This window comes from Gottfriedia luciferensis (assembly GCF_001712755.1).
In the GTDB taxonomy this organism is placed as follows: domain Bacteria; phylum Bacillota; class Bacilli; order Bacillales; family Bacillaceae_G; genus Gottfriedia; species Gottfriedia luciferensis_B.
In genome coordinates this window covers 115,344-230,686 of record NZ_MDKC01000001.1, presented here as the reverse complement: position 1 = coordinate 230,686, position 115,343 = coordinate 115,344, and the positions used below count along the sequence as shown (strand labels likewise).

The window sequence follows — 115,343 nt, the reverse complement described above, 5'->3', positions numbered from 1 at the left end:
TGCCTCGATGACTTGAAAAGCCATTGCTCTTGTAATAAAAGCTGAATCGATTACTGTTACATCACCTTCAACCATCCCTGCAGCTGCACATGCCGTTGAATAAGTACCACTTAAACCGCTAGATAAGTGAATTGAAATGACTTTACTGCCATCGGCTGTCAATTTTTCAAATGTTTCTACAAATGTTCCTACAGCTGGTTGTGATGTCTTTGGCAATTCAACTGATTGTTGCATTTCATCAATAAATTGCTTTGGAGATAGATTAACCCCATCTAAATATGTTCCACCATTTATTTGAATTGTTAAAGGAATGACTGTTATATTTAAATTTTCAATTTCTTCTTTTAATAAGTCGGCCGTTGAGTCAGTTACAATCTTAATGTTTGCCAATCATTTCACATCTTTCTTCTCTAAAATTCTACAAATTTTGCAAGGCAAACTTATTATAACATTTTTACTATAAGTTAACAGTAAATATTAAAGTTCCATTAAAATTTCAATAATTGTTTGAAAATCCTATTGACATGAAGGATATTTTTATGTACATATGGACAAGATAAGGCTTTTGAATGAAATAAGTAGATGGAGAAATTTCAAAAAAAAAACTCGGTGCCTTTACCGAGTCTTTTACTGATTTATTTGCCGTTCTTTTCGTCTTTGTCTTCTAAAAGATCATTTGTTAACCCTTGTGTAGAACGCTTAAATTCTCTAAGTGTATCACCAAATGCTCTTCCGATTTCAGGTAATTTTTTTGGTCCAAATATAATTAATGCTAAAATTAAAATTAAAATTAAACCTGGAAAGCCTATGTTAGCCATTATTTTCCCCCAACTTCCATCCACTATTAATAAGTAAGTACCAAACTTTCCTTATATAGTAATATTGTCAAAAATTTGTTCATTCGTCAAATAATTTCAAGGAATTTTAATAAATTTTAATAACTTATATAGCTTTAGTTTACATAATAATATTATCAATTAATTAAAACTAAATTAATTTTTCTTTAAACTGTAAATACTCTTCTTTATTACTAGGTACTACTAAAGCACCACTTTGAATTTTATCCTTATATTCATTAACTTTAACTAAAATTGGTTCCTCAACATTATTATCCGCTAGTATTAATTTTATACCATCTTCATTTAAACCATAAATTAATGTTTTACCACCATGAAATTCATTCGATTTTGTCTGTTTAGCCAAATCATATACTGCCTGATCAATCTTTTTCACAAGTGAGATAAGAGTTACGTTTTCAGGTAAACCGTGTTTATACTCATTCCGGTCAGCTCCTATTACCCATACTTCCCCTTGATTTGATCTCCTAATTTTTTTTGCAGTAGTAAATACGCCTTTACTTGTTAAACCCGCTACAGGAAAAATGATATCAACGTCTTTCATAAAAAAGTCATTTGCTATTTTTGAGCCTATTTTAGGGTCATTAAAAGTATTTGAATACGCAGTTAGAACTTCAATGTCTTTATTTACTGATTTTACTCCAGAGATAAATCCATACTTATATCTGTTAATAATTTCATTGTCGTCTCCGCCGATAAATCCGATTTTTTTTGTTTTTGTTTTCATTGCTGCTATTACACCTGCTAAAAAACTTCCATCTTGTTCAGTAAAATTAATACTAATTACATTTGGTTGGTCAACTCTCGAATCAATCACACCAAATTTAGTACTTTTATTGTTTTCTGCAACTTTATTCAATACAGAAGATAAATTATTACCTATTCCGATAATCAAATCATAATTTGCATCAGCCATTTTAGTAATTTTCTTTTCAAAACTTTTATTACTATTTGTTGCAATGTATTTATAATTCTTATCTTTTTTTAAATTTTCCTCTTTTGCAAATTTAGTAATACCTTTCATAGCAATTGAATTTAAATAACTATTATTATTACCATTTGAATTTGAAACAATCCCAATTTTGAAAGTATTACTAGACTCTTGATTATTACTGCAAGCCGAAATGACGACTGCAATTATCGAAATTAAGATTAATGCAGTCTTTTTTTTATACAAAATCATTCACCTCATTCGAATACAATTATTTCTAGTATGAATTTTCGATTATTGTTTTATTCGCTGAAAAGAAGAGGGATTAGCAAAATGAGGTTTTTGGATCTTAAATTTTTAATGCAGGAAGTATATACCTCCTGCTTTAATGTTGCTGAAAACATACTTATTATTTTCATTAATAATGTTCGTTTTCCCTATTGATTGTTTAATATTTCTCTATTAAAACTTTATTCATTCAAATGTACCTTTTACTAATACTTCTTTATCTTGCATCATTATTTTTCCTTTTGAAATAACTACTTCAATTTCTAGTGTTGTTTTATTTAGGAAGACTAAATCTGCATCGTATCCATTTTTGATTTGTCCTTTTTGTAATTTTAATATATTGGCTGGGTTTTTAGTGATTACGCTAATTGCATCTTCAATCTTGATGCCTTCATTTAAAATTGCGTCTTTCACTTCGTCATATAAGCTGCTTACTCTTCCAACCTTCATGCCTCGGAGTATTCCGTTTTCATCAAAATCAGGTAGACTACCTTGTCCATCAGATGTAAATGTGATTTGTTCAATGCTAACACCTGAATTCAACATTCTTTTCAATCCTACGCTACATTTCACTTCACCATTATTCAAAAAGTGTGGGATAGAGCTAGTTGTAAAGTCAACAAACCCTCCTTTTTTAGCGAAGTTAATACCTGCTTCAAATAAATAGCTATTGCGGTTAATATGTGTTGGGTAAAATTGAGTAATAGGTAATTCGGTTTCTTCAACAATCTCCTCGATCATTGATAACATTTTTTTACTATCTCCAATATGTACATTTACAACGCCGGACTTTCCTGAAAGCAAGCCTCCATTTCGAGATTGTGCAGCTATTCTTGCAAATTCTGCCTTTGTCGGTTGAGATGATCGATGGTCCGAAATTGCTATTTCTCCTACACCGATTATCTTATCAATTAAGATGATGTCTTCCTCAATTTTAGAAAATAACGTTTTGACAGGTGTTTGGTACGAGCCCGTATAGACATATGAAGTAATTCCCTCTTCTTCTAATGCTCTACATTTTGCTAGTAGACTGGTCATAGTTCTTGTTGTTCCATCTGTACCAATTACTCCTACTACGGTTGTGATTCCTCCTTTAATACAATCAGACAACAATAATTCTGGTGTTCTTGTTTTAAAGCCACCTTCACCTCCGCCACCAATAAGATGAACATGAGCATCAATGAAGCCAGGCACAATATAGTAGGCAGATGCATCCAATATTTGTATAGGTACCGAAGATGAGGTAATGTCTATGTCTTCATGAACAAACTCAATTTTTTCATTTGATATTAAAATATCGTTTTTACCTATTGACTTTGGGGTAAAGATTTCACCATTTTTTATGAGTAGCATATATACCTCCATTTAGATTATTTTGATTAAATTCAGATTACCATATCTGTCTGATTTATGAATCATACTTGATGTTTATCTGTTTAAAATGATCTATCAAAATATACATAAAGCTATTAAATATTGAAAACATTAAATCTCTAGATTTGTTCATAATACTCTCATGGATGAAAATGATTCATTTAAAATAGGAGGCATTTTTATGAGTAGAGCAATGAAAGAAGAATTAGCAAATGCTATTACTCATGGGATTGGTGCAATACTGAGCATCCCAGCACTGTATTATTTAATTAGTAAGGCTTTGCATAAAGGGACACCTTGGCATTTAATTTCTTTTACAGTCTTTGGTTTGTCTATGTTACTACTTTATATTTGCTCAACATTACTTCATAGCGTTAGAGACCCAAAGTTAATTAGGCTATTTACAATTTTAGATCACTCGGCAATTTATTTATTAATCGCTGGAACTTATACTCCATTTTTACTCATAACTTTAAGGGGAAAGATTGGCTGGTCCTTATTTACAATTATTTGGGGCTTGGCGGTTTCAGGTGTAATCTTTAAATTTATATATGTTAATAAGTTTGAATTATTTTCAACTATTGTATATTTAATTATGGGTTGGTTAATGATGTTTGCAATTAAACCTATTTATGTAGGACTATCTGGAATAGGATTTTTCTACTTATTATTAGGAGGGCTATTTTATTCGATTGGAACAATTTTTTTTCTAGTCAAACGCTGGCCATATAGTCATGCAATTTGGCATTTATTTGTATTATTAGGTAGTGCATCTATGTATTTTTGTATATTTAAATTTGTTGTTTAAAAAAGCGCTTCATTTTAAATGAGCGCTTTTAGTTTTATTTTTCAATAATCTCTTTAATATAGTTAGTTAATTCTTTCGGATCAGTTATTCCAATTTGTTCAGGATAAACTGGTGGAAATACTTTTAGTGTAACATTTGCTGGTTTAATTCGATTACCATTAGCCTCTAAAATATTATAGGTACCTTCAATTCTTACAGGAATAACTGGAACTCCGGATTTCGTTGCTAAATGAAAGCTACCGGATTTAAATTCACCCATTTCACTACGTTTACTTCTAGTACCTTCTGGAAAGATAACTAATGAATGACCATTTTTAAGTTTATCAATGCCTTCTTTTATAGCATTAAGTGATTGTCTTCGATCACTTCTGTCCATAAATACACTATGCATTTGTTCCATCCAGTCTGGTACAATCGGTAGTTTTTTTAATTCGGCTTTTGCAATGAATCCAATAGGCTTATTTAAATATCCTAATAATAGTGGTATATCAAAATTACTTTGATGATTACTTACAATTAGGACTCCTTCGTCTCTAGGAATATTTTCGATTCCTTCAACCTTTACTTTACTACCAGTACAACCAATCATCATTTTCCCGAAATAATCAGGAAATTGGTGCATAATACGGTCTTGCTCATGTACAGGTAAATCTTTTGGTATTTTTTTAACTGATGATAATTTTAGCTTTGCTTCAATTACACCAACTACAATGCGTGTTGCAGCAAATATTGTGCGAAACATATTAATCCTCCGATAATTGAGTATGTTAATTATTATACAAAATGCCCAACCACTTGAAAAGTATTATCCATCCTGATTAATTAATAAAACAAGTATCAAAAAAAAGAATCGGCTTATATTTGCCGATTCCTTTATATAGTGAATCTTTAGTTCGAAATTTTTTCGCCACTGAATTCTGCAGCAAGAACTTTAGCTTTTTCAATTGCATTAGCTTTAATTTCTTGTGCTTTATCTGGCATTGCAGCCATACCTTCTACGAATAAAGTAGTTACATCAGTAACACCTACAAAGTTTAAGATACTTGTTAAGTATGGGCTAGAGAAGTTAATTCCAGCTGCAGGACCTTCTGAATATACGCCACCGCTTGCTTGGATGTGTAATGCTTTTTTATTCTCAAGTAAACCAACTGGACCATTTTCAGTATATTTAAATGTTTTGCCAGCAATTGAGATATTATCAATAAAGTTTTTTACAACTGATGGGAAACTAAAGTTCCAAAATGGTGTAACAAATACATACTCATCAGCTTGAGTGAAAATTTCTAAGTTACGATTCATAGCAGCTAAAGTAGCTTGTTGATCAGCACTTAATTCTTCAAAAGCAGTACCGTTTCCTAATTTGCCCCATGCATCAAAAACATTTCCATCTAACATAGGAACATTTTCTTTAAATAAATCAAAATGAACAACTTCATTTTCAGGATTTGCTTTTTTGTATTCATTAATAAATGCTTCCCCAACAGATAGACCAAATGAATTTTCAATTGCATTTGGATTTGCAGTAATATAAAGTAATTTTTTCATCTTAAACATCTTCCTCTCAGTTTCGTTTATCTTTAATTCGAGATTTATTTTTAAAAATCAAGGGATAATCAAATCCCTTAACCTCATAATAATATCTTTAATTCAAGATGTCAATACTTTTTTTCATAAACAAAATATCTAAATTTAATTTTTGATTTTTCATCGACTTGTACATCAGAAACAGATTTTACATTCCATTCGTCCTTTGAAAAATTCGGGAAAAAAGTGTCACCTTCAAAGTTATGTTCAATTTCAGTAATATAAAGTGTATCTAAATATGGGAAAGTTAAATTAAAAATTTCAGCCCCACCAATAATAAATAAATCTTTATTTTTATTTTCTTCTACATAACTTATAACATCATTAATGACTATAACACCTTCTGCTTGAAAATCCTTTTGTCTTGTCACAACGATATTTTCTCGGTTTGGAAGTGGTCTACCTATCGAATCAAAGGTTTTTCTTCCCATAATAATTGTATATCCAGTCGTCACTTTCTTAAAATAAGCAAGCTCTTGTGGAAGATGCCAAGGCATCTTATTATTTAAGCCGATTACATTGTTTTCTGACATTGCAACTAATGCAGCAATCATACACTTACTACCCCTTTGATCGCAGGATGGCACTCATAATCTTCTAATGTAAAATCCTCATATTTAAATTCAAAAATGTTTTTAATTTCTGTATTTAACTTCATTTTTGGTAATTTATGTGGCTCTCTAGATAGTTGTAAATTTATTTGTTCAAGATGATTTGTATAGATATGTGCATCACCAAATGTATGTACAAAATCTCCTAATTCTAAATCACATACTTGAGCAATCATCATTGTTAAAAGTGCATAAGATGCGATATTAAATGGAACTCCTAAAAAAATGTCCGCACTTCTTTGATAAAGCTGACAAGAAAGTTTTCCATCATTCACATAAAACTGGAAAAAGCAATGACATGGTGCTAATGCCATCTTATCAAGTTCTCCAACATTCCACGCAGAAACAATCATTCTTCGAGAATCTGGATTTGTTTTTATTTGATTAATTACTTCTGTAATTTGATCAATTGTTGAGCCGTCAGCAGCTTTCCATGATCTCCATTGTTCACCATAAACAGGGCCCAAATTACCATTTTCATCTGCCCACTCATTCCAAATACGAACACCATTTTCTTTTAAGTATTGAATATTAGTGTCGCCTTTTAAAAACCATAATAATTCATGAATGATTGATTTTAAATGAACTTTCTTTGTTGTTACTAAAGGAAAGCCATCTTGAAGATTAAATCGCATTTGATAACCGAATGTACTAATTGTTCCTGTTCCAGTACGGTCTGTCTTTGTCATGCCATTGTCTAATACATGTTTACATAAATCTAAGTATTGCTTCATATTGACCTCCTAATTATGTATAGTTAATTCTTAATGAACTTCTTCTTTCATTTCAATATAGCCAAAATGAAATTCTGATGATTTGCGAATTAATTGATTAAATCCATATTTTTTAAATCTTTCACTTCTAAAATGATCTTTCAACACGATTCTTTTTCTGGCAACGCGCTTAGCTTCATTGATTACTTCATATGTTAGGTCATCATATGATGCTAAATTTTTCAATGCTGCAATACCCGAAGAGGCTTCAATATTTTTTTCAAACATTGGATCAAAATAAACGATATCAAAAGACTTGTCTGGAAGTGTCTTCAAATAAGTTTTATAATCTATATTCTTCACTTCAATTTTGTTAATGATATTCGACCAATCTATAATGTTCTGTTTATTTGTTTTTAGACCTTTCTTAGTTAGGTAAGCAATAATTTGGTTTTTCTCTAAACCTAAAACTTTACCTTGTTCACCTACAACGTAACTTGCAACAATACTATCTGAAGCCATTCCAAGTGTACAGTCTAGTAGAGTATCACCTTTTGTTAATAAACAAGCGTCACAAAAAGGATCATGTTCACCCTTCATCAATCGTCTAATTCTAAAAACTGAGGAGTTTGGGTGAAAAAAATATGGAATTGCTTGGTCATCCTCATACCATTCTAATCTATTTTTACCTAAAACAAGTATAGGTTTTTTAAATTTATCATAGATTTCTTCAATGCTAAATTCTTTCCGGAGAATTAGCTGTCCATTTAAGTCTGAAGCAATGATCTCTGCTTCCTTTTCTAAATAAACATCTGGTCTTAAGCAAGTTGTAATAATCATATGTCTCCTTAATTAAGAAAAAAAGAGGAAAAATCCTCTTTTTACATTTGTGCAAATATTGATTGAATTCTTGCTTTAATATCTTCAGGAGTTGAGCCTTCGATTTGTTCACGAGGAATAAATCCAACTACCTCTTTACCTTTAAATACTGCCATTGAAGGTGAAGATGGTGGGAAGTCAGCTAAATATTCTCTTAACGTCGCAGTAGCTTCCTTATCTTGTCCAGCAAACACTGTCATAACATTTGCAGGTTTTTTCTCTGATTCAATAACCGCTTGAACTGCAGAAGGTCTAGCAAGTCCAGCAGCACAACCACAAACTGAATTGATTACAAAAAAAGCAGTATCATTTAATTCATTCATAAATGACTCGACTTCTTCCCCAGTAGTTAATTCTGTAAAACCATTTGAAGTTAATTCCTCTCTCATTGGTTTTACGATCCCTTTCATGTACTCATCATATGCATTCATTAGTTTGTTTCTCCTTTTTCATTTTCTATTTTATTACGCTCAGTCATTTGTTTCCAAACTGAACCAAGTGCTTCCTCACCATTTTCAATTCGATGCAAAGCAAGTTGAACTTGTAATTTCACTTCGAATTCTGGGTCTTCTAATGCAGCTTTTAAGGCTGGAATTGCACTTTCATCACCTAGTTCAAAAAGAAACATTGCTGCACGCCATCTAACTAATTTACTAGGATCTTTTAATGCTTCAATCATAGCTGGCATGGCTTCTTCAAATCCTAAGTCTGATAGACAATCTCCAGCAATTCGTCTAACACCAACTGCCTTATCCTTTAAAGCCTCATATAAATAAGGTAACACTAATTCTGATTTTAGCATACCTAAATAAGCTGTAGCTAATCTTCTTATTGAAACATGCTCATCTTTTAAAGCAATTTCTAGTAAAGGTAAATCTTCAAGGGTAGGATCGATTTTTACAAATCTCGCATACCTTTTTTTCCAATCTTTTTCTTCAAAAATATCTGCTGTAAATGGTTCAAATTTAGGAACTTCTTTTTTCTCAGTATTGGATACATCATTCGTCATCACTTCGTTGACGATATTTTTTATGTCGGTTTCTGTGTGAGTAGCCGTTAATTCATCAATAATTTCTTTCTCGATTGTTGCTAATTCACCATAACGAATTCCATAATCAATCCACTGTCTTTCAAATACTACATTCGATGCAGATGTTGTTAGTTTCATAATTGCTTCTTTATAGAACGGAGGTAAAGCTGCTCTTTGTTCTTCACCATTTACAATTAATTTCAACTGCATTGGTATATTGTGATACATTTGAACAAATACTTGTACTTCTCCAAAATGATTATCAATGATCGTTTCATTGGTAGCTTCATCATTTACTTCTTCTCCAAATACATTTCTTACTTGAAGCAAAATAGTTTGCCAATTTGCGTTTGACTTACGATCAATGGCGATAAAATCAGCTACATGATAGACACTTTTGATTCCTTCTATTCCTAATATTTCTTGAATTATTAGCGGTGCCTTGTCAATATTATCAATAGAATAATGATTTCTACTTCCTGATGGCAATTCCTCATCTAATAACACTTTCATTGTATTAGGACTTGGTGTTGGTTCGATTGACTTAATTTTCATCTTAATCTCCTCTTCTTGTTATTTAGTCCATTCTATCAAAAAGAGGAAAAACTCACTATTGTAACGCCTTAACGAATTCTTCAAATTCATTTGTACTAGATTCGACTGCGTTATGAGTTAACTCTTCAGATCGACGAGTAAAAAGGTGAAATTTCTCAACTATTATTTCCGTCACATAAATAGGTTTTTCAGATTCTTTTACATAGCTTGAAGTTTTAATAACTCCTTCAATAGAAACTTCCATCCCTTTTTTTGCTTTTTTAGTAGCATATTCAGCAATGGGACCCCATAATTTTACTGAAACATAGTTCGTTCTCGTTTTTTTCAGATAATCTGAATAAACATTCGTAGCAATATTAATAAAAGTTGTTTTCCTTCCATTCGGTGTAGTTTGTAAAAAGGGCTCTTTCGTTAATCTTCCTACTAATACAACATTATTTATCATTATTACCATCTCCTTTATTTTTTTCTACAATACAAAATTATTGTAAGTTCGTAAAAAAAGGAAAATAGTATTTTAAATAAACTTTTATCTTTAAAAATTCATTATGAGGTAAAAAAACTTGAGTAGTAATATGGTGTCATAATCCAAAACTCAAAATTAATACTCTACTTTAAACTTTCTACTAAATCACTTAAAACTGACCAACGCTCCATTTTCTGTTCTAGTTGAGCTTCTTTTTCCTCAATTTCTTTAGAAAGTTTATAAGCTTCATCAAAATTAGAGCCTACACCTTGTAACTTTTCATTTAGTTGCTCAATCTCATTTTCCAGTTTTTCGATATCAGACTCAATATGATCCCATTCTTTTTGTTCTTGATAAGTTAATCGCTTTTTCTTTTGTTCTTTTTGATAAACGGGTTTTTCAATTGTCTCTTTTACAGCTTCAACTTCACGTTTTTCGTTCGATTGTCGTTCTAAATAATCCGTATAGCTTTCTAATGTAGATGAAACTTTTCCTTCACCTTCAAAAATTAATAATTTATTTGTAACTTTATCTAAGAAATAGCGATCATGTGATACGGTAACTACTACTCCACTAAAATTCTCTATATAGTCTTCTAAAACCGTTAAAGTATCAATATCTAAATCGTTTGTTGGCTCATCAAGTAATAATAAATTTGGAGCAGTCATTAAGAGTCTTAATAAATATAGTCTTCTTTTTTCGCCACCTGAAAGTTTTCCCAATTGTACTCCGTGCGATTGAGTAGGAAATAAGAATGTTTCTAGCATTTGTGAAGCTGAAATTGTTTTTCCATCTGGTGTATGAATGACTTCTGCTTCTTCCTTAATATAATCAATCATTCTCATAGTTGGATTCACATTTTCTTGTATTTGAGTATAGTATGCTACTTTTACTGTTTGCCCAATTTCAATTTCACCAGAATCAACTTGTTCTTCTCCAACAAGCATTTTCAATAAAGTTGTCTTACCCGCACCATTTTCACCAATTATTCCAATTCGATCAGTTTGAAGTAAAAGTATGTTGAAATTATCTAATATCGTTTTCTCGTTAAAAGACTTATTAACATCTTTAAACTCAACAACTTTTTTACCTAGACGAGTTTGTTGAAAGTTCATCTCTAAATCCGCTTTTTCTTGATTGTTGAGTTTACCCGAAAGGTCATCAAAACGTTGAATTCGAGCTTTTTGCTTAGTCGTTCTAGCTTTTGCTCCTCTACGCATCCAAGCTAATTCTCTTCTAAATAAATTGTTTCTTTTTTCATTAGTAGCTGCCTCTTGCTCTTCCCTGGCAGCTCTTTGTTCAATATAATACTGATAATTTCCTTCATAACGATAGATATTGCTATTTGATAGTTCTAATAATGCTGTAGTAACTTCATCTAGAAAATAACGATCATGAGTGACAAATAATACTGCATTTTGCAGTCTTTTTACGTATTCTTGTAAAAAGACGATACATTCATAGTCTAAATGGTTCGTAGGCTCATCTAAAATTAATAAATCACATGGATGTATTAATGCTTTTGCTAAGGCTACTCTTTTCTTCTGACCACCTGAAAGTAATGAAACATCTAAATTTAAATTTGATAAACCTAATTTTGATAAAATTGTCTTTGCATTTGCTTCTAAATCCCAACCATTTAATGTATCCATATCCGCTTGTAATTTTAATAGTTCATTTTGTAATCCTTGATTAGCTGGATCTTCTCCAAGTGCTTGTAATGTTTTTTCATATGATTTTACTAAAACCATTACTTTATCATCACTCTCAAATACTGCTTCAAGAATCGTTTGTTTTTTATCAAAGTCTTCATGTTGAGGCAAATAACTTATTACATAATCCTTTGGAGTCGTAATTTTTCCATCATCAGCTGACTCGACACCTGCAATAATTTTTAATAAACTCGATTTACCAGTTCCATTTATACCTAATAAACCAATTTTCTGCCCTTCACTTACGGTAAATGAAATTTTATCGAATAAAGTTTTTTCCCCATAAGTTTTAATTAAATTCTCTACACTTAAAATCTTCATATTTTAAAATTCCACTCTTTCATAAATTCATCGATGAATTTTTCTACAAATAGATGTCTTTCTTTTGCCAATTCTAATGCTGTGTTTGTATTCATTAAGTCTTTAAGTTTTAATATTTTTTCATAGAAGTGATGTAACGATGAACTTTTGTCACTTCTATATTCTTCCATCGTCATGTTTTCTCTTATTTTAAACTCCGGGTTAAACATACTACGACCTTTTTTACCACCGTACGCAAATGTTCTAGCAACACCAATTGCTCCAATTGCATCCAAGCGATCAGCATCTTGTACAATTTTACCTTCTAAAGTGGTTGGAATAACCCCATTGCCTCCTTTATAGGAGATATTTTCAATTATGTACATGATTGCTTTTACGTCTTCATTATTATTTAATAATTCATTTAGAATTGATTCTAATTGTATTTTTTGAGCCTCAAAATCATCATGTAATTTATCATCTATTACATCGTGAACTAATGCAGCACATTCGACGATGAATTGATTTGCACTCTCTTTTTGAGCAATATGTACTGCTAAGTTTCTAACCCGGTCAATATGATACCAGTCATGTCCAGAACTATCACCTTGATGAAGATTTCGAACATAATTTTCTAATTGTAATATGATTTCCTGCTGATTCATACTCGTACCTCCATAAATCGACTAGTGATATTATATCATTTTTCTATCACCGTAAAACATTAATAGGGTAAGTGGGAATTAAATTTACGAAAAAACCTTCACTTGGGGTGAAGGTTTTAGTTTGTTGAAATATAAAATGGTCAATAGGGAAAACGGACATTAAATAAACTTAATAATGATGAAATTATCATTTTTCTGGATGTTCTTTTAATGGTTTTAAATGTTAATATGTTCGAGCAATTTTATGATTCCAATAAAACTAGACATGTTTTTTTCAGAAGTTAAAAATTATGAGCCTTAGAAAAACAAATTCATTTGATTAATTTAGTTTAATGTTCGATATTAATAGAACTACAAACTGATTAATAAAAACTGCTAGATTACTCAAAGTAAAGGCTATTTGATTAGGATTTATTGCATACTTTTTTTGATGAATAAGTTGATTGTAATGGAGGGGTGCTCGACTCCTATGGGATTAGCGGGAAGGCTAAAGACCCCCCAGGCTTGCCGAGGAGGCTAAAGAATCTCGCTCCATGGAAAGCGAGCATCCTGTAATGGAAATCAACATCATTCTACTCATTTTACGAAAATTTGGTAATTTAATTGATAAGGTTGTTTTTCAACAGCGTGAAACCTTCACTTGGGGTGAAGGTTTCAGTTTGTTGAAATTCTATCAATTATAATTTTATATTAAATTAAAAATCTAATTATATTGAGTAGTATATTTGTTCTTAAATCCATTAGGGTTTGTTTTATGCCATTTCCAAGCATCCTTAATAATCAAATCGATGTCTTCATTCATTACTTTCCATCCTAAAACTTTTTTGGCTTTCTCTGAAGAAGCAATTAAAACACTTGGATCTCCTTCTCTTCTAGAACCGAATTTATATGGTATTGGATGCTTAGTTATTCGACGAACTGCTTCAACGATTTGTAAAACTGAATACCCCTTATTATTTCCAAGATTAAAAATATCACTTTCTCCACCATTAAAAAGGTAATTAAGTGCTAGTAAATGAGCATTCACTAAATCTTCAACATGAATATAGTCTCTAATACAAGTCCCGTCTGGGGTATCATAATCATCCCCAAAAATAGTAATCTCTTTTCTTTGATTTAAAGCAACTTGTAAAATTAATGGAATTAAATGCGTCTCAGGAGAATGATCTTCTCCAATTTCAGCTGAACTTTTTGCCCCAGCTACATTAAAGTATCTTAGCGAAACATAATTTAAACCATATGCTAAACTACTCCATTTCATCATCTTTTCCATCATTAATTTTGTTTCACCATATGTGTTCGTTGGATCTGTATTGAAATCTTCTGAGATCGGTACGATTTTAGGTTCACCATATACAGCAGCAGAAGATGAAAATACGATATATTTAACATTAAACTCATTCATTACTTCTAATAAAACATGTGTGCCAAATACATTATTGCTAAAATACTCCAACGGTTTTTCCATTGATTCTCCAACTAGACTATTTGCTGCAAAATGTAATACACCATCTATCTTTTCATTTCGAAAAACTGACTTTAAAAATTCTTTATCACGAATATCCCCATGATAAAAAATGGCGTCTGAATGTATCGCTCCTATATTTCCCGTCTGCAAATTATCAACAATTATCACATTTAAGCCATTTTCAATCAGCATGTATACTGCGTGTGATCCTATATAACCAGCTCCGCCAAGTACTAAAATATTCATATTGATCACATTCTTTCGTTTTCAAGTTGTTTTTTAGTCATATTTTTATTTTTAAAAACAAGTAATTTTTGACCAAAATAATTTAAAACCGTATATAACCCAGAACTTATTAAAACAGCTAAGTCATTTTTAAAATTTAGAGATATAAAATCCTGTAAATTTAAAATGTAATCAATTATTTTAGCTCCAAGATTAAATGCTATAAAATAACAGGTTAAAATGACTATGATAAACATTGGGATACTTTTTTTTACGGAGCCTTCACTTTTAAACGTAAAATTCCGATTTAAAATGTAACTAATACATGCTCCTAAAGAATTTCCAATAAATGTTGAAATCCAATAAGATAAACCAAATAAATGAAGTAGTAAATAAATGAATGATAATCCTACAATTGTATTTGCAATTCCTACTACAATAAAACGGAAAAATGTCTTATTCATCTTTGCCCCTTATTTACGAGTTCAGATTCGATCATTGTATATAAATCTGTTTCAATAGCATATCTTGGTCGATTTTTAACTTCGTGATAAATCTTTCCAATATACTCACCGATCATTCCAATACCCAATAATTGAACTCCACCAACAAACCAAATTGATACCATTAATGATGGCCATCCACTAACCGTATTCCCTAATATATGTTGAACGATTGCATAGCCACCTGCTATTAAACTAAATAAGATGGATAAAAACCCCAGCAGCGAGACAAATCTAATCGGAGCTATACTAAATGAAGTGATCCCGTCAAACGCAAAGGATAGCATCTTTTTTAATGGATATTTTGATTCACCCGCAAACCTTTCTTTTCGATCGTAATAAACATTAGTTGAAGGAAAACCTACAAGAGGTACTAGTCCTCTTAAGAATAAATTTGTTTCTTTATATTTGAATAATTCATCTAATGCCCTCTTGCTCATTAATCGGAAATCAGCATGATTAGGAACTAGATTAATCCCTATTTTCCCCATGAATCGATAAAACCCAAGTGCTGTTGAACGCTTAAAGAAAGTATCTGTTTCTCTACTGTCTCGTACGCCATAAACAATATCAAATCCCTCTAAATACTTTTCTACAAATTTACGTATTACATTAATATCATCTTGTAAATCCGCATCAATTGAAACTACACAATCGGAATGCTTGTTTGCAATTTCAAGCCCAGCTATGAGTGCGTTTTGATGCCCTACATTTTTTGCAAGCTTTAATCCTCTAACATATTCATTTTCATTACTTTCATTTTCTATTAGTTCCCATGTTCGATCTTTACTTCCATCATCAACAAACAGGATTTTACTATAATCAGAGATAAGAGAATCATCTATTAATTCTTCAATTAAGTAAGTAAGTTGTCTTGTTGTTTCCTCAAAAACTTCCTGCTCATTGTAACAAGGGACAACTATCGTCAATAAAGGTGTTTTCATTTATCATCACATCCATTTCAGTCGTTATTTACCTCGTAAAGATATATACGCCATGCAGAATTTTTATTATTAAATACTTTCTTCAATAAAAGTCCATTACTACTAGCATTTTCAATTGGGACAGCCGCAAAAATATATTCCCCACCCAACTTTTTAAATTCGTTAATATTTAGTTGTAAATGATGGATTTTAACGTTTGAGTCTTTTTTAAATTCATAATTTTTACCTAGTTCAGCTACAAATAGATAGCATCTTCCCCCCCAATGATCGAAGTAATTTTCAAGTAAGGGGCTTTTTTTAAGTTCAGGTGCAATTATTTTTCTAAATTGGTGCTTATACTTTAACGAATAAAAATTATTATAAGTATCGAGCGTGTAAAAACCGTTATATTGAGCAATTGCAGGGTGAATGCCTATACTTGCAACCCGATAGCTATTTTTAGGTTTTCCAATATATTTTGAGATTTCATTAAATTGATTTACAGCATAAAATTGTTTAAATGATGGTTTCCCCGCTACACGATATACAATTTCATCATTCGCACAAAACATGACAAATACTTGAACGACTAAACAAATTTTCACAAACTTTTGCCAGCCTTTTCCCTTTAACCAAAGAAGATAGGCTCCGACAGCAAACATTAAATAGATTATTAAAGGTCTTAAAAAATGAAATCTAGCAAAATTAAACGTATTTAACAGTTGAAATTGTTCTTTTACTGGCTTCCATCCTTTATAAAACCAAAAGGCGTACCAAACGGATAATAAAAAATTAAGAATAAATAAGTATAGAAATCTTTTTTCAATACTATCTCTTTTTTTATTTCTTAAAGTCCAGAATACAATAAAAGATAATGGTACAATGACTAGCGTGTGAAGTGTTAAAACATGGGTATGTCCTAAAAAATAATTCTTAAACACTAATCGTATCGTATGCCAAAAGCCCAATGTAGAGCTTAAAAATTCATTTCTACTTGTTGGTTCAGATGGAATGACGAGTGAGAATACAAGGCGATATTCAATTGCTAAATACATTAAAGTCATTAATAAAATACTTAAAAAGAATACTGGATTGATTTTCTTTTTTACAAATACATCTCTTAACCAAAGCAATCCCATAAATACTAAAAAGAAAAAGAATCCTAATACAAAACTAGAATAAAAGGGTAATAATATAAGAGTCATCCAGTCTTTCCAGGAATATTTTCCAGTTCTTATATTTAGAAACGCCCATAGAGCTAGTGGCATCCCTAATGTACTTAGCATTCCAGATGGCCAAAATGGTGTTAGCGCAAATGCAAGTGAGACCCATACTCTAATTAGGTAATTTTCTTTTGATGTTATAAAATGCTTTTTTAACAGGAGATACATCCCAAGAAACGCAAAAATTCTGGTAATTGTCTGACCTATTGAATAAGCTAGCATTGGCGGAAAGAGATTATTTAGCCACTGTATACCACTAAATTCCGTTCCATAAGCATTTCTTGGTAATCCATCAATGATCTGCGGGATTGTAGAATTTAATTTACCAAATAATTGCCCTGAGTTTTTAAGTGTTTTATACCATGCAATATTTGAATCTAAATTATCATGTACTCTTATATGAGCATTTTCTCCTAGTATGAAAAGTGGAGAAACATAAATGATCATTAAGATTGTTGCAATTATTAAATGTTTATTTTCCTGGCTTAATTTTTTAAATAATTTCATATTTATTACACCACTTTGTATATATTTAGTTTTTGGATTACTGATTAAAATCCCCCTCCTTAGTTCGATCCTTCCAACCTTTTTCTCAGTTCTATTGATTAAATGTTAAAGATTTCGTTTAATAGACGCGTAATTAGATGCTCAATTAATATTAAAATTCTTTTCTGAAAATCAGATGAAAATTTGACTAAAATTTCCTTATTAATTTCAATAAGTAAAAAATATTAATTTTATATTGTGCATAAATATTTGATTAAGCTAATTTCTTTAATAGTATAAAAAGTTTTTAGAAGTAATTAAATCATGTACTAGAGGTGCAATCATGCTGATTTTTGTGGATGACGAACAAAAAAAGTTTCATCTAACAAACGGAAGAATTAGTTATGTATTTTATGTCATGAAAAATGGTCACCTTGGGTCTTTGTATTTTGGAAAAGCGATTGACATTCATTCAAATTTTACGCATATCCAAAATGACAATTCTTCAACAACATATACTTCTTATTACTATGCTGATCGATCGATTAGTCTTGAAACGATCAGACAGGAATATCCCGTATATGGCACTTCTGACTATCGAGAACCGGCATTAAGTATTCGTCAGTTAAACGGTAGCCATATTACTAACTTTATCTATCAATATTATACAATTACAAAAGGGAAACCCATTTTACAAGGTTTACCTGCCACTTATACAGAAAATGATGAAGATGCAGAAACAATTCAGATTGTCCTAGAAGACTCGACTCTTAAAGCAGTGCTTGTAATTTCCTATACAATATTTAAAGATTTATCTGTTATTACTAGAAGTGCATATATTTGTAACCAAGGAATTGAACCATTTTATTTAGAGCGATTTATGAGCACATCGATTGATTTTCCTGACCATGATTTTATTATGATTCAACTAAGTGGTGCATGGTCTAGAGAGAGACATATAATGGAACGACAGTTAGTAATGGGTACACAGGGCATTTCGAGTTTACGTGGCTCAAGTTCACATCAACATAACCCATTTCTTGCCTTTAGAAGAAAAGAGACTACAGAAAATCATGGTGAAGTATTTGGTTTTAATTTAGTTTATAGCTCAAATTTTATTGCTCAAGCTGAAGTTGATCATTACGACATGACTCGAATTACGTTGGGAATAAATCCGTTTCGTTTCACTTGGAAATTATCTGAAAACGAACATTTTCAATCTCCTGAAGTAGTGATGGTGTATTCTGATCAAGGTATGAACGGAATGAGTCAAACTTATCACGATTTATATCGAAATAACCTAATTCGTGGTAATTGGAAAAATAATGAGCGACCTATATTAATAAACAATTGGGAAGCAACTTATTTCAACTTTAATGAAAAATCCTTACTTCAAATCGCAAAAGAAGCAAAAAAGCTTGGGATTGAATTATTTGTATTAGATGATGGATGGTTTGGTAAAAGAAATAATGCTACTAGCTCTCTAGGCGATTGGTATTCAAATACTGAAAAATTCCCTAAAGGGATAGAAAGTTTTGCTAATAAAATTAAAGAGTTGGGTTTAAAGTTTGGTCTTTGGTTTGAGCCCGAAATGGTTAGTCAAAATAGTAACTTATTTAAAAATCATCCTGATTGGATTATTCATACACCTAATCGACAAGTTTCTTTAGGAAGGCATCAATTAGTATTAGATTTCTCGAGAAAGGATGTTGTCGATCACATTTATAAAAAAATGTCAGATGTTATAAAAAATACAAATTTAGACTATATAAAATGGGATATGAATCGAAATATTACTGAGGCTTATTCTATGAAGTTAGCTAATGATCAGCAAGATGAATTTTATCATCGGTATATTTTAGGTGTGTATGAATTATATGAACGACTAGTAAGTGATTTTCCAAATGTGTTATTTGAATCATGTGCTGGCGGCGGTGGTCGATTTGATCCTGGTTTATTGTTTTATGCACCCCAAGCATGGGCTAGCGATAATACAGATCCAATTGAACGATTAAAAATTCAATACGGTACCTCACTACCCTATCCAATCTCTAGCATCGGATCACATGTATCAGCATCACCTAATCATCAAACATTTCGTAATACCCCATTATCAATTAGAGCCAATGTCGCATTCTTTGGAACATTTGGTTATGAATTAAATCCTTTAATACTTACTGAAAAAGAAAAATCAGAAATTAAATCGCAAATACAATTTTACAAACATCACCGATCATTAATTATGAAAGGAGATTTTTATCGGTTACTTGATCCTTTTAAGGAAAACGAAGTAGCTTGGATGGTAATAAGTAAAAACAAAAATGAAGCCATTATAGGTTGGTACAAAATATTAGCAAGTCCAAATCCAAGGAAGTACCAGACTCTAAAACTGACAGGTTTAAATCCAAATAAGAAATATTTACTAAACACTACGAATCTCACTTTTTATGGAAACGAATTAATGGAAAACGGAATTCCCTTACCACTCGAATTTAATGGCCCCAATAAAAAAATTGCAAAACGAGCAGGTGATTTCCAATCTTGCATCTTTCATCTTGTTTGTCCTGATTAATTGTACGAAACTCGTCCTTAATGTCCAATGACGAAGTTTTAAAAAAGTTGAAATATTAACCAATCAAAACGCTTGTCTTTTCGTGCAGCAAATCTTGCAGATGTGCGATAAACACAAGCGTTTTGATATGGTCGAAAACCATTCAATATTAAAAAAGGTTCTTAAGCTTTCAATAATTTCTCAATTGTCGATCTCATCTCTTGAGGATTTGTTTGAGGAGCAAATCGTTCAATGACTTCACCATTTTTATTAATAATAAATTTAGTAAAATTCCATTTTATTGATTTTAACCCCATAATACCAGGAGCTTCCGAGCTTAAATATTTAAATAATGGATCTGCTTTCTCACCATTTACATCAATTTTTCCGAAAACAGGGAATGTTACTCCAAAATTTAATTCACAAAAACTTTGAATTTCTTCATTTGAACCTGGTTCCTGATTCATAAATTGATTGCATGGAAAACCAAGAATTACTAATCCTTCTTCTTTATATTCTTCATATAATGCTTGTAAATCTTTATATTGAGGAGTATATCCACATGCACTTGCAGTATTTACAACAATTATCACTTTATCTTTATATTTTGAAAGTGATACATCTTCGCCCTTGCTATCTTTTACTTCAAAATCATAAATACTCATTTCACATTCCTCCTACTTCCTTATAATGTTAATAGTAATTATTTTCCATCAAAAAGTCTATTCTAATTACTATTTTTTGAAAAAAACCTTCAAACCTATTAGTATTTAAATTATAGTTTAATTAAACTAATTTCTTCACCTTTTAACAATAGAACGGAGGTAAGAGTATGCATGATTTAGGATTTAATACATATTTAATTGATTTATTCGATTTATCGTTTCAGGAACGAACGGGTAGCTATATTATTTTAGATGAAGATATTACTATCATTGAAACAAGCGCTAGTCCTTCCCACGAATATTTATTACAGGGATTAAAAGAGCTACAAATTTCATTAGACAGAATTAAAAATATTATCGTAACACATATTCATTTAGATCATTCAGGTGGCGCTGGCTTACTAATGGAAAAATGTCCTAATGCAACTCTTTTTGTCCATCCAAAAGGAGCTAGGCATTTAGAAGATCCGACAAAATTAATTGCGAGTGCAAAACAAGTTTATGGTGATGATTTTGATCGTTTATTTAACCCAATTCTTCCAATTGACTCTACTAAAATTTATCAGGTAGCTGATGGTGAGGAACTTGTTATTGGTAAAAATCGTAAATTAACATTTTTGCATACTCCAGGTCATGCTAATCATCATATTTCAATTTTCGATTCTTCTAGTAAATTTATGTATACAGGAGATACATTAGGTATTTATTATCCACAGCTTCAAAAAGAAATCGGTACGTTTATTTTACCATCGACATCGCCTAATCAATTTTCATACGATGCAACGTTAAGTTCATCAATAAAAATTCAAGAGTATAACCCGGATGCTATTTGCTTCGGCCATTATGGTTTAACTAGAGATACCAATTTTGTATATGAGTCTTTAAAATTATATTTAGATCGTTTTATTAACCTAACTGCTTCCACGATTGAAGATAATAAAGAAAAACCTTTTTATGAGAAAAGTAGGATTTTGTCAGCAGCATTATATGGTGAAGTAAAACAAGATCTTCAAAATAAGAATATAGAGCAAAGTCATCCAGTTTTCCAGATTATTAAGTTAGATTTGGAAGTTTCAGCTATGGGATTAGTACTAGCTATGGATCAAGATTAATAAAATAAAAAACTTCAGCCATTCGGCTGAAGTTTTTATGCTGTTGAAAAACAACCTTGTCAATTAAATTATCAAATTTTCGTAAAAGGAGTTGAGTGTTGTTGATTTCCACTACAAGATGCTCGCTTTCCATGGGGCGAGACCTGAGCCTCCTCGGCAAGCCTGCGGGGTCTTTAGCCTTCCCGCATATCCCATAGGAGTCGAGCATCCCTCCGTTCCAATCAAACATATCCATTAAAAAAAGTCTGTAATAAACCCTAATCAAATAGCCTTTACTTAGAATAACCTACCTGTATATTCATCATCTTGTAGGTCAATTAATAACAAACTTTATTTAAACTAATCAATTGAATTTGTTTTTCTAAAAATTAGCTCATTATATTTTTAACTTCTGAAAAAAATCATTAGTTGTCTTATTGGAATCTTGAAATTGCTCAAAGATATTAACATTAAAAACCATTAATAGATCATCCAAAAAATAATAATCTCATCATTAAATAAATGTTCATTTAATTTCGGTTTTCCCTATTGACCTTTCTAAAATTCGACACTGTAAAAAACTTCAGCCATTCGGCTGAAGTTTTTATTATTTTTTAATTTTTTTCATCGGTTTATTTTTACTTGAAACAGGTTTTTTATTTTGATTTGAAACTGGTTTCGATCTTTTTTCTTTTGGCTGATTTTCGTTTAGTTGATTTTCTTTCATTTCGACTTTTTGTATTTCACCGTGTGAAACCGTTAAATGTTCAAAAAACATTTTTTGTGTTCCTCTTAAGCTAAATAAATTCTTTTTCTCTCGAGGTGTTACCAAGTTTATGACAGTACCTTGATTACCCATTCTTCCTACACGGCCACTTCGATGAGTATATTGTTCAACTTTTTCTGGTACATCAAGTGTTATAACATATGGTAACTCTTGTAAATCGATTCCTCGTGCTGCTACGTCAGTTGAAAATAGTAAAGTAGTTTTACCGATTTGAAGATCTTTTAAAACTCGACTTCTTTCCATTTTCCCTAGTTTTGAATGCAATACCGCTGTTTTAATTCCTCTAAAATTTAATTTAGAAGCGTATCCTTCAAGTTTAAATGGATCATTACTAAATACGATTGCTTTCATATTTTGAACAGAAGCAATTCTTCTAAGTAATTCTAACTTCTCTCTTTCTTCACATGGAATAAAACCATGAATTATATTTCCTTCCAAGCTTTGTTCAATCGAAATTTCTTTTAGATTTGAACTTGTTTCCTTTGCAAATTGCATTGCTCCAGGTGTAATTGTTGCTGATAAAAATACTAGTTGGCGATCTTTCATCGTTGCTTTGACAATTTGCGGTAAATCTTTTTGATCATCCGTTTTTAATAATTCATCTACTTCATCAAAAACAATTGTCTTAACACAATGCATTTTTAATTTTTTCTGTTTAATTAATTGTGAAATTCGCCCTGGTGAACCAACGATAATTTTAGGCTTCTGTTTTAATTTTTCAATCTGACGTTTTATATCAGCTCCACCAACAATTGAAGCCACTTTTATATTTGTATTTTGTGTATAGTCTTGAACAACCTGAAAAATTTGCATTACAAGTTCACGAGTTGGAGCCATAATAATAATTTGAGGATTTTCTTCCATTTCATCTACTTTGTTAATTAAAGGTAAAACATATGCAAGAGTCTTACCAGTACCTGTCGGAGATTGCGCTATGACATCGTTCCCATCTAAAATCGCTGGGATTGCTTCCTCTTGAACTGCTGTCCATTTCGTAATATTATTTGCTTTTATTTTTAAAATTGTTTGTTCTGCTAATTGAAAATATTCCATTTAAATCTCCTTTAATATTTGCTCATCGTACCATTGTAACATTATTTCTGTAATATGTACCAATTCTTCTATTAGATCGAAGTCATCTTCCGTCATTTTATTTTGAAATTTTATGTTTACTGACGATTCAATAATATTTTTATCTAAAATAGAATGTTTAATGTTATAAAATGGAGTGAATTGCTCATTTGTCTTATTTTGAAATAAAAGTAGACTTCTTTGAATGATTTCGATTTCTAATGGATTAGGAAAGGAAAATTCAATTTCAATATAACATCCTACTTCAGTATTACCATTAATTAATTCATTATATAAATCACTAGCTGATGTACTCATTGAAAATGTGCAACTTGTTGTCTTAGTCGACTTGTTTAATTTTTTATATCGAATTGAGAATAATCGATCCATTTTGGAAAGATTAACAAAGTCATTTCGATCAGTGATTTCATATTCTCCATCTAAATCTTTGTCATATAAGAGGCCTTCAATTATAACCTTCATATTATCAAAAGCGGTCGGATCAAACATTATCTTAACTCCTTTAATCATTAGATTCCTAAGTTCGTATTTCCTATTATTTATCATAATAAACGAACCACACAAAAAATAATCCGATAAAATCATTTTGATTCAATTTTATCGGATCAATTTTTATTTTATTATCTCAAATTGGCTATTATAAAGATTTGCGTAGAAACCTTCTTTTTCCATTAATTCCTCATGCGAACCTTGTTCAATAATATCGCCATCCTTCATACAAAGAATTAAATCTGCATTTCGAATAGTCGATAGACGATGCGCAATCACAAAACTTGTTCTTCCTACCATTAAATTGTCCATTGCTTTTTGAATGAGTGCTTCAGTTCTCGTATCAACACTACTTGTTGCTTCATCTAAAATTAATATTTGAGGATCTGCCAATATTGCACGAGCAATCGTAATCAGTTGCTTTTGACCTTGGGATATATTATTCACTTCTTCGTTTAGTATCATATTGTATCCATCAGGTAAAGCTCTAATAAAGTGATCAGATTGAGCAGAAATAGAGGCATTTCTTACTTCTTCATCCGTTGCATTAAGCCTTCCAAAGCGGATATTATCTGCTATTGTACCATTAAATAACCAAGTATCTTGTAAAACCATTCCAAATAATGATCTAAGTTCATCCCTTTTAAAATTCTTTATGTTCTGTCCACCGATTGTGATTTCCCCACTATTAACATCGTAAAACCTCATTATTAAATTTACAATTGTTGATTTACCAGCTCCAGTTGGCCCCACAATTGCAATTTTTTGGCCGGGCTTAACGACTAAATTAAAATCATGAATAATCATTTTTTCAGGTGTATAACCAAAAGCTACATGATTGAAGCAAACATCACTTGTCATTTCAATATGATTAATTGATCGTGCATTTGTTACTTCAGGTACTTCTTCTTTCTCTTCTAAAAATTCAAATACTCTTTCTGCAGCAGCTGCTGTTTGTTGAAGTATATTTGAAATATTAGCGATTTGTGAAATTGGCTGTGTAAATGAACGAACATACTGAATGAAAGCTTGAATACCTCCAACTGTCATTGATCCATTTGCAGTAAAATATCCACCTAATATACAAATCGCAACATAGCCAATGTTTCCAATAAAAGTTGTGATTGGAATCATCAGTCCCGATAGAAAATTCGCTCTCCATGCTGATTTATATAACTCATCATTATACTCACTAAAAGCTCTTGTAGATTCATCTTCACCACTAAATGCTTTTACTAAAACATGATTACCTAACATTTCTTCTACATGTCCATTTACTTTCCCTAAATATCTTTGCTGGTTAATAAAATGTTTTTGAGATTTTTTAACAATCATCATGACAAATACCATTGAAAGAGGTAATATGCATAGCGCAACTAAAGTGAGTTGCCAGCTGATCGAAATCATCATGATTGTTATACCAATAATCGAGGTAATCGATGTAATTATTTGTGTTAAACTTTGGTTTAATGTTTGATTAATTGTATCAACATCATTCGTTATTCTAGAAAGAATTTCACCGTGACTTGTTTGATCAAAATAGCTTAAAGGTAATTTATGAATCTTATCATTTATATCACTTCGGAGTTTAAAAGTTACCTTCATCGTAACCCCACTCATTACGTAGCCTTGAAGATATGCAAAAAGTGAGCTTAATAAATATAAACCGATTAACCATAAACCAATTACACTTATTTTTCCAAAATTAATTTTTCCGCTACCGCTAATTTGTTTCATGACACCAGAAAAAATTTCATCAGTCGCTTTACCAAGAATTTTTGGCCCTAGTATTGTAAAAACAGTTGAAATAATTGCTAGAATAAAGACAAAAATGATTGTCTTTTTGTGCGCTCCTAAATAGCTCATCAATTTTGACATCGAACCTTTAAAATCTTTCGCCTTTTGACCTGGCGCCATTGGGATATTTCTTCCAAACATTTGACCGGGCCCGCGACCACCGCCCCGATTTTGAATAGTATTTTTATTAGAATTGCTCATGCTAATTCCTCCTTGGATAACTGCGATGAAGCAATTTCTAAGTATTCAGGGCAATTTTTCAGAAGTTCTTTATGAGTACCTTGACCTACAATCCTACCATTATCTAATACAACAATATGCTCTGCATTCATAATCGTATTTACACGTTGGGCAATTATGATCATCGTAGTTGATTCGATCTCTTCATTTAACGCTTTTCTCAGCGTAAAATCCGTCTTAAAGTCAAGCGCAGAGAAACTATCGTCAAAAATAAGTATTTCGGGTTTCCTTGCTAAAGCCCGAGCGATCGAAATTCTTTGTTTTTGACCACCTGAAACATTATCTCCACCTTGAGAAATTTCAGCATTAAAATCCCCTTCTTTTTGAGAGATAAATTCACTAGCCTGAGCGATTTGTGCTACTCTTTCCATTTCTTCATCAGAAATATTTTTATTTCCGTATTTTAAATTAGAAGCAATTGTCCCTGTTAGTAAAAGTCCTTTTTGAGGTACATACCCTATTTTAGTGCGTAAATCCTTTTGCTTTACTTCCCTTAGATCTACACCATCAACTAAGACTTCCCCTTTGGTAACATCATAAAAACGTAATATTAAATTTGCAATTGTTGATTTTCCCGAACCTGTCGGACCAATAATAGCAGTTGTTTGTCCTGGCTTTGCAACAAATGAAATATTGTTTAGTACATCATTTTCAGCACCTTCATAACGGAAACAAACATTTTTAAATTCAATAAATCCTTTTTTAACTGCTTCAAAGTTTTTATGAAGCGCTGGATCGATAATCGATACATTAGTAGACAATACTTCTGAAATACGAGAAGCAGAAACAGCAGCTCTAGGGACAAGGATAAACATGATTGAAATCATTAAAAATGCTGTAATGATTTGCATTGCATATTGCATAAATGCGATCATATCGCCAACCTGCATATTAGATTTAGCAATTTGGTGAGCACCAACCCAGATGATTAATAGCGATGAGCCATTCATAATCAACATCATTGAAGGCATCATTATTGTCATGATACGATTAACAAATAAATTCGTTTTCGTTAATTCACTGTTTACCTCTTGGAATCTTGTTTTTTCATGTGAAGCATTTCCAAAAGCTCTAATGACCATCAATCCCGTTAAATTTTCTCTTGAAACGAGGTTTAACTTATCTATTAGCTTTTGAATTAATTTAAACTTTGGAATCGCAACTGTCATGATTACCATAATTAAAGAAAGTAGAACGATAACGGCTAATGCAATGATCCAGCTCATCGAAGCAGATTTATTAATAGCCATTATGATTCCACCAATTCCCATAATTGGTGCATAACAAAGCATTCGGATCCCCATCATTAAAAGAGTTTGAATTTGCATTACATCATTTGTACATCTTGTAATCAGTGATGCCGTGGAAAATTTATCAAATTCATTGTTTGAAAAGCTTTCAATTTTTTTGAATACATCTTTACGTAAATTCCTAGCGACACCAGAGGCAATTCTTGAGGACAAGAAGCTGACTAAGACTGTTGCTATTCCTCCAAGTAAAGCAATCGCAATCATAATGAATCCTATTTTTATGATATATAAACTTCCTAGTTTATGTAAATTAACGCCTAGTTCAGTATAAAATGCTTTCGTCATCATAATACCACTTTGTGTTAGTAAGGTTTTATCCGATGAAATAGCTTTATTATGGGCATTTAGTATCGAATTTTTGGGAAGTTTATCAAACATTGGTTGCAACTCATATAGTTTTGCTAGATTTATCTTATTTGAACTAGGCTTACTACTAGTTTGTGCATGACTTACTTTTCCAGTAGCTTCTTCTTGGATAATATTAAATAACGTCCAAGTAGAAGCACCAAATGATTGATCCAGTTGTTTTTCTACATTCTTATTCAATTTTTTCTTTACGTATATGCTCTGATCTGCCTTTTTGTAAATACTTATGTATTTTTTTCCTTTTGAATTTTTATCATTTGCGGATTTTAAATCATAATTTTTAAATATAATTTCTTTTTCCTTATCTGTCATAAAAGTAGTCATTAGTTTCATACCTTTTTGACTAATTGCATCTGGAGCAACATGCAATATACCATTTTGCTGAATACCATTGTTTACAATTTCAGACATATAGTTAGGTAAGTTCAAATCACACATGGCCTGACCAAATAAGAATAATATAGCTAAAATTATACTTGTACTAAATGCTTTTAAATACTTAGCTAACTTGATCAAATGAGCATCTCCCCTATTATGATGTATTTTTTTAAACAATACCTTATACTGAAAAAACTCGCATCAAATGCGAGTATGTTTTTTTCAGTATGAATTATTAAGTTAATTAAAACAATCCTTTTGGACGACCTAATTCATCTACGTCCATATTTAATGCAGCTGGTTTTTTTGGTAAACCTGGCATTGTCATTACGTTACCTGTTAGTGCAACAATAAAACCTGCACCAATTGATGCTTTTAGTTCTCTTATTTCCACTTTAAAACCAGAAGGTCTTCCAACTAAACTTGGTTGGTCTGATAAAGAATATTGAGATTTTGCCATACAAATTGGCAGGTCGCCCCAACCATTCTCATTAAATTCCAAAATTTGTTTTTTTGCTTTTGGAGAAATATTCACTCCGTCTGCACCATAAACTTCTTTTGCAATTTTTTCTATTTTATTTTCAATTGAATCAGATAATTCATATAAATAATTAAACTTTTCTTTAGGATCTTTTAACATACTAACAAGAGATTCAGCTAGCTCAACGCCACCTTTACCACCATGTTCCCAAACTTCTGTTAAAACGATCTTAATGCCGTTATCTTGTCCCCACTGTTTTAATACACTTATTTCTTCTTCTGAGTCAGAAATAAATTTATTAATTGCTACAACAACAGGTACATTGAATTTGCGAACTGTTTCCACATGCTTTTCAAGATTTTGAATTCCATCTTTAACTGCTAAAGCGTTTTCATTAGTCAATTCATTTTTATTTACGCCACCATGCATTTTTAATGCTCTAATTGTAGCAACTATTACGACTGCATCAGGAGTAACACCTAAAGCTCTAGTTTTGATATTTAAGAATTTTTCTGCTCCTAAATCTGCACCAAAACCAGCTTCCGTTACAACATATTCCCCTAATTTCAGCGCCATTTTAGTTGCAATAACACTGTTACAACCATGAGCAATATTTGCAAATGGGCCACCATGAATAATTGCAGGAGTGTGTTCAATCGTTTGAACAAGATTTGGTTTAATTGCGTCTTTAAGTAATAATGCTAGTGCACCTTCCACTTTTAAATCTCCAACAGTTACTGGAGTTTTATGTATAGTATAAGCAACAACAATTCGTTTAAGTCTTTCTTTTAAGTCCTGAATTGATGTCGCTAAACAAAGAACTGCCATTATTTCAGAAGCAACCGTTATATCAAACCCATCTTCTCTTGGGACCCCACCAGATGGTCCACCTAAACCTACAACGACATTTCTTAATGCACGATCATTTAAATCGACTACTCTCTTCCAAGTAATTCTACGCACATCAATTTCAAGTTCATTTCCTTGATGAATATGATTATCAATAAATGCTGCTAAAGCATTATTCGTTGTAGTAATGGCATGAATATCACCGTTAAAATGCAAGTTAATATCATCCATCGGTAAAACTTGAGAATTGCCTCCTCCAGTTGCACCGCCTTTTACTCCCATTGTTGGCCCTAAAGAAGGTTCACGCAATGCTACGATTGCATTTTTGCCAATTTTGTAGAAAGCTTGTGCAAGTCCAACAGTGACCGTTGATTTCCCTTCACCAGCAGGAGTTGGATTTATTGAAGTAACTAAGATTAATTTACCATCTTCATTTTCGTTTAATCGGTCTAAAATTGATAATGACAATTTAGCTTTATAATGCCCATAGTTTTCAACTTCTTCATCAAAAAGATTTAAATTATCTGCAATTTCGTTTATTTTCTTCATTTCTGATTCAAAAGCGATTTCTAAATCTGACTTAACTTGACTCATTCGATCATCTCCAATTGCACTTCATTATAATCAAAATTATAGCACAATTTTACAAATTATTCATTTTTAAAAATTCAAAATTCTTCAATCATATCATTCAAAATTACTAATACTTTCTACTTATCAATGGAATTTAAAGTTACATACTAAAGATAAGGCATTAAAAGAAAGGAGTGTAATGAAATGTATCGTCATAAAAAGCATAAAGAACATAAACGTAATCACAATTTACCAAAGGATCAAAACGAAGAATATGGTGCAGAGTTTTATCCCACAAGGAATGTGTTTTATTCGGAAACAACTTCAGATAAATCGCATGCCTCTGGAATTGTAATTGGATACGTAGCTCTATTTTTTTCACTATTTTCGTTATTTTTAATGCCTGTTTTATTTGGAATTGTTGGAATTGCACTTGGAATATACTCAGTAACTAAAGGTCATTCCACTTTAGGATATACAGCAATTGGATTTGGATTATTTTCGGTAATTGTAACTATTTTCTATAATTTATTAATTGTCTTAAGTGCAATTCTTTAAGAATAGATTGAAAAAAGCAAAAAAAGACCTTTAAGGTCCTTTCAGATTTTGTACTCTATCTACACACTGAAAGAACCTTAAAGGTCCATTTTAATTCTCCGCAAACATTTCACTTACTCTTAGTTCATCATCTTCCAATTTTAAATTTTCTTTTCAGAAAGACAATCAATTCCTTTAAACTTGAACGACAGACCATTCGTCATCTTTCTTTGAATAAGTTAAATTTGCAATATGATTTGTAAGGTCACGATACTCTTCGACATTTTCTAAAATTTCATCTACACCAGAATAAAAATCAACTCGGAAAATAGGGATTTCGATTACTTTTCTATTTTCAACTCTTTCACTTAGATCAATTATTAATCCATCTTCCATTAAAGGATATAATGTCAACATTAATTTAATATTGATTGGATTAATTTGTTTTGAACGATTAAATATATTTAAACTTCTTCTCTGAAGTTGTGTAATTTTATAAGAAATGACATTACAAAGCATAAAGATAAAGTCATTAGTTCGTTTATAATAAACCTTTTGATACATTCCATCACTTATATTCATATATGCAAAAGAATTGTTTAATCTTGGTATAAAAGGTTTTTGTAATGGTTCTTTTTTGTGAGCAAGATACAGTAATTCTGCAATTTCTTTAGGCTCTAGCTCATCTAAATCTGCTAATTCTTCAAAATCGATCCAACATAGGTCATCATGTTCGCTATGTTCTAATATAAATTGATTGATATATTCTCTTTCAACATAATAAAAAGAGGAATTTAAATTAAATTCGGACCATTGAATATCGTGTTTTAGCAAAAGGATGTTTTGAAGAGGAAAAGGAAGTCCTTGAACAAACTCTTTATAATTTATGCCTGAAGTTATAAAGCAATGATTATGGTTATCACCATAAATATAGATAATCTCCTTTATTGAATCAATTCCCGCCAACGATATTGCCACCTTTAATTTTTTTCTTTATCATATCACACTTTATACTAAATTTATCATCAAAAATGATAAATTTAATTCTTTTTACCTAATATTTTTTTACATTTTTTACCAACTTTTCGCATGATCAACCTAAAAAATAATGTTAAACAGGAGGCCTACATAAAGATGTAGTTTTTGTTTGAATTGGTTCTTTCGAAACAGAGCGAATACTCCATTCACCGTCATCGTTTGAGAAATTAAATTTAACAAGAGTATAAGGTGGTTGTTGATCTTGTTTATATGCAATTAATTGAATTGTTGCCCCGAAGACATATGTACCATTATATTTCTTTTTTATATTTGTTATTGTCGCACAATTATATTGTTCTCCTGGACCGAACATTTTATATAAGCGGTTATTTATACTAGGAAAAAGAATTGATAACACTGCATCTTCTAATACTTCATTTTGTACCGCAATTGCATTTACCGGTTTTGATGTCGCTATTAAGCACAATAATAGTACGATAATAAATCCTCTTTTCATTTCTAATCCTCCATCTTAAGGTTTTAACAAATTTCTTACTATCTATTGTTTACAATTTACTGATGGTTATGAAAGAGAGTTTAAATGAGGCTTGGGATAGGAGTTTTATGGAATAAGGAAAAAAGAAAGACCATGAAAAGTTTTTTCTTTTCGTGGTCTTCTTTTTATCTTTTAACTATGTTATTGATGATCCCAATAGTATTTACTTAAGATATCTGAGAGCAAGTCAATTGTTCTATAAAGTTCTGGTAATGTATTATCGACCCCTCCTACTTCGATTAATATTGAGTGTGGTGATAAATCTTGGTTATAAACGCCATTTCCTTGTTTATAGTTTTTACTAAATATCCCTCTTGTTAAACCTTTGTTAAATTTCATAATTTCACTATTTAAATCTTTAGCTAACGCTAAGTTCTTTCTATAATTTTTGTTTTCTACTCCAACGATAAAGTATAGCTTTGCGTATTTTTGCCCATTAATCTCAGTAGTTGTCACATTTTTTCTTTGATCATCACGATGTATGTCAATAAGATAATTTAGATCTTGATCTTGAGAAAGCGCATCTTGTACAACCAGTCTAGACATTTTATATGAACTTCCCCAATTCCAATTTCTTTTCGTTAATTCGGCTCCAATATTTGTTTTATCATCAATCGCACCGATTCCATTTGCTTCTAAATTCTTTTTCAATCGATCACCTAATAAGCTTACATTTACTTTTGGAGAAGAAGCTTGATTTGGCGACTTTGCACCCGGGATTAAAGGTAAAAATGATTCCCAGCTATGTGTGTGGTAAATAAAAAAGACATCTTTTCCATTTGTAGTTTTTGATGGTGGGTTTGTTGGATTTTTAATTGGTTCATTAACTGGATCTTTAACAGTTGGATTTTGGTTAATTTCGTCAAGTGTTAAGCTTGATTCTATTGGAAGATTCGTAAAATCAATGCCTTCTCCAGCAACTAGGATATTATTTTCGAATTTTGTCATACTAGATATTTCATGCACTAATAAACTTTTTGGATCGTACAGTCTAATATTTGTAATAAATGAAAAAAGTATATTACCGATAGGTTGTCCATTTTTAGTAGAGTCGTCACCTACCCTAAAATGACCATTTTCATATTCAAACGCTTTAATAAATCCTTCATAACTCATTTTTTCAAACCATTGATGCACATAATATGATTTAGTATTTTTCATTGATGTCACAAATAAACTCGCTAACAAAAATAATAAGACAATGCCTACAAAGACACTTGCCGTTACACGTTTAAGATTAATAGATTTTATATATATTGATTGTCTCATTAAATCACCTCTAATAAAACGTATGTACAAGCCCTATAAAATAGAATGAAAAAATTATTAAATACTATTAATTACTCTTCATATATAGCCGAGTGTTATTAGAATATTAAATTGTTCGACACTTCATCATTTTTAATCCACACTCATTTATGAATTTTATTAGAACTTTAATTAGTAAAAAAAGAGATGCCGTAAAAGACACCTCAAAAAAAAGTTCATAATTCAATTAGTGTAAAAGCTCTTTTTTCAATAAATTACATATTATTATTATTGTTGCAACGATTGAATACTGTGAACGGATTTACAACACAACTATTTCTTGCAGCTTCTAATTGAGTTTCACAAAATGAGTTTGTTGCTGGCGATACCATACTGTTATTCATATTTCTATTTCTTCTACATCCACTACGTCTATTATTATTCATATTTCTGTTTTCGTTTCTATTTTCATTCATATTTCTGTTTTCATTCATGTTTCTGTTTTCATTCATGTTTCTGTTTTCATTCATGTTTCTGTTTCTATTTCTGTTATGGCTATTATTCATATTTTCACTCATTACTCTGTCATTGTCATTATTTCTATGACAATCACATTCATTACATGGTCTACGAACTTCAACAAACTCTCTCATATCTCTTACTGGAGATACTTCTTCTCTTTCTTCTCTTCTACGATTGCAACCACAAAATCCCCACATTTAAGAACACCTCTATAATTATTTATTGTACATTTATAACATACGTAGAAATTTAAATATTGAATGTGTACATGTCTAGATATGAACAAGTTTTTTATATTATTTTTCTATTTTTACTGTCATTTCGGTAAATGAAATTTTAAAAATAGTTTTTTTTATAAGATTTTGTTAGTTGTTTATCCTAAAAATAAAAAAAAAATGAGCCATTTAGGCTCATTTTACTTGTTACGGTATACATACGCATCTTTTGGTGGTTGTATTTCCTTAATATTAGTGACATCTAAATAAGGAATGTTTACTTTAAATGGTTGATAGTACATTTGTTGTATATTACCAGTAGCTTCAATCCATTGATCATTTTTTAACGTTTGTCCATTAGGCAAATCAATTAGCACACCATATACACCAGAATCGGCAACACAGTGAATAATTCCAAATCTAAATAAGAAAACCTGATTTTTTTTCAATCCCTTCTCATGATAGATAAAGCCTTTATAGGTCAATTGCTTTCCTAAATATTTTCCAGGCTCATCATATAAAACTTCCATTCCTTTAAGAAAGTCATAATCATTTAGGACAATGCTTTTTTTATTTATATATTCTTTTGATTCTTGTTTAATTAATTTTTGATATCCTTCTTGCCCATAGTAAATACTTAAATCAGGCTTTAAATACTGCCTTTGCATAAAAGGATCATTATTACCCGGTTCTGAAACAGGGAAATGAAACCCTTTTGCTTGTACAATCGTAGAGTCCAAAGTTGCAACTGGTAAAAATATACCGGTAAACAATGGAAAGATGAATACTAAGCCATTTAAAAACTTTTTAAAACCCTTAGCTTCTTTATGAACATGTCCATGTACACAAGTATGATCACAATTATGATCATGATGGTGGTTATGGTTATGGTCGTGGTCATGATCGTGGTCATGATCGTGGCTATGCTCTTCATCTTCATCATGATTAGTTCTTAACGTATGAATTACTTGAATTAAAGTTAGAAATGCAAATAATATCCCCGCTGTCAGAGATAAATAAGAGTATTTCATATTAATATATTTTGAGATCGTACCTTTAATATGCAATTGCATTAAAAAGAAGGTAAATCCTAATAGTACATATGCTCTTGCCATATTGATTCTCCCTTAAATGAATAATGTTGTGAAAAACGTTAATACAATAACTAATCCAATAATTATGAATACATATCGACTTTTGAAATGTTGGAATAACATTAATGTATTTTTTATGTCGATCATTGGACCAATAACCATAAACGCAACGATTGAGTTTAAAGAAAACGTACTTTGAAATGAAGATGCTACGAATGCATCAGCCTCAGAGCAAAGAGATAAAATAAACGCTAATGCCATCATTACTAGAATACTAGCAACTTGTCCATTACCTATATGCATTAATGTTGAAGTTGGAATAAATGTTTGTACGAACGCTGCAATAAATGCACCTAAAATTAAAAACTTACCCATAGAGAAAAATTCTTCTATAGCATGTACACAAACACTCCATAATTTTTTCCTAACAGGAATAGTATGATCAACTGGAATTGTAACTAAATCGTGTTTTAATGGATTCTCAATTTTTAAATATGATAATACGATTCCTATTATATAAGCAATGATCATAGCAGCTCCAGCACGATAAATAACCATTTCAATATTATTACCAAATGCAATAAATGTTGCAAACAGTACAATTGGGTTAATGATTGGCCCTGTTAACATGAACGCGACCGCTACATAGTGTGGCACACCTTTTTTGATCAACCTACTTACAATTGGTACAATTCCGCACTCACAACCTGGGAAAATAAATCCCAATAAAATAGCTACTAATACTGCTAGATATCTATTTTTTGGTATTATCTTATATAACATTTCCTCAGTAATAAATATTTGAATGATCCCCGATATAAACACACCAATTAATATAAATGGCAATGCTTCTACTACAATCGAAATAAAGATCGTATTCATTTGTAAAAACGAATGATAAAAATTCGTACTCATAATCTCTCTCCCATGTACTTTTAAAAATGAAAACTCACAAAACCTCCGAATGACCGGCGGCTTTGTGAGTTAAAAGTACCTTTTTTTCCAAAATATTAATGCAATTGTAGTTGATAATATTGCAGATATACCTATTACGATTGGAAACGCATGTGGAATATTTGCTAATGGGATATGATCAACGTTCATCCCATAAAAACTAGAAACCATTGTTGGAATTGATAAAATAATTGTAATAGAAGTTAAAAATTTCATTACAATATTTAAATTATTTGAGATAACTGAAGCAAATGTATTCATCATTCCACTTAAGATATTACTATATACTTCTGCCATCTCTATAGCCTGTTTATTTTCAATAATTACATCTTCTAATAAATCTTCATCATCTTCATACATTTTTAAAATATTCCCTTTAAGGATTTTTTGCATGACAATTTTATTCGATTTTAATGAAGTCGTAAAATAAACAAGACTTTTTTCAAGGTTCAGCATTGTAAATAACTCTTGGTTTCTCGTAGATTGATGTAATTCGGCTTCAATTTCATTTGTTTTGCGATTAATTTGTTTAAGATAACGTAAATAATATGATGATGTCGTATGCAATAGTTGAAGTGCAAATCTAGTCTTTTTAAACGTAAAAAATCCTTTTACTTTTTGGTAAATAAATCTTTCAAAAATCGGATTTTCACTTAAACAAATTGTTACAAACGTGTGAGATGAAATAATCATCCCGATTGGTATTGTATCAAAAATTGTGTGCCCATTATCATCATGAGCTACAATTGGAATATCAACAATAATTAGAGTGTGTTCCCCTTCAACCTCTATCCTTGAACGTTCTTCATCATCAAGTGGGTCTTTAATAAAATCTAAATCTAAGTCTAATTTTTGAACTAGATATTGAATTTCTTGTTCTGTTGGATTGATCGCATTGATCCAACAACCTTTCTCAATAACATCGACTTGATTTAGTTTCCCTTGTGCATCTGAAAGATAAAAATTTAGCATCTTAATTCACCTCTAATTCTAAAACAAAAACTACACAATAATAGCATACGAAACATTTTTATATGTTTCAACCTTTATTAAAAAGAAAGTCCATTTTCTAATAATCAAACGCTTGGTGTAGCTATTTTAGTGAGCATTTATACTATTCACAAATAAAGAAAAAGGCCACTTATAGTGACCTATTTTTTAGTATCCGCTTTTATAAAAATAATGCATATCACTTAACTCATCAATGTATTGATAAACTTCTAACTGACTTTGTAATTGTTCTTTTGTATGTAATGAATAATCTTCCGTATTCAATTGATTTTGAACAGTTGAAAGAGTATTTGATAAATCAGATTTTAATGCATCATACGACATAGAATACATAAAATTCATCCTTCCAATTGAAATTTATCATATTATATGTAATATAATGTAAAACAAATCATATTTATTTTATTTTCTACCTTTTGCCACTAATTTTTTTATTAAAAAATATACAACAAATAGGGCGATCGCTATAATAATTAGCATTGGGGTATATGGAGCTAAAACAGATTTAGCAGTTTCCCAGTTTTTACCTAATTTCTCACCAATTTTGATAAATAGGATCGACCAAGGAATGATTGCAAGAACTGTATATAGTGTAAATTTACTTATCGGCATCTTTGCTAATCCCGCTGGAATCGAAATGGCATGTCTAACAACTGGAATAAAGCGAGCCGTAAATACTACTCCAACGCCATATTTTGAAAACCATTTTTCGGCTAAATCAAGATGATGCTTATTAATTAGAATATATTTACCATATTTTTCAATAATTGGTCGACCACCAAAATAACCTAACCAATATAAAAATAATTGTGCAATAGTTCCCCCGATTACACCTGCTACCAAGGCACCTGCAAAATTTATATGCCCTCCGGCTACAAGATAACCAGCATATGCTAAAACAATCTCACTCGGAATAACCTCTATCATTAATCCTAATGCTACTCCTAAATATCCTAATGATGCAAAAAATTCTAATATTTGATGTATGATATTTGTCAATAGGATCCCCCTCTCAAAAACAACTTGTACTACAATGATAATACATAGCAAGATAAAATATGTCAAAATAAAGAAATACTCAGGTGAAAGTATTATTTCATATAAAAAAGGCTGTCCAAGTCAGTGACCTGACATTAGAACAGCCTTTTATCATTTCTTAATTATTTAATTACAACGTTTTTGTAAGTGTAATCTGGTCCGAATGCATGCTCAATTAATCCAGTTACTTTTGGCTTCATAACGTATGCAATAGCACGTTGGTAAATTGGAAGAATTGCAGCATTGTCTTGTACTAAGATTTTCTCTGCTTGTAAGAATGCATCAGAACGTTTAGTTGGATCTAATAAGAACTCAGAACCAGCTTGTGAGATTAACTTATCATACTCTTTGTTAGAGAATCCCATTTGGTTGAATGGGCTTTGACTAGTCCACATATCGAAGTATGTCATTGGGTCTTTGTAGTCTGGACCCCATCCGCCGAATGAGATGTCATAATCTTTCTTAGAGTTTAAGTCTAATTGTTGTGCAAATGGAACTGATTTAATGTTAATTTTTAAACCTGGTAAGTTTTTAGTGAATTCACCTTGTAGGTACTCACTGATTTTTTTGTTAGTTTCAGTATCAGAACCTAATAATTCGATTGAAACATCTTTCTTACCGATTTCTTTTAATCCTTGTTCCCATAATGTTTTAGCATCAGCTGGATCGTATTTTACAAGTTGTCCAGAAGCATCACGGAAGTCTTTACCATTAGCATCTAAGAAGTTACTTGGAGCTAAACCGTATAAAGGTACTGAACCGTTATTTAAGATTACGCTAGTGATTGCTTCACGGTCAAATGCTTCGTTTAAAGCTTTACGGATGTTAACGTTTTTAAGAGCTGGATTTTTCGATTCGTTTACACGTAAGAAGAATACAGTTGGCTCTTTAGTTGTTCCGTAGTCAGGGCTAGATTTATATTTGTCAACAAACTCTGCAGTTAAACCAGCACGGTCAACATCACCAGACTCATATAAGTTAACGCCAGTTTGTGGGTCTTTTACGATTTTAAAGTTAACTTCTTTTAATGTTACGTCTTTAGCATCATAGTAGTCAGGGTTTTTAACTAACTTGTAGCTTTCATCATGTTTCCACTCAGATAATTCGAATGGACCATTGAAAATTAAATTAGCTGCTTCTAAACCGTAGTTTTTACCTTGAGATTCAACATATTTTTGATTTAAAGGAAAGAATGTTGGGAACGTTACTAAAGAATCAAAATATGGAATAGCTTTTGCTAATTTAACTTCTAAAGTTTTATCATCAACAGCTTTAACTCCTAATTGATCAACTGGTTTTTTACCAGTAGTAACATCTTCACCGTTTTGTAATACATTCAACATGAATGCATACTCAGATGCATTTTTAGGATCTGCAGCACGTTTCCATCCGTAAACGAAGTCTCCTGCAGTTACAGGGTCACCATTAGACCATTTAGCATCACGTAAGTGGAATGTATAAGTTAAACCATCAGCTGATTTATCAAAAGATTCTGCCATACCTGGTTGTACAGCATCATCTTTACCTAACGTGTTTAAACCTTCCATAATGTTACCTAAAACGTTGAAAGATTCAGCATCTGTACTAGTACTTGAATCTAAACTTGGTAGTTCAGCTCCGCCTAGTAAGTTTAATACTTGTGGTTTTGCTTTTGCTGTTTCTTTTTTACCTTCATTTGATTTGTCTGAGTTACATGCAGTTAAAAGCATGCTCACAGCAACAGATAAAGATAGAAAATACGATACCTTCTTTTTCATTAGATTGCCTCCCCAAAATTAAACAATTAGACTTAAAAACTATTAAAATATTCAAATAATTTACATTATCCGAATAGTTAATAACCTTTAACTTAATTCTTATTTTACATACTTTTTTGAAAATATCAACAAAAAATCGACATTTTTTTCAAAAAAATTAATAAATTTAAATAAATCTTTACTTTTTTGTAATTAAAAACTACATTTTGACGTCTTTTTTTGCATATTAAATCAAAACTATTAATAATAGCCCCAATTTCAATAAATGATTAAAGTTGGACAAATATGTCTACTTTTTAGTTAAATCATATTTTTCCATTTTAATTTTTTTCAAGTCCAATATTAATCTGTACTTAGCTAAAAAAGTGATCCGCCTGAACACCTTTTAACATTCACTTTTAATTTCAGACTTATTCACTTAATAAAGAAAATATAATTTTCAGTTTAAAACTAAATTTCTAAAAAAAGAGAAGGGTTGTCCCTTCTCTTTACAGTGTAAATTATTATTTTTCGTTAGATGCCCACTTGTAAGAGAAATCTCCGCCAAATTTGTGCGCAATAATCCCTTTAACTGAATCTTTTTGTAAATATGCACGGCCACGTTGGTAAATTGGTGAAATACCAGCCTCATCCATAATTACTTTTTCAGCTTCTACCATATCATCCCAACGTTTTTGAGGGTCTGCTTCTTTCTTAGCAGCAGCTACAAGCTCATCATATTTTGGATTGTTGTATGCCATTTCATTGAATGGACTGTTAGATATGAACATATCAATGAATGTCATTGGATCTGGATAGTCCGGACCCCAACCTGAGAATGAGAAGTCGTAGTCTAATTTTTTCTCGTTATCAAGTTTGATTTCAAACGGTTGTGGAGCTACCGTAATTTTTAAACCAGGTAAATTCTTCTCAAGCTCACCAGCTACATACTCAGCAGCTTTTTTGCGAGTAGTATCATCATATGAAAGCATTTTTAACTCAAATGTATCTTTACCAAGTTCTTTCTTAGCTTCAGCCCATAACTTTTTAGCTTCTTCAACATTATATTTATTGAAATCGCCGTTATGGTCACGGAAGTCTTTAGAATCTGGTCCTTTTACCCACTCAGAAGGTACTAACCAATAAGCTGGTTTAGAACCATCATTTAAAATTGAAGATGTAATAGCTGATTTATCATAAGCTAAATCAAATGCTTTACGAGCTTTAGCGTTTTTAAAGATTGGTAGTTTTTCATTGAAACGGAAGAATACTAAACGAGCATCTAATTGAGTTTTGTATTCAGGGTCATTTTTATATTTATCAACATACTCAGAATCAAGCATTACTTTATCAATATCGCCGTTTTCATATAGGTTAACTGCAGCAGAAGTATCTTTAACTACATTGTATTTAATTTCATCTAACTTAACTGAATCCTTGTCCCAATATTTTGGATTCTTCTTTAATGTAAAGCTTTGCTCATGCTTCCACTCACTTAAAGTAAACGGACCATTGTATAATTGAGTATTTGCTTCTAAACCATATTGATTTCCTTTAGACTCAACCCACTTTTGGTTTTCTGGTAAGTATGTCCCAAAAGTAGTTAATTGTAAGAAATAAGGAGTTGGTTGTTCTAGCGTTACTTGTAAAGTTTTATCATCTAGTGCTTTCACACCTAATTGGTCTTTTGGCATTTTACCATTGAAAATTGCTTCAGCATTTTTCACATAGTATAAAATGAATGAATATTCAGATGCAGTTTTTGGATCTACAGCACGTTGCCAACCATAAACGAAATCATTAGCAGTTACAGGCTCACCATTTGACCATTGTGTATCACGTAAATGGAATGTATATGTTAGACCATCTTTACTAACTTCAACCGAATCTTTCTTAGCAACTCCGTCTACTACTTCGTCACCCTCTCCTAAACGAAGTAAACCTTCATTTACATTGTCTAAAACTTCAAATGACATTGAATCAGTAGTTTTTGCTGAATCCATTGAAGGAATCTCAGTAGTTGTAGTTAACCTTAACGTTTGCTTCTTATCCTTCTGTGAGTTAGTTGCTGTTTTTTCTGTGTCTTTGCCACAAGCTGCTAGTACCGTACTTAGTACCAATAAACTTGAAACAGTTGTTGCTAATCTACGCTTCATTAGAGCACCTCCATATATTAGTGATTTATCATTTTATAATTTACTTATTTTTCTGAAAAATCACTTTTTACTTTTTCAATATACTACATATTTTTCAGAAAAAAAAGTATTTTTTTAATATTTAATTTATTTTTTATTAAATTCCCCCAAATTCCTAGTTCAATTATCATATTTTTTATTAATATTAGTGTAGTGCAATATGATTGTAATACTATTCACATATTTTATCGGCGCAAAATACGACAATTTTCAAAAGACTTTATGTCGATTCTAGAAACATTTTATGAACTTAATTATTAGATTCCATTATTACTAAATTTTGGGTTATAATATAACTTATTGAATTTGAACATATCTATTTTTTATATCAATTTTAGGAAGTGAATGTATGATAAGAAAAAGTATTCCAAACCTTTTTACTCTAGGGAATTTATATTGTGGGTTTCTATCGATCGGATTTGCAGCTAAAGGAGAATTTAGAAATGCCGCAATTCTTATTTTAATAGGAATGATGCTCGATAGTATGGACGGTCGAGTTGCTAGAGTTTTAGGAGTCCAATCACAATTAGGAAAAGAACTAGACTCTTTAGCTGATATAGTTACTTTTGGAGTTGCACCTTCCTATTTAGTATATTGTACACAATTTTCTACTGAAGGTATCTTTGGTCTAGGAATTGCAGGTTTATTCCCACTGTTTGGGGCATATCGATTAGCAAGATTTAATGTTACACCGATTTCAACTTCACTAAAATATTTTACAGGAGTACCAATTACAGCAGCTGGTGGTCTTGTTGCCTTTTTAACGTTATTTGGAAGTCGCATTCCACAAATCGTCATCATAACAGTTTTTGTTGCATTAGCATTCTTAATGGTTAGTAGAATAAAAATTCCAAGCTTTAAAGATATTCCGATTCCTAAATATGCTACAATTATTACGATTTTTTTAGGATACGCATTATATCTAGTATGGCACGCTAAAAAAGAACAGTGGCCATTCTTTATTTATATAGCAATTCCGCTTTACATCTTCTTTATTTTCTTTCAATTTTTCAAAAGTAAAAAGAAACAATCAAGGAATGAAAATAAGAAACCACGTAAATTCCGTTTAAAAAGAAAGTCTTAATACAAAGTATGTTTTGATGCATTGTTTTTCATCAAAGCATACTTTTTTTTATTTTAATTCTTTTAAATCGCATTTTTCTTGCACATTAATAATTACTGTTCTATAATGACAAAGGATTAAATCGTATTTATTACGATTTTGAATATATGATAAATTTTATATACTTATAAGATTGATAAGAATGATCTTATATTTTTTTTAAAATATAAAAAGGAATGATTACGAATTAATTAAAATATTTTAACTTTATTCGTTTATTAACGACCTCATTATAAAATACTAAAATGATTAATTTTTTAGGGAGAGAAAAAAATGAAATTTAAAAAATTAGCAATAACGACTTTGCTATTAACAAGTGCAGTTCTGTCAGCTTGCAATAAAGACACGCATCAGCAAAGTACAAAAAATAAAAATAAACTAACGATTTATACAACCATCTATCCTTTACAAGATTTTGCTGAAAAAATTGGTGGTAAATACGTTGATGTACATTCCATCTATCCTACTGGTGTTGATACTCATGATTTTGAACCAACTTCTAAACAAATAGTAAAAATCGCAAACTCCGATTTATTTGTTTACAATGGTGCAGGTATGGAACCTTTTGCAGATAAAATCAAAGATACACTTAAAAATAATCATGTTGCAATCTTAGAGGCAACTAAAAATATTGAATTAATAAAGTCAAACGAAGAAGAAATTCAGGAAGATGAAGATCATCATGACGTTGATCCACATGTTTGGCTAGATCCATCTCGTGCAAAAATTGAAGCACAAAATATTAGAGATGAATTAGTTAAATTAATGCCGAAAAACAAACAGTACTTTGATGCAAATTATGATAAAATTGAAAATCAATTTGATGAACTTGATAATGAATTAAGAAATTTAGTTTTACATTCTGCACGTAAAGATATTGTCGTTTCACATGCAGCTTATGGATATTTGGAACAACATTACGGAATTGAACAAATCCCAATCACAGGACTATCCCCTTCTCAAGAGCCATCACAGAAGGATCTAAAGAAAGTTGTTGATTTTGTAAAAGAACATCATGTCAAATATATATTGTTTGAAACATTTGCTACACCAAAAGTAGCAACAGTTGTAAAAAATGAAACCCATGCTGAAATCTTAAGACTTAACCACCTTGCAACTATTTCAGAGGATGATTTAAAGAAACATAAAGATTATTTCGACTTAATGCAAGAAAATATCGACACATTAGATAAGACTTTAAATAACCGTTAAAAAGAGGACCCACTGAGTTGGGTCCTCTTTTCCTACTACTTATCCTACCTTCATATGATCAGAAAACGGTTCAGGTTTTTTCTTGATTTCTTTAAACATCAATTCAAATAAATATGCTCCAATCAAAGCTAAGATCGAAATTATGCTAAATGTCCATTTATATCCAATTAGCCCAGCTAGTGGAATCGTCAATGGAGCAATAGTTCGCCCGAGGGACCATCTTAAACCTGCTGCTGCAAAATACTGTCCACGTTGATTTTCAGGAGCAATTTTTGCAATAAATGAGTTCTGATTTCCTACAACTAATATCTCACCTAAAGTGAAGAGTGCCATTGCAATAAAAATAACATAGGCTGATAACGTGAATCCAAACAATAACATAGATAAAGCATAACAAACAGATGATGCAAAAAATAAAAATCTTTCATTAAACTTATTGGCAAATTTCGTTACTAAAACTGTAAATAATGCTACGATTAAACCGTTTTCAGCTATGACCCAGCTAAATAATGTTTCACTATTTGTCGTTAAAGTAAAATCGCTAAAACTAAATAATGTTTGAACAGGTATACTTTCTTTTATATAAACCGCTAGTAATAAATCTAATTGAGTAAAAGTTTGAGAGATTAATATACCAGCTGCCACAAATAAGAAAAAAACCTTATCAGTAAAGATTATACGGTAATTCTTTACTTGTTTCATTAAAACTTTTGAAATAGACGCTTCTTTTTCTTGTCTTACAGAGTCTGGTAATGACTCCTTTATTAATAGTAGAATCATAAAAGCGACAATTAAAAAGATCAATGAAGATGTAGCAAATAATAAAAATCTTGCTTTGAAAAATAAAATGCCTCCGATAATTGGTCCGATTACTACATTAATATTTATCATCGTATAAAAAACAGCAAAGACTAAGTTTCTTTCATCTTTATCTTCAACCGTATCTGCTACCATAGCCGAACTTGCTGGATTATAGAGCATTCCTGTGACACTAATTATTGCAAACCCTAAAAAAGTTAGCCATGGAGAATTTAAAATTGGTGAATTTGCAATTGTTAGCAAAATCATTCCTCCAGCTTGAATGAAAGCTGAAATGACCATCATTCGTTTTCGACCATACGTATCAGCCAAATATCCACCGATTAAATTTGCAAATACCCCAACAGCTTGAGAGCACATAAGTAAGATCCCTGCTGTTACTTTACCTAATTCTTCAGCAAAATAAATCGCTAAAAATGGTAAATACATCCAAAAGAATAATCCAAAGAAAAACTCAGCTACAAGCCGAATCTTCATATTAAAATTCCATTTAAGTATATTCATGATGTCCGTCCCCCTAACCTTCTCACTTTAACATAATTAAAAAAATGCGTAAATTGAATTTTAATTGGTACTTCCTTCTTCATATAAATCTATCCCGATCAATGCATTTAATTAATTTGTTTATAAAATTTTACAAAGGGAGCATGTCTATTTTCCTAAAATGTATCATACAATTTAGTACTACATTTAGGAGGACTTCCTATGAAATTCAACTTTAGTAAAGAAGCTCGAAATATAGCCTTTACGTATGTCGGAACAGTGATTGGAGCAGGATTTGCCACTGGTAAAGAAATTGTAGAGTTCTTTTCAATTAACGGGGTATATGGTGCATTGGGGATCCTTTTTGCGACTATATTATTTTGTTGGTTTGGAACTAAAATTATGACAATCGCTCATACATATAAATTAAATTCTGCTCAACAATTTAATGTACTATTGTTTGGAGAAGTCGGAGGAAATATTATTAATGGCTTATTATTCTTTGTTTTAATTGGCGTTACAAGTGTTATGTTGTCTGGTGCTGGGGCTGTATTTAAAAATTACTTACATTTTGATTCATTTATCGGATCAATATTTTTTATCATTTTGACTTTTTTGGTTTTAAGAAAAGGGACAAGTGGTTTATTCAGTCTAAATAATACGGTAGTCCCAATTATGTGTGCTTTTATCGTTGCAGTTTTCATCAACTCACATTTACCATTTACGATGCATGAAATAACACTAGACCATATTTTACCTTCTTTTAATACACTTAACTATACAGTTTTTACAAAACCAATAACCTATGTTTGTTTAAATATGGCATTAGCCCAGGCAGTTTTAGTACCGATTGGTTTTGAATGTAAAGAAAAGTCTTCTATTGTTCAAGGCGGTGTATTAGGTGGTCTAATATTAGGAATTATTTTATTACTAATTCACTTGAACGTATCAGGTGTAACCAATTTTCAACAATATGAAATTCCAATGGTAGAGGTAATCAAAAAAATCCATCCAATTTTCTATTACTTTTTCCTAATGGTTATTCTAGCTGAAATTTTCACCACATTAGTTGGAAACATATATGGGATGTCTAGACAAATTAATTCTTATATCCGATTAAACCCAAATTTAGTCGTTATCTTATTATTAATTTGCTGCTTGTTTATTAGCATTATTGGCTATGGACCATTATTAACATTCCTTTATCCACTTATCGGTTGGATTAGTTTTCTTGTAATCCTAACCTTACTAAAACCTAAAAAATCATCTTAATCGCAATCATCGCAAACTTCATAATATAAACCAAATTCAATGTGTAACTTTGGTTTCCATTGAATCTTAAACATCCTACTTTGCCAACGTTCTAATACAAATTGAATTGAATTTTCATCATGATCGTTTATTAAAATCATTTGATGAACTTGTAGGCTTTTTACTGAGAAGCGATTTTCATTTTCGATATACCAATCAATCGTTAACTCGTCGTATTCATTTATAATAAACTTAACATATGTGCTTGGTTTATCTTTCAGACTCATCTCACTATATATTCCTTCGTCAGTCACAATAATCGGATAATCACCTTTATCATTTTTTTCTAATTTTATTTGAAAGGTATTTTCTAAAAAACAAATCATTTTGTCACCTTCTAATTTATGATATGTTGATAGTTTAACAAATAAAGACAGGAAAAGACAGGAATATGCCGGTTCCAAAGTTCTTGTTAGATTGGATAAGTTCTAATTTTGATTCCAAATTGAAAAAGGATTACTCTAAAAATCAACGAGTAATCCTTTTTATTTATTTTCGATTGTATAAAGCTTTATATTTAGACCATGTATTTCTTCTTTCTTTCATTAAACTAATGAATTCCGGCTTACATTCATCTAAATTAGTTAAGGCTACTAGTTCGTTATTTTTCCACTTTGTTACAATACCTTCTGTAGTATAAATTAAGTATTGGTATTCTAAGTAACTTCCTAACGTTGATAAGCTTATTTGTTCAAAAATATTTTCTGCAAAACTGTTAGAAAATGATACACATACAGGCCTAGTGCCCACACGATCCAAGTCAAGGACATGTACAATTTTCCGATTACAGTCTATACATAATGAATAGACGGAAGGAACAATTCCACCAGTTAGAAAAACTTGTTCATTGCTATAGAATTCCTTCACTCTAATCCTCCTATTATCATTGTATATAAGTATATGCAATAAAAAATAGAATTGACTAGTTAAATTACATTATGCCTCACTTTATTTAATGGAATTTTGGATAAACATAATCTTTCCTGATTCATTAAACTTTAAAGAAGCCTCAAATTCTTTGCCATCCTTTGAAAATCCTTTAATAACTTCTGTAGTCTCACCGTTTAACAACTGCTTTATTAGCGCCTTTGTAATTGTTTTTCCTAATATTTTTTTTGAAATTGTAACTTCACATTTTGTTTTTTGGAATTGATCACAACCATAAAATGATCCTTTATCGATCATTTTACCACCGCATTTAATACATTTTCCTACACTAGTTGATTTTTTCTTCGGCCCAAACTTCGAATTTTGCATCTCTTCAATTTTAAATTCTGAAAAATTCCATATCTTTTCGTTTTCATATGCATCAAGTATTATTTTTTCAGTTAATTTTTTGGTTTGTTCCATAAACTCAAGACTACTTGCTTTTCCTTCACCAATTTCACTTAATCTCTGTTCCCATTTTGCCGTCATTTCAGGTGAAGTTAAAATATTTTCCCCTAGGGCATAAATGATAAGCTTCCCTTTATCTGTAGCGAAAACTTGATTTTTCTTAACGTCAATATATTTTCTATTTTTTAAAGTACCAATAATACCAGCCCTTGTTGCCTCAGTACCTAGTCCTTCAGTTTTATTTAAAATTTTCGTTAATTCGGGATTATCAATATGTTTTCCGGCAGACTTCATTAATGTTATTAATTGTCCCTCTGTATATCGTTTAGGTGCTTGAGTTTTCTTTTCTTTTACCTCTACCTTTTTAACAATTCCTTCTTGCCCAGTTTCAACAACAGGTAAATTTTGTTCCTCTGTATTTTTTTCTTTTGATTTTTCGAATATGACTTTACGCCAACCTTCTTGAACCATTATTTTCCCTTTTGAAATAAAAGTCGCTCGAGAGTCTACTAACGTATGAATTGTTGTATAATCAAAAATTGAATTAGGATAATGTGCACTAATTAAACGATTTACAATTAATTCATATATTTTCAATTCCTCATCATTCATTTTATGGACATTTGGTACTTGCTCAGTAGGAATAATTGCATAGTGATCAGTGACCTTTTTCTCATTAACGAAACGACTATTATTTAATATTGATTGATTTGGCAGAGGAAAGAATTTTGAAAATTGCTCAATATTTTCAAGTTTTTTCAATATATCTGGGAGCATCATTGCTTCTTCTTTCGTAATAAAACTTGAGTCTGAACGAGGGTATGAAATATTCCCTTTGACATAAAGTTTTTGTGCAATCTCGAGTGTTTTTTGTGGTGAAAATTTATATTTACTGTTTGCATCAGCTTGGAGTGCCGATAAATTATAAAGAAAAGGTGGTTGAAACTCTTTTCTTTCTTGCTCAATATCAGTAATTTTTACGTTTTTATTTTCACAAAAGCTAGCAATTTTTTCAGCTAATTCCTTTGACATAATTTTAGATTCTAATTCGTTATGCCATTTACCAAAAAACTTTTGCTTATCAAATTGAAATGTAGCAAAAACCTCCCAATATGGTTCGGAATTAAACCGTTCAATCTCAAGTTCTCTTTTGACAATAAGAGCTAATGTAGGTGTTTGAACTCTTCCTAACGAAAATACATCCTGGATTCCTTTTTTTTGTAAATGTAATGAATATACTCTTGAGGCATTCATCCCAACTAACCAATCAGCACATGCACGGCTATATGCCTCAAAGAATAAGCTTTTTGTTTCACTTTCATCCAATAGTTGACTAAATCCTTTTTTAACAGCATTTTCTGTTAATGACGAAATCCATAGTCTTCTCATTGGTTTTTTATTTCCAGCTAAATTTAAAATAAGGCGAACGATATGTTCTCCTTCCCGTTCACAGTCACCTGCAAGAATTATTTCAGTTACCTCATCTAAATGGACTAAATTCTTAATGATTGAAAATTGATCCCATTTTCCTTTTGATACTTTATGTCCAAAGCGATTAGGTATAATTGGCAAAGTATTTAATGACCACTTTTTCCATTTTTCATCATATTCTTCGGGTGATAATAACTCACATAAATGTCCAATAGCCCAAGTTAAATAAGCACCCTTTGGAAAAAACTCGTTAGGTTGAATGACTAAGAACCCTTTTTTCTTTTGGAACTTAAAAGGGGCTGCAAGCTTTAAACCTTGATCAGGCTTTTCGGCAATAATTAATTTCATTTTCTTCCTCACAATTTAAACTAATTTTGTTATCACTTTATTTGATAGATATAGTTATTATATAACTTAAGTAATGGTAGGGAAAGCAGGAAGAAACAGAAAAAGGCAGTGCCAAAAGAATTCACCCTCTTTTAACTGCCTTTACTTCTCTTCATCATTAGGAGCTTTTAACTACAAGCTGGATTACGTGGTATTTGAATTAATTCTACTTCTTCTAATATTTTAATTCGTTTTGTTACAATCACAACGTAGTTAGCTGTCCATATATATCGAGGAAAGTTATTTTCGTCAACCATCATTGCTTGAAAAGTATCATTCATCATTTCTTCAAATTTTTCCTCTGTAATTAAATCATTTTCAATATTAAATTCAATCCATTCACAATGAATCATTTTTCATCTCTCCGTCTCTATATAAAGTGAAATCAAGATTGATTCTTAATAGTAATTTAAACTTCTTACCTTGGTTGTAGTATATCATGTACTTTTTAATTTGTGAATAATTTCACAAATTCATTTTAACTTTTTATTTTATTTATGAAATTTTTAAGTCAATTGAACGCATATTTTGATATTAAGCGCTTACTTGACTTATATTCTTAATAGTTGTATATTAATTTCAACATTTATTATTAATATTATTAATAAATGGAAATTCTTTCGCGCTTCATGTGCAATGTTTTAGGAGGAAAAGAAAAATGCAAGGAAAAGTAAAATGGTTCAACAATGAAAAAGGTTTCGGATTCATCGAAGTTGAAGGTGGAGACGATGTATTCGTACATTTCTCAGCAATCCAAACTGACGGATTCAAATCATTAGAAGAAGGTGCTGAAGTTTCTTTTGACATTGTTGAAGGTAACCGTGGACCTCAAGCTGCTAACGTAGTAAAGCTATAATATAAACTTGACTACATAGAGGACTGATTTTATCAGTCCTTTTTTATTTTTCCCAAAAAATCATAATAAGAATTATTCAGTATACTTAAACAAAAAAATCCTCTTCCTTTTCATGATTCCTAATATATTTGGGAATACTACGAAGTGAAATAAGGAGGGTGTTTATGTCAAACTTTAATAATTTTGAGGATGTTGAAATGAAAGTTAAAGCTGCTCAAAAGCTTGTGGGCTATGCAACAATGAGCATGGACGAACAACAATTAACAGATGCAACTACTGCAGTGAATCAAGCAAGAGAACAGCTTGAAAAAATGAAAGGCCTTGCTACTGATTTAGATGATGAGTTTTTACAGAAACAAGAAGAAGACTTAATGCAAATTGAGCAACAAATAAGAGAAGCTCAGATATAATGAAAAAGAAGGTACTTTTATTAGTACCTTCTTTTTTAATGTATTGAAAAGACTTTGTCTATATTGAAAAATGGAATGCTAAGTAGAATTTATTGATAGTTTGTTCTTCTGGAACGAGGAAGCTCAACTCATGCCCCATGGTAAGCGAGCATCCTTCAGTAGAAACAACAAGACAATCTTATTAAATTGACAAACTACATTTTTCAACAACATAAAAATGAAGGTACTTTAAATTGGACCTTCTTTTCAGAGTTTTGAAAATAAAATTGTCAATAGGGAAACGGACATTTAAATGAACATTTATTAATGATGAAGTTATCATTTTCTGTATGATTTTTTAATGATTTTAAATGTTAATCTGTTTGAGCAATTTCATGATTCTAATAGCACTAGCAATTATTTTTTTGAGAGTTTAAAATATTATGTGCTAATTTTTAGAAAAACAAATTCAATTGATAAGTTTAATTAATGTTCCAGTTTTATTGACTTAAAAGCTACTTAATACCCAACAGTTAGCTTATTCTAAGTAAAGGCTATTTGCTTAAGGTTTATTGCAGACTTTTTTTTGATGAGTAAGTTGATTGGAACGGAAGGGTGCTCGACTCCTATGGGATATGCGGGAAGGCTAAAGACCCCGCAGGCTTGCCGAGGAGGCTAAAGAATCTCGCCCCATGGAAAGCGAGCATCCTGTAGTGGAAATCAACATCACTCTACTCCTATTAAGAAAATTTGATAATTTAATTAACCTAAGTTAGTGGCTAGTTAACAGTCCGAAGTTAATTGCTTACCGATCGTTTTTATTTTTTCTCCAATTGTACATTTATTAATACAAAATGATTGTGCGAATTTTTGGCTATGGTCTTTTCTAAAATGTTTATAGACAAAACATCCATCACAATATGTCTTTATTAACGTATCTATTTCGTCCAAGATTTCTTTACGTTCCATAATTCATTTCACCTCTTCAAGTAACTTCAATTGTACTTATTATCTTATTCCCTTTAAGTGCTTGCGTTGCTAGATTATGAGCTTCTTTATTATCATTACGTTTAATCAGTTCTAATTGTAAGGTTAATTTTAAGTTTTTACATTTTCTTTCAATTCGATTTATGAATCGTTCATGTTGTTCTTCATAACAAGGCCAATCTCCATTTAATTGATTAATGACCACTTGTGAATCTCCTTTAATGACAATGGTTTGTCCAGTTATATTCATTTCCTCTAATAGTAGGATTGCATTTTCTATTGCAGCAAACTCCGCTTCATTATTTGTCATTAACCCATCTAATTTTTCATTAAACCTTTTTCGATAGTTTTTACCATTTTGACTAAAGTATAAGCATACCCCTATTCCAGATATAGATGTTGCTAAATCAAATCCACCGTCAAAAAATATTGAAATATTATGAGGTTCTTCTTCGAGCTCTTTTAAGTACTTTATTACTTGTTTTTTAGTCCACTCAGTGTCGAATTGATCTAAAAAGATAATTTCTCTTGTTCTACCTGTACTTTCGAAATCTTCCGCTAAAAGTAGTGCTTCTTTTATTTCTAACCATTCAGTTTCAAGTGTAATTTGATATTTCTTTTTAGTTTGATACTTCCAACTGATTTTTAGCTTCATCCGACACACCTTCTCTATTCTTTATTTTAGACTAGCCTATGGTTGAATATAAAATTACTTAATTCATTTTTTAAGTTTTCATTTTTTTGAATATATACTAAAATGATACATATATAAGTGTTGGAGGTTTACTATGATTGAAGTTTATATTGACGGAGCTTCCAAAGGAAATCCCGGGCCCTCAGGTGCAGGTATTTTCATAAAAGGAATTAAAGAGCCTGTTTTTTTAAGTTTTCCATTAGATTCGATGTCTAATCATGAAGCTGAGTTTCATGCATTACTACTTGCTCTAGATTATTGTGTCAAAAACAATTTAGCAATGGTTTCATTCCGTACAGATTCAAAAGTCGTTGAAGAAAGTATTGATAAGAAATATTCGAAAAACGAATTATTTATTCCTTTATTAGAGAAATCACTTAAGTTGATTAATCAACTTGATCTTTTCTTTATTAAATGGATTCCATCAAGCGCAAATAAGGTTGCTGATGAACTTGCTCGAAAAGCTATAAAATAAAAAAGGAATGGACGATATGAAAAATAAATTAATCGCTTTTTCTTCTTTACTCTTTGTGTCCTTCATTTGGGGTTCTTCGCTTTTCATTGTTAAAGAAACACTTAAGTTTGTCCAACCATTTACATTTAATGCATTACGATTTATAGTAGCAGCAATTATATTATTTACAGTTCAAACTTTATTAAATCGAAAAAATAATAAAAGACATCGCGGAAAAGCTGGGTTTATTTTCCCCGGAATCGTTATCGGATTATTTTTATTTCTAGGCTTTGTATTTCAAACATTTGGATTACATTACACGTCGATATCCAAATCAGGTTTTATAATAGGTATTAGTGTTGCGATTGTTCCTTTTCTTTTATTCTTTAAATATAAGAAAAAACCAACTTTACGGGAAAATGTATGTGCAATCATTGCCTTCATCGGATTATTTTTATTAACACTATCAACAAATTCCAAGTTTAATTCTGGTGATATTATTTCCTTTTTTAGTGCGATTGCGTTTGCTCTTCATATTATTTATTCAACGATCTACTCACCGAATTATAATTCACTACAACTGGCAACTGTACAAATAACTTTTGTAGGTTTAGCCTCATGGACATTTGCTTTAATCTTTGAAGATTGGCAAGTCATTTTCAACCATGCATTATGGACAAATAAATATTTTGTTTTTTCAATTCTATTTACAGCAATTTTTTGCACCGCTGCAGCTTTCTTTATCCAAATGTTTGCCCAACGTACAATAAGTGCGACTGAAGTAGGGATTATTCTCGCTACCGAGCCAGTTTTTGCAGCGATTACTGGGTATTATTATGGTGGAGAAAGATTACAAGAAATTGGTTTATTCGGTTGCAGCTTGATTTTAGTTTCTACGATCGTAACTCAAATTAGAAAGACCAAAAGTAAAAAGCAATTATATAAAGAAGAAAAAACCATTCACAAAATGTGAATGGTTTTTTTTCCCGCAAATGCCGTTATTCATTTATGTCTAAGTAAACCGAACTCCAAGGTGGATGTCCTCACAAGTAACGCTCATCCTCCTATATGTAGGCACGATGTTGTTACTTAAATATTGGTCTTCCGGTAAACAAATCATTGGTTTAAGACATAAACTGACAACGCACACAGCAGGTTTTGTTTAATTTGTATTCTCATTCTATACCAACTAAAACTATTTTGCAACTAATTATTTTTCCCTTTTCACTACATTTTCTTCATAAGAAATCCAATCACTAAAACTTCCTGGATACAGTTTTACATTTGTATATCCAGCTTCAACTAATCCTAAATAATTTACACAGCCAGTGACACCTGAGCCACAATAAACTACTGTTTCATCCCCATTCTTGAATGGATTGAATAGTTCTTGTAATTCTTCTTTTGTTTTAAATTCTCCCGATTCATTTAAAACATCTTTCCAAAATGAATTTTTTGCTCCAGGTATATGACCAGCAATTCGGTCAATTGGTTCAAATTCACCAATATAACGAATCAATTCTCTAGAATCAATTAAATTGAAATCTTCTTTTTCACCATTCTCCTTAACTTCATTCATCGAAGTTATCATATAATCTTGGACATTAATCTCGAATTTTTTAGGTATGACTTCTTCAATTTTTGTCGTTACTTCAAAATCATTTTCCATCCATTTTTTATAACCACCATTTAAAACAAAAGTATACTGATGCCCCACCAAATTACATAAAAACCAACATCTTGCGGCATTATCATTCGTACCATCGTCATAACAAATAACAATCGTATCATGATCGATCCCTAGATCTCCTAAAAGATTTCCAAAAACATTTAAATTTGGTAACGGATGTCTGCCTCCATGCTTTTGTACAGGACTAGATAAGTCATTATTTAAATCAACATAACGAGAAAGCGGAATATGATTTTTCTTATACTCACTTAAGCCATATTCAGGATTTGACAATTGAAATCGACAATCTAAAAATACAACATTTTTATTTAAGCGCAATTTATTTGCAATGTTTACATCAATAATGTTTTTCAATTTTAATTGTCCACCCTCATATTAAATTAATTTTTTGAATAAGTTTAATACTTTTTCATCTACTACTACTTCATTTAAGTTTTCAGTTGCTTTAATTGTTTGTTGAACATCATTTTCGATTTGATTGCTACAGTTGAGCAATACAGAATTTAATGCATCAACATATTGAATGTGATAATGCTCTGTAAATAAGCTATTCATATTTGCTAAATAGTCTTTTAATGGTGTTCTCAACTCATTAATGCATTCATCAATCATCGTTTCTTTCATGTTTTCAACAAAAAAGCTTTTTGGATTTTTGAAGTAATTCTTTAAACTTTCAAAACGATCTACATTAATAAATTGATCAGGATTTTTTATCGAAACAGGTAAGATTTCATTAATTTCACTTTTTTGAACGATAAATTCAGATTGAATAGAATGTATTTCACCAATTACTCGATCTTGCGACATTGAAATTTCATTCGTTAAAAACTTCTCTAATCTAAATCCAGTTACTCTTAATTCCTTTAAAATCTCTTCCAATACTTCATAAATAAATTCACGAATTTTCGTTACAAATAATTGTTTAATATTTTTTGTTGTATTATTGAAAACACTTGGATTAAAGAAATAAGGGAATAAATCTCTCATCCTTAATTCAATACGCTTTTCGATAAAGAAAATCAATTGTTCGTTTTCTTTCATAAATGCTCTAGGTAAATTAGTAGGTTCTGCATTTTTAATCGCTTCTTTAACTTTTTTCTGAATTTGCTCCAGTTCGTTGAAAAATTGATCTTTTTCACGTTTAATTCTTTCGAAACGATTAATTGTATCACGTAAGATTTTTTCAATTGTTAATAGGTCATTAATAAATGTTTTAAAGACTTCATTGGCAATCTCAAATTGGAAGAAATTTTGGATTTTCGTATTTAATTTCTTATAATTATTCTCGATTTCTAAATTTAACTCTAAATCACCATATCCCTTCATCTGAAGCATACTTGAAATAGCAAACACAGATGGGAAACGAACCCCTAGTTTCGTTAATTGGTTTACAAAGAAATTTTGCACGATTTCGATTTCGTTTTGATCCTTTGCTAAATCCGAAGCATTTAACACAAAGTAAACTTTATCACTATCAAAGCTTTCTCTCATTCGCCCGATTTGCATTAAGAAAGATTCATCTTGACGTGTAAAGGCATGTTGATAATGTGCAACATATAGAATTAAATCAGCTTTTTTCAAATAGTCGAATGCTAGTTCAGTATGTCTTGAATGGATACTATTTCCCCCTGGTGTATCCACTAATACAATCCCACTTAACGTGATCTCACAATCGAAATAAACTGTACTTTCTTTTACAAAACATGCTCTATTTTCTTCACTAATTACACTTACATACTCACTTAAGTCATATCGCTTAATTGTACCTAATAAACTTCTCATTTCTTCATAATTTTGACATACGCTTTCTGCATAAACGAAAGCATCAGTAGGAATTTTATCCTTTTGTTTCTTAATTAAATTTTGAAGGGTACTAAACCACTCTTTTTCATTTGCTTCTACGCCCCATTTTTTAAAGAAATCAAGAAACTCTTCTTTTAAAGATTCTTCTGATTTATAACTCACATCAGCTTTTTTATTACCAGATTCAGCTGTTGAGCGTTTAATCTTACAAATTGCCGCTGTTGTTGGGTGTGGAGAAACAGGTAATACACGATCGCCAAGTAAAGTATTTATATACGATGTTTTTCCTGAACTAAACGCTCCGAATAATGCAATTGTGTATTCGTTTGATTTTATTTGTTCTCTTTTTTCTTTTAGAATACCGATTTTACTCTGTATAAATTTATTTGAAGTTAATTCGTCTAATATAAAATCAGCAACCTCATATTTAGCTTGAATTTCTTCGTTTGAATATTTTTTTGAATTAGTTTGTTCAATGTCAGTAATAAGTTCTTCTTTTATTTCCGGTGCTTGAACAGTTAAGATTTTGTGATTAATTAATTCACTTACGGATATTAAAGTAGGCTTAATTTCAGGCAAGTCTTGATTTATTTCTTGATCATTATTTAAAATCGTCTTAATTTCTGAAACCATATGTGAAATTTTTTGATTATTAAAATCTAATTCATCAAATCCATCTATTTTTGATTGCAAATCATTTTTTTGATTTTTTAATTTTAGAATAGTTGATTCATTTTGTACTTTAAGTTCTTTTGAAAGTGTGTAAATAAATTCGGAAATACTTTTACGGTATACAGCCTTAATACCTTCACTTACTTCCTTCGTATACTGTAATAAATAGTTTCCACCTGTATCAATCAAATGCGATGGCTTTGGACAAATTACCTCATCACTCAAATTAGGCTCTAAGATATTATCAAAGTCACTACTATCAATTTTATTATTTTCAATTTGTTTTACAGTTCGAATTGCTGCTTCTTTTACAAAATACTCAATTTGTTTATTTGTTAATTCCTTTACCTTTTGAATAAATTGACTTTTAGATTCATGTAAAGCATTTTCAAGTTTTTTTCTAGATTGAAATAATCCTTTATTTTGCAATGCCTTTTCTGATTCTAAATATTTTGATGCTAATTCTCTCATTTCAAATGGTGTAATGTTTGAATTAGTAAGAACTTGTTGCGTAGACTGCAAACAATTTTCCTCAAATGTAGAAACTGATGTTTCAATAACTTCAATTTCACTATTTAAATCATTATAAACGGATCTAATCTCATCAGCATTTTGATCGAGATCAATGTAATCGTTCTCAAGTTGTTGTATTTGTTCGTTCATAATTGTTAAAAAACTTGCATAGTCATTTTCAATTTGTACTACTTCTTGATGACTGTATAAGTCATTTAAATGATTTAAAAACTGGTTATATTCGTTATTATCTACAGATTTATTTCTTGTAGAAATATAAAAAACTTGTAAGTTGCCTAATCCTTGTTTTTTCAAGTTTCCAATTACACCTTGTTTAAATTGTTCAAACGTCAATTCTGTTTCATCGTGTTTATCAATACATGTAATGACTAAACAAACTTTATTATTTTTTTCAACTAAATTATGAATAAAATCAATATTTGTTTTCGAATGAACATGTTGATAATCCATTAAATAAAAAATACTATCCGCTAGATGAATTACTGAGTTTGTCGCCTCTAAATGATCCATATCTGTTGAATCAATCCCTGGAGTATCAATTAAAACAGATCCAGTTGGAATTTTAAATAGTTCTTGTGCCCACTCGAGTTCAATAATTGAACCACTATCAGAAGCTAACTTTTTGAGTTCATCTACTTGAATATCCTCTTGAATCTGATACATTTCACCATCTTTAAGAGTAATTAACATTTTACTTTCGCCATTTTTTAATTTTACAACGTTTGCACTTGTAGGAATTGGGCTTGTAGGTAGTTTTTCTACTTGTAAAAGATCATTTAATAAAGATGACTTACCAGCAGAAAAATGCCCACAAAATACGTAATAACTTTCCTTATTTTGTATTTTGTATGCTAATTTTTTTAATTGGAATAATTCCTTCGAATTACCTTGGTCAGAAAGTAAATTGATACCTGAAGAAACCTTATTCAGTAATTCCCCTCTGTTAATCTTAGTGTTTTGCAACGTGATTTCCCCATTTCATTTCATTCTCAAATAATTTCCCTAGCATTATTTTATCCCCATATATATTAATTTGGAAGAAGAATGTATAGGCATATGCATATAAAATAAAAAAAACTAGGTAACATCACCTAGTTTTGAACTTGTTTAAGTACATATTTAGTTAGTAAAAAGTATAAAAGAATTGTAGCTGACACAAATCCAAGAACCATTTGACGCACAACCTTTCGAAGTTGATAATGATTTTCATTCTACATTAATCATAATCAGTTATTTTCCATTTGTCAATAACTATTCGATTGATTGTAAAAGCGCTTTATTTTCTTCTCGGATTCTTACTTTTAATAAAATTAAATTACAAACTGAAAAGATTACAGTTGTAATATACGCATGAAACATAATAGGTATTACTAATAATTCTATGGTAACGATTATATAATTTGGATGCTTGATATACTTATAAAGCCCACGTTTTACTAATTTTTCATTAGGTAAAATTATTATTTTTGTATTCCATCTTTCTCCTAATGTTGAAATAACCCATACCCTTGCTAATTGTAATATGATAAAAACGATGAGGAGAAAAGTAAAAAATCTAATTTCTATATATCGAATGAAATAATTCTCAATTAGAATTGAAATAAAAAACATGCTATGTAAGATGATAAAAAATTTATAATGCTCTTGGCCATATTCAAGTGCGCCCCGCATTTTTAATTTTTTTTCATTATTCTTTGCTATGCCTAGCTCAATCACTCTTTGAATGATGATGAATAAAAAAATAATCTTTAACATTAGCATTCTACCCACTTTAACAGTGATAACTCTGAACTAAACCCTGGTCCTAAAGCACAAAGAAGACCGTGCTCATTCGTTTTTCCTAACTTCATATACTCACTTAACACAAATAACACAGTACAAGATGACATATTTCCATATGATTTTAAAATATTTAAGGAAATTTCGATATTCGCTTCGGAAAGATCTAATGAATCGATATATGCGTCCAATACTTTTTTTCCTCCAGGATGAGCAATGAAATGGGTAATATCCCTAATTGTTAGTTCATATTGCGTTAAAAAATTTGAAACAACTGGTTGTAACCAATTTTTTACGATCGAAGGAATATCCCTTGAAAAAATTACAAATAAACCATCATTCCGAACATCCCATCCCATTACGTCTAATGAATTAGGCATTAGAGTTGAATTAGTTTGTTCAATTGACGGTAAAGATTTATGGATCGTTCGATTTTTCAACTCACTCTCATCGCCAATAACTAAAACCGCTGCTGCTCCATCAGCAAATAATGAAGTTCCTATTATATTACTTTTGGAAAGATCTTCTTTTTGAAATGTTAAACTACATAATTCAACTGCAACTAGTAAAATATTTGACTTTGGATGGGCTTTACAATAATCAAATGCTCTAGATATACCACTAGCACCACCGGCACACCCTAAGCCCCATATAGGAATTCTCTTAATCGAAGAATTAAATGGCAGGATATTTGCGATATGAGCATCAATTGTAGGGGTTGAAATACCAGTCGAAGAGACAAAAATAATTCCATCTATTTTTTCATATTGAATTTCCGAAGATAGAAATTCATTACTTGTCAAACAGTTTTTAATAGCTTCTATTGATAATTCAATTGAGATTTCAGTGTAAGCCTGATTTTTTTGCTCAAAGCTATGCTCTTCGCTATACCAAGAAAGCTCCTTAGAAATATATCGACTTTGAATCTCGCCGTTTTGAAATACAGATAATAAACGATCAATTGAAGGGTATCTTTTCAAAAAAAGTTCTCGAATAAAAGGTACTATATTTTCCTGATCGATTTTATATTTTGGCACAGCTTTCCCAACAGATAAAATTAAAGGCATAATTTCCCACTCCTTATAGTCATTACCTTTTGTATTAAATTGGAAAATTATTCTTAAATACTTGAAAAACCTAGAATAGAAATAAGATGACATAATAGGCTCAAAAATTTGTAAAATTTAATTCGTAGCAAAATTTAAACAAAAAAAAGACAATTCACTATTCATTCATGGACCATGAACAAATAATAAGAATTGTCTAAGCGTTTCAAAGGAGTTTTCTTTCTGTTGTGCAGTTTTAGTATATCTCATTTTACTCGAATCTACATTCGCAATTATTTCCATTAAAAAGCTTCTAAAATCTCCTCCACAACATTTCTAATTTACAATTATGATTTATTTACTTCTTCCAACTCATACAATTTTGTATATTTCGATTCTAAATAGTCAACAAAATATTTCACATTTAATTCTTCACCAGTAACATCCTTCAAAATTTGTTGAGGTTCCTTCATTGCACCATATTGATGAATATTTACTTTTAACCAATCAAGAATTGTTTGAAAATCATTCGTTTCAATTAATTCACTAAAATTCGGTAATTCTTTTTCCATTGTTGCTTTAATTTGAGCAGCATACATTGCACCTAATGCATAAGTTGGAAAGTATCCAAAATGCCCCATTGACCAATGTACGTCCTGTAAAACACCTTCTCGATCAGTTTCAGGAATTATTCCTAGATACTCCTCCATTTTTTGATTCCAAATTGAAGGAAGTTCTGAAACTTGAATTTTTCCATCTAATAAATCCTTTTCAATTTCATAACGAATCATTACATGTAAAGGATAGGTTAATTCATCAGCTTCAATACGAATAAACGAAGGTTTACTATTATTTATCACTTTATAAAATTCATCTAGAGAGACATGTTCTAACACACCATTAAGTTGCTCTTTTAACTTAGGATAATTTGCTTTCCAGAATTCAAAGCTTTGTCCAATTATCTTTTCATATAAAAGCGACTGAGATTCATGAATACCTAACGACGCTCCTTGAGCGATCGGTAAACCTTCTAAATCTTTGGAAATGTTTTGCTCATATAGTGCATGACCACATTCATGAATTGTACTAAAAAGGGCTTTTTCAAAATTATTCTCATGATATTTCGTTGTTACTCGAACATCACCTAAATTAAGAGAAGTAGCAAAAGGATGTGGAGTTGGATCTAATCTTCCGGCATCAAAATTATAACCAAGAGATGCTAATAATTGTTCACATATTTCTTTTTGTTTTTGCGTCGAAACAAATGCTTTCATCTCTTCTTTTTCAAAGTTTTTCCCACTAGTCGATACAGCTTTAACAATCGGTACTAATTTATTTCTTACTTCTGAAAATACTTCATCCAATTTATTTACAGTCATTCCAGGTTCATATTGATCCAAATATGTATCATATTTACAGTCTTTATATCCTAAATATTCAACGAACTTACGTTTATACTCAATTATTTCAGTTAAATAAGGTTCAAATTTAGCAAAATTATTTTCTTCCTTTGCTTCTGCCCAAACACTCTCAGAAATTGCTTGGCATTTAACAAAAGCTTCAAACTCATCAACTGGTATTTTCGTATTTCGATCGTACTGCTTTCTTAAGTATTTTACTGTTTTTTCAACTTCCAATGAACATTTGCCTGCACTAATGGCTTCTTCCATTGTTATTAAATAATGAGCCATATCTTTTGAAATGCTCATTTTATATACATCGGCTGATAATTGACTAATTACATTTGAACGCTGACTTACAGCATTTTTAGGTGCACCTGTTCGAAGATCCCAATATAAAACACTAATTGCTTCTTCAATGTTTAACATTTTTCTTACATAATCTAAAAACGAAGCTTCATAATCTTTTAAGCTCATCAAAACACCCACCTTTTAAAATCAAATTTTTGAGTCAGCTAAATAGTAACATAAAAAATATATGGATAAATAAGAATTATCATATTTTTCAAACAATATTTCTCGACAAAATGAATATTGTCTAATCACTTCGTAAATACTACTCATGTCTTTTTTAACTAATACAAAATTATATTTTGAATATTCCTTGACAGGAATATTCCTTATGAGGTATATTCAATTTATGAATTCGACTTTAATTGCTCTTGCAGAGCCGAACCGGTTACAGATTGTCGAACTCTTACGTGACGGTCCTCTATCAGTCGGTGAAATAGCTGAAAGCTTAGGACTTAAGCAACCACAGGTTTCAAAACATCTTCGCATTCTAAGTGAAGCTGGGCTTGTCGAAGTTCAACCAATCGCCAATAAAAGAATTTATAAACTTAGACCCCAGCCGCTAAAAGAAATTGATTCGTGGATTAAGTCATTCCGACACGTCTGGGAACAGAGATTCGATCAATTGGACGATTATTTAAAAAAATTACAGGGCAAATAATCTTAGCTTATTCATTGCACACAATTTAATTAGTACTAACTATTATTGAAAGGAGAAGTACCTAGTTTTAAAAGAGGAAATAATGTCTAATTTAGGAAATAATAAAATAAATGGAGGAATTAATAATGAGTAAAAATATGTTTAATGTAGATGAGCAAGGATTAGTTTTAACAAGGGTTGTTGATGCGCCTCGTGAATTAGTATTCAAGGTTTGGTCCGAAGCAGAACACCTTAAAAACTGGTGGGGTCCAACAGGTTTTGAAATGGATGTAGCAACGTTAGAATTTAGACCAGGAGGTAAATTCCACTATAAAATGGAATCACCAGAAGGATTCGTAATGTGGGGATTATTTGTTTTTGGTGAAATTATTGAACCTGAGAAAATTGTTTTTGTTAATTCATTCTCTGATCAAGAAGGTAATATGGTTCGCGCTCCATTCTTTGAAGTTTGGCCATTGGAAATTCAAAACACTTTAACTTTAGAAGAAAATGATGGCAAAACAACGATTACATTAAAAGGTTTTCCAATCAATGCTACTGATGAAGAAGTTGCTGCATTTATTGCAAATAAAGATTCTATGCAACAAGGCTTTACTGGTACATTTGACCAACTAGATGCATATTTAGCTAAAACATCATTATAAGATAAATACCCTTTAAAGCTTGAAAATAGCTTTAAAGGGTATTTTTTAGTGCTATTAATAATAAACAACCTTCGTTTTAGCGATTAAATCATGTAATGTTCTCCGATCTTTTCGGAAAATAAAAAACAGATCAATTACATACAAAATTCCGATTGCTTCTATAAATATTGGCAAATTTAGCTGACAACCAAAAGCAAATATCGAACGTAATGTCATTGTTTTGAAATCAACTAAGTCATCTGTATCCCTCACAACCATAATACTTAATAATCTTTTTCCTATTGTTTGTCCGTTCCAAATATAAGTAGGTACAATGACATAAAGTAGGAAAATAAATAAAAGCGACCAAATTGAATATAAAAACAGTTGCTTACTACTAAACATAAATAATTCTAAAATGTCTTTACTTTCTAGCCCAAGTATAAGTAACCCTAGTTTAGAAAATAAAAGATTTAATGAGCCATCGATCCAAGCTGCAAACAATCTTCTAATACGACTTGCCAGTTCAAAATCCATCTAGAACCTCATTCCACATTTTTATAAAAAAATGGATATTAATCGATATACTCTATTATACTTAGGGGATTTTGATTTTGATTAGTGATTTTTAACTATTTGAATTAATTTTTTTAAACAAGCTACATAGGTTGTTTTCAATTTTTAGTTATTTTTTACTTATTTTGACTATTGATATATGTCAAATCCCCCTCTTCTTATTAAGATACTTCATTTAAAAAGGACTAATTACTATTTAAATAGAATTATTGAATTTAATAGTAATTTACAAAGGAGAACTTTCATGAAGAAAATTTTGACAGGAAAAATGAGTATTACTCAAGCACTATTTGCATGTGCCTTTTCTTCAATTGCGATTACTGTATTAGAAAGTTATATACATTATAGTAATCGCTATATTGCAGGTATAGTTGCTGGCTTAATCACTTTTTTCAGTTTTATCTTAGCATTTATCATTTTCAAAAATGAGAAATAAAAGTTTGCATTTATATGAAAGTAATTAATGAGTAGATCAAAATTGCGCATTTAACGGAGAAAAACCTTATTATCCAAGGTTTATTTTTGGTTTACGAAAGCAATTAACTATAAAAAAATAAGACCACTAAAAATAATTAGTGGTCTTATTACTATTTTTTCATATTGGTTTAATATTAATTTTTGATTGTTTAACTGCAACCGTTTTCAACAATTTCTGTAGTTCTCTTAAATCAGTGTCCAACTGATGACGAATCTTTACTACTTCTTGATGATTGTCATTATTTTGATTTTGAGCTTCTTGCAACTTGATTCGTTTTTCTTCAATATTTCGTTCTAAAGATCTGGCTGTTCTAAAAAACATTCAAATTACCTCCTTTTCAAAAAAAGTATGAACACGCTTTCATTTTTAACTATAATACTATAAAAAAAATATCTTAAGACTTTCTAAATGTGAATATTTTTTGAACTTAATTTTGGATACTTTAGTTCTTCAATATTTCACCTAATTAAATTCAACTCTTCTAAATAAGTAATTGTGAACACGCTTTCATTTTTATTTATGATACTATAAAAAAGTAATTAATTAAATATCTAAATATGTCTATTTTTTGAACTTATTAAAAAAACATAAAAAATAACAACTTGGAATTAATCATTTTTTAATGTTTTCTTTAATAATAAGTATGGGGAGGTTCTTAACAACCTCCATCCACACGAATTAGATTATACTAAATTATACAATTTAGAGTATTTATCTTCTAAATAATCAATAAAGTATTTTACATTTAACTCTTCGCCTGTAACATCTACTAATAATTCTTTCGGTTCTTTTAATTTTCCATATTGATGAATATTAAGAGTTAGCCAATTAACAATTTGATGAATCTCGCCGCTTTTTAGGATCGTTTCATAATCGCTTAAATCCTGTTTCATTTTATGCTTAAACTGTGCTGCGTACATCGCACCTAATGCATACGAAGGAAAATAACCAAAATCTCCGCCTGCCCAGTGTACATCTTGAAGAACGCCCTCTCGATCATTTGATGGAACGATACCTAAGTATTCTTCCATTTTATCATTCCATATTTTTGGCAAATCCTTTACTTGTAAATCACCATCAAACAGTTCTTTTTCAATTTCATATCGAACCATTATATGCAATGGATATGTACATTCGTCCGCTTCAATTCGAATTAACGAAGGCCTACTATGGTTTATTGCTTTATAAAATTCTTCTACCGATAAATTTTTAAAATATTCACCAGTTTTCGCAATTAAATTTTCATACTGTGCTTCCCAAAACTCTTTACTTCTTCCGATCATATTTTCAAAGAATAGGGATTGAGACTCGTGTATTCCCATCGATGCACCTTCACATAATGGTGTCCCTATTAAATTCGATGATAAATTTTGCTCATAAAGTGCATGGCCACATTCGTGAATGGTACCAAAAAGCGCACTCATAAAGTTATCTTCTATGTATTTTGTTGTTACACGAACATCGCCAGGATTTAAAGTAATCTGAAATGGATGAACTGTTTCATCTAAACGACCGGAATCGAAATTATAACCTAATTTTTCAAGTATTTCTTCACTAACTTCTTTTTGAAGATCAATTGAGATCGGTTGTGACAATTCTTTGCGAATTAGTTTAGTTTGCGAATTTGAAATTTTCGCAACTAATGGTACAAGACTTTCTCTTACTTTGCCAAAAACTTCATCAAGCTTCACAGTTGTCATGCCAGGCTCATAAAAGCTTAATAAAGTATCATATTTCTTATCTTTGTAGCCCCAATATTCAATGAATTGTTTTTTCATCGTTACAATTTTCTCTAAATATGGTTGGAATTTACTAAAGTCACCTTCATTTTTAGCGTCTTCCCAGGCATTTTCACTTAATGAACAAAGCTTTACATATTCTGCATATTCATTTTTAGGGATTTTACAGTTTAAATCATAATTTTTTCTACATTCCTTAACAGATTTTTCAATGATTTCATTTAAGTTTCCTGTGCCTATTTCTTTTTCAAATAAATTTAAATAGTTTTCCATCGTACTTGATGTTGTCATTTCAAATACTTCTGCAGAAAGCTGACTGATGACATTTGACCTTTGTTCAGCTCCATTTTTAGGCGCACCCGTTCTTAGGTCCCAATACATAACATTAATTGCTTCATTATAATTTTCAATCTTCTTTAAATAGTCAGTAAATTCTTCTTGTATTTTATTAATTGCCATTTTTAACCCTCATTTCTAAATTTTAGGATGTTATTTTCATTCTATCATAACTTTTATATTGAATTAATATTAAGCTTAAAAAGCACTTTCATTATCAGAAATCATTTGATTAAGTTTATATAAAAGACATGATTAATAAAAATATAGTACAATACAGCAAGGTGATGTTATGAAAATATTATTATTAGGAGCAACTGGAAGAGTTGGTTCTTTTTTAGTGGATTTATTATTAGAAGCTAAATGTGAAGTAATTGCTTTAGTAAGAGATGAACAAAAAATAACGATTCATCATGAAGCTCTTACAGTTTTAAAAGGAAATATGCTAAATGAAAAAGATTTAAATGTAGCTTTAGAAAACGTAGATGGAGTAATTTCTGCCTTAAATACTGGCGGTGAGAATATTTTATCTAAAACAATGGGACTACTAATCCCTCTTCTTGAAATGAAAAAAATAAGTAGGATTGTTACAATTGGAACTGCTGGTATTTTACAATCAAGAGTTGATCCAACAATTTTACGGTATAAAAGCTCTGAATCAAAACGAAAATCAACAACTGCAGCAACCGATCATGAAAAAGCTTATAACTTATTAAATGAAAGTTTGTTAGATTGGACGATTGTTTGCCCAACTTACCTACCAGATGGTCCAATAACTAAAAATATTAATGCTGAAAAGAATTATTTACCGATTGATGGCCAACGTATTACAACTGGAGATACAGCCTATTTCGCATTTAAGGAATTTTTCGAGTGCAATTTTAGTAAATCTAGAGTTGGAATTTGTAATTAAAAAAAGCTAGCGAATGCTAGCTTTTTAAGATGGATCAATAGGCAAACTGTTTAAGATTTTTTCTTTCGTTTCATTGTTTAGATCATTCTCAATAAATAAAACGATTTTTCCTTTATCTTCATGACTACGGATTAGTCGTCCAATACCTTGGCGTAATCTTAATAGCATATACGGCTCATCAATATCGAAGTAAGGGTTTTGTGCATTTTGACGTTTTGATTGGAATACAGGATCATTTGGCGGGAATGGTAGCGCATGAATAATCACTTGACTTAGTGACATTCCTTGAATATCTAATCCTTCCCATAAATGAACAGCACATAAAGAAGCGTTAATATCTTCTTGGAATTTTTGTACAATTGAACTAATTTCTTCTTCACCTTCAAAGTATAAATTGAAGTCTAATTTTTCTTTTTCAACTTGCAGTTTGAATTTTTTCATTTCCTGAGTTGAATTGAAGAGAATTAATGTACTTCCGTTATTATCCTTTAACTTCTCAATAATCTTTTCATTCTTTTCCTCAATTTTGGTTGGATCAACTTGATTTAACTCTATTTTCATTTGTTCAACATAATCAAACGGAGAATTGACCGAAAATGATAAGTAATCTTTTATCCCTAAACTACCTGCAATATAATCAAAAGAACTATTTTGAGATAGAGTTGCAGATGAAAATACAATCGGCATTTTTTGATTAAATACTTTTTCTTGTAAAAGCTCATTTACAGCCTTAGGCATGATGACAAGTGTTAATTCATTTTGATTATACTCAATCCATTGAATCGCTGTAATTTCATTAATAAATAAATTTAAGCAACGCTCAACATCATCTAAATGCTCATCAACAATATTTAACTGATATTCATCAATTGTATACATTTCACTTTCAAAGACTAATTCATCACCAATACTACTAATTTGAGACTTTAATCGCCTTGCTAACTTTATTAGTCTTTCATTCATATTCAGTTTAAAACGTCTAGACCCTTCAACTTCTTCGGTATTGTTATCTAATTCAAAAAAGAATTGATCGTACGTTTCTAATGTATCTTCTAGTAATTGTTGGAAGCTTTCACGCGTCCCAGATTGCATTAAAAATGATAAAAATGTATTTAATGTCTCTTGTTGTAGACGATAAGTTAATGATTTTTGACTTGCAAATTCAAGTAAATGTCCTTCATCAAATACTACACAGCTTGGATTAGGTAGTAATGGCAATTGACCTTCACGTTTTCTAGATTCTACCGTCCAAATATGTTCCATATAAAATTCTTGTGAGCATACAATTAGGTCAGTTGCTTTACGATAATGTTCTCTTGATAGAGTTTGTCCACATCTATGTCTTTGTTCACAAGTAGAACAATCCTGGAAATAATCATATGAAATTGTATCCCATTCTTCATCTGTTAAGTCCTTATATTCAGTACGGTCTCCATATGGAGTAAATTTTTGGAGTGTTCCATAATCATTTACAAAGCTTGGTAAATTTTCATAAACCCCTAAAACGGCATCCGATACATCAATTTCTGAACGCTGTAAATCTAATTTTTTTAAACATAAATAATTTGTTGTTGATTTAGCTAATCTAACATCAATTGACAAATTTAAAGCATTCGATAACTTTTCAATATCCCCATTTTTCTTTACTAGCTGTTCGATTAAGGATTCATCAGCACATGCTATAATAGCTGGCTTACCTGTATATCTTGCATAGCATAAACAATATAGCAAATAGACAAACGTTTTACCTGTACCAACACCTGCTTCAGCAAAAATAACTTTCTTTTCTTTAAACGCTCTTTCAACCTGATAAGCCATAAAGATTTGCTCATCTCTTAATTCATAGCCTGCATCTGGTAATAAATCATAAAAAACGTCCCCAATCCATTCCCCTAGCTTTTCAATGAATTGGTCTTGCTTTCCTACCTCAAAAGGTAATTTAGTTGAATGACTCATTGCTACCCCCAAAATGTAAATTAAAAAGAAAAAGTCCTCTTTTGAGAACTTTAATTTTGCAAATTTATTCGATCCATTATATTATTTAAAAATTGTCTCTACCCGCTATCATACAAAAAATGTGAGGGAAAGGCAAGGGAAATAAGGCATGATCACTTAAAGACTAAGGGAAATGTATATTTAGAACTAAATAAATTAGCTTTAAATTCTTCTAGCTCCTTTATCTCCTTCTAGTTAACTTTACTGGCCTTTTGCTTGCCTGATCATTTCTTCAACAACCATTTGAGATTTTAATCCTTCTTCTCCATTGACCAATGGATTTTCATCAGAGTATATACAATTGATAAAATGGTTAATACAATCCTCAAAACCTCTTTGTTTTAATGTTGTGTCCCATGATGATGAAAACGAATTATTTAGTGAGTTATTTTTTTCTACTTCAAAGTTGTTCATATTTTTTACCCTTATAATAGAACCTTCAGTAATTAATTCTAAGCGCTCAAGATTTGTTCCTGCCATCCGGTGCATTACTGTATTAATAGAAGTTCCTTCTATCGATTCAAATTGGTGAGTAGCATACTCTAATTGATTCGTATGAGTAAGTTTGACTCTACCATTTATCAAGTTAACTTCTCCATTTGCCAACCATCTAATGGTATCAACTAAATGTAAATAATCATCCAGCATCGTAAACTCGAATGAATTAGACCCAATTTTATTCTCTCGATGTTTTTCAAATCTAATTACTGCGATATTCTTCGCCTGTTCTTTTGCCTGCACATACATTGGACTGAAACGACGGTTGAATCCAACCATAAGTTTTCGGTTTAGCTTAATACTTAATTCAGTTAATTTTTCAGACTCTGGCAATGTAGCTGCTAGTGGTTTATCAACATATACATCTTTGCCTTTATTTAATAAATACGATACTACCTCAAAATGTGAACTAGTTGCACTATGTACAAATACTGCGTCACTTTGTTCTGCCAGTAATTCCAAACTTTCAAAATCTTTAATTCGATATTGTGAACATATTTTCTTACGTTTTTCTCTATTTGGTGAAAATGCACCAATAAAATCCCAGTTTTCTTCTTTTGTAAGAATTGGTAGATATGCTTTTTGTGCAATATTGCCTAATCCTACCATTCCAATACGTAGTTTTTTCATTTTAGATCAGTCCTTTAAATTGGCTTATTTTTCAAGATTCATTGTAACAAATTATCTTTCTTCATTTAAAAGAAAAATGATTATATTTCAAAATTATCTAATGGCAATAACTTTCGAATTATCGGGAAATCTATAAAATAATCATAAAAATGGTAGTTTGGAGGTGTTTATTTGTACTTATATTCTTTAATTCAAACTAATTTTGATACAAACGATGATATAAGTGTTGTAAGAGATCTTTATTTACTTCAGCATGAGAAGAGTTTCTCTAATGATGAATTTCATGATTTAGTCACTCAATATAAAAGTACTGCAGAAACAAATTGGCATGTTGCACATTTACTTGAAAAAAATCATGGATTTAGAATTGTACCTGCAATTAATTTATAATGACATAACGAATACAATTTTTGTTCAAGATTTGTTCGTAAAAACTTTAACGAAATACGTTATTATAAATAAAAAGGTGCCCCAATCGTCTAAATAGACATTGGGAACACCCTTTTAACCTTTTTACTCTTCGATTCTTCTTGGAGGTCTTTTTCCAAAGTATTGATAATAGTCAGTTTTAATGAAACCATTAAATAATTTACGTTTTTTTGTTGCTGGTTTACCGTAAAATTAAGGTTTGAGGCTATTTAATTATTACTAGATTACATTTTCGCTCTTAAATTGTTAAGGATAGTGTACTTCAGTTAGTAATAATAGTAAATAGTAATTTGCAAACTAAAGTATTTATTTTTTAATTGTCCTATCACTAATATAATAGAAGAAACATAAAATTATTTACTCATCCTTAATTCCCCTGTATGTTTTAAAACTAATTTTTGTGGAGATTTGTCTGTTGACTCTAATTTAATAAATTGGAATTCAGGATAGATTAACTTTTTATCCAAATCCACTTTAGCTACAATTGCCGTATCTTTGTAATAATCAATTACAATTAAATTTTCATTTTTTATAGTTAAATACGTTTGTTTACTTGCAGCTGAATTATACCCCAAATAACTAATAAAATAACCTAAGCAAATTAAAAAAAACACCATTGATACTTTAAAATACCTTTTTATAATAAAATAAATATCCATTGCTAAAATTAGCATTAATGAATATATTGAATAAAAGTTAATCTTAAATATTCCAAAATAAAGACATAAAATGGTTAATAAAATCGCTGTGAATAGGGTATATTCAATGATCTTATTGACATAAATGTTTTTTATTTTCTTCAATTGTTCTACTGAAGGTGAAATAATAAATTTATTAATAGAAGTGTTTGAATGTAAGTACAAGTTATAAATAAATCCAACTGATATAACCATTAATGTAAAAACTGAAGTAATGGCAATTTTACTTATAGTAATTTCTACCAAGTCTGATGGTAGGCCATAAAAATCTTTATATCCAAGACTGAAAAAGGTTACAAGGGCATACCCTAGTAGCGTAATAATAAATATTATTATTGTGGGATCAATTTTTTTCATTTCATTTCAACCTTTCATATAAAAAAAGTACAATACATCAATTATATAATGTATTGTACTTTTTTTATATGAAATATTATTCTTCTTCCTCAACAGTTACTTCTTCAAAATCGTTAGTATTATGTATTCGTGCTTTGAGCATTGTTCCATCTTCTAGAGTAAATGTTAGTTCAGGAATAGCAGTTGTTAATTGTGCTAACTTTTGTAAACCATCTTCAATTTCACTTTTAGTATTATCACAAACAACCTCAAATGATATATCACATTTAAATTCTGTTCCTACATAGATTTTTCTTTCACTTAATTTTGCTTCTACATTAACATTTGTCATTTGAGTCTCTCCCTTTGAATAATTTTTTTCTAATATTACACCCAATTTCTTCCTTCACTTTCTAACATAGAAATTTGCCATGAAGATTATAAATCCCCTCACACGACTACATTCCGTTGTCATAACTTTATAATACTACGACTACATTTTGTTGTCAATAAAAGTTACTACACTTTGTAGTCATAATTTTATATAATAAATTTAATAAGAAATGAGGCGATTGTATGTCACTTAGAGTTAAATCAAATTTAAAATCAATATTAGATCAAAAAGGAATATCAATCAGAAAGCTATCAGAAGATAGTGGGATTCCATTTGAAACGTTGAGAAGGCTTTATAATGACGACACGAAGCAATATCAGAGAGATACTATTGGAAGAGTATGTGAAGTGTTGAATGTTGGGATTAGTGATTTATTAGAATTAACAGAGTTGAGTGTTTAAATAAAACATCGATTATATCAAAGGCTGATCATCTCATTCAAAATAATGAGGTGATTCTTTTTTAATATTTAAACTTTCTAACTCTTCTATCATCTTTAAATAGATGGTAATATTTAGTAGTCTTAATACTTTTTAAATAATAAATTATTAATCTTATGAAGATATGGAGCAATGACATGTATATAAATTCAGTAATTAGTTATTTAGGTGCCTGGGATAATTTAAATGAAAAACATCAAGAGGAATACGTCGATCTAATTAGCACAATAGGAAGTTTGATTCTTGGATCTGTCCAAACTGAAGAAGACCTTAATGTCGAGTATCGGATGATGAAAACTCAATGGAAAAAATCTCTTGATAAACTAAATTGGGTCAATTTGGATGATAATGTACTATGTGATTATGCGAAAAACAAAGTTAAGGTTAGTTTGTATATAGGAGATGACCCAAACACAGTTAGCGCATGGGCGTTTACAAATTGTAACCTATCAATAAAAAATGATGAATGTGAGATACCGCTACTTATTTTACCTATAAATGAAACAGGTCAAACTTTATTTGGGGATAATGAGCCATTGGGTTACCGTGCTGTTACTTTTGATAGGACTTTAGCTGAATTTACTGCTTTTTCGCCTCTTTCTTTAAAATATCCATTTATTATTTTAGGTATATCTGATAATGAATCTCCAATAGAAATCTTTAATATTTCAACTGACTTGGAAGGGCACAACACGAATGTAGTTATGGATAGAAGTATAGAATTTCCGCCTGAATATTATCAAGCTGGATTAGGAATACTTAGCTATTTTCATAAAGTTCTTAAGGCTAAATATCCAGGAGTTCAAGCAACTGTGAGAATTATACAAGAAGGCTTAGTTGTAAGAATGGTAGTTGAGACAGCAGATGGAGACAAGCATATTGTAGAAAAGGCGTTAGAAGAATATGACTTAATATTACAAGGTGAAATCAGACCTGAAGACTATTTTGGACTATCAACACAGGCAATTGAATTAAAGAATGAATTAAGATTGGCAGATGCTCGTATTGAGACCCAAAAAGAGTTGTTAGCTATTACACAAAAGCAGATAGATGTCAAAGATGTACAAATTAATACACTTATGGCGATTGTAAGTAATGGCATCTCAAATCCTGTCTCTCCAGTTATTAATGTAGATGTAGCTCCTGTAATTACAATTGATAACAACTTAAATCAGCAGAACATTATACATAATGAATTAAAAGAAACTATTGATACAATTCGGAATCTAAAGCATACTATAGACTCTCCTGAGGCGATTGAATCATTAAATGAAGTTGAGAAAGCTCTTTCAGAAGCAGATGAGAACAACATAAATAATACTGCAGGGATATCTAAATTGCAGAAATTTTTAGAGAAAGTAAATAATACAGAGAGTACTGTAAGTAAATCTATTACTACAACAAATGCAGGAGTAGAATTAATAAAAAATTTAGCTAGTTGCTATAACAAGATTGCTCCATTTTGTGGATTACCGTCAATACCTTTTATAAAATAAAATTCTTATTTTAACTAATAATTAAATACATTTTTTAGGGATAAAAAGAAATAGTAAATGTTAAATGTTTATCATAATAACTAATGGTAATTTTTACATAATATGAATTTCTTTTATCGATGAATAAGTTTAATAAGACTCCTAATAATCTAGGAGTCTCATTTTTTATTATACTTTTTTCACTTTCATCTCATCTAAATGTTCGACTAACGGTTGATACAAACTAATAAATTTATGACCGACCACCCAACCATAATCATAATGAACTAGTGTTTGACCACCACATAAAATTTTTAATTGAACTATTTTAGTATCTGCTACACCTGTTTTCTTTTGTTTATTAAGTTTAGCTACAAAGGAATAGACACCAAATTGGCCATTGATAGTTACAGGATCTTTCTTCACGATTTCAGTTTGATATTTCATTAGGCGACCACTCTTCCCATTGGTAAGAAATTATCGGAAATCCGTTCTCATCTTTACCAGAATCAATCATTACATCAATTGCTAAATTCTCGTTAAATGTATACCAAAGTATTTCACCTGTTTTATAGTAAAAAAGTCTATATCGGATTCGTTTACTCATTTAAACCCCTCCTAAATATCATCTAATACATAAACCTCACATACTACTCCATGTTCACCTGCTAAGTTTTCAAATAATATCTTGCGTGAATTTAATGTTGTATAGATTCTAAGGACAATTTTCTTTTGATTTTTAATATAAAACAGTTCGTTCAAAATACCGTATAACTCCATTTTCTTTCTATTACGAACCATACTTTGTTTACGATCAATCTCAATACAATAAAGTGTATCTGCTTTAAATCTTGCATCTGGAATGATTTGTTTCTTATCACCATTTGATGATGAAAATGTAATTGGCTTTTCTATATCCCATTTAGGAAGTCCACTCATCATCCAAGCTTCATTTCTTAATAAATGATGATCTATTTGAATACTTTTCTTCATTGGATTAGTGCCAACATAAGAAGCACCGTTTTTAGATAAATAATAAACATGTTCATTAGTCCATTTAGTCACTGATAATAATTCCATCTCGACTAGGCTTTTCAGTAGTCTTTGAGCGTTTCTTATTCCTCCTAGACTGTGAATTCCTTGAAGCTGCCTTCTTGTTGCGAATTTCAGGGTTTTTAGACTTTGTAGTATCTGTTCTATTCGTTCTTCGTTTTTCTTCTTCATAGCCTTTTAAAACCTCCCATACCGTACTGTCAGAGATATACGGTATTTGTAGTTCTGTCTTTTTATCAGTTTTCATAATTGCACGGCCAGATAATTTGTAAGGTAGTTTTTCTAATCCCTTTTCATCAATTACAACATCACTTGCAACTGCAGTTGTTAATCTTAAACCTATACGACAATCAGCGTTTTGTTTGATTTGTCTTGGTAGTGTGTCACCTGTTGGATATTGAGTAGCAAAAATTAATCTATAGCCTACTGCACGACCTAAACGAGCGATTGAACTTAACATATCTTGACAGGCTAACAGGAGTTTCCTTGTATCTCCGTCTCCCTTAGGTGCTAATTCTGCTGCTTCATCCACAATAATAAACTTTCTTTTTCTATTTAAATCTTTAACGTTTGTCAAATAGCCATTTTCTTTAAGTTCATTAATCGAATTAAACATATCGTCAACGATATCTTTCAATAATAGTGCAGCTTTAACGTAATTCCCTGCAATTGCTTTGACTTGTTTCACATTCTGATAACGACCAAACTCTAATTTTTCTTTTAGATCAATAATGTAAAATTCAACATCATCTGGATTCTGTAATATCAATTGAGTGAACATTAATTTAAGTAATACCGTTTTGCCATAACCAGTACCCCCACCAATGACAATATGAGGAATCGAATCAAAATCATGATAAATATCTTCAGTTAGCGACTTACCAATAAACACTTCATAAGAGTTAGGTTTTAGTACGTTTTTATGCCAATTGTATTTTTTAATCAATTCATTATGAAAAACTTTTATTTCTAATTGATAATTTGAAAAATCAATTACAACCGGTTTGTTTAAACCTTCAGATAACACTTCCTGAAATTGAATGATTAGTTTTGATGGAATTCCTAGAGGTAGTCTGTAAAAGAAAGATATATGATTGTCTTTTGGTACAGACTTTTTAAATGTAGGGTATTTTATGATGTCTTTTTCTTTAACACAAACATTCGCTATTTCAAATAATCTTTTGATTGTTTTCTTATCATTTGCTCTCGGTTTTATCACCCCAACAGATGCACCCAGGCCAACAACGATAGATGTAGAAACAATAGAAGAAAATAAAATAATAATCACCCCTTAATATCCTATAAAGGATAGCTACCCAGAAAACGAATAGATAGAATAGAAGATAAATGTTGATACAACAATGATGTTTGTATTCGTGGTAGCTATTCACCCAATAGCATTAAAATCGAATAGGAAAAACGAATAGAAAAACTTATTGATCACAAAAGGATATTTACAACTTTAATGAATACATAAACGCCAGTAGCAGCGACACAAACTGGAAAAGCATACTTAATGTATCTTGATCGGAAGATGCGAATTTTTTCAGCGTAATCTGTATCCTGTAAACAATGTTCAGCTATTAAGACAACTAGACCTATACCAAGCATAGTAACCATAAAAGTAGTTGGTTCATTTGGTACAAAAGCGACTGCAGGAAGTAAATTAGAAACTTGTTTCGGCTTCTTCCAAGATCCATTCATAAAATCACGAAATGGAATTGTTTCAGCTTTCATAATTCATCACCATACCTTTGAATGTCGTAACCTTGCTTAATTAACCATTTTTCAACTGCATAAAACGAACTGGAATTATAAATATCCTCTGATTCTTCGCTGCTTAAACCCATATTATCGTGATGATCCATAAAAACCATTTTCACTTTCTTCATGTAATCCATTGTCTCTTGTAAGTGGTCAATATTCATCAGAATTCCTCACTTTCGATCAAAGCGTTTTTACCTGCATAACGATTTGGTCTAAGTCTAATTGTTCCATCCCATTGGACAAAAGGTTTAAACATTGTTTCTAATTCATCCCAATCAGTTTCGTATTCCTCAAATTGATCCTTCTGAATTAATTTAGTTACTTTCATAAAGCCATCATAAGATGGCTCATCATATACATCATGTCTTTGCATATGGTGCTGAATTGCTTTCACTTCATCCTCATCTTTAGCATGATTAAAATACCTTTCTAAAGCTGATGAACTGTATAAATAAGGTGTTTGATATAAAGCTCCATAATACTGTCTCATACCTTCTCCTCCTTCATTTTGTAAGGACGTTTGCGAAGTCTTGAGTGAATTCGTTTTTGTTGTCGTTTGTTAAATCTTATGTAGGCATTTGTCTAATATTGCAAGTACCATTTTATTTTTTTAACAGGACAATCAGTTTTGATATAGAAAGTTATTTATTAGGTGATGAAAATGAGGAATAAATTAAGAATGATCCTTGCTGAAAGGAAAATTAAAAAAGGGGAATTTGCTAAGGATGTAGGTATTACACATGCAACATTAACGTTAATTCTTAAGGAAGAAAGAACTCCTACATTACAAGTAGCAATGAAGATTGCACAAGAATTGGGATTAAAGGTAGAAGATATATGGTATTTTGATGAGGAGTAAGGGAATACTTCATTTGAGGTGATCTTATGGAGTTAACAGCAGTGTATACAATAATCGGTTTCCTTTTATTCGGAATGATCGTGATAAAAATAAATAAAAAGTATTTAGTGAAAGAAAAAAAATTAGAATGGAATCAATTAAAAGTCTATAAAGAACGACAAAGATTTTACAATATGACACCAAGAGATTTTGAATTTTATGTAGCTGCATTTTTGCAAATAACAAGAGAATTCAAAACGCAAGTTACACAAGCAAGTAAAGATGGTGGCAAGGATATTATCGCTTATGACGGAAAAGAAAAAATTTATGTAGAAGTGAAACACTGGAAAGGTAATGTAGGCAGACCTGCTATACAAAAACTTGAAGGGGCAATGAGTGCTGATCGAGTTAAAAGAGGTTACTTCATTACTTCATCAGGTTTTACAAAAGATGCCCTCGCATACGCAAATAAAACAAATATTACATTAATAGATGGAAATGAATTGATTAGACAAATGCATTCGTAAGAGCTCATTAAGTGGGCTCTTTTTTATTCGTTGAAAAATCCATATATGTACCTACAAAAATACTATCACTTCCTTATTCGAATAAATATTAAAAACACACTCAATTTAAAAGTTGGAGATATTTGGAGTATAGAAGAATAAAAATAGCCCCTGTCATTGACAAGGGCTTAGTTTTTCTTAGTCAGTTCGTGTAATCTAATAACATACCTTAAGTTCTCTTGTTCGTTTCGTAATGAATACATTCTTGGACGTAAAGCATTTAAAAACTTTTCATGTTTTAATACTTCTAATCTAATATCTTTGGTATGATTCGCAAGTTGTGCATTTCGAATTTGTTCATTTTTACCATCAATTGATCCGTTTACTATTAATTCTGATTCCATATTAGATAAATTCATTTTCCAATCTAATAATTCATTCGTAAAGTAATAATACTCCTCTTCTACTCTTTTTAATTCTCTATTTACTTCAAGAAGTCTTTTGGCGATGGCATCTAAGTTATTCATACATGACTTCCCTCCATTCTTGGACAAGCACCTGATAGCGGCAGAAGCACTATCAGTGTATTCCATAAATATTGGTAAATTGCCTGTACTTTTTTCGTTTTAGGAAAATTTTTCTAACTAATTTGCTAGACTTTTTTCAATTAGAGGATAATTTAGACTGAGCTCGCTGAGTACTCGATAGGTTTCTTTTTTGTGCTAATAAAAAAGCGCCAAACTAGGCGCCTTATTTCCACGTTACACTTTTAAAACTCGGATACTTTTCGCCTTCAATTAGAGTAAATCCTTCCGAATCAACAACGACAATATTTACGAAATAACCATCGTAAACTTTTCCGTAATCTCCGCTGCTCTTCGGATTACTTCCATCCACATAATTCGAAATCACTCGCAAATAAGAATCGGCATATGATTGCGCTAAACTTTTACCGGACTGGCCGGACAACTTCGCGTCATCTACCGTTAAAGTCATATTAATTTTATTTCCTTTCACTTCGAAAGTTGCGTCTTTAATATTCTCTCGAGTCTTCATGTCGCCAACTGTTGATTTAATCGCTGACTGCGGGATTGCTTTATATTTAGCTTCCTTTGTCGAAGACTCTTTCGTCGAGCTGCACGCTCCTAATATTAGCGCCGTTAACATCGTTAAAATAGCTACGAAAATAATCCTTTTTCTCATCCTTAATCGTTCCTTCCTTGCAATTTGATACTCGTATAATATTCGTCATTTCGCAAATATATCCTTTTTTGTTAGAATTAATAGAGTATATATTCTCGGGAAGGAGCAAAGCTATGTTCCCACTAAAAAACTACTATGAATCGTTCATCAAGAAAGAAATAGTCGGAATGAAAAAAGAAGCTGCATTAAAGCGTCTAGGAAATTTACTAGCCTGCCCTGTGATCAGTAAAGATACTAAGGATTCTGTTCACATTCGATTTTTCACTTGTACGATGGAAATGAAACCTAATATGGATAGATGGTTAGGTACGATCGCATTGAGGATTGAAAATGGGGTTGTAAAGGAATCAGCTATTAGTGTTCCTGAAGATAAGAAAAACCTCTAACTACATCTAGTAAAGTTAAAGGTTTTCGTTTTATAAATATTACAAAATTAGAAACTTCAGTAATGATATTATTTTATTATGAAACATTTTCCCTTATAAGTCTTTTATACTTATATATTTCATACTGGATGGGATTATCTTTTTCCCAGTATCCGAAAATACTTTCGATTAATTTCATTAACTCAACCATTCTCATAATATTATATGAAGTATACATTCTATCCGTTAACTCATCTTCTGCACATATATCTTTAAGCAAAAACAGTAGCCTATATTCTTTATATTCTAATTGAGACATATAGGCGGATATTAAATGTCTACTTTCATCTTTCAACTCTTTAATTATCATAAGAAAATAATCTTCACGGGATATTTCTTTATTAAATACATTTGTATCTTGAGACCAAAAGTTATATTCTTGCTCTATTATGTATTCTATATTCTCTTCCGTTAAATTAGACTCGTCATCAATATTAAAGACATTACTAAGTAATAACCTAATTTTGACATTAACACCAAGGAGTTCAGTATGAAAGAGGTACTTTTTATTCACATTTCGTTTTCTTTCAGATTCACTTCTTAAAAAATCGATTAAAAATATTGTTAACAGTGTATTAATATATCCAGGAAAAAATGTCATTACATTATTTATTACGTTGATCTTTAGAAGTAAAAATGTCAAAACTCCATAAATTACAATCAATACAATTCCGATGTACCAAAATTGAAATAGTCGGTTAAAGAATCTTCCAAAAAACCTATTAAATTTTCGAGTCCAAATAATAATGTAATTATAATTTAATTTAAAAAACCAAATTAATATCTTAATTAAGCGTCTTGCCATAAACCACCCTCCAATATATTCCAATTATATAAAATAAGAACATATTGTGGGTAGTATAATGTATTATTTTTTAAACTTTTTTTGTATTTAAAACATCTTATTCCAAGTTATTTTTCCAACAATTCCATCATTTTCTATACCATGTTTCTTCTGAAAAGCTCTGACTGCTTTTTCTGTTAATTGGCCAAACTTACCGTCCAATGTAACACCTATTTTTTCTTGAACAAATTGTACGTTAATTCCTTTAGAACCTATTTTTAAGGGTTTACCAGGATAAGGTACAATGTCCTTATTAATATTCTCCGCTTTTTTAGACGTATTAGTTTTTGAAGTTTTAGGTGCTATCCAGTCTTTTTTCACCTCGAAATGAGGTTTATCAGGTTGCTTCCAAGTACCGCCCCATGTAATTCCTAATCTTTTCGCAATTTCTCCTGCTTTTTTCAGAGTAGTAGAATCATATAAATCTTTCGGTTTATTTACAGCAATATCCCATGCTAAACGACCTGTATGATTACTTGAACGAGTCCAAGTAACTTTCTCACCTTCCCTTGTTCTACCATAAGAGTAAAGGTAATCCTGTCTTTCTTGTGGACGATATGTTTCTGTAATGAAAACATCTAAATTAGCTTTTTTACATTCCTCAAGGAATAATTTACAAGCTTTTTGTGCAACTGGTAAAAGTTCATTAACATCTCTACAAGTTTTAGTTACATCAGTCATGTCTACTTTCCTCTTTTCTTAACTTTTGTTTTATCAAAGTACTTTGTCAAAAAACTAATATCGATTCCGATTCTTGAGAAGTTTTCTATTATACTCATTCCTTCATAAGCCATTATTAAACCCACTCCAAGTTTAATTATGTAACCCTTTGATTCTGTATAAGTATCTATGAAAACCATAAAAGCTAGGGCTACAAATAACCCTAATTTACGAATAATCCCTATATAATTAATTGAGGAATTAATCTTTTTTTCTGCTGCAGCAGCTAATAATCCAGTAATAATATCAAATAGAATCATAGCTATTGCTATATACCAATAGTTACCTACAACAGTAACCATACTTATATGAGCAATTGAATCCATCGTTCTAACCTCCTTTTCAGGGCATAAAAAATACACCTATCTTTAGGTGTTTACTTGTTCACTATCTTTTCTCTAGCCTCTTGTCTTGCTCTTAAAAGTTCAATGAATTCTTCATTTGTTAAATTTGTTTCAATACCTAACTCTAACTGATCTCTATGTCTAACTATTTTCCAGTCAGTTTCATCAAGGAAAGTTTGATATTCTTTCGATATATTTCTATTTGAGATGATTCTATCTTGAACTTCATTTAAAACAAAACTTTCTTCAAAATAACTATACCTAAACGGGCAAGCTCTAAAATCCTCTTCGGCCTCATATTCAATCCAATCTTGGACAAAACTATCAGAATACCCACAAATTTCATCATTTACTACATGCACCCAAACTGTTCTTACCACACTCTCACCTCTCGAAGTACAGTATCTTTGCATCCTGGGTTATTAACCTCATCAATATTTACTGCATCACCTATAATACTTTTATTAGTAAAAGTTAAAACTTTTGTTGTTACTTTAGCATTACCGATACTAACTGAATAAGCGTGTTTTACATTTAACTTAACAGTCTTCGGAACGTAAACAGTGTACCAGTCGTAATCTTGTTCACCTTGCCCAACGTTATAATCAGAGAAAACTAACATCCAGCCTTTATCAGTTTCATTCAAAGCCCACTGAGTTTGTTTAGTATCATCAATAGTAACTGATTGACCGTCTTGCATATATATAGCACCTGTCCAAATAACAGTGCCACCGATTCTATCATAATGTCTTTTGCCATATTTCTCTGCCATCTCTTGACGAAGTTGTTTAGCAAATTTCTTATTGTCAGTTCCAAAAGTAATGCTTAATTCGTATTCGTTGTCTTCGTATACGCATTCAACTTCAGTGATTTGTTTTATCGACTTAACACCATTAACCATAACTGAAACTTTATCACCAAGAAACCAATCAATCTCATATCGTTTTATGTACCTTGATGTTTGTGAAAGTTGTACTTCCATCGAGTCAGTATCTCGTCTAGCATAAATAGCTTGTGTAAGGTCATATTTCTGACCGTCATAGGTTGCTGAGTCGCTTTCCGCATCTATTTCATAACGATTCCAACCAGTGTTACTTAATCCAGCAGGAGTGAACTCTTTTTTATTAACACCTAATCCATAAGCAGTTGTAGCAGTACCTTTGTTTGATTTGACAGTAACTACATTCTTAAAATCTCCTGCTATATCAGTGAATAACATATAGTCTTTTCTATCCTCTGCTTTTCGTGTGTATGCGATCATACTCCCATTAGGAAAACCATTTACTATTGAAGGTCTTAATCCCCAACCAATAGGAAGGTCAGACATTTGACAGATTTCAATAATAGCTTCTGCTAATGTTCCATATTGGCCAGACCAGTAAACAGAAGTTGTACCTCCTGCTAGTTCAGTACTCATGAGAATGTTTCGAGCAGAGTTAGTTGAGTTATTAATATTACGATCTATTAACCTAGCGATTAAAACATCTTGTTCAACTTGAGTGTCGTATTCTGTTTGATCAACAAAAGGTAAAACGACCCTTTGTTTGAATAGTGCTTTTAAAGGTTTAACATCAAACTCTATAACATTTGAATCTGATTCATCGTTAATCGTTTCAATTATGCCACAACGATACCCATAGCGACTCATAGGGACATCACAATCTTTGAATATCAATATTCTACCTAATGTTAATTTCTCAACACCAATTGCTTTTCTACTTACATGAAGTTTACTGTTTACAATATCAAAGAAACTATCTTTATAAGAGAGATAAGCAATGTCAAAGATAGTTCCTGTTTTAGTCCAACTTGTATCATAAATATCTATTGTAAGTGCCATGTCATCACCTCTCTTATAATTTAAATTCCTGAGTATCTTTCTCTATACCATGCATTTATTTGAGTAGGTGTTGTTCCATTAATCGTTATTGAATTAGCTCCTGGTACTAACTTAAATAACGTACTACCTGGATCTAAAGTACTCCAAGTACCTACTCCATCTGGATTTTCCACCCATTCTTGACCTTGGTTAGTATTCATGTAGATTTTACTTAAATTCAACACGCTGCCAATCTTGACGAACTCACCAGTTGTATTGTTCTTGATTGTACAAGTTCCATTAGTTGAAATAAACTGTAACCTAATACCAGTCGGTACATCACCATTATTAGTAATTGTAAAACTTGCGCTTGAAGGGGTTATAGTTTGTTCAGCAGTATACCAAAAAGGATTGTCTGCTGTTAATTCAACTGCTACATTTTGCCAACTTAAATTATCATTTTCGAAACCTGTTGGATATAACGGAGCTACTTCGACATGACAATCTCTTGCATATTGACTACCATCTTCAAGAGTGATCCATAGTGTACCTGTTCCCAAGTGTGGAGCAAATAACTTACTCACAGTTCTCCTTGCATTTATTTCGAGGATATCAATATCAATAGTCACGTTAAGTTCCACATAATCAGTGTAGATTTGAGAAGCAGCACTTGATAAGTAAGCTTCAGAATTTGCTAGATAGTGAACAAAACCGTTGCTATCAATCATATCAATAAAGCTTAATGAATTAGATTGAATGTTAAGTAACTGCACTGAAGCATCTGTATGAGATTGTGCATAATTCCATGTACTAAGCTTATTTGACCAAGCCCTTAAAGTAGCTTTATTAGTACCATTAGCAAAACCTCTACCAAACCATTGAAAAGAAAGATTTGTTACAATCTGTTTAGCGATTATGATTTTATCAGATAAGGCTGTCTTACCATTCCAAATACTTACTCCATATCTCTTTTCAAGATGTTTAATTAAATTGAATGAAAAGATTTGTTGACCATAGGCGTTAGTAGTAGTTGTCTGGCGAAGGTCTGTATTACCATCTAATTTATTAATACTGTCAATAGCACCTTGACTAATTGTATCTGATATTTGTGATGGCGTAGCCAATGTAGTTTGGTTGAGCCTAGTCCAAAATATATGTGGATTTTCAGTAACACTAGTTGTAATCTTACCTTCAAAGTTCGCAACGCTGTTTGGTTGTACCTTCATAATAAGAAAATCCAATTCCATATCAGCAGGATCATAGACACTGTTGAAAAAAGTCTGGCCATGTTGCATATATGACTTTGTAGTATAAGCACTTGCAGTAAGGCCACTAGTTTGTAATTTATTCTTCAAACGATATGTTCCACTTCTGTTAATTTCAATTGACTCACCGGTTGATGAGTACCATGTTATACGATCTATTTTCATAATGAGTTAATACCAACTCCTACTAATATTATTTAGTGTTCGTTTCGTTTGTTTGGCACTTTCTCTTTCGTTTAAAGCCTTAGGTGAATAATTATTTACAGTAATACTTGATGGTTGAGGTAAACGAGTGTTAATACTATTACCGTTTTTACTTCCTCCTGTATTTCTACGAGGCCCGCTTGTACTTGCTCCTGGCTGTGGAATACGAGTATTTATATTACCTGTATCATAGTTAATGTTGCTTGGTGCTGTACCTAAAAGATTAAGTACTGTCAAAGCAGTCTTCATCCATTGAGGAGTAGCAACATACAACCCTGTCATTAATGCATTTCTAAGCTTAGGAGAAGATGCAGCTAAATTTTGAGTATAGTTATATGCTTTTAGTAAATTAGTAGCAATATTACTCGCTTTATTCCCAATCTCTTGTAAGTCTCTATTAATAGGGCCTTTGGCCTTGTTTAGTTCTTTTTGAAAAGGTGTAACACCTTCAGATACAATTTTCTGCATCTTTCCTTTTGTATCTTCAGCAGCTTGACCAGTATTATTTAATGCTTCTACACCCTTAATTCCTAAGTCTTCAAACTGAGAAATACCAAGCGACATTAATTGTTGTCTTTTCTGTTCTGGGTCTTTGGTTGCTTCGATATCTTTAATGATACTTTCCATTACATCTCTAGAAGTTGCTTTACCATTTTCAAACTCTTTGAATACGTCTTTAGTACCTTTAGAGAAATTACCTAAAGCTTTTTCTACTCGGCCATCATTTAAAGCAATAGGGAACTCTTTGACTGCATCTGCTACTTTATCAGCGTTTAATGCACCTGCATCAAGTCCAGCATTTAATAAATTAAAGAATTCATCAGCACTATAGCCACTTTCTTTAAAATAGCCTCCATACTCGTTAATCGTATCTAATAAATCTTGTTGACGATTACCACCATTTTGTGCAGCATTAGCCATTTTATCAAAAGCTGTTTCACTATCGATTCCAAAATCATTCATCAATGCACTAGCAGATTTAGTTACATCATTTACATCTTCACCAAATGTTTTCCCAAATGCCTGAGCAAATGTTGTAATTTTCTCAAGATCAGTATCGTTTATATCCTTAAAGTTATTCTTTACACTTATGATTGCATCTGCACCTTCTTCAAGGCTATCAGACCAACCATTTAGATTAATATCTGCTAAAGTGTCACCTAACTTTTCACCTTCATCTTTAGTCAAACCTAAGGCATTTGTCATCTTACGATTAGCTTTATCCATATCTTGACTAGCATCAAATGCAGCTTTCCCTAGTAAGCCTAATCCTGTAATTATTCCAGCAATTGCACCTGCAGGGCCTGCGCCTAATGCACCTATTGCTTCACCAAGTACAGGGATTCCGTCAGCAACCTCACCGACAGCATCAACAGCGCCGCCACCACTACCTTTAATATCATCTAATTCTCTATTAAAACGGTTAACACTAGTTTTGGTACGCTCCATGTCAATCTTTGCATTCCTTAAAGTGTCGGCAAGATGTTTTAATTCTTTTGAATTAGCAGGTAATTGATTCTTCTGACTTTCGTATGCTCGTTCTAATTCCTTTACTGTATCCTTTTGATTCTCAAGGACGCTATCTAATCTTCTTATAGCATCTTTAAGTCCTTCTTCTGACTTTTCAACATTCTTCAATTCTGCATCTAGTAATCGGAAGTCTTTTCTTGATTCAGTTAAATTACCTTTTACTTCTTTAAGAGCTTTATTAAACTCCTTAGTTTCCATCCTTAGGGCAAGGTCAATTCCTTTTACATCTTCAGACATTTACTCACCTCACATCATTAAAAAAGGGATCTGATCGACAGGAGTTTCTTGTTCTTCCTCATCGACCATTCCATTTATTTTTAAATGTTCATCTATTAATAAAACAAGTTTTCGTAAGGTGCTAGACCAAAAGGTTTTATCATCCATATTAAGTAAAGTAGTTCCAGCATAATAAAGCCATGCCCAATCCCACTTATTTTCTTCTACTGGGTGTTTTTTTCGTCTTAGCCTCTTTTTCATCTGGTAATGAATTAATGAATAATTTAGGAACTTCATTAACAACATAAGCCACTTGCCCCAAACCAACTAATTTACCTACTTCTTTAATAGATAAATAGTCAGCTTCATCTTCAAGACCTGCGTTAATTCCTGCCCATAGCAGCACTTTAGTATCCTCATTTGTACCACTTAAAACCCTTTTAAAAGCCTCTTCCATACTTCCATAATGTTCTTCAAGATGTCCTAAGGCGTTCATATCAAAAGATAGTTTATACTTTTCACCACTTAACTCAATTTGATGTTGATGTGTTTTTAAATCTTTAGCTCGCACCACTACGAAAACTCCTTTCTATTAACCTGTATAAACTGTTGTGTACCAAGCAGTAATTGTAGCTGCTGTACCTGTTTCTGTTGCATCAGAACGAATCTGTGTTTTCCATGCACCATTTTTATTACAAGGAATGAATGTTCCTTTAATTGTTTGACCGTTAAAAGTAATGTTATCTTCTTTAGTGTTGTATTGATCCTCTGGTAAAGCGAATTGACCTTTTAATAGTGCGAAATATTGTGTAATTCCACCATCTAAAGCACATTCAAATAATAATGCAACGTTTGGTGCTACATCATTCTTACCGAAAGAAACTACTCCTTTAGTTGCATCTTTAGTAGCTCCTAAAAGATCAACAAGTGCAGTGTTAGAAAGTAATGAAGTTTCAAGTTCTACTTCACATCCAGCAAATGCATTTGCAACAGCTAAGGGTTGGTCATCAGCAAAGGCAGTAGCACTATTCACAATAGGTGATACTTTACCTGAGATAGCAGGAGCTAAAGTTTTAGGTGTTCCCCATGTTTCAACACCAGCATTTTCTGTAATAATTGCATACTTTAAATTTTTCATACCGATTTTAAAAGAACCAGCCATATTTTATTGACTCCTTTCGTAGTTAAAAAATAAATTTGATATTAGTGTCCCATCATCAAAAACACTTTCAGTATTGTAAAGTCGAGTACACCCAGCATTTAACATACGATTCGTAATGTCTTCTACTAAACTAGTGTTATCGACCTTAGTATAGATGTCTAATTGTATTGAATATCTTGTTACACTTTCTTGATCGTCTATGTATTGTGATCCTCTATTGTTATAAACAATGCCCACAATATAGTTGTTATTTTGTCCATTGTATAAACCGTAACTATAAGGAACTGACTGACCATTCAAAGTAAGTTCACTTAATAGATTTTTAAGGAAAAGCTTATGATTGAACATCAATTCAACTCCTTCGTTATAATTTCTTGTACCATATTAATAATTTCGTTTTCTTTACTGTTAACGGCTCTTTCCATGAAGTGAACACCTGGAATCCTACCACTATATTTTGCTTTCTTGTTATAACGCTTATTGGGTTTTGGTTTGGTATATCTTTTCACTGTTCCTTTTTCGAATATTGCACCATACCATGCTTTTTTACTATAAGCTTTGACTACTACGTACTTAACGCCACCAGAATCAAGTTTAGTAGATGATAGCTTTATAGCTTTTAATAAATCGGAAGAATCAAATACACCTTGACTAGATAAATTCTTTCTTACTTCATTAGTAAGTATCTGCCCACCGACTCTTAAAGCACCATATATAATTGCATCGCTATCTTTTTCTAACTGTCGGAGTTTGTTTATAACCACATCTAGTCCTTTAACTTCAAGACCCATTGCTTAGAGCTCCACTAAGTGTTATAAACCGTTTGTTAAAATCATCCTTTATCTCATCAATTAAATAAGAACCACCTTGGAACTTAACAATTAATCGTTCTGGTAATGTACGATAACGGATTGTAAAAGATAAACGTCTACGATTTGCGTTATTTTCATTATCAGTACTGATAAAACCATTGATCATTTCAACACTTCCCCAAACAGTAGAAAAAAGCGCTTCAACTTGTTCTGAATAACCGGTACTATCGTCAAAAGTAACTGTATAAATATCTAATTTCTTGTTTAATTGTCCTGGATTCATACAATCACCTACAATAAATTGATCGAGTGCATATTAAGAATTGTTTTAACAACTACATTTACTTTGTCATTTTCAACTGTAAATGTACGATTTTCATACATTTCATTAGCTAGAACCATTAAAGCAATCGTTAAATCTTCTTTAGTGTCAATTAACTCGTCTGTTAAACCTGTATAACTTCTTATATAAGACTTACAAGCTGCTAAAATTATATTGAAAGCTTTGAATACTTCAGGATCATCAGCATCTTCTCTTGCATATTCAATTAATTCTTGTTCAGTAACTTCACTTATCATCATTTTTAGCTTTCACCTTCTTACGGTTAGCTTTAACCTCTTCGATTAGACCATTTTGCACCCAATTATCAAAAGTGTGTTTATCAAGTTCAATTTCTAAGGTTTCACCTGCAACTAAAGCACCTAATCCAGTATTAATTGTTTTTAAAGCTTTAAATTTCATTGTTTCACCTCATAAAAAAATATCAGGGACTAATTAAAGCCCCTGAATATCGTTCAATTATTTAGATACATAAGTAATGAATTTTTGTGTTTCAGCAATAGAAGAATCATATTCTCCAAAAGCTAGGCAACCAATAGCGTTTTGATCCGCATATTTTTCAAGTAACACTTGCATTTGAACATCTGATGCAATTTTTACTGCAAGACCACTAAAATCTCCGTAATGAATTGATTTAGCACCAACAGTAGTGTATACAGGCATATTTTCTGATAAATACACTGGTTTAGATAGCATAGTCATACCACCGTCACGAGATAAATCATTTCCAAATAATAATGTATTGTTACCAGCTCCAGCAGTTAATCCTTGTAGATAAGCAAAAGTATCAGGATGCATAATCCAACCAGCATCTTGTTGGTAAACTTGAGGTACTTTAGCTTTCATGTTAATTAATTCTTGTGGAGTAATAACTTGAGTAGTAGCACCATTGAATAATACTGTATTTTGAGCTAAACCTTTCATGTTTGTACCTGCACCAGCTACTAATTCTTTTTCTAAGAAGTTAGCAATTGATTTAGCAATTTCATTTACGATGAATGGAATTACATCAATCTCTGTGTTATTTGCTAACTTTTTAGAAATTAATGCTAATGAACCAATTACAAAACCACTTAAATCAACACTTGAGAATGTACCAGCACTTGCAGTAATTGCTGTGAATTCTGCACCTTGATAAGCAGTAGTATGTTGAGTGTAATCGTATACTGGGATTGATAATGATCCTTTTACTTTGTAAATAGTTGCTTTTGAAAGTACAGGTGATAAGTTTTTAACTTTATCAATAATTTGGTTTGCAATCGTTTTAGGAATTACACTACCATTAGTTCCTTGTGGTAAGTTAGCAGCACGACCCTCTTTTACAAACTCAGCAAATGCACGCTCTTCTTTTTCAATTTCTAAAGCACGTTTTTCTTCTGCTGATAGCGTTACAACTACTTTCTTTTCGAATGATCTTGCTTCTTCTTCAGCAGCTAAAGTTTTGTCAATTTGAGCAACTTCTACTTTAATTGCATCAAAACGTGCGCTTTCTTCTTCTGAAAATGAGCGAGTTTCACCTTTTGCTTTATTTAAGATTGCATCCATTTCATCTAATAGGTTGTTACGTTTTTCTAATAATGTTTTCATAGTTTAATATCCACCTTTTTTTAATTTGAGTCTTTCAATAGTTTTTTCGTAGTACGAATGATCAAGCGATTCTGTTTCGCTTTCTTTTACAGTTTCTATAATTCTGTCTCCACCAACATCTTTAACTGTTTCAGTTACGACAGTTGATGTTACAGTTTTAGCTATAACATTTGATTCTTCAAATACATCAAAACGTTGTTCACAAATAACCATCTCATCGCCTCTAGATTCGATAGACATCGCTGTATATGCAGGAGTTACCGATAAGATAGAAACTTCTAATAAGTCTAAATCCTGTATGTATCTTCTTTGAGGTTCAGCAGTTGTATCCCACTCATCTTTGCGTTTAATGAAACCAAAAGACCAACCTCTCAATTCGTCATTCCTAGCTTTTTCAACAACTTCTGGATCTGTTACGAAAGTTTTAGCATATAAACCAATCGCATCTTCATATAAAGTTAAATTCCCTTGCTTCTGTGAACCTAACGTTCTATCTTCTTTATGATTAAACAATAATTTAACATCATCGTTACGTTCTAAAGCACGTTGAAATACTTTTGGTTCAATTTGCTCAACAAAGATACCTCTATCAGACGGAAGCCTTCTAGAATCTCTAGAAGCTACATTTACATACCCTGAAATTTCCACACCATTATCACGAATTTCTAACTTCATTTACTCACCTCCTTCCGAAGCAGTACTTTTATTCATTCCTGAACTAACAATGCTATCGGTATTAGGAGTAAAGTATTTTTTGGACTTAATATCGTAAATAACTTCTCCTAGACTCATAGTAACGATGTCAAGACCTTCAATTGGCTCTAAATCTTCTATGTATCTAATCTCATTTTTGCTTATCCAGCCTGCTGCAACAGCTTCACTGTAAGCAGAATATCTTTTAGATACATCACCTTTAAGTAATTCCTTCACATCCCAAGCAAAATAAAAAAGACCCTTTTCACTCGGTAAGAGCAGGTCTTTGTTTAAAGATGTCTGAAATGCTATTAAAATAGGTAAAATACAAGTTTTTATCCAGTTGTTATATACTTCATCATTTGCTGTTCCATCTAATATTGAAGGTGGTACAACAAATAATTTACAAATTTCTGCACTATTTGTCTTCTTATTTTCGTTGAGCTGCATCTCCACAGAACTTTGTGAAGCTTCCTGGAATTCAAGTCCACTATTCAATACAATCAAATTTTCTGTATTGTTATTTTTGTAAAGGTTTCTAAAAGCATCTTTAAGCTGATCCATTGCTTCTTTTACTAATTTATTAGCTGCTTTAAGAAATCCACGTTTATTTCCACCTGTTTTCACTAGCATATCTTCAAAATCAAGTGAGTTATAAGCTACAGAAAGCAATTTATTATTTTCTGCTAAGATACCTCGGCCAGTTGCACCATCTTTTGTTTTTCTAGTTATTTTAATAAACTCAAAATCTCGATATGTTGCACCATTAACTAAGATGTCATTACTTTTAAAAATAGGATCAAAGTTAGATACTACAGAAACTCTTTGATTATCTACATAGTGTAAACTTTTAATCTTGTTTCTTTCTCGATTTATATAAGTATAAGAAGCACCATTTAATAGATAATCTTCAATTAATGCCTTTTTATATTGAAAACTGTCTAAAGTATCACCTGTTTCATCATTTAAAAGTGATATACGATTATCATTTAACACTTCAAGTACCTTACCATTTAAATCTTGATATAGTTTAATAGGTAAAGAAGCAACTGTATCAGAAATGATTTCTATACAAGCGCTTACCGCTGGAATATTTAAAGCTTGTTCTTTAGTAATAGTGTCAGATGAAACACCAGCTTGTAATAATAATTCTTCTAACCCACCTATACTTGGAGCTCTAAGTTCTCTTTGAAACTGCCTATATTCTCTCCATTGTTGAATAAGTCCCATTGTTTCACCTCCTTTTTAAAAAACTATTGCACCCCATCCACCATCATCATTAAATATTACATCCATTTGTAATAAATAGATGGCATTGATTAGACTCACAACCATGTCCACTTTTCCGTTTGATTTCTTCTTATTAACATAAATATTTTTGTTGTTATCCTCTGTCAATTTGGCATTTTGGAAGTTTATTTCTAAAAGTTTGTTCTCTGTATAGAAAAATTCCTTGTTTAAAATTTTTTCTTTTAAAAGTTTAGTAGGGCTGTGCAAAACGCTAGAATGTTGCCGAGTTTCAACTGTTTTTAACCCTTCTCTTTCTAACCTTTGAGCAGTAGATAAACAATTGTAACGGTCATAAGCTATACCCATAATAACTACATTGTGTTTTTCTTCGATTGATAAAATCATGTCTTCTATAAATCCATAATCTACGGTCATTTCTCCAGTCGCAAAACAAACACCCTGTTTAATAAACTCATAGTAATTGATTTTTTCATACCTATTCTTTTCTTCAATACGTTCAGTGGGTACAAATGCAAATGATTCTGCATAGATTTTTAAATCTTCTTCAGTAACCATTGAATACGAGCAGTTATCGTTAGTCATAGCAAGGTCAAGACCTAACCAAACTTGACGGCCAGACCAATCAAAATGTTCAATCTTGCATTTTCTTAAATCATCAATGCTTATGTATTCTTCACCACTATGTTCAGACATGAAATGATTAACATGTTTTGTTAAAAATTCAACTCGTTCACCTGGTTTTTCGATTGCAGATTGTCTAGAATCACGAATTTCTTCATAGTTCTGTTCAATCCTTAATGGATTAGACATGTATAAACCATGATCAGTCCATAAATTGTCCTTATCTGCGTAATAAAGCAACGCAAAACAACGCTCATCTTCTATAAGACCAGCGTAAACTTTACGAATATAATCGATTTCCTCTAAGAATATTGAACCATTAACAGCATATGCAGTAGTTAATTTAAACCTTAGTGGATTTCTAACTGATAATTGACCAGATTTCATTGCATTATAGTTATCGTAACTAGTAAATGCTCCCATCTCATCACAAATTATTGCAGAAGGTCTAATACCATTATTAGAATTGGCATCAGCAGTTCTAGGCTGATAAAAGCTTGATGTAATATGACATTTCATTTTCCCATGCAAAGTTGTTGGTGTAGTAAAGTGTTTACTCAATACATCAGATTCAGTTATTAATTGTACAAGTGCTTTCTTAGTTTCAGATGCTAATTCACGATCTTTACTAATACTATACATCTCACTGAAATTAGGTTCAGTTAGTAATAATATCAGAATAACCAATGCACAAAGGAACGTCTTTCCGTTCTTTCTTGGTATCCATAAGGTGTTATCACGATATCTAAAACGGTTTGAATCTTCTTTAAATCTCCAACCAAATACATTAGTAATAAAAAAGCATTGGAAATCAGCGAGTCCACTCATTAACGTTTGTCCTGCACTAAAACCTGTGGCAAATGTTATTACATTTAATATACCTTCAATTCCTTGTATCTTTTCTTCATCAAAATAGAATAAGAATTCATCATCATGTTGACGATTTTCAATGTCATTGATAAATATTTCACATTGCTTTTTAACTTCTGGTGTAGTTATTTCAGAACCGCTAATAACGTTATCTGCATATCTCCGAGCTTTTTTAAGTAATTTACTCACTTAATCACCTTCAATGCTTTTAACAGTGGGTCTGATTCTGATTCCTTGTGTTGAATATTAATATTACTTAACTTTGCTCTACTTTGTGGGGATAAGCTTAATTCATTAGTACATCTAAAGAATTCTTTACTATACTTCTCTTTGGCACTCATCAGATTCTTATCAAAAATGCTATTAAAATCTTTGTTAATTGTTTTTTCAATTTCTTGTATTCGATCAATAGCAATTGAACAAGAAGCTAATACATAAACATCTAAGTTTCCTAGTATGCCGCTATTTTTAAGCTCACTAACAATGTAACTAAAAATCCTTTTTTGTCTTGCGTTCAAATGACTAGGAGGTGAAATATTGTCTTGATCACCTCTAAGTTTATCTTCTTGTTCAGTCCTTAACTTAATTTCTTCTTTAGTTAAGTTTTTGCTCATCGTTTTAACGCTTTTTGATGGTCTAGCCAATTCCCTCACCTCCTTTTTAGTTTCATTTAGGGAATTTATTTTTTATGAAGGGGGACTGTGGTCTGAGAAACTTTAGGAATCTGATACAGTGCACCCAGGGGGGATATAATAATTTAATACCCCTACACATTTAAACGTCTTATACAAAGCGTGAAGCCCTCTCTTGCTCCTCTACTATCTGAAGCAACTCATCCTTACCTATCTTACCTAGCTCAGCTAATGAATGATGGTACTTACATAAACTAATTAGATTGTTATCATCTAATCTCTTGTCCCAATCTGAAGCTATGCTAACAATGTGATGTACTTCTAGATTAGTAAAGTTATATCGCTGCTTAGTATTATGTAGTTGTCTTATACATACCTGGCATAAGTATCGATCACGTTCAGCTATCTCTTTCCTTTTCTTCTGCCATAAGTTAGTCTTCCTAAACTTATCAATATGACTTGGGTTCTGCTTCCGTTCAGGTCTACTAGGACATTTGTATTTACTATCATGTATCTTATTACAGTAGCTGCAAGACTTAAGCATGGTTATTCATTCCGATACAGTACATCACCATTTGAAACAGGTTCTAATCCATAATACTTTCTCACTTCATTGACTGTTAATATTCCTCGATTAATTAGGTGACTGATATTTACTTCTGGATTAGGTGGTGTATTCTTTGTTAATGCACTTGAACCAGTAGGTGGTGTTCTTCGTTTAAGCTGTTTAACTAACTTGTTATATTCATTAATCCATTCAGTAGGAATAGGATAGTTAGCTTCAATGTATTTTTTCCCATCAATATCAATTATTCGCAATTCATCTATTATCGATTTAGGTCTCATACTTAATGATAGTTCCATTTCCTTCTCACTCCTCCATTTAGTTTATAAATAAAAAAGCACCCAAATTAATGGATGCCTAATTAACTACTAATACTTTAAATAAACTTTTAATTCCTTTAGAGTATTCATTTACCCAATGCTCGTTCGAATCTTCTAAGCTATTTAAAATAATATCTCCTATTTGATTTACTTTAATTGTAAGAATTGTAGCATCATACTGATTTTGAGCTTCATTTATTTCAATGTACTCGATTCTGGAATAATTAATTAATTGAAACTTTATTTCTGTTTCTTGAAGCGTACACAATAATAATTTATTCTCAAGAAATGCAATAAACTCGTGTTTGTCTTTACCATCGAATAGATTTTTAGGATATAAAAACTTAATATCCTTTTCTTCTACTAACTCATTTAATCTAGACATTAACTTATGGAATCCTGAACTCTTCTCACCAAAATCTCTACGGTCTAACCATTCTTTAAATACTGTAGTGTCAAATACCAATATTATCTCCTCACTTTCATCGAAAGTTAATTCGACAAAAGTAAGAATAATCCTTTATTTATTAGATAATATTAAATCCTTTAGTTTGATACTTTTCTAACACTCGTTTCATCTCAGCCTTAACGCTACTAAATTCAACTATGTATTTCTTTAAATTAACCACCACAGACTCATCTGATTTATATTCCTTCACTAGTTCACGAAACAATCCAGACTCTTTAAAAACTGCATAAACTTTATTTTTTTCTCTATTGTAATGGTAACTTTCTTCATAACAACCATTAATCTTCAAAAATGTAATGAGGTTAATACTATACAGCCGTTTCATTTAGGTCACCCTCCTCATCTTTATTTAATAAATGATTTACTACAAACCCGTCTATAGCTCTCCATGATACTTCCATTTTTGGATAATATTCATTTACGAATTCTGATCTCTTAGGTTCTTCTAAACTATTCCAAGCTTCTATTAAACTTTCTTTTTGTAATTTAGTTAACCTTTTACCATTTCGACTCTTTATTTTATCTTTGGTACGTTTATCCTTAAACTGATCTTTAAATCTAACTAGCCTTAAATTATCAATTCGATTATCATTCTTAATACCATTTTCGTGATGGCATGTTAATCCTTTTTCTATGAGTTCATCTTTACAAATACCATAGTAAGCAGAAAGCACTGCCCAATGCTCTGAAATAGGATATGGGCTACCATATTTATCTCTAATCGTAATATAAACGTATGAAGTCCTCTTAGAACCTTCAGAGTTTAATCCCATCCATTTTTCAGAGAAAGTATTAAAAACTTTACCCTCTTCCACATCTGCATAAAAACCTGGACAACCAGGAACACCATACAGCACCTTACCATCAATCGTAATTACATCTTCTCTTACATTTTTCTTCATTATTATCTACTCCTTTTAGTAATAAATAAAAAAGACAAGCGAATAGTCGCCTGCCTAATTTGATTTGCTATGCGTTTGTAATTTTTAAAAACTGCCTAAACAGATTCAGATAGCTTTTAAAAACTACAAAATGTACTTGCTTTAATCCATTTTTAGTTATATGATAAAATCAAGGAATTTTATGTACATCTTCCATTTAACAAAAAAAATAAAAAAGGAAGCAGGATAACCCTACTTCACCCGTATGATACTCCATATATTTTTTACCGTATCTAATACCTCAGTGATTATAGATACAAAAATTATTCCTACTATTGAGACTACTCTAAATAACGCATATAAAAACACCATGAAAATTAATATCGATAATAAAAAATGTACAGTCATAATCGATTCCACCTTAAATGTAGTCCCCTTTTACTCGTTACTGCACGATCAATAGGCATCGCTTTAAACGACACCTACTCGATGCAGAATAAAAATAAACATATTAGGAGAATGCTAATCTTTTATTTAAGGTCGGAGAAGTAGCTTACCAGTTCGGAATACTGGATACCGACATTTTTTATTTATACTATTTATACCTTTCACTATATAATAAAAGATACGATTAAAGTGTGATGTTTTTTATTTAGCTACTCATCTTATTCTCGATACGGATAAGCTTATGTTTCAATCCACTTTCACTCTGATTAGTTCTTTCTGCCAAATACCTTTTACTAACAGTATAAATACCTTTCTTGTTTACTTTGAATACTTTAGGATTATTCTTCATGTCATCTTCAATAATTGCCACTAGTTGATTGATCAATTCCCTCTGCTTATCATTTAATTTCTTTAAGTTTATTTTTGTCCCCTTCTTAAATAGCATGTGTATTGTTTTTTGATTTTCTTTAAATTGAGGCAACCTATATTCCCCATTCACATATTTTCCTCTTGAGCCTTTAAGCTGCAAATCAATCCATTTATTCTTAAAAGACAAATTGATAAATTTTATTATTTGCTTCGGTTCAAATGTTACGTCAACTTTGCTCAAAGCATGTTTTAAAGCTTCAATTGTTATTTTCTCAATGTTACTCCCATCTTCTATTTCCTTTAATGCTTCCATAAATTTGTTATATCTCCATGCTACTTTAAAGTAGTCACACATTTGATATACAATATGATCTGTTTCATATGACAATATTAATGGAGTTACTAGATCCGTTAATTCTTCCCATGAAGTATTAATGTAATCTTTAATTTCAGGTAATTCATCTTCAAAATATCTGAAATCATCGAATCCATCTTCGATATGCTTATTGATAACTCGCTTAAATACAGCTCTCTTAGCTTGATGGTTGAGTCCATTTATCGCAATAGCAATATATTCCATTGATCCTTCTGGAAAGTCATATGAGACTGAATAGCCTGTTTGTGTGTATATTGTATAACCTTCACCAACTGGAATATATTCAACTTTATTAATCACTCTTCCTTTTGAATCATAATAAATTTCTTCTGTATCTTCCATTTTATAATTTATATGATGTTGCTCGTTAGTAGTTTTATTAACTTTTCTTGATGGATGAGTTGTATAGTCAGTTTTACATAGCTCAAGGATATAATTTATAACTGTTCGGTCACCGTTTTGTTGGTAATTATGAATCATTTGTCTCATTTCCATTTGGTTAGTATGATTGTTTAAGTTTGTCATTAGTTTATCTTCCTTCCTTGATTAAGTGTTCATTCTCAACGAATTGAGTAATATCAATAAGTGACCGTTGTTTTTTATCTGTTTCCTTATCAACTTTACCAAATGGAACAATTTTACCGTTTTGTTTAGCAAAATATCGAATATTATTGTTAGATATTTCCTCATCCATGAATTCATATGGGGATTCTGCATTTAGAATATCTGTAAAGTTTGGATCATATCCACTAAAATTATCTTCAACTGGATAAGATTCAACCGGTTCATTCGGATCAATTCCTATAGCTAACATATCAGTAATATCTTTAGTTGTATCTTGTTGTGGTCTTTCAGTACCGAATCCACGTTGTTTAGGTCTCACAGTTATTTCCGTTTCAACTTTAACTTCAACAGATTCAACAACTTTTACATTCACTTCTTCACTCTCTACTTTTAGAGTTTGAATACCTTTTTGCTGCTCATTGAATGGATGGATACTGTATGTATTTATGTCTTGTTGCTTCTGATTGCCAACTAATTTCTCTGTGTAGTCACCAACCTTCTTGTATATAATTCCACGACTAATAGCATCATCAATAATCGCAATAGCAGATCTAATTTTAACTCCGATTAAATTAGCCCAACTTTCATATGAAAATTTGAATTCATTAAACTTGCTAACTACATAATAGATGTATAAATCACGAGTACTTTCAAAAGTTGTCAATTTGCTAAAAGGTATCTTGGTGAAATTTTGAAATTTGTCCTCATCAGTGTTTTGTTTATCTTCAGCCACTCCATCATTTGATAGTTCCATATCATTAATAGTTAAGAATAGTAAAGTATGATTCTTTAAATCTTCAATATTATTTTGTAGGATAAAAACTTCTTTATTGATTAATGACTGTACAATTGATTTGATTTTACTTCTGTTCTTTGTGTCATTTTGGATAAATTTAATAGGGGAATATTGGTTGATCATATCAATACTAGTCTCAATTGAGCCATGAATTGTACCGAAGAAATATTGTCGAGTAAATAAAATTGAATAGATGTAAAATTCATCTTCATCTAAGTGGAATTTACTTTTAGTATTAGCGAAAGAATTGTAACCTCTTACGAATAATTCATCATTAAAATTTTTAGTTAATATTGTCATTGATATTGCCTCCGAGTTTATAATTTGAATTTATGAATAGTTGATTAAATAGGTGGGAATGTATTCATTCACGCCAATCTTATATGTAATTATTTTTTATCTGTATATTATGTATTATCTGTATACTATGTTGTTTCGAGGTTGAATTCCGAATATTATTGCAAGGTTCGTGTATTTATCTTCCGTTTTTAACCTCCAAAATACCAAACTAATGTATTTTCGTTCCGATTTTAACCTCTTAAATACACGGATATTATTTTACTGATTAGAACATTGTTGCAATTCACTTCTGAATTCAGCCTCTAAATACAACTTCTTGTTAAGTTTGTACTCATCTAGTACCTCCTTTAGCTCTAATGTGATTTCATAAAGACTAAACAATATACGAGTTTTTGGATCAATGGCAACAGTAATATAATCTATACCTTTACTTTTAATGAAATCTGATACTTTTTTGTTATGACAGAAAAAATATTGCATTTGAAAATTCCTCCTTTGAATTATTTACATTTGAATTTGTATACCTTCTTAGTAGCACCTCCTTTGGGCAGGGCAAATTTTAACAGTTTTTTTCAAAATCGCAACAATTATTTTAAATATTTTTAGTTTTTTCAACTTTATCAATGTAAGCTCTATATTGAGCTGCTTTTCTTAAATCTGATTTATTATTTTCATAGCGACTTATATTAGTTCTATTAACTCCTATTGCATCAGCTATCTCTTGTGTTGTTATTTTAAGTCGTTTACGTTTTATCCAGTAAATTTCTCTAAGTGATATGTTCACCATAGTTTCACCACCTTTCATTATTAAGATTAACTTGCTACTTATGTGCGTTTTTCAAAACAAAAAAATACCCCTAATCCAATTGGATAGGAGTTGCTCGTTTTTTATAGAGTATTAAAGTGCCCTCATATATATGGTAACAACTCTTGAAAAAATCCCGCTGAATACTCATTCATTTACCATATACTTCCAATGTTGTGTCTAAATTATGAACATTTCAGATAAATTTTTTCTAATAATTGAAAGTTAGAAATTATCAAAAGTTTTAAATTACTGTAAACATTGAATAAAAGTTGTCAAGTGAAAAATAATTGATGTTTTATTGCCTGTTTGACTTTCTTCAATTATGTACGTATAATTTATTTTAATTTTTGATATCACATTAATTTGTATCAAAAAGAGATTGTTAAGATGATTATTATAATGTGATTATTTAAAAAAATAAATGCAAAAGGAAACTCCCTAATGCATTTATCTTTTTTTTATTAAGGAAGTGTACAAATCAAAGCTGGGTTAATGTAATTATTAATATTTGGAATATCGTTAAATACATCATGACTGAACCCTCTGTCAGTTCTAAAATCTATAAACTTTTCTCCAAGTAACACAGCAGAGTTTTGACCAAATAATCCTTTTACTGCTTCAAAATGACGTTTAGACTTCAGTTTTGATATTATTTTAAATGATTTAGCTTGATTTTGGTAAATATAAGTAATTGGGAACCATCCCCATCTTGAATCCATTCTATCATTTAGCTTTGATAGATAATAAAGGAGCATATCAGCGTTAAAAATTTCAGTAAAATCTTTCGCTCTATGTTTTAATATGTCTGACTGAATACTAATTCTTGTAGAATTTAGCCGTTCTTTCCTAATTTCAAGTGACTGCAAATGCAACCTAAAACTAAAGTATGAAAGTGGTTTATCACTTGCTATATAAGACAAATCATTGAAATCAGAATTTAAAACATCCGAAAGAATGTCATATTCTTTATACTTGACTAGAGTAGCAACTGTATAAAGAAATAGTTCATGAATAAAGAATTTGTAATGATCAAACTGCAGGATATTATAAGTACCTGACTCAGAGTTAGAAGTAAACGGATAAACTTTCTCATAGAATTCAACAATAAAATCAACATCAAGTTTTTCTGCTTCAATTAAGAGTTTCAATACTTTAATGAACGAATCACGAAATGGAGTCATACTATCGATTCTACTTAATATAATTTCATCAATTTCATCGTTTATTTCTTCTACTCTAATCTTGAATTGTTCAAGTGATTCAACAAAAGCATCGATAAATTCGCTTGCTAGATATGTTAGTCGCCTGGGCGTTTTATCGATAGCATTTTCCATCTGTCTAATAACCTTTGTTGTTTTCGAAGAGTTTGCTGCATTTTCAAATAAGTATTCTGGCGGCTTACCTCTTGTGGGTCTTTGATGTAATGGTGCTTCGTATATGTTTCTAACTAATAATTCGTAATTATCCTCATATGTATCAGAATTTGATAAATCAATATACTTTCTACCTGCCATATATGTTGGTAAAAAAGTATTTCCATCTTCATTTCTCTGTGCAACTATGGGTATAAATTTTTCTTGTTTTGCATCTTTATATATTTGTGGTGTTATAATCTGCGTTTCAGTTCCAACTCCACCCGATCTGTCATCAGCCTTTTTTTGGTATCCTTCATCACAAATCACTAAAACTTTATTAATATCTTGAGAAGTTACCATACTTTCCATAAATGCATATACGTCTTGTCCATCTTTTAAATCCCACTTATCAAGAGTAACATTTATTCCTGATTCCTCCATTAACCTTGTCGCTAGTTCGATTACCCAATTCTCATGATCAGTTGACGTCCAACAATAAGAAATGAATATCGATGGATCTTTTAGAGCTTTTTGTGTCATATGTAATAAATTCTCCCTCCATTTAATCATCTAAGATGTATTTCTATTTTTAGGTACTTCAATTATATTATAATTCCATTGAATAATAGAGAAATCTTTTGAAAAAAATCTATATTATTCCATTTTCTTGAAATATCTTGTAATATTATTATAGTTTTTTTATTGTTATTAATTATATTAGGAGGTTACTAGTGTCAAATTTAGAAGGATTAGATTTGTTTTTAGCAATAATGGTTGCATTATTAGAACCATTTCTACTTACTTTATGTTTTAACTATTCACTTAATTTTTTCCAATCATTACATAAAAGCGATGATCACTTAGCGAACAAAAACAAAATAGCAGCAACGATATGTCTTTCATTGTTTTTCTTTCTTCCGGTAGTTTTCTTTATTTATACTTTAATTAAAAATGGTTAATAATCAGACGATGATGGAAAGTCATCGTTTTTTTTATTTTTAGGCTCTGTTAAAAAATAATGTTGATTTTCTTATTAAGCCCTATCTATGGTAGATTTGTTGAACAAAAAGTATCATAAGTTTGTCTAATTAGATAGTATTTCTTTGTTAAAATATACTTATTAATTTTAAAGAACCTTTTTAATAAATACATGACCAAAACAAAATCTCTAATATACGTTTTATTGGTATTTCTAACATTTACAATAAACTTTTGTCATAATCTATTATTAAAACCACTCTTAAAACGTCCCTACTACTACATACAAACTAATTTTAGGATGATAAAATTAAAGCAAAGTCACAGGAGGAGAAAAAGATGAAAAATATTATGTATGTCATAATAACCGTTGTAGTAATTGTAGTAAGTGGTATCTTTGGTTGGAGTAAAATTCAAGATGCAAAAATTAAAAAAGCAGAAATTGAATTAAAACAAAAAGAACAAACTAATAAAGAATCAGCTATATTAGAACAAGATAATCAAGAGAAAAATAAACTTGAAAATGAAAAAATGTATGTAGAAAACATCAGTAAGATGTATGATTCATTACTTAACGATTGGAATAAAGCAGTAGATGTTGAAACGATAAGCTTAAGTCCAGACAAAAAGCGAAAATTAGTTGATCCTATTATAAAAGACCTTGATGAGATGATCGCTCTTGAAACACCTGAAAAGTATAGAGAACAGCAAAATATAATTATTGATGTAGCAAATAATATACGTGGTAAAGCTATATTAGCAACAGGTGAAGAAGAAACTCTAGACATTAATATGAAATTAATTGAGTTAAATATAGATTTTCTTGATATTAAGGATGTAATTCAGAAATTACCGACACCTGGTCAATAAAACAGTAAGTAAACAGTTTAGAAGTTACTATCGTATGATTTACAACAAGATCGGCCTTTTTTGTCGATTTGCGTTTATTTTATTTGAATATACTCAATGTAAGAGTATATCAAAACAGGTATATTGAATTGTAGGTGATAATTATGAATAATGATAAAAAGAATAAGAAAGAAACTAACAATAAAAAAACTCCAAACATCAAAGTCACATATCTCAACGAACCTAATTTAGATATTGTGTTTAAAGCTTTAAAAAATTTATCGACTACTTCAAATAAGAAGTAGTTTTTTTTAATTCTTAATTATTACATAAAAAGTAGTAATTTCATTTTAACCCTAAGATTAATATAAAGGTTTTCTATGTACTTATGCTAAAATTATGTCAGAATGGAATGTTATGAGGAGGAATAGAACCAACATGGTTAAACACTTTGAAGTAAATCTACAAGCAAAGTCAGGTGGCTTAAACCTAACGAAAGATAATTACATAGAAAAAATAAATTTTAAAAGTTCAAGGGTAAAAAATATTTTTACTGATTCAATGATAAAAGATCATTTAGAAGATTGTTTATATAATTATGAAGTAAATATGAGATATTTTAAATCATTATCCAAAGAGGATTTTAATGAAGAACTCACGAGTTTTCTCAATAAAAATAATGACTTTAAGGAAATTACTGACCTTAATTCTATAGCTGGTCAATCTGGATATTATATTATGGTACTGGATGAATATTCTCAAGTATATATCGGAACAGGTGATATTAAAAAACGAATTATGCAGCATTGGAGTAAGCAATTTTATTTTGATCGAATGATAAATGGAAATAAAGAAAATTCCATTTTGTCTATAGATAGCTTTAGGGCTTTAGATACTACAAGAATATTTGTGTATCAAACAGAAAAAACTTTGATCCTTGAAAATGAATTCATTATTCAATTTGACAACAAGTATAGCTTAAATAGAACTAAAGGTGGAGCATTAGATGGTTTATGGGAAGCTATAGCTAATAGAAAAACAAGAGATATGTCACTTTAGGGTAGAATTTCCAAGTAGAATATGATGTACACTCTATTCCTGTCTAACTGGCGGGAGTGTTTACTTTCAGAATAATTATTTGTAAATCACACAAACTAATATAGATGAGCCAGCTCTGCCTCCTTCTACGTAATCCTCGGCAGAATGAATGGCTCATCTATTTTTTTATTCTTCTTTTATTTACTTCTCAGCTGACTCCATAGCATCTTTGATTAATATTTTCGCAAGTGAACGATACCGATCCTCTGTCCAAACAAATTTCCTCGGATCGTTTTCTTCAGTGATAATAACTTCATAATTCTTACCATAAATTTTACCAATAACCTTTACTTTTTGACTCACAAACTCCTCATAACCAAAGTCACCGTATATTAATTCTCCATATTTAACTTCATTTTCTTTTTCTTTTTTCATGATTTTCCACCTCAAAATTAAAATTTTCACTTGACTAACGATCTTCCATAAACTGAAATGGGAGTGACGCATGGACAACGGCTAGCAAGAATACTTACCTTATTCTTAAAGTAAAAAATAAAGTAAGTAAGCATTCTGAAACGGTCGTTTTACTATGGAATCCGTTGCCCTTGTTTGAATACTAGCTTTCGCTTTAGCTGACTTTTAACATGTAATATCTACCCTACATGCTTGAATAAAAGGGAATTTGTAACAATAACAAATTAATTTAATAACCTTATATCTTTCAATTTTCAGTTTTACCCATACCGTAGTATGCTAGATATCCTCCAGACCTTTAATGGTAGCCCTCACCATAGACTTGACACACCGTAAACAAGGAAACGATTGGATAGTGTCAACGCTGACTTAATGCAGCCCCTCAGCTCAGGATATGGCGATTATAGTGTGTGCTTTGCTATCCACTACCTTCCAGTTTCTATAAAAGACAATAAGAAACTAAGCCTATTGACCATAATTTTTGAAAAATGGTATAATAGACGTACAAGAAGGATTTTTTCTATTCAATTTTAGTGGGTTGGATCAGATAAATCTTCGTTGGACACCTATTTGCAGTAGGTGTTTTTTTTGTGTTTAAATCGTTGTAGAGCTTGTCCTATTAAATATCAATATTATTTAAAGGATTAAAACGATCATTCTGCTCCTTTAAAGCAGTTCCCCATAATGCCACATACTTTTCTGTTACAGAAATATTTTCGTGGTTAAGCAATGATTTAAGAGTCATTACATCCATACCCCCTACAAGGCATCTGTGGGCGAATGTGTGGCGAATTGTGTGTGCGGATAACCTTACCCCTTCAAAGTTCATTTCCTTCTTCAGTGTCTTGAAAAAGCTACTTACAGCCTCGTCTGTTAGCTGAGTGTTCTTACCTGAAGGAAACAAATACACTGGATCTTCTTTTAAAAATTCTTCAAGAAAAACTCTATATTCTAAGAGCTCTCTTTTTAATTTCAGTGTAAATGGAATACTCGAAACCCTCCGCTTTTTACCGTAAATACGAATAATCTGGTTCTCGAAGTCAACGTCACTCCACTTAATGTTAACTACCTCACCTCTACGTACCCCAGTAGATAGTAGAAAGATAAACATTTTGCGATTCCTGAATGTAACAAAAGAGTTAACATGATAATTAAATTTCTTCAAATGTTTCAAGATCATATTAATTTGCTCATCCGTCAAAACTTCAATTTGGACTAGTTCTTTTATTTTTTTTATTTTTTTAATTGGTTTATCATCCTCTAAATACTCTTCTTCAGCTAAAAATTTAATAAATGCTTTTAGTGTTCGTAGTTTTTGGTTTATCGATGTCGGTAAGTTGTGTAATTCATTCTTACAGTACATTAAAAAACTTTTAGTTGTTTGTGGACTTAAATTATCTATCTCCACTATCCCCTTCGATACACAATAATCACAAAAAATATTTAATGTAATTCTGTACGTCTTAATTGTAAAAGGAGATAAATTTTTAAATTCTCGATCTTCAATGAAAAGTTTAATCGCTTCTCTGATAAGCAAAAAAGCCACATCCTTCCTCTTTTATTTAAGAGAAAAAATGTAGCTCTAGTAACAAATATTGATAATACCCATATAGACAATAATCTATATTATACGGTAATTAACAACACGCAATATTAAATTAACCTCTAAACCCTTGTGGCTCTAGTCTTCACGTCTCGGTCTTTTTCCAAAGTATTGATAATAGTCAGTTTTAATGAAACCATTAAATAATTTACGTTTTTTTGTTGCTGGTTTACCGTAAAATTGTTCAAATCCCTCATGACTAGTAAGTACATACACTGACCATGTATCTAATTTTGTAAAAACATTTCCCATATCTGAATATAACTTTTCAACGTAAGGTCGATCGTTTAATCGCTCACCATATGGTGGATTAGTGACAACATATCCATACTCAGATTTAGTAGTAAAGTCTTTTACTTGCATTTGTTTAAAAGCAATTGAATCTGATAATCCAACTTCATCAGCATTCGCTTTTGAAACATTAATCATTCGATGATCAATATCTGATCCGATTATTTCAAGTTTTTGATCATAATTTGCTAAGTCTTCTGCTTCCTGTCTAGCTTCATTCCATCTTTTTTTCCCGATCCAATGCCAATCTTCAGACGCAAAGCTTCTAAACGATCCTGGAGCGATATTATGGCCAATTAATGCAGCCTCAATCGGAATAGTACCAGATCCACAAAATGGATCAACAAAAGGTAAATCAGCATTCCAATTTGTTAGTAATACTAATGAAGCCGCAAGTGTTTCTTTTAATGGTGCTTCACCTTGATCTACACGATATCCTCTTTTATGTAATCCTTCACGACCAGTAGTGTCAATCGTTAATGTTACGATATCTTTTAAAATAGAGACTTCCACTCGAAATAATGGACCATCTTCAATTAACATACCTTGAATATTTTGGATTGTTTTTAATTTATCAACAATTGCTTTTTTGACGATTGCTTGGCAATCTGATACTGAAAATAATTTTGATTTATGCGATTTTCCTAACACAGGAAATTGACCGTTTCTTGGTATAAACATATGCCAAGGTAAGGCTTTTGTTTTTTCAAATAATTCATCAAATGAGGTTGCCTTAAATTCACCAACACGTAGTTTCACTCGGTCAGCTGTTCTAAGCCACAAATTCGCTTTCACAATTCCAGCTTCGTCCGCTTTAAATAATACTCGACCATTTTCAACTACTACATCTTCAAACCCTAGGCTTTTTATTTCTCTAGCGACCAGTGCTTCGATCCCCATTGCAGCAGTAGCAATTAATGTATATTTCGCCAATTTAACCACCTATCTCATTCAAACTAAGAATGAACTTTTCTTTTCATATTTTCATTTTAATTCCTATTTTCATTATGAACAATTTACGTCGAAATTACAAAAAACTCTCCATAGAATGAAGAGTTTTTAAACAGTTTCATCATTTCATATGTTCTGTAAGCCATGTTCTGTACCATTCGTACTACAAGCGGCTCTCGCCTCGTACTACTAGGTGGTAATCATCTATCTACAGAATAATCTGTCCCTTTCTCTGTTCAATTCCTTTGAAAGGATTCCCCTACCATAATTTGGGTTTCTCACTCGTGGGGTTTACCGCGTTCCACTCCTCTCATTTCTTCGAGGACTACGTCACTGTGGCACTTTAAAGGTAGTAGAACCATATCCGTAAAGGACTTAGGTCCGTTCCCTGCCGTTAGCTGTTTACACAGCTACCCTATCTTATGACTTCGATAGGCACGAACACTACAGCCATCGCAGGACTGTGCGAGCATGGACTTTCCTCAACAACGTCAAGCGTTGCAGCGATTACCCGAACATATTGAAACGAACATTTATTAGTATAGTAAATTATACTTAAGTTTGCAATGCTTTCTTAAAATATAAATTAAGTTAAAATTATTCGAATAGTTTACTACCAAAAACATGCTTCTCTAAATTTGATAATCTTTTTAGAACATCCGTATTCGTATTATTAAATGGTGAAGGTGGAGGTGTAGCTGTGTTCTTTTGATCCTCCAACAATTTTTTATACTTTGCATTTTCTTGTTGTAGGGCTACGATTTGATTTTGAAACGATTCATAGTCTTTAATGATACTGTCTAAGTATTGATCCACTTCCTCTTGATTATATCCTCGCATTGAAACTTTAAATTCTTTATTTAGGATATCTTTTATACTTAGTTTTATTTTTGTTGATTCCATGTGTGTCACCCCAAAACATTTAGAAATATTTACCTTCTATTTTTTCAAACTCTTCATAAATTGTCAATTATCTATTCTATAATTCCCTATATTTATTATCATCATTCTCAAATGACTCATCTGCAATCACTTGTAAATCATCAAATGTGATGATTTCTACAGAATAATTAAATAGTTCATTCTTCTTGTATGCTAAATCATATAAATATCTAGGACTACCTTCTTTTTCATTATCGTAAAATAAAATACATCCGTCACTTTTACTTACTAAAAATTCATTTTTAGCTTTTAGCTGTATTGGAGATTCGTATGGTTTTCTTGAAATTGAGTCGACGTGATCCGCCCCAATTAAGATTTCATTATAATATTCTTTATTTGATTCATTCCAATTTTTCTCTTGTTCTTCGTAGGGGGTAAAAATACCCAACTTTAATTCGGGATAATCAAGTTGAAGTTCGAATACTACCTCTGCGGCCCATAATTCAGTACCCATTTGCCCTGAAATAATAATCCATTCTAGTTCATCTATAAATAAAAGTATTTTATTTTTAATTGCTTTTTTTATGTACTTAACTGCATCATGTTTATTCGAAAAAATTCCTAATTCAAATGATTTATAACCAGATATAAGTAGTATCTTCATATTACCTCACAATAATAAATTAGGAAGAACTTAAAGTTCTTCCACAAATTAAATTTTATTTTATTAAATACTCTGCATTTTTTCAAATAATTAGTAACAAATATAGATTGTAAGTATAAATTTATCTCGCTAAAATCATTTATTTAAATAATATTCAAATGTAGAAATTTATATAGAGGGAATCTAATATTTAACTTTACATGGTAGTCATAAGCTTAGTGGTAATCAACTATTAAGACCAATTTAAGATCAATATTTCAATATTTGATTGCTGCTCATAGAGGATATTTTATTCCCTTTTAGATTAGTTATTGTGATAGGAATATTATTGTTAAAATTTTTTCGTCGAAATCTTATGATAAAATTACATATAAAGCTTGTTTAAAACTCGTAAAAATAATTAATGTTAATGTAATTGTGAAAAAAAATAAAAAAAGTATTTTGTTCAAAATTATCCTCTCCAATATCCTAAATATACTTTAATGTCAACTTTTTTATTTTATTAGGTTTGAACATATTTCACAACAATAAAATTAATAATGATTAAAAGTTTAAATATTCTGATTTTTGCGAGTATACACAATGATTGCCGAAAGCACTTTATTCCTTTAAAATGAGTTATGAAATCGTTTTAAATATAGATAATTAATGCAATTCAAGGAGTAAAAAATGATTAACAAAAATTCCCCAATACCAATTTATCATCAATTATTAGAATACATAAAATGTAAAATCGCCTCAGGTGAATACCCTGCTGATGAATTGATTCCATCAGAAAGAGAGTTTTCAGAGAAATTCCAAATTTCTCGTATGACCGTTCGTCAAGCATTAAACAATTTAGTTCAAGAAGGAATTGTATACAGACAAAAAGGTAAAGGTACATTTGTTAGTCGTCAACAAGTTGAAAAAAAAATTAGTAGATTAAATAGTTACACTGAAGAAATGATTGAGAGAGGTTTAAAACCGAGTAGTAGATTAGTTCAATTTGATATTTTAAATTCCGATAAAGCGTTATCCAATATACTAAAGATAAAAGAAAACGATCCTATTTATTTTATAAAGCGGGTCCGTTTAGCAGACTCAATTCCTATGTCGATTGAAAGTATCCACGTGTCATGCGATATAGCTCCAAACCTAAATCAAAGTGTTTTGGAAAAATCATTCTTTGATTATGTAAATGCCAATATTCCTGATCCTATTCAGTATGCTGATCAATCGATTCAAGCTAGAATGCCTTCTGAAGAAGAAGCACAATTATTAGAAATTCCGCCGAATTGTCCCGTATTGGCAATTTATCGTACAACATATTTAAGAAGTGGCAAAGTTTTAGAGTACGAATTGACTGTATACAGAGCAGACCGCTACAAGCTTGTACATTCTTTATCTAGAACTGATTAATAGTATAGAAGTAAAAAAGCCAGGATATCCTGGCTTTTTTATTTGAATAAAACCCCTATTTGTTTAAATAGTCCACCTACTTGATTCATCGTATTCATCATTTGACCCGCAGTAGACATCATTTTTGGGACATCGTATGAACCTGAACCATTTTTAAATTGATTTAATATTGATGAAAACTGAAAAGATTGACCATTATTATTTTGTTGGTTTAATTTTTTTGGTTGAGTTGGATAAGGTGTACTAGGCGCAAACATTGGTGGAGTTGTAAATGGACCTTGTTGTAACATTTGAGCATGTTGAGGTTGCATTGAATACTGGTGATTTTGAGGGCTGCTTAAATAGTTTGTTTGATTACCGAATTGTGAAGGATACGTTTGCATATATGGATATTGGTTTTGCACCATTCCGTAATAATTAGGATCGTATTGATACCCTTGGTTATATGAAACAGAAGGATGCTGCATCGAAAAGTGTTGTGGTGCTGCATACTGGATTTGACTTTGATCATAACTACCTGTTTGAATTGATGATCCCCCATAAGGAGATGGCTCAATCATCTGTGATTGTTGGATTGATTGGGTTGATTGTGTTGCTGGTTGAACTGGTTGTGTTAGTTGAGTCGATAGTGCATGTTGAGTTTGTTGTGATTGAACTGGTGGTTGTAGTGTATTCATAGTAGGGTTTTGGGAAAAAGGTTGAATTGTATTTCCATAGTAACGCTGATTTTCATTAGATATTTGATTCATTTCTGGAAAATTAAAATTCTCATCAATCATTTGATTTTGCTTTCTAAACCATTCAAAGCTGTTATCTGAATGATTTGGAGGAAACATTTGAGATTTCATATTCTCACATCCATTTAAGTTTTCTCATTTATAAATATGTTACAAATGCCTATTCTGTTACTTCTATTATCATATGCGCTATTTGTCATAATATGTCGGAAGTTTAAATTTTTAAAAAAATTTAAATTTTAAATATTTATGGTACATTTTATTTAGTTATACAAGTTGTTAATTAAATTTTAATGTTGGAGGGGTAATAATGACTTTACAAGAATTAAAGAGCAAGTTTATTTCATCTAAAAGTTTCGAACCAACTGACTTTAATCAATTAATGGACTTTTTACAACAAAATTACCTAAATGGTGAGGTTACTATTCAACATTACAGAGAATTAGTTAAAGAACTTGAACTATTTGGCGCTTGTAAACCAATTTAGTAATCGGAAATATAATATTATAAGAAATAAAGCGATACACATTTACTAAATTGTAAAAGTGTATCGCTTTATTTCATTCCATTATTCTAATAGCCCTTCATTCAAAACAAATATGTTTTACTTTTATCTATATTTATTAAATATTAAATGCTAGTTGTCTTCCTAAAAATGGTGTTGATATCCAACTACCACCCTCTTTTGCTTGACTTACTTTCTTTTCAAAATGATGAAGATGCACTGTTGTTGACTGGATCTTATTTAAAAGTAAATTCTTTTCTTCATCACATTTTTGATCAATTCTTAAAGCTAAGGAGTGCTCAATAAATTCAACCTCATTTAAAAATTCATCAATTGCTCGAAAAAAATCTTCTCTTTGAATTAACTCCATACAGTTCAACTCCTCTTCCTAATTTTCTAAATTTTCTTTACAAGATAAATTCAACAATAGTTCATCTACCTCCTTCCCTAGTGACAAAACTAGAACTATTTCGCTAAACAAAGTGAATAAAGTTATTTTCGTCTATAATTTCGACAAAAAAACTTGTAACGTGGAACAGAAATGGGAAAGGTATATTACATGGAGGTGTTTCAAATGGCAAAAAACAAAAATGAAAAAAAGAAAAAACAAGAAAAAAGTAAAAATCAGCAAACTGGTAATCCAAAATTAGATGGCCCTAATTTCCCAGCTACATAAACATAGGGAACTACTCGAATTTGATTAACATTCTTTCTATTGAAAAATCGATTAAAAAAAAAAAAGCTAGCATTTGTGTGCTAGCTTTTTTTTCTCAGGGTGTTGAAATATAAAACTGTCTATAGGTATAACAAAATTTTGGGATAGTATTGATGTTAAATTTTTTTTTTATAGTTATTAACCATATTAAATGTTCATGTGCTTCAAAAGTTTTAATATACCAACAAACTATAGTAATTGTTTTTTAGGAAATTAAAAATATAAAGAGCAAATTTTAGGTATATCGTTTTAAATGATTAGTTTATAGGTTGATGTTCAATCTCAAGCGACTTAAAAACTGATTTTTAAACTGTTACACTAAGTAAAGGATATTAAATTATGTTCTTATCACAGACTTCTTTTGATGAATTAGTTGATTGGAATGGAGGGATGCTCGACTCCTATGGGATATGCAGGAAGGCTGAGACCCCGCAGGCTTGCCGAGGAGGCTAAAGAATCTCGCCCCATGGAAAGCGAGCATCCTGTAATGGAAATCAACATCACTCTACTCCTTTTACGAAAATTTGATAATTATTATTGATAAGATTGTTTTTCAACATCAAGAGAAAAAAGCTAACATTTTTATTGAAAGATCGATTTCAATTTTAACAATGAACCAAGCAGCTCTTGCTTTATTAAAAAAGATTGCTTAAAACTATCTCCATTAATAACTTCCTCATATTCATACCATTCATTTAAAATTTTACTATTTGTATACCAATCATCCTCAATCGTTCTCGTGTGAGGAATTATTGGATAAACATCTCTTAATTTCGGATTATTTGAACTTGTAATTCCAACTAACCCTTCATAATCATTTCTACTGCCTGTGTGTATAGTATGCTTAGCAAAATCGATAAATTCATTGTGTAAGTCCTCATGAAATAAAATTGAATATAATCGTTTACCAATTTGAATCCTTTTCGTTAAATCTTCAAATTGGTAAACACCAAGTCCATAAAGTTCACCATTTCT

Annotated in this window: 127 protein-coding genes and 2 other RNA genes (2 of these 129 cut by a window edge); 27 read left to right on the top strand and 102 right to left on the bottom strand. The window is 30.9% G+C overall.

Annotation, left to right across the window (positions count from 1 at the left end; genetic code table 11):
* From BED47_RS01235 to iadA, 4 genes are all read right to left on the bottom strand, one after another.
* A protein-coding gene (locus BED47_RS01235; protein WP_069032002.1) for a DegV family protein crosses the window boundary here: on the bottom strand, positions 1-390 show its 5' end (the start). 453 nt of this gene lie to the left of the window's left edge; 390 of the gene's 843 nt are visible here — the first part of the coding sequence; its start codon is at positions 388-390; its stop codon lies off the left edge, out of view.
* A gap of 245 nt (positions 391-635) precedes the next feature.
* Complete coding sequence (locus BED47_RS01230; protein ID WP_025672166.1) at positions 636-821, bottom strand: twin-arginine translocase TatA/TatE family subunit; 186 nt, start codon at positions 819-821, stop codon at positions 636-638.
* 166 nt (positions 822-987) lie between these two features.
* The gene (locus tag BED47_RS01225; protein ID WP_069032001.1) at positions 988-2,034 is read right to left on the bottom strand and encodes a BMP family lipoprotein; all 1,047 of its coding nucleotides are present in this window, start codon (positions 2,032-2,034) and stop codon (positions 988-990) included.
* A 228-nt stretch (positions 2,035-2,262) separates the two neighbouring features.
* On the bottom strand, positions 2,263-3,429 hold the full coding sequence (gene iadA, locus BED47_RS01220) for a beta-aspartyl-peptidase (protein WP_069032000.1): 1,167 nt from the start codon (positions 3,427-3,429) through the stop codon (positions 2,263-2,265).
* Positions 3,430-3,631: 202 nt separating this feature from the next.
* On the opposite strand from iadA, the gene trhA reads away from it, so the two are divergent.
* Positions 3,632-4,258: a PAQR family membrane homeostasis protein TrhA gene (gene trhA / locus BED47_RS01215; protein WP_069031999.1), complete on the top strand. Its 627-nt coding sequence runs from the start codon at positions 3,632-3,634 to the stop codon at positions 4,256-4,258.
* 34 nt (positions 4,259-4,292) lie between these two features.
* Here trhA and BED47_RS01210 read toward each other — a convergent pair whose 3' ends face one another.
* The 14 genes from BED47_RS01210 to BED47_RS01145 all read right to left on the bottom strand — a co-directional run bounded on the left by BED47_RS01210 (position 4,293) and on the right by BED47_RS01145 (position 17,622).
* Positions 4,293-5,000, bottom strand: coding sequence for a lysophospholipid acyltransferase family protein (locus BED47_RS01210; protein WP_069031998.1), 708 nt, complete (start codon positions 4,998-5,000; stop codon positions 4,293-4,295).
* Positions 5,001-5,146: 146 nt separating this feature from the next.
* Positions 5,147-5,803, bottom strand: a complete 657-nt coding sequence (locus BED47_RS01205) for an FMN-dependent NADH-azoreductase (RefSeq protein ID WP_069031997.1) — start codon at positions 5,801-5,803, stop codon at positions 5,147-5,149.
* Between the two features lie 110 nt (positions 5,804-5,913).
* A complete protein-coding gene (locus tag BED47_RS01200; RefSeq protein WP_069031996.1) occupies positions 5,914-6,396 on the bottom strand; it encodes a dihydrofolate reductase in 483 nt (160 codons plus the stop codon).
* A complete protein-coding gene (locus BED47_RS01195; protein ID WP_069031995.1) occupies positions 6,393-7,187 on the bottom strand; it encodes a thymidylate synthase in 795 nt (264 codons plus the stop codon). The genes BED47_RS01200 and BED47_RS01195 overlap by 4 nt, the downstream gene beginning before the upstream one ends.
* Before the next feature lie 30 nt (positions 7,188-7,217).
* The gene (locus tag BED47_RS01190; RefSeq protein WP_069031994.1) at positions 7,218-8,006 is read right to left on the bottom strand and encodes a class I SAM-dependent methyltransferase; all 789 of its coding nucleotides are present in this window, start codon (positions 8,004-8,006) and stop codon (positions 7,218-7,220) included.
* Between the two features lie 41 nt (positions 8,007-8,047).
* Positions 8,048-8,476, bottom strand: coding sequence for a BrxA/BrxB family bacilliredoxin (locus tag BED47_RS01185; protein ID WP_025672116.1), 429 nt, complete (start codon positions 8,474-8,476; stop codon positions 8,048-8,050).
* Positions 8,476-9,630: a conserved virulence factor C family protein gene (locus tag BED47_RS01180; protein ID WP_069031993.1), complete on the bottom strand. Its 1,155-nt coding sequence runs from the start codon at positions 9,628-9,630 to the stop codon at positions 8,476-8,478. The genes BED47_RS01185 and BED47_RS01180 overlap by 1 nt, the downstream gene beginning before the upstream one ends.
* A gap of 55 nt (positions 9,631-9,685) precedes the next feature.
* Positions 9,686-10,075, bottom strand: a complete 390-nt coding sequence (locus BED47_RS01175) for a single-stranded DNA-binding protein (RefSeq protein WP_069031992.1) — start codon at positions 10,073-10,075, stop codon at positions 9,686-9,688.
* A gap of 164 nt (positions 10,076-10,239) precedes the next feature.
* Positions 10,240-12,129: an ABC-F family ATP-binding cassette domain-containing protein gene (locus BED47_RS01170; protein WP_069031991.1), complete on the bottom strand. Its 1,890-nt coding sequence runs from the start codon at positions 12,127-12,129 to the stop codon at positions 10,240-10,242.
* Positions 12,126-12,773 carry an HD domain-containing protein gene (locus BED47_RS01165; RefSeq protein ID WP_069031990.1) on the bottom strand — a complete coding sequence of 216 codons (648 nt, stop codon included), beginning with the start codon at positions 12,771-12,773 and terminating at the stop codon, positions 12,126-12,128. Before BED47_RS01165 ends, BED47_RS01170 begins: the two co-directional genes overlap by 4 nt.
* Positions 12,774-13,476: 703 nt before the next feature.
* Complete coding sequence (gene galE / locus BED47_RS01160; RefSeq protein ID WP_069031989.1) at positions 13,477-14,487, bottom strand: UDP-glucose 4-epimerase GalE; 1,011 nt, start codon at positions 14,485-14,487, stop codon at positions 13,477-13,479.
* Between the two features lie 5 nt (positions 14,488-14,492).
* The gene (locus BED47_RS01155; protein ID WP_069031988.1) at positions 14,493-14,930 is read right to left on the bottom strand and encodes a GtrA family protein; all 438 of its coding nucleotides are present in this window, start codon (positions 14,928-14,930) and stop codon (positions 14,493-14,495) included.
* Positions 14,927-15,913: a glycosyltransferase family 2 protein gene (locus BED47_RS01150; RefSeq protein ID WP_069031987.1), complete on the bottom strand. Its 987-nt coding sequence runs from the start codon at positions 15,911-15,913 to the stop codon at positions 14,927-14,929. Before BED47_RS01150 ends, BED47_RS01155 begins: the two co-directional genes overlap by 4 nt.
* Positions 15,914-15,930: 17 nt before the next feature.
* Positions 15,931-17,622: a DUF6044 family protein gene (locus tag BED47_RS01145; RefSeq protein ID WP_069031986.1), complete on the bottom strand. Its 1,692-nt coding sequence runs from the start codon at positions 17,620-17,622 to the stop codon at positions 15,931-15,933.
* A gap of 322 nt (positions 17,623-17,944) precedes the next feature.
* Here BED47_RS01145 and BED47_RS01140 point away from each other — a divergent pair, with 322 nt between their 5' ends.
* On the top strand, positions 17,945-20,173 hold the full coding sequence (locus BED47_RS01140) for an alpha-galactosidase (protein ID WP_069031985.1): 2,229 nt from the start codon (positions 17,945-17,947) through the stop codon (positions 20,171-20,173).
* Positions 20,174-20,334: 161 nt separating this feature from the next.
* On the opposite strand, the gene BED47_RS01135 is transcribed toward BED47_RS01140, so the two are convergent.
* Complete coding sequence (locus BED47_RS01135) at positions 20,335-20,817, bottom strand: glutathione peroxidase (protein WP_069031984.1); 483 nt, start codon at positions 20,815-20,817, stop codon at positions 20,335-20,337.
* Positions 20,818-20,984: 167 nt separating this feature from the next.
* Here BED47_RS01135 and BED47_RS01130 point away from each other — a divergent pair, with 167 nt between their 5' ends.
* A complete protein-coding gene (locus BED47_RS01130) occupies positions 20,985-21,929 on the top strand; it encodes an MBL fold metallo-hydrolase (protein ID WP_069031983.1) in 945 nt (314 codons plus the stop codon).
* Positions 21,930-22,515: 586 nt separating this feature from the next.
* Here BED47_RS01130 and BED47_RS01125 read toward each other — a convergent pair.
* From BED47_RS01125 to BED47_RS01105, 5 genes are all read right to left on the bottom strand, one after another.
* A complete protein-coding gene (locus tag BED47_RS01125; protein ID WP_069031982.1) occupies positions 22,516-23,748 on the bottom strand; it encodes a DEAD/DEAH box helicase in 1,233 nt (410 codons plus the stop codon).
* The gene (locus tag BED47_RS01120) at positions 23,749-24,276 is read right to left on the bottom strand and encodes a hypothetical protein (protein ID WP_069031981.1); all 528 of its coding nucleotides are present in this window, start codon (positions 24,274-24,276) and stop codon (positions 23,749-23,751) included.
* A 123-nt stretch (positions 24,277-24,399) separates the two neighbouring features.
* Positions 24,400-26,274, bottom strand: coding sequence for an ABC transporter ATP-binding protein (locus tag BED47_RS01115; RefSeq protein WP_069031980.1), 1,875 nt, complete (start codon positions 26,272-26,274; stop codon positions 24,400-24,402).
* On the bottom strand, positions 26,271-28,505 hold the full coding sequence (locus tag BED47_RS01110; protein WP_069031979.1) for an ABC transporter ATP-binding protein: 2,235 nt from the start codon (positions 28,503-28,505) through the stop codon (positions 26,271-26,273). The genes BED47_RS01115 and BED47_RS01110 overlap by 4 nt, the downstream gene beginning before the upstream one ends.
* 106 nt (positions 28,506-28,611) lie before the next feature.
* Complete coding sequence (locus BED47_RS01105) at positions 28,612-30,291, bottom strand: formate--tetrahydrofolate ligase (protein ID WP_069031978.1); 1,680 nt, start codon at positions 30,289-30,291, stop codon at positions 28,612-28,614.
* 183 nt (positions 30,292-30,474) lie between these two features.
* Here BED47_RS01105 and BED47_RS01100 point away from each other — a divergent pair, with 183 nt between their 5' ends.
* Positions 30,475-30,828 carry a hypothetical protein gene (locus BED47_RS01100; protein ID WP_069031977.1) on the top strand — a complete coding sequence of 118 codons (354 nt, stop codon included), beginning with the start codon at positions 30,475-30,477 and terminating at the stop codon, positions 30,826-30,828.
* 174 nt (positions 30,829-31,002) lie between these two features.
* Here the strand turns inward: BED47_RS01100 and BED47_RS01095 are convergent, their stop codons facing one another.
* The 11 genes from BED47_RS01095 to BED47_RS01045 all read right to left on the bottom strand — a co-directional run bounded on the left by BED47_RS01095 (position 31,003) and on the right by BED47_RS01045 (position 42,315).
* Positions 31,003-31,773 (bottom strand): hypothetical protein, encoded by a 771-nt coding sequence (locus tag BED47_RS01095; RefSeq protein ID WP_069031976.1) that lies wholly within the window; start codon positions 31,771-31,773, stop codon positions 31,003-31,005.
* Positions 31,774-31,918: 145 nt separating this feature from the next.
* Positions 31,919-32,302 carry a DUF3888 domain-containing protein gene (locus tag BED47_RS01090; protein ID WP_069031975.1) on the bottom strand — a complete coding sequence of 128 codons (384 nt, stop codon included), beginning with the start codon at positions 32,300-32,302 and terminating at the stop codon, positions 31,919-31,921.
* Between the two features lie 180 nt (positions 32,303-32,482).
* Positions 32,483-33,610, bottom strand: coding sequence for a stage II sporulation protein P (gene spoIIP / locus BED47_RS01085; RefSeq protein WP_069031974.1), 1,128 nt, complete (start codon positions 33,608-33,610; stop codon positions 32,483-32,485).
* Positions 33,611-33,864: 254 nt separating this feature from the next.
* The gene (locus BED47_RS23390) at positions 33,865-34,308 is read right to left on the bottom strand and encodes a hypothetical protein (protein WP_069031973.1); all 444 of its coding nucleotides are present in this window, start codon (positions 34,306-34,308) and stop codon (positions 33,865-33,867) included.
* Positions 34,309-34,526: 218 nt separating this feature from the next.
* Positions 34,527-35,441, bottom strand: a complete 915-nt coding sequence (locus tag BED47_RS01075; protein ID WP_069031972.1) for a TIGR03943 family putative permease subunit — start codon at positions 35,439-35,441, stop codon at positions 34,527-34,529.
* Between the two features lie 12 nt (positions 35,442-35,453).
* Positions 35,454-36,335: a permease gene (locus BED47_RS01070; RefSeq protein ID WP_069031971.1), complete on the bottom strand. Its 882-nt coding sequence runs from the start codon at positions 36,333-36,335 to the stop codon at positions 35,454-35,456.
* Positions 36,336-36,404: 69 nt separating this feature from the next.
* The gene (locus BED47_RS01065) at positions 36,405-37,346 is read right to left on the bottom strand and encodes a magnesium transporter CorA family protein (RefSeq protein ID WP_056466477.1); all 942 of its coding nucleotides are present in this window, start codon (positions 37,344-37,346) and stop codon (positions 36,405-36,407) included.
* A gap of 186 nt (positions 37,347-37,532) precedes the next feature.
* Entirely contained in the window at positions 37,533-37,718 is a 186-nt protein-coding gene (locus BED47_RS01060; RefSeq protein ID WP_069031970.1) for a hypothetical protein, read from the bottom strand.
* Positions 37,719-37,787: 69 nt separating this feature from the next.
* A complete protein-coding gene (locus BED47_RS01055) occupies positions 37,788-38,390 on the bottom strand; it encodes a DedA family protein (protein ID WP_069032254.1) in 603 nt (200 codons plus the stop codon).
* A gap of 155 nt (positions 38,391-38,545) precedes the next feature.
* Positions 38,546-40,180 (bottom strand): peptide ABC transporter substrate-binding protein, encoded by a 1,635-nt coding sequence (locus BED47_RS01050; protein ID WP_069031969.1) that lies wholly within the window; start codon positions 40,178-40,180, stop codon positions 38,546-38,548.
* A 503-nt stretch (positions 40,181-40,683) separates the two neighbouring features.
* Positions 40,684-42,315: a peptide ABC transporter substrate-binding protein gene (locus BED47_RS01045; RefSeq protein ID WP_069031968.1), complete on the bottom strand. Its 1,632-nt coding sequence runs from the start codon at positions 42,313-42,315 to the stop codon at positions 40,684-40,686.
* 388 nt (positions 42,316-42,703) lie between these two features.
* On the opposite strand from BED47_RS01045, the gene pssA reads away from it, so the two are divergent.
* Both pssA and BED47_RS01035 read left to right on the top strand, forming a co-directional pair.
* The gene (gene pssA / locus BED47_RS01040; RefSeq protein ID WP_069031967.1) at positions 42,704-43,438 is read left to right on the top strand and encodes a CDP-diacylglycerol--serine O-phosphatidyltransferase; all 735 of its coding nucleotides are present in this window, start codon (positions 42,704-42,706) and stop codon (positions 43,436-43,438) included.
* A gap of 312 nt (positions 43,439-43,750) precedes the next feature.
* Positions 43,751-44,689 (top strand): metal ABC transporter substrate-binding protein, encoded by a 939-nt coding sequence (locus BED47_RS01035; RefSeq protein ID WP_069031966.1) that lies wholly within the window; start codon positions 43,751-43,753, stop codon positions 44,687-44,689.
* 39 nt (positions 44,690-44,728) lie between these two features.
* Here BED47_RS01035 and BED47_RS01030 read toward each other — a convergent pair whose 3' ends face one another.
* Positions 44,729-46,012 (bottom strand): MDR family MFS transporter, encoded by a 1,284-nt coding sequence (locus BED47_RS01030; RefSeq protein ID WP_069031965.1) that lies wholly within the window; start codon positions 46,010-46,012, stop codon positions 44,729-44,731.
* 201 nt (positions 46,013-46,213) lie between these two features.
* Here BED47_RS01030 and BED47_RS01025 point away from each other — a divergent pair, with 201 nt between their 5' ends.
* Entirely contained in the window at positions 46,214-47,263 is a 1,050-nt protein-coding gene (locus tag BED47_RS01025; RefSeq protein ID WP_069031964.1) for a YkvI family membrane protein, read from the top strand.
* Here the strand turns inward: BED47_RS01025 and BED47_RS01020 are convergent.
* The 4 genes from BED47_RS01020 to BED47_RS01005 form a co-directional block, all read right to left on the bottom strand.
* The gene (locus BED47_RS01020) at positions 47,260-47,628 is read right to left on the bottom strand and encodes a DUF3979 family protein (protein ID WP_069031963.1); all 369 of its coding nucleotides are present in this window, start codon (positions 47,626-47,628) and stop codon (positions 47,260-47,262) included. The genes BED47_RS01025 and BED47_RS01020 overlap by 4 nt on opposite strands.
* A 163-nt stretch (positions 47,629-47,791) precedes the next feature.
* Positions 47,792-48,169: a hypothetical protein gene (locus BED47_RS01015; RefSeq protein WP_069031962.1), complete on the bottom strand. Its 378-nt coding sequence runs from the start codon at positions 48,167-48,169 to the stop codon at positions 47,792-47,794.
* Between the two features lie 81 nt (positions 48,170-48,250).
* Positions 48,251-50,416 (bottom strand): DNA topoisomerase III, encoded by a 2,166-nt coding sequence (locus tag BED47_RS01010; protein WP_069031961.1) that lies wholly within the window; start codon positions 50,414-50,416, stop codon positions 48,251-48,253.
* A gap of 167 nt (positions 50,417-50,583) precedes the next feature.
* On the bottom strand, positions 50,584-50,808 hold the full coding sequence (locus BED47_RS01005) for a hypothetical protein (protein ID WP_069031960.1): 225 nt from the start codon (positions 50,806-50,808) through the stop codon (positions 50,584-50,586).
* A gap of 305 nt (positions 50,809-51,113) precedes the next feature.
* Here BED47_RS01005 and cspD point away from each other — a divergent pair, with 305 nt between their 5' ends.
* Together cspD and BED47_RS00995 are read left to right on the top strand one after the other, a co-directional pair.
* Positions 51,114-51,311 carry a cold-shock protein CspD gene (gene cspD, locus BED47_RS01000; protein WP_056466512.1) on the top strand — a complete coding sequence of 66 codons (198 nt, stop codon included), beginning with the start codon at positions 51,114-51,116 and terminating at the stop codon, positions 51,309-51,311.
* A gap of 164 nt (positions 51,312-51,475) precedes the next feature.
* Positions 51,476-51,721 (top strand): DUF2564 family protein, encoded by a 246-nt coding sequence (locus BED47_RS00995; protein WP_069031959.1) that lies wholly within the window; start codon positions 51,476-51,478, stop codon positions 51,719-51,721.
* A gap of 762 nt (positions 51,722-52,483) precedes the next feature.
* Here the strand turns inward: BED47_RS00995 and BED47_RS00990 are convergent.
* Positions 52,484-52,669 carry a zinc-finger domain-containing protein gene (locus tag BED47_RS00990; RefSeq protein ID WP_069031958.1) on the bottom strand — a complete coding sequence of 62 codons (186 nt, stop codon included), beginning with the start codon at positions 52,667-52,669 and terminating at the stop codon, positions 52,484-52,486.
* Between the two features lie 16 nt (positions 52,670-52,685).
* Positions 52,686-53,342: a reverse transcriptase-like protein gene (locus BED47_RS00985; RefSeq protein WP_069031957.1), complete on the bottom strand. Its 657-nt coding sequence runs from the start codon at positions 53,340-53,342 to the stop codon at positions 52,686-52,688.
* Positions 53,343-53,475: 133 nt separating this feature from the next.
* Between BED47_RS00985 and BED47_RS00980 the strand changes: the two genes are divergently transcribed.
* Together BED47_RS00980 and BED47_RS00975 are read left to right on the top strand one after the other, a co-directional pair.
* A complete protein-coding gene (locus BED47_RS00980; RefSeq protein ID WP_069031956.1) occupies positions 53,476-53,856 on the top strand; it encodes a reverse transcriptase-like protein in 381 nt (126 codons plus the stop codon).
* A gap of 16 nt (positions 53,857-53,872) precedes the next feature.
* Complete coding sequence (locus BED47_RS00975) at positions 53,873-54,808, top strand: DMT family transporter (RefSeq protein WP_069031955.1); 936 nt, start codon at positions 53,873-53,875, stop codon at positions 54,806-54,808.
* A gap of 6 nt (positions 54,809-54,814) precedes the next feature.
* Here the strand turns inward: BED47_RS00975 and ssrS are convergent.
* The 6 genes from ssrS to BED47_RS00945 all read right to left on the bottom strand — a co-directional run bounded on the left by ssrS (position 54,815) and on the right by BED47_RS00945 (position 63,236).
* A non-coding RNA gene (gene ssrS, locus BED47_RS00970) (6S RNA) lies at positions 54,815-54,996 on the bottom strand.
* A 49-nt stretch (positions 54,997-55,045) separates the two neighbouring features.
* Positions 55,046-55,870: a sulfurtransferase gene (locus BED47_RS00965; protein ID WP_069032253.1), complete on the bottom strand. Its 825-nt coding sequence runs from the start codon at positions 55,868-55,870 to the stop codon at positions 55,046-55,048.
* Positions 55,871-55,900: 30 nt separating this feature from the next.
* The gene (locus BED47_RS00960; RefSeq protein WP_069031954.1) at positions 55,901-59,497 is read right to left on the bottom strand and encodes a dynamin family protein; all 3,597 of its coding nucleotides are present in this window, start codon (positions 59,495-59,497) and stop codon (positions 55,901-55,903) included.
* Positions 59,498-59,785: 288 nt separating this feature from the next.
* Positions 59,786-60,289 carry an isoprenylcysteine carboxyl methyltransferase family protein gene (locus BED47_RS00955; RefSeq protein WP_069032252.1) on the bottom strand — a complete coding sequence of 168 codons (504 nt, stop codon included), beginning with the start codon at positions 60,287-60,289 and terminating at the stop codon, positions 59,786-59,788.
* Entirely contained in the window at positions 60,289-61,380 is a 1,092-nt protein-coding gene (locus BED47_RS00950; protein ID WP_069031953.1) for a type III polyketide synthase, read from the bottom strand. The genes BED47_RS00955 and BED47_RS00950 overlap by 1 nt, the downstream gene beginning before the upstream one ends.
* 326 nt (positions 61,381-61,706) lie before the next feature.
* Positions 61,707-63,236, bottom strand: a complete 1,530-nt coding sequence (locus tag BED47_RS00945; protein ID WP_069031952.1) for a carboxypeptidase M32 — start codon at positions 63,234-63,236, stop codon at positions 61,707-61,709.
* A gap of 205 nt (positions 63,237-63,441) precedes the next feature.
* Here BED47_RS00945 and BED47_RS00940 point away from each other — a divergent pair, with 205 nt between their 5' ends.
* On the top strand, positions 63,442-63,771 hold the full coding sequence (locus BED47_RS00940) for an ArsR/SmtB family transcription factor (protein WP_069031951.1): 330 nt from the start codon (positions 63,442-63,444) through the stop codon (positions 63,769-63,771).
* Between the two features lie 125 nt (positions 63,772-63,896).
* On the top strand, positions 63,897-64,415 hold the full coding sequence (locus BED47_RS00935) for an SRPBCC family protein (RefSeq protein WP_254664513.1): 519 nt from the start codon (positions 63,897-63,899) through the stop codon (positions 64,413-64,415).
* Between the two features lie 54 nt (positions 64,416-64,469).
* Here the strand turns inward: BED47_RS00935 and BED47_RS00930 are convergent, their stop codons facing one another.
* Positions 64,470-64,931, bottom strand: a complete 462-nt coding sequence (locus tag BED47_RS00930) for an RDD family protein (RefSeq protein WP_069031950.1) — start codon at positions 64,929-64,931, stop codon at positions 64,470-64,472.
* 283 nt (positions 64,932-65,214) lie between these two features.
* Between BED47_RS00930 and BED47_RS00925 the strand changes: the two genes are divergently transcribed.
* The gene (locus tag BED47_RS00925) at positions 65,215-65,406 is read left to right on the top strand and encodes a hypothetical protein (RefSeq protein WP_069031949.1); all 192 of its coding nucleotides are present in this window, start codon (positions 65,215-65,217) and stop codon (positions 65,404-65,406) included.
* A gap of 159 nt (positions 65,407-65,565) precedes the next feature.
* Here BED47_RS00925 and BED47_RS00920 read toward each other — a convergent pair whose 3' ends face one another.
* Together BED47_RS00920 and BED47_RS00915 are read right to left on the bottom strand one after the other, a co-directional pair.
* Positions 65,566-65,769, bottom strand: a complete 204-nt coding sequence (locus tag BED47_RS00920) for an aspartyl-phosphate phosphatase Spo0E family protein (protein ID WP_069031948.1) — start codon at positions 65,767-65,769, stop codon at positions 65,566-65,568.
* A 362-nt stretch (positions 65,770-66,131) separates the two neighbouring features.
* Positions 66,132-67,646, bottom strand: a complete 1,515-nt coding sequence (locus BED47_RS00915; RefSeq protein WP_069031947.1) for a carboxypeptidase M32 — start codon at positions 67,644-67,646, stop codon at positions 66,132-66,134.
* 169 nt (positions 67,647-67,815) lie between these two features.
* Here BED47_RS00915 and BED47_RS00910 point away from each other — a divergent pair, with 169 nt between their 5' ends.
* Entirely contained in the window at positions 67,816-68,436 is a 621-nt protein-coding gene (locus BED47_RS00910) for an NAD(P)-dependent oxidoreductase (RefSeq protein WP_069031946.1), read from the top strand.
* A 24-nt stretch (positions 68,437-68,460) separates the two neighbouring features.
* Here the strand turns inward: BED47_RS00910 and BED47_RS24475 are convergent, their stop codons facing one another.
* Entirely contained in the window at positions 68,461-70,392 is a 1,932-nt protein-coding gene (locus BED47_RS24475) for an ATP-dependent DNA helicase (RefSeq protein ID WP_069031945.1), read from the bottom strand.
* A gap of 240 nt (positions 70,393-70,632) precedes the next feature.
* Positions 70,633-71,559: a Gfo/Idh/MocA family protein gene (locus BED47_RS00900; RefSeq protein ID WP_069031944.1), complete on the bottom strand. Its 927-nt coding sequence runs from the start codon at positions 71,557-71,559 to the stop codon at positions 70,633-70,635.
* A gap of 171 nt (positions 71,560-71,730) precedes the next feature.
* Here BED47_RS00900 and BED47_RS00895 point away from each other — a divergent pair, with 171 nt between their 5' ends.
* On the top strand, positions 71,731-71,949 hold the full coding sequence (locus BED47_RS00895; protein WP_069031943.1) for a hypothetical protein: 219 nt from the start codon (positions 71,731-71,733) through the stop codon (positions 71,947-71,949).
* A 392-nt stretch (positions 71,950-72,341) separates the two neighbouring features.
* Here the strand turns inward: BED47_RS00895 and BED47_RS00890 are convergent, their stop codons facing one another.
* Positions 72,342-73,043 (bottom strand): hypothetical protein, encoded by a 702-nt coding sequence (locus BED47_RS00890; RefSeq protein WP_069031942.1) that lies wholly within the window; start codon positions 73,041-73,043, stop codon positions 72,342-72,344.
* Between the two features lie 76 nt (positions 73,044-73,119).
* Positions 73,120-73,374, bottom strand: coding sequence for a hypothetical protein (locus BED47_RS00885; RefSeq protein WP_139116320.1), 255 nt, complete (start codon positions 73,372-73,374; stop codon positions 73,120-73,122).
* 224 nt (positions 73,375-73,598) lie between these two features.
* Between BED47_RS00885 and BED47_RS00880 the strand changes: the two genes are divergently transcribed.
* Positions 73,599-73,817, top strand: a complete 219-nt coding sequence (locus tag BED47_RS00880) for a helix-turn-helix domain-containing protein (protein WP_069031940.1) — start codon at positions 73,599-73,601, stop codon at positions 73,815-73,817.
* Positions 73,818-73,993: 176 nt separating this feature from the next.
* The gene (locus tag BED47_RS00875) at positions 73,994-75,352 is read left to right on the top strand and encodes a hypothetical protein (protein WP_069031939.1); all 1,359 of its coding nucleotides are present in this window, start codon (positions 73,994-73,996) and stop codon (positions 75,350-75,352) included.
* Positions 75,353-75,520: 168 nt separating this feature from the next.
* Here the strand turns inward: BED47_RS00875 and BED47_RS00870 are convergent, their stop codons facing one another.
* The 7 genes from BED47_RS00870 to BED47_RS00850 form a co-directional block, all read right to left on the bottom strand.
* Complete coding sequence (locus BED47_RS00870; protein WP_069031938.1) at positions 75,521-75,778, bottom strand: hypothetical protein; 258 nt, start codon at positions 75,776-75,778, stop codon at positions 75,521-75,523.
* Entirely contained in the window at positions 75,762-75,938 is a 177-nt protein-coding gene (locus BED47_RS23530) for a hypothetical protein (RefSeq protein WP_175403427.1), read from the bottom strand. The genes BED47_RS00870 and BED47_RS23530 overlap by 17 nt, the downstream gene beginning before the upstream one ends.
* Positions 75,939-75,949: 11 nt before the next feature.
* Positions 75,950-76,468, bottom strand: a complete 519-nt coding sequence (locus tag BED47_RS00865) for a hypothetical protein (RefSeq protein ID WP_254664527.1) — start codon at positions 76,466-76,468, stop codon at positions 75,950-75,952.
* The gene (locus tag BED47_RS23050; RefSeq protein ID WP_254664512.1) at positions 76,389-77,672 is read right to left on the bottom strand and encodes an FtsK/SpoIIIE domain-containing protein; all 1,284 of its coding nucleotides are present in this window, start codon (positions 77,670-77,672) and stop codon (positions 76,389-76,391) included. Before BED47_RS23050 ends, BED47_RS00865 begins: the two co-directional genes overlap by 80 nt.
* Positions 77,673-77,824: 152 nt before the next feature.
* The gene (locus BED47_RS00860) at positions 77,825-78,121 is read right to left on the bottom strand and encodes a hypothetical protein (protein WP_069031936.1); all 297 of its coding nucleotides are present in this window, start codon (positions 78,119-78,121) and stop codon (positions 77,825-77,827) included.
* Complete coding sequence (locus BED47_RS00855) at positions 78,118-78,312, bottom strand: hypothetical protein (protein ID WP_069031935.1); 195 nt, start codon at positions 78,310-78,312, stop codon at positions 78,118-78,120. Before BED47_RS00855 ends, BED47_RS00860 begins: the two co-directional genes overlap by 4 nt.
* Positions 78,312-78,641, bottom strand: coding sequence for a hypothetical protein (locus BED47_RS00850; protein WP_069031934.1), 330 nt, complete (start codon positions 78,639-78,641; stop codon positions 78,312-78,314). The genes BED47_RS00855 and BED47_RS00850 overlap by 1 nt, the downstream gene beginning before the upstream one ends.
* 171 nt (positions 78,642-78,812) lie before the next feature.
* Here BED47_RS00850 and BED47_RS00845 point away from each other — a divergent pair, with 171 nt between their 5' ends.
* Together BED47_RS00845 and BED47_RS00840 are read left to right on the top strand one after the other, a co-directional pair.
* Entirely contained in the window at positions 78,813-79,010 is a 198-nt protein-coding gene (locus BED47_RS00845; protein WP_069031933.1) for a helix-turn-helix transcriptional regulator, read from the top strand.
* A 26-nt stretch (positions 79,011-79,036) separates the two neighbouring features.
* On the top strand, positions 79,037-79,516 hold the full coding sequence (locus BED47_RS00840) for a restriction endonuclease (RefSeq protein ID WP_084006697.1): 480 nt from the start codon (positions 79,037-79,039) through the stop codon (positions 79,514-79,516).
* 167 nt (positions 79,517-79,683) lie between these two features.
* Here the strand turns inward: BED47_RS00840 and BED47_RS00835 are convergent, their stop codons facing one another.
* Together BED47_RS00835 and BED47_RS00830 are read right to left on the bottom strand one after the other, a co-directional pair.
* A complete protein-coding gene (locus tag BED47_RS00835; protein WP_069031932.1) occupies positions 79,684-80,022 on the bottom strand; it encodes a hypothetical protein in 339 nt (112 codons plus the stop codon).
* Between the two features lie 223 nt (positions 80,023-80,245).
* Positions 80,246-80,698 (bottom strand): hypothetical protein, encoded by a 453-nt coding sequence (locus BED47_RS00830; protein ID WP_069031931.1) that lies wholly within the window; start codon positions 80,696-80,698, stop codon positions 80,246-80,248.
* Between the two features lie 113 nt (positions 80,699-80,811).
* On the opposite strand from BED47_RS00830, the gene BED47_RS00825 reads away from it, so the two are divergent.
* The gene (locus tag BED47_RS00825) at positions 80,812-81,084 is read left to right on the top strand and encodes a hypothetical protein (protein ID WP_069031930.1); all 273 of its coding nucleotides are present in this window, start codon (positions 80,812-80,814) and stop codon (positions 81,082-81,084) included.
* Between the two features lie 76 nt (positions 81,085-81,160).
* Here BED47_RS00825 and BED47_RS00820 read toward each other — a convergent pair whose 3' ends face one another.
* The 29 genes from BED47_RS00820 to BED47_RS00680 all read right to left on the bottom strand — a co-directional run bounded on the left by BED47_RS00820 (position 81,161) and on the right by BED47_RS00680 (position 103,823).
* On the bottom strand, positions 81,161-81,928 hold the full coding sequence (locus tag BED47_RS00820) for a hypothetical protein (RefSeq protein ID WP_069031929.1): 768 nt from the start codon (positions 81,926-81,928) through the stop codon (positions 81,161-81,163).
* 87 nt (positions 81,929-82,015) lie between these two features.
* Positions 82,016-82,648 (bottom strand): peptidoglycan-binding protein, encoded by a 633-nt coding sequence (locus BED47_RS23385; RefSeq protein WP_069031928.1) that lies wholly within the window; start codon positions 82,646-82,648, stop codon positions 82,016-82,018.
* A gap of 2 nt (positions 82,649-82,650) precedes the next feature.
* Positions 82,651-83,013, bottom strand: coding sequence for a phage holin family protein (locus BED47_RS00810; protein ID WP_069031927.1), 363 nt, complete (start codon positions 83,011-83,013; stop codon positions 82,651-82,653).
* 50 nt (positions 83,014-83,063) lie between these two features.
* A complete protein-coding gene (locus tag BED47_RS00805; protein WP_069031926.1) occupies positions 83,064-83,411 on the bottom strand; it encodes a hypothetical protein in 348 nt (115 codons plus the stop codon).
* Positions 83,405-84,871: a Gp37-like protein gene (locus tag BED47_RS00800; RefSeq protein WP_069031925.1), complete on the bottom strand. Its 1,467-nt coding sequence runs from the start codon at positions 84,869-84,871 to the stop codon at positions 83,405-83,407. Before BED47_RS00800 ends, BED47_RS00805 begins: the two co-directional genes overlap by 7 nt.
* A gap of 20 nt (positions 84,872-84,891) precedes the next feature.
* The gene (locus BED47_RS00795) at positions 84,892-86,280 is read right to left on the bottom strand and encodes a phage distal tail protein (RefSeq protein WP_069031924.1); all 1,389 of its coding nucleotides are present in this window, start codon (positions 86,278-86,280) and stop codon (positions 84,892-84,894) included.
* 6 nt (positions 86,281-86,286) lie between these two features.
* A complete protein-coding gene (locus tag BED47_RS00790) occupies positions 86,287-88,086 on the bottom strand; it encodes a phage tail tape measure protein (RefSeq protein WP_069031923.1) in 1,800 nt (599 codons plus the stop codon).
* 193 nt (positions 88,087-88,279) lie between these two features.
* A complete protein-coding gene (locus tag BED47_RS00780) occupies positions 88,280-88,639 on the bottom strand; it encodes a hypothetical protein (RefSeq protein ID WP_069031921.1) in 360 nt (119 codons plus the stop codon).
* Between the two features lie 18 nt (positions 88,640-88,657).
* The gene (locus BED47_RS00775) at positions 88,658-89,227 is read right to left on the bottom strand and encodes a major tail protein (protein WP_084006696.1); all 570 of its coding nucleotides are present in this window, start codon (positions 89,225-89,227) and stop codon (positions 88,658-88,660) included.
* Positions 89,228-89,230: 3 nt separating this feature from the next.
* Entirely contained in the window at positions 89,231-89,575 is a 345-nt protein-coding gene (locus BED47_RS00770) for a hypothetical protein (protein WP_069031920.1), read from the bottom strand.
* The gene (locus tag BED47_RS00765; RefSeq protein WP_069031919.1) at positions 89,575-90,018 is read right to left on the bottom strand and encodes an HK97-gp10 family putative phage morphogenesis protein; all 444 of its coding nucleotides are present in this window, start codon (positions 90,016-90,018) and stop codon (positions 89,575-89,577) included. The genes BED47_RS00770 and BED47_RS00765 overlap by 1 nt, the downstream gene beginning before the upstream one ends.
* Positions 90,008-90,322: a head-tail adaptor protein gene (locus tag BED47_RS00760; protein WP_069031918.1), complete on the bottom strand. Its 315-nt coding sequence runs from the start codon at positions 90,320-90,322 to the stop codon at positions 90,008-90,010. Before BED47_RS00760 ends, BED47_RS00765 begins: the two co-directional genes overlap by 11 nt.
* 8 nt (positions 90,323-90,330) lie before the next feature.
* Positions 90,331-90,621: a head-tail connector protein gene (locus BED47_RS00755; RefSeq protein WP_069031917.1), complete on the bottom strand. Its 291-nt coding sequence runs from the start codon at positions 90,619-90,621 to the stop codon at positions 90,331-90,333.
* Entirely contained in the window at positions 90,608-90,781 is a 174-nt protein-coding gene (locus BED47_RS23525; protein ID WP_175403426.1) for a hypothetical protein, read from the bottom strand. The genes BED47_RS00755 and BED47_RS23525 overlap by 14 nt, the downstream gene beginning before the upstream one ends.
* Positions 90,782-90,838: 57 nt before the next feature.
* Positions 90,839-91,966 (bottom strand): phage major capsid protein, encoded by a 1,128-nt coding sequence (locus tag BED47_RS00750; RefSeq protein WP_069031916.1) that lies wholly within the window; start codon positions 91,964-91,966, stop codon positions 90,839-90,841.
* Positions 91,967-91,969: 3 nt separating this feature from the next.
* Complete coding sequence (locus tag BED47_RS00745; protein ID WP_069031915.1) at positions 91,970-92,641, bottom strand: HK97 family phage prohead protease; 672 nt, start codon at positions 92,639-92,641, stop codon at positions 91,970-91,972.
* Positions 92,642-93,889: a phage portal protein gene (locus BED47_RS00740; protein ID WP_084006695.1), complete on the bottom strand. Its 1,248-nt coding sequence runs from the start codon at positions 93,887-93,889 to the stop codon at positions 92,642-92,644.
* Positions 93,890-93,904: 15 nt separating this feature from the next.
* Positions 93,905-95,590 carry a terminase large subunit gene (locus BED47_RS00735; protein ID WP_069031914.1) on the bottom strand — a complete coding sequence of 562 codons (1,686 nt, stop codon included), beginning with the start codon at positions 95,588-95,590 and terminating at the stop codon, positions 93,905-93,907.
* A complete protein-coding gene (locus BED47_RS00730; protein ID WP_069031913.1) occupies positions 95,587-96,045 on the bottom strand; it encodes a phage terminase small subunit P27 family in 459 nt (152 codons plus the stop codon). The genes BED47_RS00735 and BED47_RS00730 overlap by 4 nt, the downstream gene beginning before the upstream one ends.
* Before the next feature lie 139 nt (positions 96,046-96,184).
* Positions 96,185-96,577 (bottom strand): HNH endonuclease, encoded by a 393-nt coding sequence (locus BED47_RS00725; RefSeq protein ID WP_069031912.1) that lies wholly within the window; start codon positions 96,575-96,577, stop codon positions 96,185-96,187.
* Positions 96,578-96,579: 2 nt separating this feature from the next.
* On the bottom strand, positions 96,580-96,897 hold the full coding sequence (locus tag BED47_RS00720; RefSeq protein WP_069031911.1) for a hypothetical protein: 318 nt from the start codon (positions 96,895-96,897) through the stop codon (positions 96,580-96,582).
* Positions 96,898-96,955: 58 nt separating this feature from the next.
* The gene (locus BED47_RS00715) at positions 96,956-97,384 is read right to left on the bottom strand and encodes a DUF3908 family protein (RefSeq protein ID WP_069031910.1); all 429 of its coding nucleotides are present in this window, start codon (positions 97,382-97,384) and stop codon (positions 96,956-96,958) included.
* A gap of 61 nt (positions 97,385-97,445) precedes the next feature.
* Entirely contained in the window at positions 97,446-97,712 is a 267-nt protein-coding gene (locus BED47_RS00710) for a DUF5659 domain-containing protein (RefSeq protein ID WP_069031909.1), read from the bottom strand.
* Positions 97,696-98,289 (bottom strand): HNH endonuclease, encoded by a 594-nt coding sequence (locus BED47_RS00705; RefSeq protein ID WP_069031908.1) that lies wholly within the window; start codon positions 98,287-98,289, stop codon positions 97,696-97,698. The genes BED47_RS00710 and BED47_RS00705 overlap by 17 nt, the downstream gene beginning before the upstream one ends.
* 631 nt (positions 98,290-98,920) lie before the next feature.
* A complete protein-coding gene (locus BED47_RS00700; protein ID WP_069031907.1) occupies positions 98,921-99,985 on the bottom strand; it encodes a hypothetical protein in 1,065 nt (354 codons plus the stop codon).
* A gap of 4 nt (positions 99,986-99,989) precedes the next feature.
* Positions 99,990-101,120: a hypothetical protein gene (locus BED47_RS00695; RefSeq protein ID WP_069031906.1), complete on the bottom strand. Its 1,131-nt coding sequence runs from the start codon at positions 101,118-101,120 to the stop codon at positions 99,990-99,992.
* A gap of 258 nt (positions 101,121-101,378) precedes the next feature.
* Complete coding sequence (locus BED47_RS00690; RefSeq protein ID WP_069031905.1) at positions 101,379-101,600, bottom strand: hypothetical protein; 222 nt, start codon at positions 101,598-101,600, stop codon at positions 101,379-101,381.
* A gap of 112 nt (positions 101,601-101,712) precedes the next feature.
* Complete coding sequence (locus tag BED47_RS00685) at positions 101,713-101,907, bottom strand: helix-turn-helix domain-containing protein (RefSeq protein WP_069031904.1); 195 nt, start codon at positions 101,905-101,907, stop codon at positions 101,713-101,715.
* A 482-nt stretch (positions 101,908-102,389) separates the two neighbouring features.
* Positions 102,390-103,823: a toll/interleukin-1 receptor domain-containing protein gene (locus BED47_RS00680; protein ID WP_175403425.1), complete on the bottom strand. Its 1,434-nt coding sequence runs from the start codon at positions 103,821-103,823 to the stop codon at positions 102,390-102,392.
* 191 nt (positions 103,824-104,014) lie between these two features.
* On the opposite strand from BED47_RS00680, the gene BED47_RS00675 reads away from it, so the two are divergent.
* The 4 genes from BED47_RS00675 (at position 104,015) to BED47_RS00665 (ending at position 106,169) form a co-directional block, all read left to right on the top strand.
* A complete protein-coding gene (locus BED47_RS00675) occupies positions 104,015-104,242 on the top strand; it encodes a hypothetical protein (protein ID WP_069031903.1) in 228 nt (75 codons plus the stop codon).
* 358 nt (positions 104,243-104,600) lie between these two features.
* Positions 104,601-105,131 (top strand): hypothetical protein, encoded by a 531-nt coding sequence (locus BED47_RS00670; protein WP_069031902.1) that lies wholly within the window; start codon positions 104,601-104,603, stop codon positions 105,129-105,131.
* Positions 105,132-105,274: 143 nt separating this feature from the next.
* On the top strand, positions 105,275-105,415 hold the full coding sequence (locus tag BED47_RS23520; RefSeq protein WP_175403424.1) for a hypothetical protein: 141 nt from the start codon (positions 105,275-105,277) through the stop codon (positions 105,413-105,415).
* Between the two features lie 133 nt (positions 105,416-105,548).
* Positions 105,549-106,169, top strand: coding sequence for a hypothetical protein (locus BED47_RS00665; protein ID WP_069031901.1), 621 nt, complete (start codon positions 105,549-105,551; stop codon positions 106,167-106,169).
* Between the two features lie 180 nt (positions 106,170-106,349).
* Here BED47_RS00665 and BED47_RS00660 read toward each other — a convergent pair whose 3' ends face one another.
* From BED47_RS00660 to BED47_RS00635, 6 genes are all read right to left on the bottom strand, one after another.
* Entirely contained in the window at positions 106,350-106,583 is a 234-nt protein-coding gene (locus BED47_RS00660) for a hypothetical protein (RefSeq protein WP_069031900.1), read from the bottom strand.
* Between the two features lie 658 nt (positions 106,584-107,241).
* Positions 107,242-108,159 (bottom strand): tyrosine-type recombinase/integrase, encoded by a 918-nt coding sequence (locus BED47_RS00655; RefSeq protein ID WP_069032246.1) that lies wholly within the window; start codon positions 108,157-108,159, stop codon positions 107,242-107,244.
* Positions 108,160-108,303: 144 nt separating this feature from the next.
* The gene (locus BED47_RS00650; protein ID WP_069031899.1) at positions 108,304-109,449 is read right to left on the bottom strand and encodes a THUMP domain-containing class I SAM-dependent RNA methyltransferase; all 1,146 of its coding nucleotides are present in this window, start codon (positions 109,447-109,449) and stop codon (positions 108,304-108,306) included.
* 151 nt (positions 109,450-109,600) lie between these two features.
* Positions 109,601-109,986: RNase P RNA component class B (rnpB, locus tag BED47_RS00645), an RNA gene on the bottom strand.
* Between the two features lie 78 nt (positions 109,987-110,064).
* Positions 110,065-110,370: a cell division regulator GpsB gene (gene gpsB / locus BED47_RS00640; RefSeq protein WP_025671532.1), complete on the bottom strand. Its 306-nt coding sequence runs from the start codon at positions 110,368-110,370 to the stop codon at positions 110,065-110,067.
* Positions 110,371-110,446: 76 nt separating this feature from the next.
* A complete protein-coding gene (locus tag BED47_RS00635) occupies positions 110,447-111,013 on the bottom strand; it encodes a DUF1273 domain-containing protein (RefSeq protein ID WP_069031898.1) in 567 nt (188 codons plus the stop codon).
* 669 nt (positions 111,014-111,682) lie between these two features.
* Between BED47_RS00635 and BED47_RS00630 the strand changes: the two genes are divergently transcribed.
* A complete protein-coding gene (locus BED47_RS00630; protein WP_069031897.1) occupies positions 111,683-112,411 on the top strand; it encodes a GntR family transcriptional regulator in 729 nt (242 codons plus the stop codon).
* Between the two features lie 38 nt (positions 112,412-112,449).
* Here the strand turns inward: BED47_RS00630 and BED47_RS24555 are convergent, their stop codons facing one another.
* Positions 112,450-113,259 (bottom strand): YppG family protein, encoded by an 810-nt coding sequence (locus BED47_RS24555; RefSeq protein ID WP_439097764.1) that lies wholly within the window; start codon positions 113,257-113,259, stop codon positions 112,450-112,452.
* A 199-nt stretch (positions 113,260-113,458) separates the two neighbouring features.
* Between BED47_RS24555 and yppF the strand changes: the two genes are divergently transcribed.
* Positions 113,459-113,635, top strand: coding sequence for a YppF family protein (gene yppF, locus BED47_RS23040; protein WP_084006691.1), 177 nt, complete (start codon positions 113,459-113,461; stop codon positions 113,633-113,635).
* Between the two features lie 136 nt (positions 113,636-113,771).
* Here the strand turns inward: yppF and BED47_RS00620 are convergent, their stop codons facing one another.
* Together BED47_RS00620 and BED47_RS00615 are read right to left on the bottom strand one after the other, a co-directional pair.
* Positions 113,772-114,023 (bottom strand): hypothetical protein, encoded by a 252-nt coding sequence (locus BED47_RS00620; RefSeq protein ID WP_069031896.1) that lies wholly within the window; start codon positions 114,021-114,023, stop codon positions 113,772-113,774.
* 927 nt (positions 114,024-114,950) lie between these two features.
* Positions 114,951-115,343, bottom strand: the 3' portion of a protein-coding gene (locus tag BED47_RS00615) for a DUF2515 family protein (protein ID WP_069031895.1). It continues 615 nt past the right edge of the window; only the last 393 of its 1,008 coding nucleotides appear in the window; the start codon falls outside the window, past its right edge — the gene reads right to left on this strand; its stop codon occupies positions 114,951-114,953.

What these genes read in the sequence shown, in the direction of transcription:
- iadA (WP_069032000.1), bottom strand. Translation starts at nt 3,429, where the DNA reads ATGCTACTCATAAAAAATGGTGAAATCTTTACCCCAAAGTCAATAGGT.
- trhA (WP_069031999.1), top strand. Translation starts at nt 3,632, where the DNA reads ATGAGTAGAGCAATGAAAGAAGAATTAGCAAATGCTATTACTCATGGG.
- BED47_RS01210 (WP_069031998.1), bottom strand. Translation starts at nt 5,000, where the DNA reads ATGTTTCGCACAATATTTGCTGCAACACGCATTGTAGTTGGTGTAATT.
- BED47_RS01205 (WP_069031997.1), bottom strand. Translation starts at nt 5,803, where the DNA reads ATGAAAAAATTACTTTATATTACTGCAAATCCAAATGCAATTGAAAAT.
- BED47_RS01200 (WP_069031996.1), bottom strand. Translation starts at nt 6,396, where the DNA reads ATGATTGCTGCATTAGTTGCAATGTCAGAAAACAATGTAATCGGCTTA.
- BED47_RS01195 (WP_069031995.1), bottom strand. Translation starts at nt 7,187, where the DNA reads ATGAAGCAATACTTAGATTTATGTAAACATGTATTAGACAATGGCATG.
- BED47_RS01190 (WP_069031994.1), bottom strand. Translation starts at nt 8,006, where the DNA reads ATGATTATTACAACTTGCTTAAGACCAGATGTTTATTTAGAAAAGGAA.
- BED47_RS01185 (WP_025672116.1), bottom strand. Translation starts at nt 8,476, where the DNA reads ATGAATGCATATGATGAGTACATGAAAGGGATCGTAAAACCAATGAGA.
- BED47_RS01180 (WP_069031993.1), bottom strand. Translation starts at nt 9,630, where the DNA reads ATGAAAATTAAGTCAATCGAACCAACACCAAGTCCTAATACAATGAAA.
- BED47_RS01175 (WP_069031992.1), bottom strand. Translation starts at nt 10,075, where the DNA reads ATGATAAATAATGTTGTATTAGTAGGAAGATTAACGAAAGAGCCCTTT.
- BED47_RS01170 (WP_069031991.1), bottom strand. Translation starts at nt 12,129, where the DNA reads ATGAAGATTTTAAGTGTAGAGAATTTAATTAAAACTTATGGGGAAAAA.
- BED47_RS01165 (WP_069031990.1), bottom strand. Translation starts at nt 12,773, where the DNA reads ATGAATCAGCAGGAAATCATATTACAATTAGAAAATTATGTTCGAAAT.
- galE (WP_069031989.1), bottom strand. Translation starts at nt 14,487, where the DNA reads ATGAATATTTTAGTACTTGGCGGAGCTGGTTATATAGGATCACACGCA.
- BED47_RS01155 (WP_069031988.1), bottom strand. Translation starts at nt 14,930, where the DNA reads ATGAATAAGACATTTTTCCGTTTTATTGTAGTAGGAATTGCAAATACA.
- BED47_RS01150 (WP_069031987.1), bottom strand. Translation starts at nt 15,913, where the DNA reads ATGAAAACACCTTTATTGACGATAGTTGTCCCTTGTTACAATGAGCAG.
- BED47_RS01145 (WP_069031986.1), bottom strand. Translation starts at nt 17,622, where the DNA reads ATGAAATTATTTAAAAAATTAAGCCAGGAAAATAAACATTTAATAATT.
- BED47_RS01140 (WP_069031985.1), top strand. Translation starts at nt 17,945, where the DNA reads ATGCTGATTTTTGTGGATGACGAACAAAAAAAGTTTCATCTAACAAAC.
- BED47_RS01135 (WP_069031984.1), bottom strand. Translation starts at nt 20,817, where the DNA reads ATGAGTATTTATGATTTTGAAGTAAAAGATAGCAAGGGCGAAGATGTA.
- BED47_RS01130 (WP_069031983.1), top strand. Translation starts at nt 20,985, where the DNA reads ATGCATGATTTAGGATTTAATACATATTTAATTGATTTATTCGATTTA.
- BED47_RS01125 (WP_069031982.1), bottom strand. Translation starts at nt 23,748, where the DNA reads ATGGAATATTTTCAATTAGCAGAACAAACAATTTTAAAAATAAAAGCA.
- BED47_RS01120 (WP_069031981.1), bottom strand. Translation starts at nt 24,276, where the DNA reads ATGTTTGATCCGACCGCTTTTGATAATATGAAGGTTATAATTGAAGGC.
- BED47_RS01115 (WP_069031980.1), bottom strand. Translation starts at nt 26,274, where the DNA reads ATGAGCAATTCTAATAAAAATACTATTCAAAATCGGGGCGGTGGTCGC.
- BED47_RS01105 (WP_069031978.1), bottom strand. Translation starts at nt 30,291, where the DNA reads ATGAGTCAAGTTAAGTCAGATTTAGAAATCGCTTTTGAATCAGAAATG.
- BED47_RS01100 (WP_069031977.1), top strand. Translation starts at nt 30,475, where the DNA reads ATGTATCGTCATAAAAAGCATAAAGAACATAAACGTAATCACAATTTA.
- BED47_RS01090 (WP_069031975.1), bottom strand. Translation starts at nt 32,302, where the DNA reads ATGAAAAGAGGATTTATTATCGTACTATTATTGTGCTTAATAGCGACA.
- spoIIP (WP_069031974.1), bottom strand. Translation starts at nt 33,610, where the DNA reads ATGAGACAATCAATATATATAAAATCTATTAATCTTAAACGTGTAACG.
- BED47_RS23390 (WP_069031973.1), bottom strand. Translation starts at nt 34,308, where the DNA reads ATGTGGGGATTTTGTGGTTGCAATCGTAGAAGAGAAGAAAGAGAAGAA.
- BED47_RS01075 (WP_069031972.1), bottom strand. Translation starts at nt 35,441, where the DNA reads ATGGCAAGAGCATATGTACTATTAGGATTTACCTTCTTTTTAATGCAA.
- BED47_RS01070 (WP_069031971.1), bottom strand. Translation starts at nt 36,335, where the DNA reads ATGAGTACGAATTTTTATCATTCGTTTTTACAAATGAATACGATCTTT.
- BED47_RS01065 (WP_056466477.1), bottom strand. Translation starts at nt 37,346, where the DNA reads ATGCTAAATTTTTATCTTTCAGATGCACAAGGGAAACTAAATCAAGTC.
- BED47_RS01060 (WP_069031970.1), bottom strand. Translation starts at nt 37,718, where the DNA reads ATGTATTCTATGTCGTATGATGCATTAAAATCTGATTTATCAAATACT.
- BED47_RS01050 (WP_069031969.1), bottom strand. Translation starts at nt 40,180, where the DNA reads ATGAAAAAGAAGGTATCGTATTTTCTATCTTTATCTGTTGCTGTGAGC.
- BED47_RS01045 (WP_069031968.1), bottom strand. Translation starts at nt 42,315, where the DNA reads ATGAAGCGTAGATTAGCAACAACTGTTTCAAGTTTATTGGTACTAAGT.
- pssA (WP_069031967.1), top strand. Translation starts at nt 42,704, where the DNA reads ATGATAAGAAAAAGTATTCCAAACCTTTTTACTCTAGGGAATTTATAT.
- BED47_RS01035 (WP_069031966.1), top strand. Translation starts at nt 43,751, where the DNA reads ATGAAATTTAAAAAATTAGCAATAACGACTTTGCTATTAACAAGTGCA.
- BED47_RS01030 (WP_069031965.1), bottom strand. Translation starts at nt 46,012, where the DNA reads ATGAATATACTTAAATGGAATTTTAATATGAAGATTCGGCTTGTAGCT.
- BED47_RS01025 (WP_069031964.1), top strand. Translation starts at nt 46,214, where the DNA reads ATGAAATTCAACTTTAGTAAAGAAGCTCGAAATATAGCCTTTACGTAT.
- BED47_RS01020 (WP_069031963.1), bottom strand. Translation starts at nt 47,628, where the DNA reads ATGATTTGTTTTTTAGAAAATACCTTTCAAATAAAATTAGAAAAAAAT.
- BED47_RS01010 (WP_069031961.1), bottom strand. Translation starts at nt 50,416, where the DNA reads ATGAAATTAATTATTGCCGAAAAGCCTGATCAAGGTTTAAAGCTTGCA.
- BED47_RS01005 (WP_069031960.1), bottom strand. Translation starts at nt 50,808, where the DNA reads ATGATTCATTGTGAATGGATTGAATTTAATATTGAAAATGATTTAATT.
- cspD (WP_056466512.1), top strand. Translation starts at nt 51,114, where the DNA reads ATGCAAGGAAAAGTAAAATGGTTCAACAATGAAAAAGGTTTCGGATTC.
- BED47_RS00995 (WP_069031959.1), top strand. Translation starts at nt 51,476, where the DNA reads ATGTCAAACTTTAATAATTTTGAGGATGTTGAAATGAAAGTTAAAGCT.
- BED47_RS00990 (WP_069031958.1), bottom strand. Translation starts at nt 52,669, where the DNA reads ATGGAACGTAAAGAAATCTTGGACGAAATAGATACGTTAATAAAGACA.
- BED47_RS00985 (WP_069031957.1), bottom strand. Translation starts at nt 53,342, where the DNA reads ATGAAGCTAAAAATCAGTTGGAAGTATCAAACTAAAAAGAAATATCAA.
- BED47_RS00980 (WP_069031956.1), top strand. Translation starts at nt 53,476, where the DNA reads ATGATTGAAGTTTATATTGACGGAGCTTCCAAAGGAAATCCCGGGCCC.
- BED47_RS00975 (WP_069031955.1), top strand. Translation starts at nt 53,873, where the DNA reads ATGAAAAATAAATTAATCGCTTTTTCTTCTTTACTCTTTGTGTCCTTC.
- BED47_RS00955 (WP_069032252.1), bottom strand. Translation starts at nt 60,289, where the DNA reads ATGTTAAAGATTATTTTTTTATTCATCATCATTCAAAGAGTGATTGAG.
- BED47_RS00950 (WP_069031953.1), bottom strand. Translation starts at nt 61,380, where the DNA reads ATGCCTTTAATTTTATCTGTTGGGAAAGCTGTGCCAAAATATAAAATC.
- BED47_RS00945 (WP_069031952.1), bottom strand. Translation starts at nt 63,236, where the DNA reads ATGAGCTTAAAAGATTATGAAGCTTCGTTTTTAGATTATGTAAGAAAA.
- BED47_RS00940 (WP_069031951.1), top strand. Translation starts at nt 63,442, where the DNA reads ATGAGGTATATTCAATTTATGAATTCGACTTTAATTGCTCTTGCAGAG.
- BED47_RS00935 (WP_254664513.1), top strand. Translation starts at nt 63,897, where the DNA reads ATGAGTAAAAATATGTTTAATGTAGATGAGCAAGGATTAGTTTTAACA.
- BED47_RS00930 (WP_069031950.1), bottom strand. Translation starts at nt 64,931, where the DNA reads ATGGATTTTGAACTGGCAAGTCGTATTAGAAGATTGTTTGCAGCTTGG.
- BED47_RS00925 (WP_069031949.1), top strand. Translation starts at nt 65,215, where the DNA reads ATGAAGAAAATTTTGACAGGAAAAATGAGTATTACTCAAGCACTATTT.
- BED47_RS00920 (WP_069031948.1), bottom strand. Translation starts at nt 65,769, where the DNA reads ATGTTTTTTAGAACAGCCAGATCTTTAGAACGAAATATTGAAGAAAAA.
- BED47_RS00915 (WP_069031947.1), bottom strand. Translation starts at nt 67,646, where the DNA reads ATGGCAATTAATAAAATACAAGAAGAATTTACTGACTATTTAAAGAAG.
- BED47_RS00910 (WP_069031946.1), top strand. Translation starts at nt 67,816, where the DNA reads ATGAAAATATTATTATTAGGAGCAACTGGAAGAGTTGGTTCTTTTTTA.
- BED47_RS24475 (WP_069031945.1), bottom strand. Translation starts at nt 70,392, where the DNA reads ATGAGTCATTCAACTAAATTACCTTTTGAGGTAGGAAAGCAAGACCAA.
- BED47_RS00900 (WP_069031944.1), bottom strand. Translation starts at nt 71,559, where the DNA reads ATGAAAAAACTACGTATTGGAATGGTAGGATTAGGCAATATTGCACAA.
- BED47_RS00890 (WP_069031942.1), bottom strand. Translation starts at nt 73,043, where the DNA reads ATGAAAAAAATTGATCCCACAATAATAATATTTATTATTACGCTACTA.
- BED47_RS00885 (WP_139116320.1), bottom strand. Translation starts at nt 73,374, where the DNA reads ATGACAAATGTTAATGTAGAAGCAAAATTAAGTGAAAGAAAAATCTAT.
- BED47_RS00880 (WP_069031940.1), top strand. Translation starts at nt 73,599, where the DNA reads ATGTCACTTAGAGTTAAATCAAATTTAAAATCAATATTAGATCAAAAA.
- BED47_RS00875 (WP_069031939.1), top strand. Translation starts at nt 73,994, where the DNA reads ATGTATATAAATTCAGTAATTAGTTATTTAGGTGCCTGGGATAATTTA.
- BED47_RS00870 (WP_069031938.1), bottom strand. Translation starts at nt 75,778, where the DNA reads ATGAAATATCAAACTGAAATCGTGAAGAAAGATCCTGTAACTATCAAT.
- BED47_RS23530 (WP_175403427.1), bottom strand. Translation starts at nt 75,938, where the DNA reads ATGAGTAAACGAATCCGATATAGACTTTTTTACTATAAAACAGGTGAA.
- BED47_RS00860 (WP_069031936.1), bottom strand. Translation starts at nt 78,121, where the DNA reads ATGAAAGCTGAAACAATTCCATTTCGTGATTTTATGAATGGATCTTGG.
- BED47_RS00855 (WP_069031935.1), bottom strand. Translation starts at nt 78,312, where the DNA reads ATGAATATTGACCACTTACAAGAGACAATGGATTACATGAAGAAAGTG.
- BED47_RS00850 (WP_069031934.1), bottom strand. Translation starts at nt 78,641, where the DNA reads ATGAGACAGTATTATGGAGCTTTATATCAAACACCTTATTTATACAGT.
- BED47_RS00845 (WP_069031933.1), top strand. Translation starts at nt 78,813, where the DNA reads ATGAGGAATAAATTAAGAATGATCCTTGCTGAAAGGAAAATTAAAAAA.
- BED47_RS00840 (WP_084006697.1), top strand. Translation starts at nt 79,037, where the DNA reads ATGGAGTTAACAGCAGTGTATACAATAATCGGTTTCCTTTTATTCGGA.
- BED47_RS00835 (WP_069031932.1), bottom strand. Translation starts at nt 80,022, where the DNA reads ATGAATAACTTAGATGCCATCGCCAAAAGACTTCTTGAAGTAAATAGA.
- BED47_RS00830 (WP_069031931.1), bottom strand. Translation starts at nt 80,698, where the DNA reads ATGAGAAAAAGGATTATTTTCGTAGCTATTTTAACGATGTTAACGGCG.
- BED47_RS00825 (WP_069031930.1), top strand. Translation starts at nt 80,812, where the DNA reads ATGTTCCCACTAAAAAACTACTATGAATCGTTCATCAAGAAAGAAATA.
- BED47_RS00820 (WP_069031929.1), bottom strand. Translation starts at nt 81,928, where the DNA reads ATGGCAAGACGCTTAATTAAGATATTAATTTGGTTTTTTAAATTAAAT.
- BED47_RS23385 (WP_069031928.1), bottom strand. Translation starts at nt 82,648, where the DNA reads ATGACTGATGTAACTAAAACTTGTAGAGATGTTAATGAACTTTTACCA.
- BED47_RS00810 (WP_069031927.1), bottom strand. Translation starts at nt 83,013, where the DNA reads ATGGATTCAATTGCTCATATAAGTATGGTTACTGTTGTAGGTAACTAT.
- BED47_RS00800 (WP_069031925.1), bottom strand. Translation starts at nt 84,871, where the DNA reads ATGGCACTTACAATAGATATTTATGATACAAGTTGGACTAAAACAGGA.
- BED47_RS00795 (WP_069031924.1), bottom strand. Translation starts at nt 86,280, where the DNA reads ATGAAAATAGATCGTATAACATGGTACTCATCAACCGGTGAGTCAATT.
- BED47_RS00790 (WP_069031923.1), bottom strand. Translation starts at nt 88,086, where the DNA reads ATGTCTGAAGATGTAAAAGGAATTGACCTTGCCCTAAGGATGGAAACT.
- BED47_RS00775 (WP_084006696.1), bottom strand. Translation starts at nt 89,227, where the DNA reads ATGGCTGGTTCTTTTAAAATCGGTATGAAAAATTTAAAGTATGCAATT.
- BED47_RS00770 (WP_069031920.1), bottom strand. Translation starts at nt 89,575, where the DNA reads ATGTTCAATCATAAGCTTTTCCTTAAAAATCTATTAAGTGAACTTACT.
- BED47_RS00765 (WP_069031919.1), bottom strand. Translation starts at nt 90,018, where the DNA reads ATGGGTCTTGAAGTTAAAGGACTAGATGTGGTTATAAACAAACTCCGA.
- BED47_RS00760 (WP_069031918.1), bottom strand. Translation starts at nt 90,322, where the DNA reads ATGAATCCAGGACAATTAAACAAGAAATTAGATATTTATACAGTTACT.
- BED47_RS00755 (WP_069031917.1), bottom strand. Translation starts at nt 90,621, where the DNA reads ATGATGATAAGTGAAGTTACTGAACAAGAATTAATTGAATATGCAAGA.
- BED47_RS23525 (WP_175403426.1), bottom strand. Translation starts at nt 90,781, where the DNA reads ATGAAATTTAAAGCTTTAAAAACAATTAATACTGGATTAGGTGCTTTA.
- BED47_RS00750 (WP_069031916.1), bottom strand. Translation starts at nt 91,966, where the DNA reads ATGAAAACATTATTAGAAAAACGTAACAACCTATTAGATGAAATGGAT.
- BED47_RS00745 (WP_069031915.1), bottom strand. Translation starts at nt 92,641, where the DNA reads ATGAAGTTAGAAATTCGTGATAATGGTGTGGAAATTTCAGGGTATGTA.
- BED47_RS00740 (WP_084006695.1), bottom strand. Translation starts at nt 93,889, where the DNA reads ATGGGACTTATTCAACAATGGAGAGAATATAGGCAGTTTCAAAGAGAA.
- BED47_RS00725 (WP_069031912.1), bottom strand. Translation starts at nt 96,577, where the DNA reads ATGCTTAAGTCTTGCAGCTACTGTAATAAGATACATGATAGTAAATAC.
- BED47_RS00720 (WP_069031911.1), bottom strand. Translation starts at nt 96,897, where the DNA reads ATGGAACTATCATTAAGTATGAGACCTAAATCGATAATAGATGAATTG.
- BED47_RS00710 (WP_069031909.1), bottom strand. Translation starts at nt 97,712, where the DNA reads ATGAAACGGCTGTATAGTATTAACCTCATTACATTTTTGAAGATTAAT.
- BED47_RS00705 (WP_069031908.1), bottom strand. Translation starts at nt 98,289, where the DNA reads ATGAAGAAAAATGTAAGAGAAGATGTAATTACGATTGATGGTAAGGTG.
- BED47_RS00700 (WP_069031907.1), bottom strand. Translation starts at nt 99,985, where the DNA reads ATGACAAACTTAAACAATCATACTAACCAAATGGAAATGAGACAAATG.
- BED47_RS00695 (WP_069031906.1), bottom strand. Translation starts at nt 101,120, where the DNA reads ATGACAATATTAACTAAAAATTTTAATGATGAATTATTCGTAAGAGGT.
- BED47_RS00690 (WP_069031905.1), bottom strand. Translation starts at nt 101,600, where the DNA reads ATGCAATATTTTTTCTGTCATAACAAAAAAGTATCAGATTTCATTAAA.
- BED47_RS00685 (WP_069031904.1), bottom strand. Translation starts at nt 101,907, where the DNA reads ATGGTGAACATATCACTTAGAGAAATTTACTGGATAAAACGTAAACGA.
- BED47_RS00680 (WP_175403425.1), bottom strand. Translation starts at nt 103,823, where the DNA reads ATGACACAAAAAGCTCTAAAAGATCCATCGATATTCATTTCTTATTGT.
- BED47_RS00670 (WP_069031902.1), top strand. Translation starts at nt 104,601, where the DNA reads ATGAAAAATATTATGTATGTCATAATAACCGTTGTAGTAATTGTAGTA.
- BED47_RS23520 (WP_175403424.1), top strand. Translation starts at nt 105,275, where the DNA reads ATGAATAATGATAAAAAGAATAAGAAAGAAACTAACAATAAAAAAACT.
- BED47_RS00665 (WP_069031901.1), top strand. Translation starts at nt 105,549, where the DNA reads ATGGTTAAACACTTTGAAGTAAATCTACAAGCAAAGTCAGGTGGCTTA.
- BED47_RS00660 (WP_069031900.1), bottom strand. Translation starts at nt 106,583, where the DNA reads ATGAAAAAAGAAAAAGAAAATGAAGTTAAATATGGAGAATTAATATAC.
- gpsB (WP_025671532.1), bottom strand. Translation starts at nt 110,370, where the DNA reads ATGGAATCAACAAAAATAAAACTAAGTATAAAAGATATCCTAAATAAA.
- BED47_RS00635 (WP_069031898.1), bottom strand. Translation starts at nt 111,013, where the DNA reads ATGAAGATACTACTTATATCTGGTTATAAATCATTTGAATTAGGAATT.
- BED47_RS00630 (WP_069031897.1), top strand. Translation starts at nt 111,683, where the DNA reads ATGATTAACAAAAATTCCCCAATACCAATTTATCATCAATTATTAGAA.
- BED47_RS24555 (WP_439097764.1), bottom strand. Translation starts at nt 113,259, where the DNA reads ATGAAATCTCAAATGTTTCCTCCAAATCATTCAGATAACAGCTTTGAA.
- yppF (WP_084006691.1), top strand. Translation starts at nt 113,459, where the DNA reads ATGACTTTACAAGAATTAAAGAGCAAGTTTATTTCATCTAAAAGTTTC.
- BED47_RS00620 (WP_069031896.1), bottom strand. Translation starts at nt 114,023, where the DNA reads ATGGAGTTAATTCAAAGAGAAGATTTTTTTCGAGCAATTGATGAATTT.